The organism is Agromyces atrinae (genome assembly GCF_013407835.1).
Classification (GTDB): domain Bacteria; phylum Actinomycetota; class Actinomycetes; order Actinomycetales; family Microbacteriaceae; genus Agromyces; species Agromyces atrinae.
Genome location: NZ_JACCBI010000001.1, coordinates 1,541,364 through 1,655,714, shown reverse-complemented (window position 1 = coordinate 1,655,714; position 114,351 = coordinate 1,541,364). Strand labels below are relative to the sequence as shown.

Below are 114,351 nucleotides of genomic sequence, written 5' to 3'. Positions count from 1 at the left end.
GCCTCAGAGGGTGAGGATGCCGTCGATGCGACGGGGGATGCCGAGCACGTTGTCATCGCGGAGTTCGACGGGCAGTGCCGCCTCGGGCGCCGACTGGTAGGCGACGGGGCGGAGGAAGCGGCGCACGGCCGTCGCTCCGACCGAGGTGTGCAGCGACGAGGTCGTCGAGGGCCACGGTCCGCCGTGCTGCTGCGCCCAGTTGACGGCGACGCCCGTCGGCCAGCCCGCGAAGAGCACGCGCCCGGCGATGCCGCTCAGCACCGCGACGATCTCGCTGATGTCGTCGCCGAGCTCCGAGTGCACGGTCGCCGTGAGGCTGCCGCCGATCGCGCGGATCGCGTCGAGCGCCGAGGTGACGTCGCGGTAGCGCACGATGAGCGTCGTCGGCCCGAAGCACTCGGCGAGGAGCTCATCGGGGCGGGCGAGCACCGCGGCGACATCCGTCTCGAGCACGACGGCACGGCCCGTGCCGGCGTCGTGCGACGGCGAGCCGGCGACGACGCGCACGTCGGGGTCGCCCGCGAGAGCGCCGAGCCCGTCGGCGAATGCCGCGGCGATGTGGTCGGTGAGCATCGGCACGGCCTCGGCCGATGCGACGGCGGCGCCCACACGGTCGGCGAAGTCCGAGCCCTCGGGCACGAACACGACGCCGGGCTTCGTGCAGAACTGGCCCGCCCCGAGGGTGAACGAGCCCGCGAGACCGGTCGCGAGTTCGTCGGCGCGGGCGTCGAGTGCGGCCGCCGTGATGAGAACGGGGTTGATCGCACTGAGCTCGCCGTAGAACGGGATGGGGTCGGGGCGCGAGACGGCGAGGTCGAAGAGCGCGCGTCCGCCGTGGAGCGAGCCGGTGAAGCCGACGGCCGTGATCTCGGGGCGCTGCACGAGCGCGACCCCCGCCTCCCGGCCCTCGACGAGCGCGAAGACGCCCTCGGGTGCGCCCGCCGTGACGAGCGCCTCGGTCACGAGTTCGGCGGTTCGGCGCGAGAGCCGCGGGTGCGCCGAGTGCGCCTTGACGACGACGGGGCAGCCGACCGCGAGGGCCGAGGCGGTGTCGCCGCCGGCGACCGAGAACGCGAAGGGGAAGTTCGAGGCCGAGAACACGGCGACGGGGCCGAGCGGGCGGAGGATGCGGCGGAGATCCGGTGACGGGGGAGTGGCGCCCGGGTTCGGGTGGTCGATCGTCGCCTCGAGGTACGAGCCCTCGGTCACGACGCTCGCGAAGAGGCGCAGCTGCGCGGTCGTGCGGGCGACCTCGCCCGTGAGACGCGCGGTGCCGAGGTGGCTCTCCTCGTCGGCGATCGCGATGAGTTCGTCGGCGTTCGCATCGAGGATGTCGGCGACGGCCGTGAGCCACGCGGCGCGCTCGGCGGCCGTGGAGATGCTCGTCACGGCGAAGGCGGCCTTCGCGCGGGCGGTGACGGTCTCGAGTTCGTGCGTCATGGTGTCTCCTCAGGGTCGAGCGGGGGTCGAGCGGGGCGAAACGGGGTCGAGCGGGGTGGAACGGGGCGAAACGGGGTCGAGCGGGGGGCGAGCGGAGAGGGATTCAGGCGAAGTGCAGGCCGAGACCGGCGCGCGGATCCACGACGAGACGCGACCCGTCGACGCTCACGGGCGACGGCTCGGCGAGAGCACCGAGGTCGGTGAACGACGCGTCCTCGACCGATTCGACGAGCGTCGGGTGCGTGAGCGTGACGGCGAGCTGCCCCGAGAGGTCGAGCAGCAGGTGCGGCGCGAGGGTCGTGCCCGTCGCGTCGGCGAGCTCCGCGATCTGTCGGAACGGCGTGATGCCGCCGACGCGCACGATGTTCGGCTGCACGATGTCGACGGCACCCGCGGCGATGAACTCGGCGAAGCGGTAGCGCGTGTGCACGTTCTCGCCGAGCGCGATCGGCACGTCGATGCGCGAGCGCAAGGCCACGTGTCCCGGCAGATCGTCGGCGCGCAGCGGCTCCTCGATCCACGCGAGGTCGAACCGCGAGAGCTCACCGATCGCGCGTTCGGCGCGATCGAGGTCCCAGCGCTGGTTGGCGTCGATCATGAGTCGCCGGTTCGGCCCGAGTACCGCGCGCACGGCCGCGAGACGCTCGACGTCGCGCGCGAGGTCGGGGCTGCCGACCTTGATCTTGACGGCGTCGAACCCCGCCGCGACCCAGCGCTCGGTCTGCGCGACGAGGTCGTCCTGCGAGTAGTGCAGGTTGACGCCCGAGCCGTAGACCTCGACGCTCTCTCGGGTGCGTCCGAGCAGATCGACGACGGATGACTCGGCGCGAACCCCCGCGAGATCCCAGAGCGCCAGGTCGAGACCGGCCATCGCGATCGTCGTGACGCCACCGCCGCCGGCCTCGTGCAGGTGCGCCCAGAGCGCAGGCCAGAGGTCGACGGGCTCGATCGAGCGACCGAGCGCGAAGGCCGTGATGTCGTGGTCGATCAGGGCCCGCACGGCGTGCGCGCCGATCGTCGGGGTCCACGAGAAACCGCGCCCGCGGCATCCGTCGCTGTCGGCCACGACGACCTCAACGAGGCTCATCGTCGTGACGTCGGCGCCCCACGGGCGCGCGAGCGGAAGCGTGACGAGTCGTGTCTCGACGGCGGCGATCGTGGCCATCGTCACGCGGTGAGTTCGTCGGCGAGGGCGAGGCCCGTATCGAGGATCGCGCGGAGGCGTTCGGTCTGCTCGGGCGTCGGGTCGACGAGCGGCGGGCGCACCGAGCCGACGTCGAGCCCGCGCAGTCGGAGGCCCGCCTTCACGAGTGAGACTCCGAAGCCCGGCGTCTCGTCGCGGAGCGAGACGAGCGGGCGGTAGAACTCGGCGAGCAGCCGCAGCCGCACGGCCTCGTCGCCCGATGTGTAGGCCGCGTAGTGCAGGCTCGCGAGCTCGGGGATCATCGCGAACGCAGCCGACGAGTAGAGGGGGATGCCGATGCCGCGGTACGCGCCCTGGCTGAGCTCGGCCGTGAGGAGGCCGTTGAAGAAGTGCAGCCCCTGGCCCTCGGTCGCGAGCACGATCTCCTGCGCGAGGCCGATGTCGCCGAGGCCGTCCTTGAAGCCGACGACCTTCGGGTTCTCACCGAGCCGCCGCATGGCCTCGGCCGTGTAGCGCGCGGTTCCCCGGTGGTAGACGATGACGGGCAGTGCGCTCGCGTCGGCGATCGCCTCGATGTACGAGACGAGGCCCGCGGTCGTGCCCGCGACGAGGTAGGGCGGCAGCACGAGGAGGGCGTCGGCGCCCGAGGCTTCGGCGGCTCGGGCGAGTTCGATGGCGTGCCCGAGCGGGCCGCCCGCGCCGGCGACGACGGGCACCCGCCCCGCGACGACGCGCGCCGCGGCATCCGTCACGTGGGCCGCCTCGGCGGCCGAGAGGGCGTGCAACTCGCCCGTTCCGCACGCCGGGAAGACCGCGCCGGGGCCCAACGGCAGTCGCGATTCGATGTGCTCGGCGAGCACGTCGGTGTCGACGCGGCCGGCCTCGTCGAACGGCGTGACGGGGAAGAAGAGGACTCCGTCGAAGTGGAGGGGGTTCATGCGGTGCTCCCGGTCGGGGTCGAGGGTCGGAGTTCGGTGCGCCATGAGCGGGTCGGACGCCAGCCGAGAAGGCGGTCGGCCTTCGCGATGCTGAAGACGGGTTCGTCGGCGGTGAGCGCGTCGGCACCGTCGCCGAGGCTCGGGGCGTAGTCGCGCCAGAGCTCGGCGACGGGTGCCGTCGCGAGGGCGTCGGCCGCTCCGACGAAGAACACCTCGCCCTGGGGCAGGTCGGGTGCGGCGTCGATCCACGTCGCGGTGAAGTCGCCGGCGTCGCGCGCGTCGACGTAGTTGAAGAGGCTCACGGCGGCGAGCGACGGGTCGGCGAGGCGCTCGGCGACGGTGTGGCCCTGCTGGGTCGGGGCGCCGGCCCACTCCTCGGGCGAGATGACGTAGCAGGGGCGGAAGGCTCCGAAGACCGGGCCGCCGGGGCCCGCGATGCGGCCGAACTGCGCGATCTCCTGCTCGATGACGAGCTTCGAGAGCGCGTAGGCGTTCCAGGGCTCGGTCGGGTGGGTCTCGTCGAGGGGAACGGATGACGCGCGCCAGCCCGCGCGCCCGTAGCCGATGATCGTGGGGCTCGATGCGGCGAGCACGCGCGGGGTGCCGTGGCGCAGGGCCGCGGCGGGCACGGTGAAACCGAGGGTCGTGTTCGTCACGAGGATGTCACGCTCGGGCGCGCTGAACGGCACGGCGATGGCCGCGAGATGGATGACGGCTTCGGGTCGTTCGCTCGAGAAGAGGGCGTCGACGGCCTGCTCGTCGGCGAGGTCGAGGATGTGCTCCGACGCGGGGCGCGTCGCGGAGCCCGCGGGGTACGCGACGCGGTCGGCCGCGACGACCTCGTGGCCGGCGTCGGCGAGCCCGTCGACGACGCTCCGACCGAGACGGCCCGAGGCTCCGGTGACGAGTACCTTCATCGCGTGATCCTGTCGTTTTCGAGGAAATGAGAAATCGCTTTCTCGTTTCAGGGTAGGCCAGCACAGCGAACTTCGCCAACCACGTGTCACTATTGGTGAACCGATTTCTGAGCTGAGAGGTGCGCCGATGGAACGCGCGAGACCCACGACCATCGCCGACGTCGCCCAGCACGCCGGCGTCTCTCAGGCGTCCGTCTCGCGGGTGTTGAACGGCAAGGCGTCGGTCGACCCCCGCATCGTCGAGGTCGTCACCGCCTCGATCGCCGCCCTCGGCTACACCCCGAGCACGGCTGCGCGCTCGCTCGTGAGCGGGCGCAACAACACGGTCGCGATGATCGTGCCCGACCTCGAGAACCCGCTCTTCCAGGGCATCCTCAAGGGCCTGAGCCGCGCCGCCGCGCTCGACGGGTACCGCGTGCTCGTCGCCGACACCGCCGAGATCGTCGCCGACGAAGAGGTCATCGCGATCGAGGCACGACACCGTACCGACGCGATCGTGCTGTGCGCGCCGCGCATGCCCGAGAAGAAGCTGCGCGACGTGCTCTCACGCGTCGCCCCGGCCGTCGTCGTGAACCGGCCCATCGACGAGACGGGAACGCCCGTCGTGGGGGTCGACTACGTGCGCGGCATCCGTGATCTCGTCGAACACCTCGCCGGTCTCGGCCACACACGCCTCGTCTACCTCGCCGGCCCGGCCCCGAGCGCGTCGAATCGCGAGCGCGAGCGTGGTCTCGCCGAGATCCTCGCGGCGCGGCCCGACCTCACGATCACGACCATCGCGACCGGTTCCGCGCTCGATGACGGGTACCGCGCGACGGCCGAGGTCATCGACGCCGTGCGGGGCGAGGTCGGCGCGACCGCCGTGCTCGCGTTCAACGACCTCGTCGCGCTCGGCCTCATGCGCGGCCTCTCGGAACACGGCGTCTCGGTGCCGGGCGAGGTGTCGGTCGCCGGTTTCGACGACGTGCCGCTCGCGAGCTTCTCGAGCCCGCCGCTCACGAGCATGTCGGTTCCGCGCAGCGAGATCGGCGAGCAGGTGTGGCAGCGGTTGCGCGCCCTCATCGCCGGCGCGGCCGTCGACCACGCGGTGCTCTACAGCCCCCGCCTCGAGGCTCGGGAGTCGACCGGTCCGGTGGATCGCGCGTGAATCGTCTCGCGCCGTCATCCGTCGATCGCGCCGTCAAGCGCGCGCGACTCGTCGACGTGCTCGACCGGCACGGCGCCGACCGGTTCGTGCTGCGGTCGCCCGGCGCCCTGTCGTGGTACCTCGACGGAGCCCGCGTGCACGTCTCGCTCGCGGGCGACCCCGTGCTCGCGGTCGTCGTCGGGCGCGATCGCGATGAGTGGCTCGCGTTCAGCAACGAGGCCGAGCGGCTCGTCGCCGAGGAGCTTCCGCACGATGACGCCGCGACGCTCACGCGGGTGCCGTGGTTCGAGCCGCTCGATGCGGCGGTGGGCCCTCGTGCGGGCGCTCTCACCGAGGCTGACGTCGCGCTCGAGCTGCGGGCGGCGCGGGCGAGTCTGCTGCCGACCGAGCTCGACCGCTACCGCGCCCTCTGCCGCGAGTCGGCCGAGGTGCTGACGGATGTCGCGGGCTCGGTGTCGCCGACCGACTCCGAGCAGCACGCAGCGGCGCTCCTCGCTGCGGGGCTCGTCGACCGGGGCATCGATCCTCTCGTCGTGCTCGTCTCGGGGCGGCAACGCGTGGCTCACCGGCATCCGTTGCCGACCGCGGCCGCTCTCGGGCGCCGGGCGATGCTCGTCGTGTGCGGGCGGCGGTCTGGCCTCATCGCCAACGTCACGCGCTGGGTGTCATTCGGTGCGGTGCCGGAGGGGGAGGCCGACGCCGACCGGCGCATCCTCGACGTCGAGGCGGCGTTCTTCGCGGCGACCGTGCCGGGGGCGGCGCTCGCCGAGGCGTGGCGGTCGGGGGTGGCGGCGTACGGCGCTGCGGGATTCGCCGCCGACGAATGGCGGAACCATCATCAGGGCGGTGCAGCCGGGTACGTGGGCCGCGATCCGCGCGGGACGGCGGATGTCGCCGACAGGGTTCACGAGGGCCAAGCGTTCGCGTGGAATCCGAGTGCCCCGGGCGCGAAGGTCGAGGACACCGTCGTCGTGCGGTCGGATGCCGCGGTCGAGGTGCTCACGCGAGATGAACGCTGGCCGACGGTCGACGTCGCGGGCGTCGCGCGGCCCGTGGTCTGGGAGCGCTGAGCGGCGGGTGAGTGGCTCGTGGGCTGCGTGGTTGATGGGGTGCGCGGCTGGTGGGCTGCGCGGTTGGTGGGCTGAGCGGTGCCGTGGCTTCGGTCCGGCTCGCGGTGTGCCGGAGTTTCGACGATTCGCCGGAACCTCTCGGTAGAGACGTCCGGCCAATCGGCGAAGTTCCGTCGAACTCGGAGTGCGCACGCCGCGAGGTCTACTAGGCGTGGGCGGCGCGGTGTGGCGCGGCGTGGCGCTGTGCGACGTGGTGTGGTGCCGCGTGGCGCGGTGCGACGTGACTGCCGCCGTGCCCCGCTGATCTGTTCGCCCGCGCTGCCGCAGCACAGATTCCCGCCTGCGCGCAACCCCTGATCTGGTTGTCATCCAGGCTGCACAATGAGATAGCTAGACAATCTAGAGATCGGGGAGGTGGGTGTGATGGTGGAGCAATTCTCCGGTGGTCCGCCCCTCGATGGATTCGTCCCTTTCGGTGACGAGTCAGGATCGGCCGACTCGCTTCCCGTGGCACCTCCGTCCGCATCGACGCCGTCACTGACCCCGCCGTCATCGAGCCCGTCGTCACCGACCCCGTCGTCGTCCACCCCGTCACCGCCCCCGTCATCGCCGACCCCGTCGTCACCGACCCCGTCGTCACCGACCCTGGCTGCATCGACCCCGACGCCATCGACCCCGTCGTCGTCCGAGGCTCCCTCGCCGGTCGACCCGAGCGACCGCGTGCTGCTGTCGCGCGCAGCCCGCGGTGCGGCCGACGCGTTCGAGGAGCTCTACGACCGGTGGGCGCCCGTCGCGTACGGCATGTGCGTGCACGTCGCCGGCGACGAGACCCGTGCGGCGCGCGCCATGGAGTCGATCTGGCTCGAGTTCTGGCAGAACGCGCCGAGTCTCGCCCGACGGGCCGACGACGTGCGACGCGTCCTGGCCGACCTCGTCTGGGCGCACGCCCGCAACTGACGCGCCCTGCGAGATGGAACCCGACGACCGTCATCCGCTCGCCCCCACCCCGCCCACCCCCGCCATCCCCTCTCAACTCGCCCCCCTTCCCGCACACCGTGTAGACTGCGGGATAGCGCTTTCCCGAACGCTCGGGAACGAGTTCGAGGAGGAACCGTGGACCAGATCAGCATCGAGACCCACGACGACCGCTTCGTCGTCAGCGACGGAACCACGGTGCTCGCCGAGTACGTCGTGCAGCCGACCGATCCCGTGCTCGAGTCGCCGCGCCCCTTCTTCAGCCCGATCCGCACGCGCTCGGGCGAGGTCGTCTCGCTCTTCCGCCCCCACGATCACGTGTGGCACAAGGGCATCGCGTGGTCGCTTCCGGTCGTCGGCGACGAGAACTTCTGGGGCGGCCCGACGTTCGTGTCGGGCGAGGGCTACGTGCAGCTCTCGAACAACGGAGTGCAGCAGCACCGCCGCGGCGACGTCACGATGGCGAAGGGTCGCGGCCGCATCGTCGAATCGCTCGACTGGATCACCGAGTCGGGTGTGCGCATCTTCGACGAGCAGCGCACCATCGAGGCGGCCCTCATCGATGAGGACGCGTGGGCGCTCCGCTTCGAAACGCACCTGACGAACACGAGCGACACCCCGATCTCGATCGGCTCGCCGACGACGCGCGGCCGCGAGAACGCCGGCTACGGCGGGCTCTTCTGGCGCGGCCCCCGCTCGTTCACGAACGGCACGATCCTGGCTCCGGATGTCGCGGGCGGCGACGAACTCCGTGGAATCCGGGCGCCGTGGATGGGCTTCACCGGTCGACACGACGGCAACGACACCGCCTCGACCGTCGTCATGGTCGACGACGAGGCCAACATCCAGCACCCGCCGCAGTGGTTCGCGCGCACCGAGGACTTCGCGTGCCTCTGCCCCGCACCGTTCTTCTCCGAGGAGTACTCCGTCGAACCCGGCGACACGCTCCGCCTCATCTACACCGTCGTGATCGCCGACGGTGCGAGCGACCCCGCACGCGCGGCGAGCCTCGCCGAAGCGAGTCTCGTCGCCGTCTCGGCGAGCCCGGTCGTCGAGGTCGAGTGATGGCGGTCGCGTTCCCCGGCGGCACGTCGATCAGCGCTCTCCGCGTCTACACGAGCGCGGCGCCCGACGGCGTCATCGGGGGCTCGCCGCACGTGCACGTCGTGTCGACCGAGGCCTACGTGGTCGTCGGCGGTTCGGGCGAGCTGCACACGCTCGATGCGTCGGGCTACCGCGAGCGCCCGATCGCGGCGGGCGATGTCGTGTGGTTCTCGCCCGGCGTCATCCACCGCGCCGTCTCCCACGGAGACCTCGAAGTGCGCGTCGTCATGCAGAACGCGGGGCTGCCCGAGGCGGGCGACGCGATCATGACCTTCCCCGACGAGATCCTCGCTGACGCGGAGGCCTACCGCGCGGCCGCGGCCCTGCCGACCGGAGCGGATGCCGGTGCGGCGGCACTCGCCCGGCGAGACCTCGCCGTGCGCGGATTCGTCGTGCTGCGAGACGCCGTGCTCGCGGGCGACCCCGATGCACTCACGCGTTTCTACGATCGCGTGACATCACTCGTCGCCCCGCGGGCGGCCGAGTGGCGGGCGACCTGGGACGCCTCGGTAGCCGAGGTCACGCGCGCCACCGACATCCAACTCGACGACCTCGCGGCCGGCCGTGCACCCCAGCTCGCCGGCGGCCGGGTCGCGACCGCCGACCCGATCGACGCGTTCGGCATGTGCGGACGACTCACACGTTTCGACACCCTGCACCCTCGGGGAGCAGCCCACGAGACCACCGGCCCGTCGGGCCCCGAAAGGATCTGACCGATGACCGACACCCTCCAGCGCGCCGTCATCGTCGGCACGGGCGCGATCGCCCACGCGCACGCCCATGCGATCCAGGCCTACGTCGATGCCGACGGCGCGCCCGCGGCCCGGATCGTCGCCGTCGTCGACACGAGTGCGGAGCGGGCGACAGCCTTCGCCGAGCAGTGGGGTGTCGCGGCGACCTTCGACTCGCTCGAGGCCGCGCTCGCTGTGGGCGGAATCGACGTCGCGCACATCTGCACGCCGCCCGGCGTGCACGCCGACCAGACGATCCTCGCGCTCGAGGCCGGCCTCGACGTCGTCGTCGAGAAGCCGCCGGCCCTCTCGCTCGAGCAGCTCGACGCGATGACGGATGCCGCCGAGCGCACGGGTCGTACCCTCGCGGTCGTGTTCCAGCAGCGCACGGGAACCGCCGCGGCCCACGTGCGCGGCCTCCTCGACTCGGGCGCCCTCGGGCGCCCGCTCGTCGCGAACTGCCAGACGCTCTGGTACCGCGACCCCGCGTACTTCGAGGTGCCGTGGCGCGGAAAGTGGGCCACCGAGGGCGGCGGGCCGACGCTCGGTCACGGCATCCACCAGATCGACCTGCTCGCGTACCTGCTCGGTGCCTGGTCGAGCGTGCAGGGCCAGCTCTGGCGACTCGCGCGCGACGTCGAAACCGAGGACGTCTCGACGGCCGTCGTGACGTTCGAGTCGGGCGCCGTCGCGTCGGTCGTCACGAGCCTGCTCTCGCCGCGCGAGACGAGCTCGATCCGCATCGACACGGAGCTCGCGACCATCACCGTCGACCACCTCTACGGCCACGGCCACGAGCACTGGTCGATCACGCCGGCTCCCGGCGTCGACGTGCCCGACTCGTGGGCGCTTCCCGCGGTCGAGGAGCCGAGCGGACACGACCCGCTCGTGCGCGACATCTACGACGCGCTCCGCTCCGGAGCCCCGCTGCCGTCGACCGCCGCCGACCCGTCGCGCTCGTTCGAGATCGTCGCCGCGGTCTATGCGTCGGCCGCGAGCGGATCGGTCGTCACCCCCGCGACCCTGCGCCTCGACCCGAGTCGGCGGGGCAGCCTCGAAGCGCCCGTCCAGGTTCTGGCTCCGAGCGCCGACGGATGACGGTGCGCACGCCGCGCGCCGTCTTCCGTGACCCCGTGCACGACGGCGCGACCGACCCCGTGGTCATCGCGGATCGCGCGAGCGGCGAGTGGGTCATGTTCTACACGCAGCGCCGCGCGAGCGTCGACGAGCCCGGCGTCGCGTGGGTGCACGGCAGTCGAATCGGGGTCGCGCGTTCGGCCGACGGCGTCGACTGGACGTACGAGGGCGTCGTCGACGGGCTCGACGCGGGTGCTGATGCGGGCCCCAACACGCACTGGGCGCCCGAGGTCATCTGGGACGGCGAGCGGTACCGCATGTACCTCAGCTTCATCGCGGGAGTGCCCGATCGGTGGGAGGGCCACGCGCGCGTCATCCGCGAGTTCGTGAGCGACGACCTGCGGGCGTGGGCTCCGGTGCAGGAGCTCCGTCTGTCGTCCCATCGTGTGATCGATGCGTGTGTCGCGCCGTGCCCCGATGGGCTGTGGCGCCTCTGGTACAAGGACGAGGGGCGCGGGTCGACGACGTGGGTCGCGTCGAGCGCCGATCTCGCGTCGTGGACCGTCGAGGGCGTCGTGATCGACGGGCGACCGCACGAAGGCGTGAACGTCTTCGAGCTCGGCGGGTACTGGTGGCTCCTCGTCGACGAGTGGCGCGGCATGGGGGTGTACCGGTCGCCCGATGCCGTGACGTGGACGCGTCAGGGCGGGCCCGACGCCGTCATCCTCGGGGGAGTGGACCCGGCCGACGCCGATCGTCTCGCTCCCGACGATCTGACCTTCGGGCGTCACGGCGATGTCGTCGTGTGCGGCGATCGCGGCGTGCTCTACTACTTCACCCACCCGCACTGGGACGGCAGCGAGCTGGGGTCTGCGGATGACGCGGCGGCACGTGTCAGCGCGGTGCACACGGCCGAGTTGTCGGTCGTCGACGGCGTGCTGATCTGCGATCGGGAGGCGCGGCCGCGGCCCTTGCCGGCGGGTGGGGTGCTCGCGGGCTGACCTTGGGGTGCTGCGATTGGCCCGAGCGCCATGCCGCGAGTGGGCGTCGGGCTGCGGAAGATGAGAAGCTCGACGGATGCTCCTTCACATCGGCGAGTGCCGGCGATCCGGGTGATTCCGAGCGTCGATGCGTTGCCTGGCCCGACCCTCGATAACAGATTGAAACGATTTTCTGGATTCTGTTGACCGAAGCCGATGCCCTCGGTTACCGTAGGGGAAACGCTTTCCCGAATCCGAGTTCTTGATTCGAGACCGAGAGGGCGTCGACACAGCAGGAACCACAGACGTTTCCAGGAGGACAACGATGTTCAACATTCGCTCGAGCCGTACCGCGGTCACCGCGGTGGCCCTGACCGCGGCCGCTGCGCTCGCCCTCACCGGGTGCGCATCGGGTAGCGGAGACGCCGCCACGACCTACGACCCTGACGAGAAGGTCACGCTCAACTTCGCCTTCTGGGGCAACGACGTGCGCGCCGCGATGTACGACGAGGCCTTCGCCGCGTTCGAAGAGGAATACCCGAACATCACGGTCAACTCCTCCTTCCTCGGCTTCCCCGAGTTCTGGGAGAAGCGTCAGACCGAAGCCGCCGGTGGTGGCCTCCCCGACGTGATGCAGTTCGACTACTCGTACCTGCGCCAGTACTCGCAGAACAACCTGCTGCTCGACCTCGAGCCCTACCTCGGCAACATCATCGACACCGAGCCGCTCTCCGAGAACATCCTCGGCATCGGCGTCGTCAACGGTGTGACCACCGGCATCGCGACCTCCACCAACGCGTGGGGCCTCTACACGAACCCGAAGCTCCTCGAGCAGGTCGGTGTCGAGGAGTTCGCCGGCGGCGACTGGGAAGACTACGACGACTGGATGAAGTCGGTCACCGACGCCGGTGGCGGAACCGTCTGGGGCGGCACCGACTACACAGGTCGCATCCAGAACTTCGAGATCCAGCTCCGCGCCGAGGGCTCGTACCTCTTCAACGACGACGCCGAGCCCGGCTTCGACGAAGCGCGTCTCGCCGAGTTCTGGGAGTCGGGCGTCGCGGCACGCGACGGCATCGTCATCCCGCAGCAGCGCCTCGAAGAGGTCTACCCGCTGTCGGGCTTCGACTCGGCCCTCACGGCGAGCGAGCTCACGTGGGACAACTTCGGTGCCGGCTACCTCGGCAACCTCGGCGCCGACTACACCGAGCTCGGTCTCGTCGCGCCGCCCGTCACCGAGGAAGGTGCGAAGGACCTCTACCTGAAGCCCTCGATGCTGCACACGATCTCGTCGAAGACCGACCACCCCGAGGCCGCCGCGACGCTCCTCAACTTCCTCGTCAACAGCCCCGAGGTCGGTGCCGCATTCGGCACCAACCGTGGCCTCCCGGCCTCGACGACGCAGCTCGAGGGTGCAGAGCTCGACCCGCTGGGCGAGCAGATCCGCGCCTACGAGGAATCGATCGCCGACCGTCTCGGCGACGCCCCGCCCGTGCCGATCGTCGGCTTCGGCACCCTGGAGGAGAAGTTCCGTCTCATCGGTCAGGAGCTCGCCTTCGGCACCCTGAGCGTGGATGACGCCGTGAGCCAGTTCTTCGGCGAGATGGACGTCGTCCTCAACCAGTAATCCCGACCCGGGGACTACTGTTCGAATCAACGTAGGAGATCCACTGTGACTGAGACCCGTTCGGTCGTCACCGCGACCGATCGGTACGGATCGAAGGCGGCCCGCTCGGCTCAACGCCGAGCGGGCGGCCCCGGCCGCACCGCACCCAAGTCGACTCTCATGAGTCGCCGCGAAACGCGCGCCGGGTACGCATTCCTGACGCCCTGGCTCATCGGATTCCTCGGGCTCACGCTCGGGCCGATGATCTACTCGCTGTACCTCGCCTTCACGAAGTACAACCTCTTCCAAGACCCTCAGTGGATCGGTCTCGACAACTTCGTTCGCATGTTCACGAACGACCCGGTCTACATCCAGTCGGTGCAGATCACGCTCGTCTACGTGCTCGTGGGAACCCCGATCAAGCTCGCCGCCGCTCTCGGCATCGCGATGCTCTTGAACTACCGCGACAAGGGCGCCGGCTTCTACCGCTCGTCCTTCTACGCCCCGTCGCTCATCGGTGCGAGCGTCTCCGTCGCCATCGTGTGGCGTGCGATGTTCTCGACCGACGGCCCCGTCGACAACTCGCTCAGCCTCTTCGGAATCAACCTGGGCGGCTGGGTCGGCAACGTCTCGCTCGTCATGCCGATGATGATCCTCCTCGCGGTGTGGCAGTTCGGCGCCCCGATGGTCATCTTCCTCGCCGGCCTCAAGCAGATCCCTCGTGAGCTGTACGAAGCGGCCGAGGTCGACGGCGCCGGTCCGTTCCGGAAGTTCCGCAGCGTCACGCTGCCGATGCTCTCGTCGGTCATCTTCTTCAACCTGCTGCTCGAGACGATCAACGCCTTCCAGGTCTTCGCGTCGGCGTACATCATCTCGAACGGTTCGGGTGGCCCCGCCGGCATGACGAACTTCTACACCGTCTACCTCTACAAGCGCGGTTTCCCCGACGGACAAATGGGATACGCCTCGGCCATGGCCTGGGTGCTCGTCATCGTCGTCGCGATCATCGCTTTCGTCCTCTTCAAGACCTCCAAGTCTTGGGTCCACTACGCGGGAGAGAACCGATGAGCACGATCGAAGTCCCTCGGGCCGAACTGCTCGAGGTGTCCGCCCAGCCGAAGCCGAAGCGCCGTGCGCCGAAGCGGAAGACGATCAACACGATCATCTGGTTCGTCGCCCTCACGGCGCTCACCCTCATCGTGCTGTACCCGCTCTTCTGGTTGTTCCTCTCGACCTTCAAGCCCTCGGGCGAGTTCGGTCAGAACCCGGGACTCATCCCCAACAACCCGACGATCGACAACTACATCAAGGTGCTCGAGGGCATCGGCGGCACCCCGCTCTGGCGCTTCTTCGCGAACTCGCTCTTCATCGCCGTCATGGCGGTCATCGGAACGATCGCGTCGTCGGCCCTCGCGGCGTACGCCTTCGCCCGCATCCAGTTCAAGGGTGTCGGACTGCTGTTCTCGGCGATGATCGGAACGCTGCTCCTGCCGTTCCACGTCATCATCATCCCGCAGTACATCATGTTCAACCGGCTCGAGCTGGTCGATACGTACTGGCCGCTCATCCTGCCGAAGTTCCTCGCGACCGAGGCGTTCTTCGTCTTCCTCATCGTGCAGTTCATCCGCAACATCCCGCGCGACATGGACGAAGCGGCGCGCATCGACGGAGCGGGCCACGCGCGCACGTTCTTCTCGATCATCCTTCCGCTCATCAAGCCGGCTCTCATCACGAGCGCGATCTTCTCGTTCATCTGGACGTGGAACGACTTCCTCGGCCCGCTGCTCTACGTCAACTCGCCCGAGATGTACCCGCTGCCGATCGCTCTGCGTCTCTACAACGACACGACGAGCACATCGGACTACGGGGCCACGGTCGCGGTCTCCTTCCTGGCTCTCTTGCCGATCCTCATCTTCTTCATCGTGTTCCAGCGCTTCCTCGTCGACGGCGTGGCGACGCAGGGACTGAAGGGCTAGCGAGCGGATGTCGCGAGCGAGCAGTCGCGCAGCCCGCCGGGCCGACCGGACGGGAAGCGGACCGACCCTGGATTCCGCACCTCCCGCGCGGTTCCCGGGTGCGACGAGCTGGTTCGCGCTCCTCGGCGAGGTCCTCCTCATCGGTGTGCTCGTCGCTCTCGTCGCCCTGCCGATCATCACGCTGCCGATCGCTCTCGCGGCGGGCGTACGACACCTGCGGCGGTACCTCCTCGCCGAGGACTCGAACATGAGCTTCTTCTGGGCCGACGTGAAGAGCGGCGTGCTCGGCGGCATCGGTATCGGTTTCGCTGCGGCGTTCCTCCTTCTCGTGCTGATCCTCGACATCGACATCGCGCAATCGGGAGCCCTCCCCGGCGGCGAGTTCATCGCTGTCGTCGGATGGGTCGGACTCGCGGTGCTCGCCGTCGCGCTGCTCGTGGCCGCGGGCGCCTGGAGCCCCGAGACGCGCTGGCGCGGCGCCGTGCGTGCGCTGCCCCGCCTCGTGCGAGCCGATCCGATCGGTGCGCTATACCTCGTGGCGACGGCGATCTTCGCGGTCGTCGTGACCTGGCAGCTCTTCCCGCTCCTCATCCCCGCACTCGGGTGCGTCGCTCTCGCCGTCGTGGCGGTGCCCGAGCGCCCTCGTCGAGGGCAAGACGAGCAGCTCGAGGATCACTGAGCCATGACCGCACCGAACAACTCTTCCGACGCGCCCCATTCGGCCGTCGCCGTGCCCCGACCCGACGGCCTGCCCCGGTGGGCCCGTGACGCGAGTCTCGGCATCTTCATCCACTGGGGCCCGTATTCGGTGCCCGCGTGGGCGGAGCCGACGGGCGCCCTCGGCGAAGTACCCGACGACGAGTGGTTCGCTCACAACGCTTACGCGGAGTGGTACGCCAACACCATCCGTATCGAGGGCTCGCACGCCCGCGCTCATCACGATGCGACCTACGGTGGGGCTCCGTATCTCGACTTCCTCGATGCGTGGACGGCCGAGGACTACGACCCTCGCGCGTGGGCGGAGCTGTTCCGCGCCGCGGGAGCCGACTACGTCGTGCCCACGACGAAGCATCACGACGGCGTCGTGCTGTGGCCCGCGCCGGGTGCGGACGATCGCTCGACCGCGACGCGCGGACCGAAGCGCGACCTCATCTCGCCGCTCGCCGATGCGGTGCGCGACGCCGGCCTGCGCTTCGCCGTCTACTACTCGGGCGGTCTCGACTGGTCGTTCGAGGAGTTCCCTCCGCATCTCTCGAGCGACGACGTCCACACCCTGCGACCGACCGGCCCCGACTACGCGGAGTACGCGTACACGCACGTCATCGATCTCATCGATCGCTATCGACCGTCGCTCATCTGGAACGACATCAACTGGCCCGACGCGGGCAAGGCAGACGGGCCGCACTCGCTCGACAGGCTCTTCGCGCACTACCGCAGCGTCGTTCCCGACGGAATCGTCAATGACCGTTGGGGCGTAGAAGCGTGGGACTACCGCACGAGCGAGTATTCGCACGGCACCGAGAATGAGTCGACCGACGGCTGGGAGCAGTGCCGCGGTCTCGGCTTCTCGTTCGGGTACAACTCGCTCGAAGACGAGTCGCTCACTCTCAGTGCGCGGGAACTCGCGCGTCTCTACAGCGACGTCGTCTCGCGCGGAGGACGGCTGCTCCTCAACGTCGGCCCGACCGCATCGGGCGTCATCCCCGAGGTGCAGCGCCGCACACTCGAGGGCTTCGGTGAGTGGATGACGCGGGTCAAGCCGCTCACACTCGGTCGATCCGTGCTCGATCATGATGAACTCGAGATCACGTCATCGACCGAGGGCGCGTGGTGGCGCGCATGGCGACACGGCGAAGAGATCGTCATCATCACCGATGACGCCGAGCTCGATGTCATCGGTACTCCCGCCGGTGAGACCGTCACCGTCATCCTTCTTCCTTCCGAGTAGTCGCTCGCGTCACCCCGCGGCGGTTTTCGCCCGCGCCGGATCCTCCGCGAGACTGGTCTGATGGATCGCGCTTCCGAACACCTCACCGCAGCGCTCGAGGCCCCCGGCGGTTCGTCCGCTCGTCGCCTGCTCCGCCGTGTGTGGTCGATCGTCCGTGTTCTGTGGGGCGATGTGGACCTCGACGTCGATCTCGTGGTGCGACGCCGCGAGACCGGCGTCGAGGTGCTTCGTACAACGGCCGATGTCGGCGAGCCGGACCTGCTGCTGCAGACCGTGCGTGACGACCTCGCCACGAAGACCGTCGAGGAGTTCATCCGGGAATGGCGCATCGTCGACTGATTCGCAGTTCGCGATTCGCGATTCGCGTGCGCGATGCGCGATCCGCGATCCGCGATCCGCGATCCGCGATCCGCGATCCGCGATGCGCGATGTGAGATTCGCGCAAGCGCCACGGCCATCCGACACCGGGTGAGACCTCGCGAGACCTCGCGAGACCTCCCACCGTCGTCACTCCCGCGTCACCTCTCGTGTCGCGGTGGGCGGCGGCGGAGGGACGCCGAACACCGAACTCAGGGTCGCCGAGCGCGATCGTCGCCTCGACAGGCCTGGCCCTCGATTGCCGGGCCGCGGCACACGATCGGGGTCGAGATGCGCCGGTGGGATGAACCACGTGCGGCCGTCGCGCACGCGGATGGTCCACCCGTCGTCGTGAACCCGATGGTGGTGGAAGCTGCAGAGGAGGATCCCATTGTCGAGATCAGTGCGACCGCGATCACGCGTCCACCACGAGATGTGATGCGCCTGCGTGTACTGCGGCGGGCGCGTGCAGCCAGGAAACGCGCACCCTCCGTCGCGCTCGGCGAGCGCCAGGCGCTGGGCGGTGGAGAAGTAGCGTTCTGATCTGCCGAGGTCGAGCACTTCACCCCGGCTGCCGAGGATTATCGAGGTGATCCCCGCCGCACTCGCGAGTTCGCGGACAGATGCCGCGCTGATCGGTTGATCGACGCCGTCGAGCGTTCCCCAGCCCTGACCGCTGGCCGATTCGGACCCGTCCCTCGACCCCGAACTCGGCCAAGAAACCCGACGCGACCCGGTATCCGCACTGGTGCCCTCGTGCGTGTCCGCATTCACCGCGCTGCCGTCGTCCGACCGGAGAGCGCGGTTCGAGCGATCGCCCGTGGCGAGAAGATCATCGAGCTCGATGCGTGCCACGACAGTTGCGCTGCGCAGCGATGGCGGCGACGCGGAGCTTCCGAGCGCGAGCCGGGCGATGTCGGCGAGCGCATCGGCATTCATCTGAACGATCGTTCGCGATTCCGCGACGACCGGGTCGGCCTGCTCCGTGTCGCTCGTGCCGACTTCCGAGGAACTCGCGGTCGATGTTCGCCGTTCGTCACGCTCTCGATGAAGCTCGGCCCCTACCAGTGCGTCGACGGCCGTCTTCAGATGCGCTCCGTTGACCGGATCGAACGCTCCCGCGAGCCGGATGAATCCGCGCCGATCCTCCCAGAGGCGGAGGCTTCGCCCCTCCCGCAACTCGTCTTCGCGGAGCTTCACTCGGGCGGGATCGAGGTGTGCGGTCAGATTCTTGACGAGTCGATGGATGCCGTCGGCGCCGACGAGTGGTGCGCGCTCGACGAGCAACCGCTCGGCATCGGCGAGATCGCGAGCGTCGGCTCGAAGGCGAACACCGTCGAGGAACGACGCGATCGCCGCGGCCGCCGCGACGCTGACTGTTCCCTCGTCGAGCGCAGCAGCGAGGAAGGGATACCGCGCGGGCTGCTGCTCACCCGACAGTGATTCACGGGTGGACGTCGCTGTGCCGACGGTCATCAGCCGGCTCGCCGTCGCGAACCCCTCTCCTGTCGACTGGGCGATCAATCGGGCGGGCGACGAGAAACCCCGCTGCGCGGCAAGGCTCTGTGCGGCATCCGTCGGTGAGCGCTCCGCGACCTCGGCGGCCAGCCGTGCCTGGAGCTGCGCGACACGTCGCGCGAGCGCCGAGAGCGCATCGAGGCAGCGCACGAGCCCGTCATCGCTCAGTGCGCGGATGTCGCCCTGCACCGAATCGCTCGGGCTCGACGTCAGCGACTCGACCCATGCCGTCAGCGCGGCAGAGTGCGCATGGGCGAGCGCAGCAAGAGCGGGAGGGGTCGTGTGCATGTCCTGAGTCTAGGAAATACATACGACGCAGCGTGAGTTATCCACAGGTTGAAATCGAAGATTGATTCGATCTCATCTGCATGGTGTGATGGTGCCCCACACGGACGAACGGAAAGGACACCGATGCGAGCAGAACGTCGATGGGCGCGCGTGCAGCGGCCCCGCGGCCGAGCCGCAGGGCCGTCCTTCGCGCTAGACGACGCCGATGAACGAGTCGCGTCGCAGCTGCGCGTGCGTCGCGTGGAACTTGCCGTCGGCCGTCCACCACGCTTCTTGACCCTCCGCGTTCGGCGCGTCCTCGACGACGGGCCAGTGCGCCTTGATGTTCTTCACGTAGTAGCGAAGTTCGCCGCCGATCGTGCGTTTCTCCAGGTGTTCCGAGTTCTCGAGCTGTTCCTGCGTGGGATCTTCCATGTCGCGATGCTAGCGAAGCGGTGTTCCGGGCGGAAGGGTCGTACGACCGCCGTCGTCTCCCGATATCAGCGAGCCAGCGACGAACGCCACACAGCCGTTCGCGTCATCCGCACGCCGTCGAGTGAGACGAGAGGTCCGGCGCTCTCGGCCCGACGGGCTTCTGCACCATCGGCCAGGCTGATCGCCGCAGCCGGGTGCAAGGGCACGATCCGAATACTCGTCGTCGACGATTCCGAGATTCCGAGGGAGTCGGCATCGACGATCCACGGGGTGCCGTCCCAGAATCGATCGGCGACCGCTGCACCGTCGACCTCGAGCACGGCGACATCGCCCGCCCACTCGATGGTGAGTGTCCGCCGGGTGTCCGTGGCAGAGGCGCCCAGGGACTCCACCGACCAGACGGCGGCGAGTTCGGCGATCGCGGCGGATGACGGTGACGACGCTCGTCCGTTGAATTCCCCGTACGTCGCCGGAACCTCCGCCGCGCCCCGCAGCGGGGTCACGATCACGGAAGCGGTGCCGTGCGAGTCGCTCGACGGTGCGCTCTCGAACGAAACCGGCGTGAACGCAGCGGCCTCCGTGTCGTACCGACGTACGTCGGGTCGGGTCGCGCTCCGCACGGCCAGGAGAACGCCGTCGTTCGGGGTGAGAGCTGTGCCTCTGGAGGGGCGCTCGAGCCACACCGGTTCGTCGCTCAGCACGAGAACGCGGTCGTCATCGCCGAGTACCCAGGCCCGGTCGCTCTCCGCGTCGGTGAGCACGAGCAGATCGATGGCGGCACCGTTCGCGTTCGTCACTCGGTGCGTGCCGGCGCCGAGTCGCTTCGACCCGGCGACGGGCTCACCATCGACGAGGTGTCCGTCACCGAACGCGACCTCGACATCGATCCGCGCCTCGGCCGCGAGGACGAGTGTCGACCGATCGCGTCCGGGCAGAACGGTGAGGGCCGATGCCGTCGCCCACCGCACGGTGACTCCGTCGAGTTCGAGACCGACGGGCCAGTGGGCGAGGGTCCCCTCGGGAATGGTGATGGCCTGCGTGGGGAACTCGGTGATCCCTTCATCGAGTTCGAGGGCGAATCTCACGCCCGGCGCATCGGCGAGGGGCTCGTACGGCTGGGTCCACGAGATGAAGACGAAGCCTGCTGAGCCATCGCTCCGCAGAGCCCACCGCAGCGTCGTCGAATCATGCACTCCCGTCGGGCGCTGCTCGGGAAGACTCGACGGCATCGTCGCGAGCCGGTCGCCGAAGGCGGCGAGGAAGGCATGCTGACGACGCAGCGTGGCATGCGAGGGCGCGAGAGTGCCTGCGGCTCCGACCGGCGCGTGGAAGTCGTAGTCGAAGCGCGGCAGGTCGTTCGGATACCCCGTCGCCTGCGATTCCTGCACCCCGTCGACCGGGTTCGAGCCGCCCGCGTACATGTAGAAGCCCTGCCAGGCCGAGCCGTTGCCGATCTTCGCGAGCCCGACGGCGCCGATCGTGCTGGCACTGAGCACCGGCCGACGGTGGTACGCGGTCGCCATGCCGCCACCGATCTCGCACGTCGCGGCGGGGAAGAGCGACGACGGAAGCCGGGGCGGTTCGACGGGAAGGTCGGCACGGAGGTCGGCTCCGATGCCCGGGTCGTCCCACACGTGAGAGAAGAGGAAGTGCTCGCGGAAGGTCTCGTCCCAGGGCCCGCCGGCATCGACCCAGAAGCCGTCCGCGTAGCCGCCGAAGAGCGGAAGCACGTCGCCCTCGGGCAGGTCCGCTCCGCCCCACGCCGTCGCCGTGTACAGGGGCGCGGTGATTCCGAGTCCGCGCACGAGCGACTTCAGCGTCGAGATGTGCTCCGGCTGGTCGTAGAGTTCGTTCTCGATCTGGACGCCGATGACGGCGCTCGTCGGTCCGCAGAGCGGTGCGAGCTCGGCCGCGAGGCGTTCGAACCATGTCGTGACGACCGCGAGGTAGGCCGGGTCGTCGGTGCGGTGCTTGACCGGCAGCGCGTTCACCCAGTCGGGGAAGCCACCGTTGCGCACCTCACCATGGCACCACGGGCCGAGGCGAACGACGACGTCGAGCTCGAGCTCGGCGCACAGTCCGACGAATGCCGCGAGGTCGAGTCCATCGTCGAACGAGATCGACCCTCGCGATGGTTCATGGTGGATCCAGAAGACGTAGGTCGCGACGACGGTCACGCCGCCGGAGCGCATCAGGTGAAGGCGCTCACGCCATTCCGAGCGAGGTACCCGTGAATAGTGCAACTCTCCCGAAACAGGTACGACAGGGCGCCCGTCGCGCTCGAGGTAGCGGTTCGTGAGCCCGATGCGCTCGTGCCGATCGACGTCGTTCGCCATGGCGGGCCGGCTCAGGGGAGCCGCCCACGGCGAGTGGATGACGCGAAGTGCCTGCCCTGCCGGCGTGCGTGCCTCAGACATCGAGCACCTCCTCGTTGATCGAGCGTTGCCAGGCGACATCCGCCCACATCGGATGGTGGGGCGCCGCATTCGAGCACGCGACGACTCCCCACGCGCCGTGCTCGAGAGCGGTGCGAATGCCGTGTTCGGCGAGGGCGCGCCCGCGCGGCCCTTCCTCGAACCGTCCGCGCAGCGGCGTGTAGCCGATCCAGCCTTCGCCGACGACCATCGGAACCCCGCGCCAGCGGGCCCAGGCGGCAACGGCGATGACGCGCGATTCGATCTCTCGCATCATGACCTCGTGGAACGCGGGGTAGTGCTCGTCGAGCCAGGCATCCCACGCGGCCGCGTCGATCGTGTCGTAGCCGTAGAACATCTGATCGGTCACGACGGTCGCATCGAGCTTCCACGCAGCGGGCCGACCGTAGGCCTCGAACGTCGGCGCATCCGCGACCTGGAGGGCGCGCAGCTCGGCGTTCGGGAAGCCCTCGGTTCCCTCGGAACGGATGTCGAGCCGCTGCTGCAACGCATCGAGCACGCCGTAGCTGTAGATATGGAACTGCGCGACATCCGGCCCGGCGGGAACGCGGTGCATCGCGAGGTGGGGCGGCTTGCCGAACGACACGGTCACGAGCTGGCCGGGATGCTCGGCGCGCAGCCACTCCATCGAGGCGAGCGCTCCGTCCGGCGAGTCTCCCTCGAGGCCCGGGAGGATCGAGAAGTCGATCTCGTTGTGCAGCTCGGTGAACGCGATCGCGTCGCCGAGACCCTCGGCCTCGACGGCGGTGAGCATGCGGTCGAAGGCCTCGGCGAGCACGCGGTGACGTCGATCGAGCGGCACGGCATCGATCGCGCGGAACCAGCGAGGATCGGCGGCATATGCGGGCGACTGCTGGTACTCCCAGCTCGCGAGGACGACGACGATGCCGCGTTCGTGCGCGCCGCGGATGAGCGACAGGAGCCGCTCCCGCACGTCGATGGTGTATCCGCCCGGGGTGTCGTACCAGCGGGTGCCGTCGCCGAAGTATCCGCCGTCGGCCCGGGCGCCCATGCCCTCGATCTCGAGCGCCGCGGCGAGGTCATCGAGGCCGAGCTCGTCGCCTCCGTAGGTCAGCAGCGGCGCCGCGCAGATGCGCACGGCGTTGTACCCGCGAGCGGCGGTCTCATCGAGCGCGCGGTCGAGGTCGGCGTAGGGCTCGCCTGCCCCGGCGCGGGTGTACCACGAGAAGTCCCAGAGGCACACGGTGAGGCGGGAGGGCAGATGGGACGGAATCGCTCCCGTCAGGCTCGAGGTGTCGTCGACGGCGTATCCGGAGCCGAGGTAGCGGGTCATGCGGGGGCGCCTTCCGTGACGGGAGTGGTCGCTCGGTCGAGCTCATCGGCGAGGCTTCGCAGAACGTCGGCCCGTCGTGCCCGATTCTCGTCGGAGTGCAGCGAGAAGAGCAAAAGCTCCGGCAAGGAGGTGGCGAAATAGTCGACAGGATCAGGGCGGGCTTCGAGTTCAGCGGCGCGATCATCGAGTTCGAGGCGGATGGCGCGTGCGGCGGCTTCCTCCCCGAGGCGTGCGTACGCGAGACCGACGGCGAAGCGGTCAGCGTCGATCGGTCGCTCACCGACCGCGAGGGAACCGCCGCCCTCGACGGCCCGTCGCCACGCCGCGTGCGCGGCAGCCGTATCGCCCGCGACCAGCGCGGCATCGCCGAGCGCGACGAGACGTGCGGCGAGAGGAGCGGCAGGATGACGCCCTTCGCCCAGATTGAGCGGTGCGTCGATGCCATCACGCAGAAGCTCGACGGCCTCGGCCGCGCGGCCCGACTCCACGAGATCACGTGCGACGGCGATCGTGGCCCGGTCGAAGACGGCGATGACCTGCCCCTCTCCGCCCTCGAACGGGGCGAAGCTGCGCTCGCCGAGGATCGCGAGGGCATCGGCATGGCGCCCGATGTCGACGAGCAGTCCGAGCATCGAGATCGCGAGGTCGTCGCGCTCGGGAACTCCGGGCACCGCGCCTTCGATGAGGGCGAGACGCTCGGCCGAGCCGATTCCGCGGAGGGCGGCGAGCTGGTCGCGCTCGAACACGACGCGTTCATCGCCGCCGAGTTCGAGGGCACGCGCGAGCAACTCGTCAGCGCGCGACGTGTCACCGCCCGTGTTCACGAGCGCGATCGCCGTGTTCCGCCATGCGACGGGGTCGGTCGAGCCGAGGGCCAAGGCCCGTTCGAGTTCGACGAGGGCGTCGGGGGTGCGGTCCGCGTCGAGCAGCCAGCATCCGAGAAGTGCTCGCGCCACGGCATCGTCGGGGTCGGCGACGAGGGCCGCGCGGAGGGCGTCGTGCTCGTCGAGGCCCGCGGGGAAGGCGAGTCGCACGTCGGTATGGCGGGCCGCTTCCCTCTCATCACGAGCGGCAGAGTGCTCGCCGGCCGCGTCGAGCAGAGCGGCGGCGACGTAGTGCGCGACGGGCGCGGGATTGCCGAAGACCCCGGCCGAGGCCGAAGCGGCCCGCGTCGCGACCTCGAGAGCATCCGAGGTGCGGCCGAGTCGGCCGAGCTCGACGGCCACGAGCAGCAGCGTGCGAGGGTCGACCGGTTCGAGGCATCCGTCGAGGGCCTGCAGAAGGGGATCGAGCGGATCGATCGAGCGGGCGGTGCCGAGCGCTTCCCGAGCATCGTCCGCCCGGCCGAGGTCGAGGAGGGCCGCGACACGAGCGGCGACGGCGGTCGTGTTGCGGGCATCGATCGCAAGGGCGGCCTCGCTCGCGTCGAGCGCGGCAGCCGCGTCTCCCGTGCGCAACGCGATGCGCGCCAGCCCGAGTCGTGCGGGCAGGGCGAACGATCCGTCCCACGCCGCCTTTCCGAAGTCGCGCGCAGCTTCAGCGTCGCGACCGAGACGCTCGAGGACGAGCGCTCGCACGTAGTGCGCTCCTCCGCTTCGCGGGTTGAGGTTCCGGCGCGTCTCACGGGCGAGGGCCGCGTCGAGGTGATCGAGAGCGACCGTGTACTCGCCCCGGCGCAGCGCGAGGCGAGCGAGCGCCTCGTTGGCTCGTGTGTCACCGGCATCGCGAGCGATGATCTCGGCGAAGTACGGCCCGGAGGCGCGCGTGGGGTGACGGTACTGCTCGAGGTGAAGTCCCGTGAGGTAGAGCTCGTCCGACGAGTCGATCTCCGCCGGCAGCGGCGGCTCCGTCGCGACCCACGGCTCGGCCCCCGCGTCGCGGTGGCGGCCGATCCACTCGACGAGGAGCCCGTCGCCGCACTCGACGCGCACCGTGAGGTCATCGCGCGACCGCGCGCCGGGCACCTCGGTCTCGACGGTGAACGGCACGCCCGGTGCGAGCGATGCCGACCACGCGTTGATTCGACGCCCCTCGAGCTCGGCGGTGATCGTGACGTCGACGACCCGTGTCGACACGACGCCGATGCGAGTCACGCCGCCGTCGACGTCGACGCTCACCGCGGCATCCCGCGTCGCCTGGTGGGCCGCGCCGATCGCCTGGATCGGGTACCAGTACTGGCTGAACTCGCGGGTCTCTCCCGGCGCGAGGTAGCTGAAGTCGGGCTGGTTGTCGGTGTACACACCGGCCATGAGCTCGACGTAGGGCCCGTCGTCATCCGTCAGCAGACGGTCCCACGCGCGACCGATCGCGCCGTCGCCCCACGTCCACTGCTTCTTGCCGGGCGAGATGCTGCGGTCGGCCCAGTGCACGAATCCGGCCTGAGCGGTGTGGTCGTAGCCGCCGAAGAAGTCGTCGTCGGTGTCGGTGATCATGTACGAGCTCGGCACCGGGATGTTCGCGTAGAGGTCGATGCGGTCGGCACCGGGGCGTTCGGCGGCGAGAGCCGGGTAGTCGACCCCGTAGTACGGCCGGTCGGCGTTCGGGAAGGCCGTGATCGCGCGCCGGGCGTGGTCGGCGACGTAGTTCACATCCGTCGGGAAGAAGGACTGGTAGTCGTGGTCGGAACGCGCGGCGACGTTCGCCCACCACAGGAACGTCTGCTCGACGTCGGTGCGGTTGAAGAGCTTCGCGCGCACTTCGATGAGCGACGAGTCGCCCGTCAGGCGCACGCCGTGCGTGCCGCGCATCCGCTGCAGGGGGTCAATGTCGCTGTGCCACACCGTCACAGCGCCGTCGTCCTCGCGCTCGATGCAGGCCTCGACCGGCAGGAACGTCGCCGGGCGGTGGTGCTGCGGCCAGTTGAACTCGACGCCGCCCGAGATCCACGGCCCGCCGAGGCCGACGAGCGCGGGCTTGATGACGTTGTTGCGGTAGAAGAAGTCGTACCCGTTGGTCTTGTCGTAACCGATGTGGATGCGACCGCCGATCTCGGGCAGGAGCGTCAGACGCACCCACTGGTTCTCGAGATGGATTGCCTGCCACAGCCGCGGGGCCTTCGTCGTCGCGATGCGGTCGACGAACGGCAGCGGATAGATCTTGCCGCTCGAACCCTGGTAGACGCGACGGTCGAGAAAGAGCGGGTAGCGGTCGGGCTGGGCCGGCTCGTACGTGTCGATCTCGATCGCCTCGCTCCAGCAGGCGACACCCCCGGCATGGAGGATCTCCCGCTGATCGGCGGGAGCATCGGGCAGGGCGATTCGGCTCGGTGAAGTCTCTGACACGAATCCAGGCTAGGAGCGCCCGCACGAGGGGTGAATGGCGGATCGACCGGGTCGCATGGAGAATCCGCCGGTCTCGTTCGCGACGGCGTCTGAGAAGATCGACGGCATGGAACGTCGTGACGGATTCGTCAATCAACGCCTCGTCGTCGTGCCGCAGCCTCTCGTCGAGGCCGCGCTCGTCGCACCCGTCACGCGGCGGCTGCTCGTCACCGACGCCGGCAGCTTCCCCGCGGCCGAGGGCCACCGGCGCGAACGCCCCGAAGGCAGCGCCGAGGCGATCGTCATCGTCTGCACCGCGGGCGAGGGCTGGGTCGAGACCGCGGGGCAGCGTCACCGCGTCGGGCCGGGCACCGCCGTGCTGCTCGCTCCGGGCACGCCGCACGCGTACGGCACGAGCGATCGCCCCTGGACGATCTGGTGGTGCCACGTGCGCGGCACCGACCTCGCCGACCTGGCCGAGGTCGCCGGCGTCGACGCCCTGCATCCGGTCATCTCGCTGCGAGGCGTCGATCGCGTCGTCGCCTCGATGGACGAGATCGTCACAGCTCTCGAACGCGACCAGTCGCCCGCGCGCCTGCTCGCCGTCTCGGGCATGGCGTGGCGGCTCCTGACGCAGCTCGCCGTCGATCGTCGCCTGCCCGAGCAGGGCGAACCGCTCGAACGGGCGATGAACTATCTCGCCGAACGCATCGACGGTCAGATCACCGTGCCCGAGCTCGCGTCCCTCGTCGGCATCTCGCCGTCGCACCTGAGCGCGCTCTTCCGGCACGCGACGGGCGGGGGAGTGACGGCGCACCACACGGCGCTCCGCATGGCGCGTGCCCGCTCGCTCCTCGACACGACTGAGCAGCCGATCGCCGAGGTCGGACGGGCCGTCGGCTACGCCGATCAGTTCTACTTCTCGCGCCAGTTCCGCCAGGCGCACGGCGTGAGCCCCACGATCTACCGCGCCCAGCGCAAGGGATGACGCCCGCCCGCGTCATCCGCCCCGCCCGCCCCGCACCCGAAAACACGTCTCGGCGTCACGTTTGCGCTGTCCGGACGGGCCGAACAGCGCAAACGTGACGCCGAGACAGAAGAGCGAGGGTTACTTCGTGGAACCCGCCGCGAGGTCGGCCTTCCAGAAGCGCTGCAACGACACCATGAGCGCGACGAGCAGGATCGTCGACACCGCGGCACCCGTGACCACGAGCTGGTAGAACGCGGGGTCGCGCTGGGTCTGCGAGTTCCACAGCGTGAGGCCGAGCGTAATGGGGAACGACTTCGTGTCGTTCAGCATCACGAGCGGCAGCAGGTAGTTGTTCCAGATCGTCACGAACTGGAACAGGAAGATCGTCACGAGCGCGGGCGTCATCATGCGCGTCGCGATCGATCCGAAGATGCGCACGTCGTTCGCTCCGTCGAGACGCGCGGCCTCGATGACCTCATCGGGCACCGACGCATTGGCGTGGATGCGCGCGAGGTACACGCCGAACGGGCTCACCATGCTCGGCAGCAGCACGCTCCAGTAGCTGCCCGTGAGTCCCACCGTGTTGAGCAGGAAGTAGAGCGGCAGAGCGATGATCGTCGCCGGCACGAGAACACCGCCGAGGATGACGGAGAAGAGCGTCTCGCGCCCGCGGAAGCGGTACTTCGCGAAGGCGTAGCCGGCCGCGGCCGAGAGCACCATCGCGACGAAGGCGCCGACGCCCGAGTAGATGACGCTGTTGAGCATCCACAGCGAGAACGTCCCGCCGTCGCGCGTGAAGAGCTGAACGAGGTTCTGCCACGCCTGCGGTGAGTCGGAGAACCACAGGCCGAACGTGCCGAACAGGTCGCTCGTCGACTTCGTCGCGGCGAAGAGCACCCAGACGACGGGCAGGAGGAAGTAGAGGGCGGCGAGCATCAGGGCGCCGTTGACGAGCACGCGGCTCGTGAGACTCGCGCGGGTATCGGTCACCATGCTCGGTTCTCCTTCCGGTTGACGAGGCGGAGGAAGCCGAACGAGAACGCGAAGCCGAGGAGGGCGACGATGACGGCCATGGCGGCCGCGAGGTTCGGGTTGCCCTGCGCGAACGCCTGGTTGTAGGCGGCGAGGTTGGGGGTGAAGTCGGAGTTGATCGCGGTCGTGAGCGGGCGGAGCACGAGCGGCTCGACGAAGAGCTGCAGTGTTCCGATGATCGTGAAGACCGTGATGAGGATGATCGAGGGGCGCACGAGCGGCAGCTTGATGTGCCAGATCATGTGCCATTCGCTCGCGCCGTCGAGGCGCGCGGCTTCGTAGAGCTCCGAGGGGATGGCGTTGAGGGCGGCGATGAGGATGAGCATGTTGTAGCCCGCGAAGCCCCAGAGGGCGATGTTCGCGATCGCGAAGAGCACCGCGTCGGAGCTCAGCGGGTTGATGCTGATGCCGATGTTCGACAGCCCCTGAACGATCGGGCTCGTCGCGGGGATGTAGAGGAAGCCCCAGAGGAGGGCGGCGATGACGCCGGGAACGCCGTAGGGCATGAAGTACATGACGCGGAAGACGCGGGGGAAGGCGGCACGACCCGACTCGAGGAGGAGCGCGAGCACGAGTGCCGTCGCGACCATGAGCGGCACCTCGATCGCCGAGAACACCAGCAGACGCCCGAGGCTCTCGACGAACGTCGGGTTCGAGAGGGCCGTGACGTAGTTGTCGAAGAACACGAAGACGCGCTCGGGCGGGCCGAAGCCGAGTCCGCCGCTCTTCTGTGCGAAGAGGCTGTCGACGACGGCGTAGACGATCGGCGCGATGAAGAACGCGGCGAACATCACGAGGAAGGGGACGAGGAGGATCCACAGGGCGAACGGTGCTCGTTGCCGGGCGCGGTTCGGCGGGGCCTCTGCCGGTGCGGTGCTGGTGGTCATGAGTGCTTTCGGGTTCTGCGTGAGAGCGGGGGCGGGGCGCGGTGTGCGCCCCGCCCCCGACGGATGACTACTTCGCGACCGAGATGCCGCGGCCCTCGAGGGCGGCGACCATGTCGGCCTGAGTCGCGACGAATGCGTCGGCGATCGGCGTCTTGTTCTCGACGGCGGCCTTCACGTTGTCGGTGAGGTCGGCGAAGAGCGTCGACGACAGCGGCGGCCACTGCCAGGTGGCTGCCACGGCGGCATCCGATTCGGCGAAGACGTCCCAGATGTTCTGGCCGCCGAAGAAGGCGAAGACCTCGGGGTCGTCCTGCAGGGATGCCACGGAGTCGAGGTCGCGGATCGCGGGCCAGCCCGCACCGATGCTCGTGAGGATCGACACGCTCTCGGGGTCGCTGTTGAGCCAGAGGGCGAATTCGGCCGCTTCCTTCGGGTGCTTCGAGCCCTTGAGCACCACGCTCGCGGAGCCGCCGGCCCACGTCGCCGACGCGGTCTCGCCGTCGCTCCACTGCGGCATGGCGCCGACGGCCCAGTTGCCGGCCGTGTCGGGCGCGGTGCCGCTCACGATTCCCGCGGCCCAGGAGCCGGAGATCCACGAGACGATGTTGCCGTTCTGCACGTCGGCGTTCCATTCGCTTGACATGTCGGCGACGATCTTCACGAGATCCTCATCGATGAGCTTCTGCCAGAAGTTCGCGACCTTGAGGGTCTCTTCGTCGTCGATCGCGACCTTCCACGAGTCGCCCTCGGTCGCGAACCACTCGGCGCCGCCCTGCTGGGCGAGTCCGATCATCCACGGAGCCTGGTTGAAGGCGAAGGCCGCGATGTAGCGGTTCGGGTCGGATGCGCGGATGACCTTGGCGGCCTCGTAGTACTCGTCCCACGTCGTCGGGTGCGAGAGCCCGAGCGAGTCGAAGATGTCCTTGCGGTAGAACTGGCCGAGCGGTCCGCTCGCCTGCGGCACCGAGTAGACCTGGCCGTCGAAGACGCCCGTCTCCCACTGCCACTCGGTGAAGAGGTCGGCCGAGTCGGCCGTGTACTCGGTGATGTCCTCGAGGGCGTCGGCGACGAGGAAGTCGGGGATGGAGTCATAGCCGAGCTGTGCGACATCTGCCGGGTTTCCCGCCTGGACGGCGGAGAGCATCTTGGCGTAGCCGCCGTCGGGGCCTGCGGTGATGGTCTCGAGGGTGACGTTGATGTCGTCGTGGGACTCGTTGAACGCATCGACGGCGCGGTCGATGTTCGGCACCCACGACTGGAACGTGATCTCGACGGGCTCGCCGGAGGCGGAATCTCCGCCGTCGGACGCCGCGCACGACGAGAGCAGGACGACCGCGGCGACCGCGGCACCGAGTACGCCGAGGCGTCGTCGGCTGGAGGATGGGCTGTGCGACATTGCTGGTAGCTCCCTGGTTGTGAAACGGTTCATAGCTGCTGCGGCTCTTGAACCTACGCCGTGCTCGGCCGCGTCCCCATGGTGAAAAGTGTCGACTTCATGGAGGATTCGCTGATCTCGTGGCACGCTCGTCGTATGGAGTTCACCGAGCGCGTCATCCGCACCGACGGGGCCGAGATCGCCGTCGCAGAAGCGGGGGAGAGTCGTGCGGTCGTCGTGCTGCACGGTCTTGCGGGGTGCCGCGACGAGTTCATTCCGACGGCCGAGGCCCTCGCCGACCATCGTGTCGTGCTCGTCGACCTGCGCGGTCACGGCCGCAGCACGCGCCGCCCCGAGGATCTCTCCCGGGCGGCGTTCGTCGCAGATGTCGTCGCGGTGATCGAGTCGCTCGGGGTCGCGCCCGTCGTGCTCGTGGGCCAGTCGATGGGTGCTCACACGGCGATGCTCGTCGCGGCTTCGCGCCCCGACCTCGTCGACCGGCTCGTGCTGCTCGAGGGCGGGGCCGGGGGCGAGAACGGTGATGAGAGCGCGGCCCTCGGCGACTACTTCCGGTCGTGGCCGCTGCCCTTCGCCGACGTCGCCGCCGCCCGCGCGTTCCTCGGCGAGGGTGTGCTGCAGGAGGCGTGGATCGCCGGCCTCGAGAGCGGAGTCGACGGCCTCCGCCCGAGATTCGACGCGGATGTCATGGAAGCGACGGCCTCGGCGGTGGCCGAGCCGCGCTGGGCGGAGTGGGAGGGCGTCACGACGCCGACGCTCGTCGTCTTCGGGGAGCACGGCATGTTCTCGGAGGAGCAGCGCGCCGCCTTCGTGGATCGCGGTCGATCCGTCATCCGCCTCGATCTGCCGGGCGCCTCGCACGACGCCCACCTCGACGCGCACGACGCCTGGATCGCCGCCCTCCGCTCCGCCCTCTGACCCGCCCCCCATTCCGTCTCGGCGTCACGACACGCTGGTCATCGCGCAGAATCCCAGCGTGTCGTGACGCCGAGACGGCGCACGGAGTAGCGAACAAGGGCGGGCGGGAGGCGTGGCACAGTGGAAGGGCACATTCGAACCGGAGGAACCATGCGCATCGTCATCGCTCCCGACTCGTTCAAGGGCACGATCGACGCCCCCGACGTGGCCCGGGCGCTCGCCGCGGGCTGGGCATCGGTGCGGCCGGACGACGAGATCGTGCTCGCCCCCATGGCCGACGGCGGCGAGGGCACCCTCGAGGCGTTCGAGGCCGCGGTGCCCGGTTCGCGGCGCATGCCCGTCACAGTGCAGGGGCCCGATTCCCGACCGGTCGACACGTACTGGCTGCTGCTGCCGGGCGACGGCGCAGGCACGGCCGTCGTCGAACTCGCCGCGACGAGCGGCATCACGCTCCTCGACCCCCTGCAGCCGCTCGACGCGCACTCGATCGGATTCGGCGAGGCGATCGCCGACGCGCTCGATCACGGCGTCGACCGGCTGCTGCTCGCGATCGGCGGCAGCGCGTCGACCGACGGCGGAGCAGGCGCGCTCACGGCCCTCGGCGCGCGATTCACGGATGCCGCGGGCGAGCCGATCGCGTCGGGCGGAGCCGCTCTCGCGAACATCGCCGACATCGACCTGTCGGAGCTGCGCGCCCTTCCCGCCGGCGGCGCCATCGTGCTGAGCGACGTCACCAATCCGCTGCTCGGCGACCTCGGCGCCGCCGCCGTCTTCGGGCCGCAGAAGGGCGCGACCGCCGAGCACATCTCCCAGCTCGACACCGCACTCGCCCACTTCGCCGCCGTGACCGGGGGCGACCACGCCGCGCCGGGTGCCGGCGCCGCGGGAGGAGCAGGGTTCGGCCTGCTCGTCTGGGGTGCATCGATGGGCGGAGGCGCTCGTGCCGTCGCCGAGGCCATCGCGCTCCCGGAGTCGGTCGCCGGGGCCGAGGCCGTCATCACCGGCGAGGGGCGTTTCGACGGCCAGTCCGCGGCGGGCAAGGTGCCGAGCGAAGTGCTGCGCCTCGCCGAGGAGAAGGGCATCGCCGCGTTCCTCGCGGCGGGAGGCATCGATCGCGACGCGGTCGCGGCAGCGGATGACTCGGGAGACACCGACCCCTCGGCGATCGCCGGCTTCGCGGCATCCGTCGCCCTCGTCGATCTCGCCGGGGGAGTGCCCGCGGCGATGGACGACCCCGCTCGGTGGTTGCACGCGGCGGGCGAACGGCTCGCGGCGTCCTTCGGTTCGCGCTGACCGTTCCGCGGTCGTCGCACGTCGACGAGCCGGCCTGCGTGAACGATCGAGGAACTCTCCCGAATCGATTCGATTTTCCTCGGTGAAACGATGCACGACGTCGTATGACGCGATAGACTTCAGCTTGTCGAATCGATTCGAGCAGGGCGCACGCGCTCGAGCACGATCACCCGGACGGCACTCATCGAGTGTCGTCCTCCTCTTTTCCCGGACGCCCCCGCCTGACGCGCGGCCGAGCCGGTGCTCCCTCACTCACCCCGCATATTCGTTCCAGGAACTTCGTGACTCAGACCAACTCCATCCCCGTCATCCTGCCCGGCGACCTCGCTCCCGGCCGCCACCCCGGCGACCTCCTGAGCCGTCGCCAGCGTCTCGTCTACATCATCGTGCTCGGCGTGCTGACCGCACTCGGCCCGTTCACGATCGACCTCTACCTGCCCGCCTTCCCGGTGCTGCAGGGCGAGTTCGGTGTGGGTGCCGCGGCGATCCAGCTGACGCTCACGGGGACGATGGTCGGATTCGGTCTCGGCCAGCTCATCGTCGGCCCGTGGAGCGACAAGGTCGGGCGTCGTCTGCCGCTCATCCTCGCGACACTCCTGCACATCGCGGCCTCCGTCGGTGCGGCGCTCGCGCCCGACATCACGTGGCTCGCGGTCTTCCGCGTCCTCCAGGGCTTCGGAGCCGCGGCCGGCGGTGTCGTCGCGATGGCGATGGTGCGTGACCTGTTCGGCGGCAAGCCGCTCGTGCGCATGCTCTCGCGTCTCGCCCTCGTCAACGGCCTCGCGCCCGTGCTCGCGCCGGTCATCGGTTCGCAGCTCCTCCTCGTCATGGACTGGCGCGGCATCTTCTGGGTGCTCGGCGCCTACGGCGCGATCGTCGTGGCGGCGGTGCTCTTCTTCATCGTCGAGACCCTCCCCGCGTCGCACCGCCACGCCGCCGGTCACTCGACCGTGCGCGACCGATACCGCGTGCTCTTCCACGACCGCGTCTTCGTCGGCGTCGCGATCGTCGGCGCCATGAACTTCACGGGCCTCTTCGCCTATCTGTCGAGCTCGTCCTTCCTCTTCCAGGAGGTCTACGGCTTCGACGCACAGCAGTACGGCCTGCTCTTCGCCGTCAACTCGCTCGGCGTCGTCGCCGGTGTGCAGATCTCGTCGCGCCTCATGTCGCGGCGCGGGGTCGGTCCGCAGTGGATCCTGGTCGGCGTCACGTCGATCCAGATGCTCGCCGCCATCGCGATCATCGTGCTCGACCAGACCGGCACGGGCCTCTGGGGAACCGTCATCCCGCTCTGGGTCTTCATCGCGTCGTGCGGCTTCGGTTTCCCGGCCGTGCAGGTCCTCGCGCTCGCGAACCACGGAGCCGAGGCGGGTACCGCCGCTTCGCTCCTCGGCGCGATGAACTTCGGCCTCGCCGGCATCATCTCGCCGATCGTGGGTCTGCTCGGCGTCGCCGCCGCCACACCGATGGCCATCGTCATGGTGGGCGCGGTCGTCATCGGCACGGTCGTGCTCTGGACCGTGGTGCGCCCGCGCACCGTGCCGGCGCTGCCGGAGTGAGGCGAAGCCACTAGTTTGGGGGGATGACCGAGCCCGTTTCGCCCGCCGTGCGCCGTCTTCGACGACGTGTTCCGCTCATCAGTGGAGCGGCTGCGATCGTGCTCGCCGCCCTCCTCGGAGTGCTCATCGGTCTGCGCGGCGGCCTCGTCGACATCGATGAGGAGTGGATGCAGGAGATCCTCGAGGTCCGCGGCCCGATCGGCGAGACGCTCGCGCTCGGCATGAACTACCTCGGCGGCGGCATCATCGGCGTCTTCGTCGTGCCGATCGGGGTGGCCGTCATCCTGCTGCTCGTGAAACGACCGTGGGCGTCGCTCTTCTTCGTCGTCGCCTCGGCGGCGAGTGCGGGCGTCGTGCAGATCCTGAAGCACACGTTCGGTCGAGCGCGCCCCGACGAGATCCTCGTCGTCTCCGACTTCGGCTCATTCCCGTCGGGGCATACGGCGAACGCGGCGACGATCGCCGTGGCCCTCGGCATCATCTTCCCGCGCGTCTGGGTGTGGATCGCGGGCGTCGCGTACACCGTCCTCATGCTCGTCAGCCGCACGTACCTCGGGGCCCACTGGCTCACCGATACGCTCGGCGGAGTGCTCGTCGGAGCGGGCGTCGCCCTCGTGCTCTGGGCGCCGTTCGCGAACAAGCTCTTCGACGAGACGCACCGGCACCAGACCACCTGACATCCGGATTATCGACGGCGTCGACCGGGCTCGCTCTCGGGTAACGCGGGTACGCTCGACACATGGCCCCGCGCATGCGCCCCGAAGAGATCGTGATCGTCGTGATCACCGTCTCCGATCGCGCGTCGAACGGCACCTACGTCGATGAGTCCGGTCCGGCTGCGATCGACACCCTCGCGACGTCCGGCTTCACGGATGTCGCCCTACGCGTCATCCCCGACGGCAGGGCCGCGGTCGCCGATGCGCTGCGCGACGCGGTCGACGGCGGGGCTCGCGTCATCCTGACCCTCGGCGGCACCGGACTCGGCCCGCGCGACGAGACCCCCGAGGGTACGCGCGCCGTGATCACGGCCGAGGTGCCCGGAGTGGCCGAGGCGCTTCGCGCCCGCGGACTGCAGGCGACCCCGACCGCTGCCCTCTCACGAGCCGTCGCGGGTGTCGTGACGACCGGCTCGCACCGCGCGTTCGTCGCGAACCTGCCCGGCTCGCCGCGAGCCGTGACCGAATCGCTCGAGGTGCTCACGCCGCTTCTCGGCCACATCGCGAGCCAGCTCGCCGGGGGAGACCACGGATGACGATCGCACGCGTGACCGATGCGCCCCTGAGTCTCGACGAGCACCTGCGTGCCGTCGACGACCCGCACTGCGGCGCCGTCGTGTCGTTCGTCGGTCAGGTGCGCGATCATGACCCCGCGGTCGACGGAGTCGTCGACGCGATCGAATACAGCGCGCACCCCGATGCCGAGCGCGTGCTCGCCGGACTCGTCGAGCGCTTCGGCGGCCCCGATGTGAAGATCGCGATCAGCCACCGCGTCGGTCGTCTCGGCGTCGGCGACTACGCCCTCGTCGCGTGCGTCGCGAGCGCTCACCGGGCCGAGGCCTTCGAGACGAGCCGCGCGCTGATCGAGGCCGTCAAGACCGACCTCCCCGTCTGGAAGAAGCAGCACGACGTCGCGGGCGGCGCGCACTGGGTGGGACTATGACCTCCGTTCCCGTCACGATCGGTCGGCGGCCCGCGGCCGTCGCCGCACACGTCGCCGGCGAGCCGCGTGAGCTCGTCGACGGGTTCGGGCGCGTGCACCGTGACCTCCGCATCTCGCTCACCGACAAGTGTTCGTTGCGCTGCACCTACTGCATGCCCGCCGAGGGCGTGGAGTGGCTCGCGAAGTCGAGCATCCTCTCGACCGACGACATGGTGCGCATCGCGCACATCGCCGCCGACTGGGGAATCACGACGATCCGGCTGACGGGCGGTGAACCGCTCCTCCGCCCCGACGTCGTCGACATCGTGCGCCGGATCGCGGCGATCGAGGGCGCCAACGGACCCATGCAGGTCGCGATGACGACCAACGGCATCCGCCTGCCCGAACTCATGGAGCCCCTCGCCGCCGCGGGACTGCATCGCCTGAACATCAGCCTCGACACCGTGCGCCCCGACCGGTTCCACGAACTGACCCGTCGCAACAAGTTCGACGCCGTCGCCGAGGGTATCCGCGCCGCCCAGAAGTCGGGGCTGCGCCCGCTCAAGATCAACGCCGTCGCGATGCGGGGAGTCAACGACGACGAGCTCGTCGACCTCGTCGAGTTCGCGCTCGAACACGACGCCCAGATGCGCTTCATCGAGCAGATGCCGCTCGACGCGGGGCACACGTGGGACCGTCAGACGATGGTGACGCAGGAGGAGATCCTCGCGACGCTCCGCTCGCGCTTCCGGCTCACACCGGTGCCGGGTCGCGGGGGAGCCCCGGCCGAGCTCTGGACCATCGATGACACCCCGCACACCGTCGGCGTCATCGCGTCGGTTACCGCGCCCTTCTGCGGCGCGTGCGATCGCCTGCGTCTCACGGCCGACGGGCAGCTGCGCAACTGCCTCTTCTCGCTCGGCGAGTACGACCTCATGCCGATCCTCCGCGCGGGAGGCGGCGACGACGAGCTCGCCGAGATGCTGCGGCTCTGCATCGCCAACAAGCTCCCGGGCCACGGCATCAACGACCCGAGCTTCCTCCAGCCCGACCGAGGCATGAACGCCATCGGCGGCTGACCTCGCCCGCGTCATCCCCCCTCTTTTTCTCCTCCCTCACTCCTCCGCGCCGCGAGACTTCCGGCGGAGTGCCGTTCGCGCGCCCGAGTGCCGATCGTGCGGCACTCCGGCGCACGAACGGCACTCCTGCGTGACGGTCGAGACGGCGAGCGGATGACGCACAGCGCGCGTTTCGCGCAATCGAACGTTTCAGTTGTCCACCGATGACGCGCGCCGGTTGACACGAACTGCAAACCCTTACATGCTTGCCCATACGCAGGTGATCTTCCTGCGTGAGTTCGGTTCATCAGCGAGCCGCACGGTCGACGGGGCGGGGGCACCTCCTCGGCGATCGCGCGTGCCCGACACAGCGAGAGGAGGTGCACATGCAGAAGGAGCAACTCGCTCTCATCGAACCCCTCGAGGATCTCGAGGCCCCGGGTTGGGGTGAATGGGCTGTCGGAATCGGCGTCGGAGTCTGGGCGACCGGTGGTGCGGCATGGGCCGGCGTCGTCATCGGCGTCGCCATCACCTGATCAGGACCCGTCGAGACCTCGGAAGGAGGTGACTACATGACCATCGAGAACCGCATCCACACGGATGCCGCGTTCGCCTCGATCGTCGCCGGCATCGAGCCGCTCGAAACACTCGAGGCGGCGTGGGACTGGGGAGCGTTCTTCGGCGGCGTCGGAATCGGCGTCGGCCTGGGTGGTGCCGCGCTCGGCGGCATCGGCATCGGCATCGCGATCACGTAGTACCCGCACGACCCTCTGACCGCGCATCGCGGTCGCGGACGCAACTCCCGACCCGCGGCCGCGGTGCGCGCGGACAGACCCTTCGAATGACAGAGACACAGATTGGAACCCTCATGAGCAACCCGCCTCCGGCCCGCACAGCCGCTCAGTACGCCGCCATCGCGGGTGGAGTCGTCGCGATCATCGGCGGTCTCGCCGCGGTCGCCGTCGCGACGGGCCTCTCGGGGGTCGCGGTCGGGATCGTCATCGCGCTCGGGGTGCTGCTGAGCCTCGCGGGCGGAATCGTGTTCGGAGTCGCGCTGCGAGGTCGCCGATGAGTCGCGCGACCTCCGAGGCGCTGCGCTTCGACGCGGTGACGAAACGCTACGGCGCTCTCACCGCGGTCGACGACATCTCGTTCACCGTCGAGCAGGGCGAGACTGTGGGGCTCGTCGGCCCGAACGGCGCCGGCAAGTCGACGCTGCTGAAGTCCCTCATCGGTGCGATCAGGCCGACATCCGGCGCCGTGCGCATCCGCGGCAGCCGCATCACCGAGCTTCCCGCGCCCGGCCGCACCGTCGGGTTCGTGCTCGATCCCGACGGACTGACGCCCGGCCTCAGCGTGCTGACCGCGCTGCGGCTCGAGGCGCGAGCGCTCGGCGTCGACCGTGTCGCCGTCGACCGCGCGCTCGAACGACACGGCGTCGCCGACCTCGGCCGCCGCCGCGTCGGAAACCTCTCGACCGGCCAGCGTCGCCGTGTGGCCCTCGCCGCCGCGACGCTCGCCTCACCCGGCATCCTCGTGCTCGACGAACCCACCAACGGACTCGACATCGAGGCCGTCATCGATCTGCGCACCCACCTCGTCGCGCGCCGCGCCGAAGGCCTCACGACGCTCGTCTCGAGCCACGACCTCGGCGAGCTCACGCGACTCGTCGACCGCGTCGTCGTCGTGAACCGCACCGTGCGCTACGACGGTGTGCTGCCGGCGAGCTCGGCGGAGGAGGCGGAAGCCTGGTACCTCACGCTCGTGGGCGGCGTCGCCGACCCGGTCGCGCACCCGAGTGAGAGGAGCGCGTCGTGATCCGCGCCGAACTCGGGCGACTCGTCTCCGGCATCACGCTGCCCGTGCTGCTCGTCGTCGCCGCGCTGCTCAACGCCCTCGCTGTGTACGGCATCGCCGTCGGCATGAAGCTCGACCAGATCGGCGATGCAGCGCCCGCGGCAACGCAATCGCTCGTGACGCTCGGGTTCGGGGCGACGCTCTTCGCGATGATCTTCGGGGCGCTCTCGGTCACGCGCGACTTCGGCACGACGGCGATCAGGCGGAGCGCGTTCCTCGCGCGAGGGGCCGACCGACTGCTCGGTGCGCGACTCGTGGCGCTCTCCGTGCCCGCCGCGGTGTTCGCGGTCGTCGGAGCCGGTTCGGCCGCTGCCGTGACCGCGATCGTCTTCACGGCGAACGGCACCGAACCCGACTTCTCCGGAGACACGCTCACCGCCCTCGGCGGAGTCGCCGCGAACATCGTCTTCGCGACGTACATCGGCCACCTCGTCGGATGGCAGTCGAGGCGGAGCGTCTGGACGATCCTCGGACTCGTCGGCTACACGCTCGTGCTCGAGACGCTCGTCATCTCGATCCTGCCTTCCGTCGGCCGATTCCTTCCGGGCGGTGCGGGTCAGGCGATGATGATCGATTCGTCGACGACCGACGAGATCCTTCCCCTCGGTGCGGGCTACGCCGTGGCGGCGGCATGGATCGTCGTGCTCATCTCTCTCGGAGTCCTCCGGCTGCGGAAGACCGACCTGTCGTGAGCGACCGGTGGGACTGGCTCGACACCCTCGAGCTCTCCCCGCCCGACGAGTTCGATCGCATCGTCGTGAGCGCGGGCGGGCGACCGATCCTGCGTCTCGCGGGCGATGCGGCACTCGTGCTCGCCGCCGCACAGCGCGTGAACCCGCGCACGATCGACGCCGTGACGTCGAGCCTCGGCGGCCGGGTTGCCATCGAGGCGGCGACGGCTCTGCTCGATGCGGTCGGCAGCGACCCGGCCGTCCTGCGGTCCCTCGAACGGAGACCGCGGCGCCTCCAGGTCGACGGGCCGACCGCCATCCGTCTGACGGTCGTCGATCCGATGCGGCTCCTGGCGCGTGCGATCCCGCTCCACCGACTTGCCCGGTCGCGCGCGACGTGGGGGGCGCTCGCGGTGCTCACCGTCATCGGCATGGCGGGCACGGGCGTCCTCGTCCTCGACCCGACGAGCGCCCTGCACCGACCGATGGACCCCTACGCCTACCTCGGTATCGCCGTGCTCTTCACGGTCGTCGTGATCCTCCACGAACTCGCGCACGCCCTCGCCCTCATCGCCCACGGCGGTGCGAGCCGACGCGTGGGCGTCATGCTCTTCTACTTCGCGCCGGCCTTCTTCTGCGACGTGAGCGACTCGTGGCACCTCAGCCGGCCCGAACGCGTCATCGTCGCGCTCGCCGGAACGCTCGTGCAGGGCGCGATCGGCGCGGCCCTCACCCTCGCCGCACTCCTCGGTGTGCCCTTCGCTCCTCTGCTTGCGGCGGTCGGTCTGCTGTGCTCCGTGTACGTGTTCGCGAATCTCCTCCCGTTCGTCAAACTCGACGGCTACGTCGCGCTCGTCGGCTGGCTCGACCACCCGAACTTCCGCGCGCACGCTCTCGTCGCATTCCGTCGGTGGGCGACGCATGTCGTCGCTCCCTCCGCGCCGCCGGTGCTCCCCGGTTCACGCGGACTTGTCGCGTTCGGCGCCGCGTGCGCGGTGACCCCGGTCGTGCTCGTGACGGCCGTCGTCAGCGGGCTCTGGAGCAACGTCGGCCACCTCCAGCTCGGCGCGATCGCCCTCCTCGTGATCGGGGCGCTGCTGCTCGCGTGGGTCGTCGTGCGCGTCATCCGTCTCGCTCGCCACCTCGTGCGAGCCGGCGCCGCTCCTGTGCGCGTGGTGCCCGCGGCTCTCGTCGTCGCGGGCATCGCGGCCGCCGTGCTCACCGTGCCCATAGCGACGAGCGTGCGCGGCGGCTACACCGCCGAGCCGTCGCCGAGCTTCGTCGCACTCGGGCCCGTCGTCGCCGAGCCCGGGTCGCGCGTCACGGTCTTCGCCCCGGGACTCCTGCCCGGTGCGCGTCTCGGGGACGGAGTCATCGCGGGCGGCCCCGAGCCCTGCACCGTTCCGGTCGAGTCGATCGCTCCCGTCGACTTCCCGGGCGCGCCGGTCGATGCCGAGTGCTGGCCCGTGGAGGTGAACCTGGCGGGCGTCACGCGCGGCGTCGCGATCCTCGAGACCCCGCCGACGAGCATCCTCGATCGCATCGGCGCGCTCGTCGACACCGCGTTGGGCCGCGCGGAGCACGCCGACCCCGCGACCCCGAACCCCTCTGCACTCCCGCTCCGTGAACCCGACAAGAGAGAGACCTCCCGTGGCTGACGACCGACTCCTTCACGCGATCAACCGACTCCGCCACCTGCTCGAAGGGTCGCCCGAACACGCCTCCGACGTCATCCGGCGCGAGGGAGCGGGCGCGCCGCCCGTGCCCGGCGCACTGCGATTCGTGCCCGAGGGCTCGGCGCCCGCCGATGAGGCGACCGTCGTCTACCGGGGTGACCTTGCGGCGGCGGGAGGTGAGATCACGCTCGGAGACGACGTCTTCGTGCAGTTCGAGACCTACGCCGCCGGCGGCTACATCGGGGTCGGCTGCCCGACCGTCTTCTCCGTGACCGACGACGTCGACCGGGCGATGCTCGTGCGCGATGCGGCGCACGCCGAGCGCACCGGAGAGTTTCCCGCCCACGTGCTGCACCCGCTCGCGACGATCCTCGGGCAGGACGACTGGATCCGCGGTACGACCGCGAGCGTCGATGATGGTGCGTCGCCGACGCCCCCGAGCGACGTGGTGGATGTCGGTGCGTCGGTCGCACATCAGCGTGAGGCGTTCTCGGGCGACGAGGCGGCGCTCGTCGGCGGGTACATCGCCGCGGCGACCGTGCTGCGTGCGGCGACGGGCCGCTTCACCGAGCCGATCCGTGTGCGCGGCTTCGGTGGTGCCGCCTCTGTCGCGCGCCGTCGGCCGGGCGACCACTCGCTCGTGGTGCTCGACGTCGGCGAACGCTCCTACGTCGCGGACGCCGTCACCGGGGGACTGTGCGCGGTGCCCGCGGCGATCGCCGATGTCGTCGGCGCGTCCGTGCGCGGAGACGTCGACGACGCGCTGCTGAGGCGCGCCGGTGCGACGGACGTCGACACCGTGCTCGCTGCCGTGCGCGCCGCGCTCGGCGGGACGGCACGCGTCTCGGCCGAGGAGCCCTCCCATGACTGACCTCCTCGGCGACCCGGTCGCGCGATACGCCGGAGAGTCTCTCTACTCGGGCCGGGGCGCCGTGGTCTACGACGACCTCGTGCGCCGCGACTCGGCCGAGCTCCGCGAGTTCATCGGGCTCGTGCGAGGCAAGCGCTGGCGGGTGCTCGAGATCGCCGCGGGCTCGGGCCGGGTCACGCTCCCGCTCGTGCCGTTCGTCGCCGAGCTCGTCGCGGTCGACATCTCGACCGATCTGCTCGACCTCCTCGACGAGCGAGCCCGGACCGAGCTCGACGACGACCTCGCGCAGCGGCTCACCCTCGTCGCCGCCGACGTGCGGCAGGGCGTACCCGAGCACGCGTCGGGCTTCGACGCCGTCGTGATCCCGACCGCATCGATCACGCTCTTCGACGCCGCCGAGCGTGCCGCGCTGCTCACCCGCCTGCTCACCCGCCTCCGCCCGGGCGGCACGATCGCCCTCACCGTGCGCACGCCGCACCTCGCGGGTGAGCGACGCGAGATCGAGGTCGACGAGGGCCTCCGCATCGTCGAAGAGTCCGACGAGGCCACCGGTCGACACCGATCGACCGTGTTCGAACGGGGCGGAGCGGGGCGGTGGGCCGCCTACTCGGTCGACTCGTTCGTGCTCCCGCCCGCGCTCGCCGTCGCAGAACTCGAGCGCGCGGGCTTCGAGGCGATCGAGCGTCGCCGTATCCGCCGTGACGCCGCGGGCGAGTACGAGTTCCTCACCGCGCGCGTGGCCGAGCTCCGCTCTCCCTACATCGAGTTCTTCACGCCCTCCTCCGCGTGGGGGCGGCTCGAGGCCGTCCGCGCGACGGGGGTGCGCGTGGAGTTCGCCGACGGCTCGGAGGCCCTCTGCGCGACGAGCGGGCTCTGGAATGCGAACCTCGGATACGGCAACCCGGCCGTGGCCGCCGCGATCGACGGAGCGAATCGCGAGGCCTCGACGCTCCCGCTGTTCCGTCGGGGCAGTTCGTACGCGCGGCTCGCGGCCGAGCGTCTGCTCGACTTCACGGGTCGCGATCGCTTCGACGCTGTCCTCTATTCGACGTCGGGCAGCTCGGCTCTCGACGCCGCGATCAAGCTCTCGCGGCACCTCCACCAGGTGGGCGGAGATCCCGCGCGGAAGCGCATCCTGTCGTTCCGCGGCTCGTATCACGGCATGACGATGAGCGCGATGTCGCTCACCGGGGCCGCCATCGGCCAGGGGCCCTATGCCGTCGACGAACGCTGGAGCGTGCGCATCGACCACGACGACCTCGACGCCCTCGCGGTCGTGCTCGATCGCTTCGGCACGAGCATCGCCGCCGTCATCCTCGAGCCCGTGCTCGGGTCAGGTGCCCTACCCGTGCCCGCCGCCATGATCGACGCGCTCGGCGTTGCGGCCGACGTGCACGGCTTCCTCGTCGTCGCCGACGAGGTCGCGACGGGCTTCCACCGCACCGGACCGAGGTTCGCGAGCGACGAGTGGCACCGAGCCCCTGATCTCCTCGTGACGAGCAAGGCACTCACGAACGGTACGTCCGCCGCAGCGGCGATCCTCCTCGCGCGGGGCCCGGCCGACGTGTTGCGAAGCGACGAGAACTGGTTCTGGCATGGCGAGACCCAGGCGGGATCGCCGCAGTCCTGCGCGGCGATCATCGCGACGATCGACGAGTTCGAACGACAGGATGTCGCCGCGTCCGCTGCGCGCGTCGCGCGACGGCTCGGCCGGTACCTCGACGGTGTCGCCGCACGTTCGACCCGAGCCGAGAGCGTCGGCGTCGGGTCGTTCCGTGCGCTCCACCTGGTCGGTCGCGACGGCACGCCTCTCGGCGGGGCCGAGGTGACCGAGCTCGTGGAGCTCTACCGCTCGTACGGCGTGCTCGTGCAGCCGGGGCCGTGCGCCGTGCAGTTCGTGCCGGCGCTCACGTACAGCGACACCGATCTCGACGAGCTCGAGCGCCGGTCCGACCTCGCGATCGACGAGTTCCTCGCGTGATCGCGGTCGACGGGGCTCGGGCGTCGGCGCGCGCGACGCGGCCCGAGGCGCACGTCGGTGCGGGTACGGCCGTGCACCTCGCGCATCGCGCCCTCGCGCGTGGGCCCGCCGTCATGGTCGTCGACGCGCACGTCGAGAGCAGGCTTCCCGGTTCGCTGACGGGGGCCTTCGCCGCGCGCCTCGTGCACCGCGGCCGGGCGACGGTCGACTCGGCGCGGCATCTCGCCGCCCTGCTCGAACGCACCGGGGCCCGCTCCGTCTTCATCGCGGGCGGCGGGAGCGTCATCGATGTGGCGAAGCTCGCCGTCGCGTCGCTCGACGACTCGCGTCTGCTCGGAGCGATCGCCCGTCACGGCCGTGACCGCGGGGTCATGCACCGGGGAGCTCCCGGAAGCGAGGCGTCGCTCTTCGTCGCCCCGACGACGGTCGGCACGGGAGCCGAGAGCTCGACGGGGCTCGTCGTCGAGGTCGCCTCGGGCGGTGAGCGTTTCGCCGTCCTCGTCGTCGCCCCGGGGACGGGCATCGAAGCCATCGCCTTCGACGACGACCTGCTGCGGCTGCCCGACCCGCTCCTGCGCGACGGCGTCTACGAGGCGATCACCCGCGTCGCCGCCGCGGCGTTCGAATCGCCGAGTTCGCTCCCTCTCGCCGACCGCGAGGCGTACGACCTCCTCGCGGCGCTCGCCGCGGTCGGACGCCGCATCGGCGAGGGCGGGCGGGATGACGGCCGGCACGCAGCCTTCCCGCGCGACTCGATCGCGGTCGACGCGGCGCTGCTGAGCAGTGCGTCGCACAGCGGGTGGGCTCTCGCCGGCCGGGGGTTCGCACCGTCATCCGCCTGGTTCATCGCGACCGAGCTGTCGATGGCGCTCGGCGTGCGGAAGGCCGCCGCGCTCGGCCTCGCCTTCCGGCCCTACCTCGAGACGTTCCTGACTCCCGCTCGAGCGACCCGGCTGCAGAGCATCGGTGCGGCGCTCGGCGTCGCCGGCGAGCCGAGCGCGATCGACGACGCCCTCACGCGACTCCTCGCGCCCGAGCCGGTGACCCGAGCGATCGATGCGGAGTACGTCGCCGATCGCGTCGTGCGTCGCTTCGGTCGCGCGGGGCCCCTGAGCCCCGAGCTCGCGCGCGAGCGCATCGTGGCGATCCTCGCCGCCGCCGAGACCCGACGGCGGACGTCGTGATCGACGTCGCTGCGACGCTCGATCCGGCGAACGGGCTCGTGCGTCGGGTCATGGTGCGACCGCCGAGCGGCGACGCCGACCCGCTCTGGACGATCGGCGCCGACATCGGCAACAACGACGCCGTCGCGATGCCCGACGGTTTCGACATGACGTGGGTCGGTGCAGCCGGATTCCGCCGGGGGAGGACCCTCGCGCGAGCGGCGGGCGAGGCCGTCGAACGTTTCGCGCTCTCGCCGCGACAGGGCCCCGAGCGACCGCGTGCCGACCGCCACGACCCCGACCGGCACGACCCCGACCGCCACGACCCGCCCCTCATCGCTCGCTCGCTCGCCGACGGCAGCCTCACCGAGGTCGACGCCGCACTCGTGAACTATCCGCCGCGCGATGCCGTCGCCCACCCCGACGCCGGCCCCTCGGGAGCCGCGGCGGGCGCGACCCTCGCCTCGGCCGTCGACTCGGCGTGCCGCGAACTCATCGAACGCGACGTCGCCCAACGGGCGTGGTGGGAGAGGGCGTCGGTCGAGCGCATCGCCGAGGCCGAGGTGCGAGCGGCCTCGCGCGACGTCGCGCGACTGCTCGACGCGACGCCGACGCCGACGACATCGACGACACCGACGACTCGCGCGAGCACTCGCATCGAACACCTCGAGCTCCGTCGCGACGGCCTTCCGCCCGTCATCCTCTGCGCTCTCGTCGACGATCGTGCGGGGGTCGCGTGCGCGGGTCTCGCGCTCGAGGTCGACCCGGCGCTCGCGATCGAGAAGGCGACGCAGGAGGCCCTGCAGGTGCGCTCCCTCCTCGCCGATCTGCGGCGGCTCGAGGGCCGAACGAATGCGCGCGTGCCGCTTCCCGTCGTCGGCGAACTGCATCGCGCGCGGTACTGGGCCTCGGATGCCGGCGTCGACGCCCTGCACGCGTGGCTCGATAAGCTGCCCGCCTCGAGAGCCGTTCCGGCGCGCCCGCCAGCGACACCGTTCTCCGCCGCCGTGCCCGATGCGGTGGTCGTCGATCTCACGCCGAGGCTTCCGCGGGCCATCCGCGACATGGGGTGGCATGCCGTGCGCGCCTTCTCGGCGTCGCTGCAACCCCTCCGCATGACGGATGCGCCGTCGTCGAATCTCGCGCCCGATCTCCGCGGCGATCGCGCGGTGCTCGACTACGGACGGCGGCATCCGCACCCGTTCGTCTGACGAGGCGGCGGCTCAGCCTCCGGCGAACGGGGGCAGCACGTCGACCGTGCCGGTGACGCGCGTCTCGGCGTCGGCCGCACGCACGCCGTCGACGAGGAACGAGCAGCGATCGAGCACGGGGGCGACACCCGAGCCGAAGTCGGCGACGAGCCTAGCGACGAGGTCGCCGAGGGTCGTGACGTCCGCGAGCGTGACCTCGTCCTGCCCGATCGCCTCGGCGGCGCCGGCGAACAGCCGAACCCGAACCGTCATGACGTGTGCCGCGCGGCGAGCTCGCTCACGGCCGCGGCGAGGCGATCGAGTTCGGCGGCACCCGCGTCGCCCGTGAGGCCGGCCCGACCGAGTGCGAGCCCCAGCACGAACGTGCTGAGCGGAGCCGCGGGGCGGGCGACATCGTGGGCGACATCGCGCGCGACGTCGAGCACGGTGCCGATCGCGATCGTGTCGTCGACCCCGAGGTGCGCGGTCAGTTCGGCGAGCCAGGCGTCGAGCGCCTCGGGCGGAAGTCGTCGTTCGTCGGTCATGGTGCCTCCTCGGTGCTCTCCCTGCCGATGGTAGTCGAGCGCGCCCGCACGAGATCGGCGGGGGTGTCGACGTCGAGGGTCGCGTCGCCCGGCTCGTCGACGTAGCTGGTCACGAGGTCGCCCACGAGCTGTCGCATCGACGCGCCCGCGACGCCGCGCCCCGCCGTGAGGCGCGTGATCGAGTCGCGCAGGGCCTCCGCGCGGTACGCCGCTGCGAGCCACTGCGCGCGCCCGTCGCCGTCGCGCACGACGACCGCGTCGACCCCGGATGCCGGGGAGAGCGCAGCTCCCAGACGCCGGGCGAGGGAACCCGCGAACGGCAGGTCGCACGCGAGCACGATCACCCACGGGGCGGACACGAGCGGAAGGGCCGCCGCGATACCGGCGACGGGGCCGCCGAAGGCCGGTTCCTCACGCACGACGGCATCGGGGCGCGCGGCATCGACGCCGTCATCCGCCCCCGAGACGATCACGCGCACGGCACCCGCCGAGCGGGCGGCGGCGAGAGCGATGTCGATGAGGTGCTCGCCGCCGACGTCGAGGGCGCCCTTGTCGACGCCGCCGAGCCGAGACCCGCGGCCGCCCGAGAGCACGATGGCGTCAGTGCCGTGCGGCATCCGTCAGCCGTTCCGGTGCCACTCGCCCGACTTGCCGCCCGTCTTCGACTCCAGACGGATGTCTCCGATCGAGACCGACTTGTCGAGCCCCTTGACCATGTCGACGACCGCGAGCGATGCGACGGAGACCGCCGTGAACGCCTCCATCTCGACGCCCGTGCGGTCGGCGGTGCGCACCGTCGCACTCACGCGCACGCCCGTGTCGGTGAGCTCGAGGTCGACCGTCGCGCCGTGGACGCCGATGACGTGGGCGAGCGGCAGCAATTCGGCGCACTTCTTCGCACCCTGGATGCCGGCGATGCGCGCGACGGCGAACACGTCGCCCTTCGGCACGCTCTGGTCGCGGAGCGCGGCGACGACGACGTCGCTGCAGAAGACGAAGCCCGTCGCCGTGGCCGAGCGCACCGTCGGGGTCTTCTCGGTCACGTCGACCATGCGGGCTTCGCCGCGCCCGTCGAGGTGGGTGAATCCGGTCATCTCTGCTCCACTTCCACGACGCTCACCGTGTCGCCCGCGTGTACCTCCGCGACGCTCGGATCGACGATCGCGTAGCCGTTGGCGCCGGCGAGACTGCCGACGAGGTGTGATCCCGAGCCGCGCTTCGACGCGGGGGTGATCGTGCGCCCCGAACCGTCGTCGCCGATCCGCCCGGGCAGGTACTGCGTGCGGCCGCCGGGGGTGCGCCAGCCCTCGGTCGCGACGGCCGAGACGACCGGGCGGAGGACGTCGCTCTGCCCGAGGAGGGTGAGGAGCGCGGGCCGCACGAACACGTCGAACGAGATCCAGACGCTCACGGGGTTGCCCGGCAGCCCGAAGACGAGGGCCCCGCCGGGCAGCGTGCCGAAGGCCTGGGGCTTGCCCGGCTGCATCGAGACCTTCGCGAACTGGATGGTCGCCGAGCCGGTGAAGAGCGCCTTGACGGGGTCGTACGCTCCGACGCTCACACCGCCCGTCAGCACGACGACGTCGGCGACGGCCTCGGCGCGCTCGACGGCCGCGGCCAGGGCATCGACGTCGTCGGCGACGCGTTCCGCCGACACGACGAGCGCACCCGTCTCGGTGACGAGACCGGCGACGAGGAGCGAGTTCGAGTCGGGGATCTGCCCGCGCCCGATGCTCTCGCCCGGGGCGACGAGTTCGCTTCCCGTCGCGATCACGGCGACGCGCGGGCGCCGCACGACGTCGGCGCTCGCGTGCCCCGCCGAGGCGAGGGCCGAGACGGCGCGTGAGCTGAGGCGCGTGCCGGCGCGCGCGATGAGGTCGCCGACGGCGCGGTCTTCGGCGCGGCGACGCACGTGCGCCCCAAGCGGCCGACCACCCTCGATCGAGACTCGCACGGTTCCCTGATCGGTGAGTTCGAGAGGGATGACGGTGTCGGCGTCACTCGGGACGGGGGCGCCCGTCATGATGCGCGCCGCCTGTCCGCTGCCGAGTGCGGGGTCGAGGCCGGTGCCCGCGGGCAGGTCGGCGACGACGTCGAGCACGGTCGGGTGCTCGGGGCTCGGCGAGCCGAGGTCGGTGAAGCGCACGGCGTAGCCATCCATGCCCGAGTTGTCCCACGGGGGCAGCTCGAAGCGCGACGTGACGTCGTCGGCGAGCACGCGCCCGAGCGCATCGACGAGCGGTACCGTCTCGGTCGGCAACCGGTGGCTCGCGGCGAGCACGCGATCGCGATGCACCTCGATCGGGACGAGCTCGGAACTCATGCGTTGGCCTCTCCGCGTGCACGCAGCACATCGACGACATCGGTTTCGAGCACGCGCGCGACGTGCCCCCGGCGGTTCAGGAGCCGCGCGGCCCGGTGAGCGCGTTCGCCGCTCACGCAATAGAGCAGCAGGTCTCCGCTCGGCAGCTCGAGGTCGTCTCGCGCCCGCAGCAGATCGCTCAGCGGCACCGAGATCGCGCCCGGCAGCGGATCGACGGCGAACTCGCCGGGCTCGCGCACGTCGACGATGACGTGACCGCCCCGGTCGACGTCGGCGAGGGATGCCACGGGCGCGGGTTCCTGAAGGAGCGAGCGCGTCGGCGTGGTGACGCTCGGAGCGACATCCGTCGGCGCCTGCGCCCGGAGCGGGATCTCACTCACGCGTGCCGAGAGCCCGTCGACCACGAGGATGCGGCCGAGCAGCGCGTCGCCCGTGCCGACGATGAGCTTGACGGCCTCGGCGGCCATGAGAGACCCGGCGACGCCGCACACCGGCCCGAGCACGCCCGCCTCCGAGCACGAGGGAACGCTGCCCTCGGGCGGGGGAGCGGGGAAGAGGTCGCGCAGCGTCACGCCCTCGGCGGGCGCGGGCGGAGCCGACCAGAAGACCGAGACCTGGGCGTCGAAGCGGAGGACGGAACCCCACACGAGCGGGATGCCGAGGGCCGCTGCCGCGTCGGCGACGGCGTAGCGGGTGTCGAAGTTGTCGCTCCCGTCGAGCACGAGGTCGTACCCCGCGAACACCTCGCGCGCCGAGGCGTCGTCGATGCGGACCTCGTGGGGGATGACGGTGAGCTCGGGCGCGATCTCGTGCAGTCGTTCGGTCGCGCTCTCGACCTTCGAGCGGCCGACGTCGGCCGTGCCGTGCACGATCTGGCGCTGCAGGTTCGACGCGTCGACCGTGTCGTCGTCGATGATGCCGATCGTGCCGACTCCGGCCGCGGCGAGATAGAGCAGCGCGGGGGCACCGAGACCGCCGGCGCCCACGACGACGATGCGCGCGGCGGCGAGGCGGCGCTGCCCGAGCTCTCCGATCTCGGCGAGCCGAGCTTGCCGCGCCGTGCGCCGCGCTTCGGCCTCGCCGAGGGGCGGGCCGGGTTCGACGAGCGGGGGGAGTCGCATGGATCAACGCTACCGCTCGCCGCCACGGCACGGTCCGCCCGCGGGACCGGGAAAAACCGCCGCCGTGTTGCCGCTCGTGGTGGGTGCGAAGACCCGCACACCCGCCACGAGTGGCAACACCGCCGGAGCGGGTGCGCGAGTAGCATGGGTCGATGGGACGAATCATGGTGAGACGTCAGGTGACACGGGTGTCCGTCGGCGGGCGCTCCGCGAGCCGTTCCGATGTCCTCGCCGCGGAAGAGCCCCTCGAGATCCGCGTCGGCGGCCGGCAGCTCGCCGTCACGATGCGCACGCCCGGCCATGACGTCGAACTCGCCGCCGGATTCCTCGTCTCGGAGGGCGTCGTCGCACACGCGGGAGACGTCGCCGCTGCCCGGCACTGCGCTGGAATCGACGGTGAGAACACCTACAACGTGCTCGACGTGACCCTCGGGCCGGGCATCGCCGCTCCCGCCCCCGAGCTCTCGCGCTCCCTCTATACGACGAGTTCGTGCGGAGTCTGCGGCAAGGCGTCGATCGAGGCCGTCGAGACCGTGTCGCACTTCGACGTCGCGGGCGACCCCGCGACCCTCGACCTCGCGGCCCTCGTCGGCTACCCCGATCTCCTCCGCGCCGAGCAGTCCGTGTTCGACAAGACGGGCGGGCTGCACGCCGCGGCCCTGTTCGCCCCCGACGGCAGCCTCGTCGTCGCCCGGGAGGACGTGGGTCGTCACAACGCCGTCGACAAGGTCATCGGTCACGCGCTCCTCGCCGGACTCCTGCCGCTTCGCGGCCACACGCTCGTCGTCTCGAGCCGCGCGAGCTTTGAACTCGTGCAGAAGGCCACGATGGCCGGCATTCCGATCTTCGCGGCGGTCTCGGCACCGTCATCCCTCGCCGCCGACCTCGCCGAGGATCGCGGCATCACCCTCGTGGGGTTCCTCCGCGGCGAATCCCTGGTCGTCTACGCCCACGGCGAGCGTCTCGTCGATTCCACCGCGCCGGCGCTCGTCGCCGCACCCTGATCACCGTTCGACGTCGAAGGAGACCGCATGGCCGACAAGCCGCTCGCCGAGGATTTCACCGACGCGAAGATCGATGTGTCACCCGCGAAGGACTGGGCCGTGGGCCCGCCCGCGATCCTGCACTCGATGGTTCCCGCCTTCACCGAGATGGGGCCGGCGCGCACGCTCAAACTCGCGTCGACGATCAACCACACGGGCGGGTACGACTGTCCGAGCTGCGCGTGGGCCGACCCCACGAAGCGCAGCCCCTTCGAGTTCTGCGAGAACGGCATCAAGGCCGTCACGTGGGAGGCGACGCCGACGACCGTGCCGAGCGCGTTCTGGGAGGAGCACTCCCTCTCGAGCCTCGACGACAAGTCGGAGTACTGGCTCGGCATGCAGGGCCGCCTCGTCGAGCCCGTCTACAAGCGCGCGGGCAGCGACCACTACGAACCGATCGGGTGGGATGACGCGTTCGAGGTCATCGCCCGGCACTTGAACGCCCTCGAATCGCCCGATCGCGCCGCGTTCTACACGAGCGGCAAGATCATGAACGAGCCCGCGTTCCTCTATCAGCTGTTCGTGCGCGCGTTCGGCACGAACAACCTGCCCGACTGCTCGAACATGTGCCACGAGTCGACGGGTGTCGCGATGGTCGAGACGATCGGCGTCGGCAAGTCGACCGTGCACTACGACGACTTCGGCGAGGCCGACCTCATCATCGTCATGGGTCAGAACCCGGGCACGAACCACCCGCGCATGCTCACGGCGCTCGAGGAGTGCAAGCGCAACGGCGGCTCGGTCGTCGCGGTCAACGCCCTGCCCGAGGCCGGGCTCATCCGATACAAGAACCCGCAGCACGTGCGCGGCATCCTCGGTCGGGGCACCGAGATCGCCGACCAGTTCCTGCACATCCGTCTCGGCGGCGACCTGCACCTGCTGCAGGCCGTCGCGAAGCGCGTGCTCGCCGCCGAGGCTGCGAAGCCCGGCACCGTGCTCGACCACGACTTCCTCGACCGGTACACGGCGGGCTTCGAGGCGTTCGCCGAGCACCTCGAGACGCTCGACGAGGCCGACGTGCTCGCCGCGACGGGTCTGTCGAGCGCCGACATCGACGAGCTCGCCGAGCGGTACATCCGAGCCGATCGGGTCATCATCACGTGGGCGATGGGGCTCACCCAGCACAAGAAGGCCGTGCCGACGATCCGCGAGGTCATGAACCTCCTGTTCCTCCGCGGGAACATCGGGCGACCCGGTGCGGGAGCCTCGCCGATCCGCGGCCACTCGAACGTGCAGGGCGACCGCACGATGGGCATCTGGGAGCAGATGCCGGACTCGTTCCTCGACGCCCTCGGCCGGGAGTTCTCGTTCGAGCCGCCCCGGCCCCACGGGCTCGACTCGGTCGACGCGGTGCGCGCGACGGCCGCGGGCGACATCGACGTGTGGTTCGGTCTCGGCGGCAACCTCGTCGCGGCGATCTCCGACTCGAACCACGTCGAAGCCGCGATGCGCGGTACGAAGCTCACCGTGCAGGTCTCGACGAAGCTCAACCGCTCGCACGTCGTGACGGGTGAGGAGGCGCTCATCCTGCCGACGCTCGGTCGCACCGAGATCGACCGTCAGGCGACCGGCCCGCAGTTCGGCACCGTCGAGGACTCGGTGTGCTCGGTGCACGCGTCGGCGGGTCAGGTCGAACCGGTCGCCGAGGGGCTGCTCTCCGACGTCGCGATCATCTGCCGCACCGCGCGCGCCGTGCTCGGCGACCGCGGCCCGGCGATCGACTGGGAGGGATTCGAGCGCGACTACGACCTCATCCGCGAGTCGATCGCACGCGTCGTGCCCGGTTGTGACGACTACAACGCGAAGGTGCGTCTGCCCGAGGGCTTCATCCTGCCGCACCCGCCGCGCGACAGCCGCACGTTCATCACGCCGAGCGGCAAGGCTGTCATCACGGTCAACGAGCGCGAGACGATCGAGCGCCCGGCGGGCCGACTGCTGCTGCAGACCGTGCGCTCGCACGACCAGTTCAACACGACGATGTACAGCCTCAACGACCGGTACCGCGGCATCAAGAAGGGCCGCTTCGTCGTCTTCGTGAACCCCGACGACCTCACCGAGCTCGGCCTCGCCGACGGACAGACGGTCGACGTCTTCAGCGAATGGCCGGGCGAGCCCGACCGGGTGCTGCGCGGCTACCGCATCGTCGCGTTCCCGACCGCGCGGGGCTGCGCCGCCGCGTACTTCCCCGAGGCCAACGCGCTCATCCCGCTCGAGTCGGTCGCCGAGGGCTCAAACACCCCGGTGTCGAAGTCCGTCGTCATCCGCCTCGAGCCGAGCTCGACCCCCGCGGCGACGGGCCGCCCCGTGACGGTCTGACCGTCATCCCCCCGACCGTCATCCCCCCGCCGCACACGTGCGCGGATGCTGCGATTCCGGCACCCGCCCGGCGCGTCGGATGACGCGGGCGGGGTGTCGCGGCGATCGGCAGCATCCGCGTACGAGTGACCTAGCGGTTCGACGCGTGCGGCGCCCCCATTCCCGGGTCGACCTGGAACGGACCCGACGCCGACGGTCGCACGTCGAAGTCGAAGATCGCCGTCGGGATGTAGACCGTCGAGCACGAGTTCGGGATGTCGACGACGCCCGAGAGCCTGCCCTCGATCGGAGCCGCACCGAGCAAGAGGTAGGCCTGCTCCGGGGCGTAGCCGAACTTGGTTAGGTAGTCGATCGCGTGCAGGCATGCCCGCTGGTACGACAGGTGCGAGTCGAGGTAGCGCTGCTCGCCGTCGAGGGTGACCGAGGTGCCCGAGAACGCGATCCACTCGCTGAAGCGCGGGTCGACCGTGCCGGGCACGAAGATCGCGTTCTCGTGAACGCCGTAGGTCTCCATGCCGCCGGGGATGACGTCGACGTGCAGGTCGATGAACCCGCCCATCTCGATCGCTCCGCAGAACGTGATCTCGCCGTCGCCCTGTGAGAAGTGCAGGTCGCCGAGCGAGAGGTTCGCGCCGTCGACGAAGACGGGGTAGAACACGCGCGAACCCTTCGACAGGTTCTTGATGTCCTGGTTTCCGCCGTTCTCGCGCGGGGGAGCGGTGCGCGCCGCTTCACCCGCGACGCGGTCGTAGTCGGATGCCGCGAGGGAGCCCAGTACGGCTTCGCGCGGCTCCGGCGGCAGGGCGAGCGGCGGCACGCGATTCGGGTCGGTCGCGATGAGGTCGCCCTCGCGCTTGTTCCACTTCGCGAGCAGTTCGGCCGAGGGAGCGGTGCCCATGAGACCCGGGTGGATGAGGCCCGCGAACGAGACGTTCGGCACGTGGCGTGAGGTCGCGACCTGGCCGGTGAAGTCCCAGATCGCCTTGTACGCGTCGGGGAACTGTTCGGTGAGGAAGCCGCCGCCGTTGTTGCGGGCGAAGATGCCCGTGTAGCCCCAGCCCTGACCAGCGAGAGGGCCGCTGTCCTCCTGCGGGATCGGGCCGACGTCGAGGATGTCGACGATGAGCAGGTCGCCGGGCTTCGCGCCCTCGATGCGGAACGGGCCGCTCAGCTTGTGGACGGTCAGCAGCGGTGCGTTCAGGATGTCGTCGGCGGAGTCGTCGTTGACGATCGCGCCGTCGAACCACTCGCGACAGTCGACACGGAACGACTCGCCCGGCTTCACCGTCGCGACGGGCGGAATCTCCGGATGCCATCGGTTGTGGCCGACTTTCTCCTGATCTTCGAATTTCTTCGACGAGTCCAGGGGGAACAGGACGTCGGGCATGGGATCTCCTTTGATCGTGAGCGATGGGTGGGCAGAGGTCAGAGGCGCGGCAGTTTCTGATGCGCCGGGTTGTCGGTGTAGCGCGTGGGGCGACGGGACGAGGCGCCGGGGATCGCTCCCGAGACGACCTCGGGGGCGTCAGCGCTGCGGGCGGCCCGGTCGATGAGGCCGAACGCCGCGCTCCCCGTGCGGCCGAGGTGCGGCGCCGTCGGTCGGCGGGAGGCATCCGCTCCGCACTCGGTGCACGGGCTCCGGTCGGGCACGTCGGCCATGGCGTAGATCGCGTCGAAGGTGTGGCCTGCCGTGCAGCGGAACTCGTAGCGGGGCATGTGGTTCTCCTCGGTCGGTGAGTGCGACGGATCAGGCGGGGGCGGATGTCGGTTCGGACGCTCGCACGGGAGCGGGGCGTCGTCCGAGTGCGACGGCTACGACGAGCGAGAGGATGCCGACGACCGCGACGACGATCGCCCCGAGCGGCGTGCTCTCGAACGTGCCCGTGAGCAGCAGGAACGCCGGGATCGTGCCGGTGAGGAACGACAGGAAGATCGTGAACCAGCCGGTCAGGCGCTGGATGCCGGCCCATCCGCGCGCGAGGAGCAGGAAGAAGAGCGACCAGAGCACGGCCCACAGGAGCCAGATCACCCCGAACACGGGGTCGCCGATGACGAAGTTGATGAGGCCGATGGTGACGGCCGAGATCGCGACGAAGAGCGAGAACCAGCCGAGGCCCTCGCCGCCGATTCCCGTCCACTGGTTGATCGCGACGTAGAGGTAGGTGAAGCCGAACAGGTAGATGCCGGCGGCGCCGAGCACGACGGACGGATCGTTCCCCGACTGCGCGAGGACGATCGTGGGAAAGATCACCTGCATCCCGCCGACGAAGAAGTTGAGCACCGCGGCCGGGCGACCGCCGACGATTCCGAGGAGCATGAGCCCGTTCAGGAAGAGAACCGCTCCGACGTACAACAATCCGACATTTCCCATGGTCGCTCCATCGCGTCAAGGGGTGCCCACCGGCGTCGGAGCGATCGAGAGGCGCGACGAATGCGCCTCGTCGATCGCTGTCCCGACGTCGGTGGCGGGGAGGGAATCTGCGAGCAGATACGGCCGGGGCCGTGAGCCTCACGGTAGACCTCGGCCTTCGCGCGAGTCAACGAACGGTGTTCAGGAGGTCGACTTCACCGAGACGCGAACACGGCTGTGAAGAGTATGTGATGCCATAGTCACGGCTTATCTCGACGAAAATATCCGCATATGCGGAATGATGGGCCTATGGCTTCCCGCACCTACCGCGTCTCCGACGCCGCTGCACTCATCGGAGTGAGCGACGACACCATCCGCCGCTGGGCCGCCGCCGGCCGCGTGCGCATCGATACCGGCGCCGACGGCGTGAAGGCGATCGACGGAGTCGAGCTCGCATCGCTCGCTCGCGAGGTGGCGACCACTCATCGCGCCGATGAGCTCGGCGGTCTCCCTCCGGCATCCGCCCGCAATCGTCTGCACGGCATCGTGACGGCGATCGTGCGCGACACCGTCATGGCGCAGGTCGATGTGCAGGCCGGACCGTTCCGTCTCGTCTCCCTCATCAGCCGCGAAGCCGCCGACGAGCTCGACCTCGACGTCGGCAGTCTCGTGGTCGCGAGCGTCAAGGCCACGAACCTCGGCATTGAAGCGCCCGCTTCTGCCTTCGGAAGGGACTCCTCCGCCCATGCGTAAGTCGATCATCGCCGTCGGCGCCGCCGCTCTGCTCCTCCTCACGGGATGCCAGTCGGCCGAGCCTGCTGCGACCACCGCGCCCACGGCGACCGCTGACGCTCTGAGCGGCGAGGTCATCGTCTTCGCCGCGGCGTCGCTCACCGGTTCGTTCGAGGAGCTCGCCGCAGATTTCGAGGCCGAGCACCCGGGTGTGACCGTCACCCTCAACTTCGGAGGCAGCTCGGCGCTCGCCGAACAGATCACGAGCGGCGCCCCCGCCGACGTCTTCGCCGCTGCGAGCCCCGCGACGATGCAGACGGTCGTCGATGCGGGAGACGCGGCCGGTGAGCCCGAGGTCTTCGTGACGAACATGCTCGAGATCGCGGTACCCGCGGGCAACCCCGGCGGCGTCGAGGGTCTGACCGACTTCACCGACGAGTCGCGCACGATCGCGCTCTGCGCCCCCGAGGTACCGTGCGGTGCCGCGAGCGAGAAGGTCTTCGCGGCCGCCGGTCTGACCCCGGCCCCCGACACGCTCGAGCAAGACGTCAAGGCCGCGCTCACGAAGGTGCGTCTCGGCGAGGTCGACGCAGCACTCGTCTACCGCACCGACGTGCTCGCCGCGGGCGACGAGGTCGAGGGCATCGAGTTCGCCGAAGCCGAGGGCGCCATCAACGACTACCCGATCGTGCGCCTCACCGAGAGCCCGACCCCTGACGCCGCCGACGCCTTCATCGCGTTCGTCCGCGGTGAGCGCGGCGCCGAGGTGCTCGGAGCCGCAGGGTTCTCGGCACCGTGAGTCGCGAGCACCGCGCCGCCCTGCGAACGGAACGAGTGGGGCCGCCGCGCGCCCTCGTTCCGCTCGCGGTCGTCGCGGTGCTCTTCCTCGTCCTGCCGCTCGTCGCCCTGCTCGTCCGGGCGCCGTGGGCGGATCTCGGCACGATCCTCGGACAACCGGCGGTCGCCGAATCGCTCGGGCTCTCGCTCCTCTCGGCGGGCAGCGCGACGGTGCTCTGCATCATCCTCGGCATCCCGCTCGCGTGGTGCCTCGTCGCCCTCTCCGACGCCGGTCACGACGCCTGGCATCGCGTCATCCGCGCGTTCGTGCTCGTGCCGCTCGTGCTGCCCCCCGTCGTCGGCGGTGTCGCCCTCTTGCTCCTCCTCGGGCGCCGCGGTCTCCTCGGAGCCCCGCTCGCCGAGGTCGCGGGCGTCACGATCCCGTTCACGACGGTCGCCGTCGTCATCGCCCAGACCTTCGTCGCGCTGCCCTTCCTCGTGATGGCTGTCGAGGGCGCGCTCGCCGGTGCCGATCGCCGGCTCGACGACGCCGCGGCGACGCTCGGAGCGTCGCGCTGGTACACGTTCCGCCGCGTCACCGTTCCTCTCGTCGCCCCCGGGATCGTCGCGGGGGCGGTCCTCGCCTTCGCACGGGCGCTCGGCGAGTTCGGCGCCACGATCACCTTCGCCGGCAGTCTTCCCGGGGTCACCCGCACGATGCCCATCACCGCATACCTCGCGATGCAGAACGATCCCGACGCCGCGATCGCGCTGTCGCTCCTGCTCATGCTCGTCTCCATCGTGATCCTCGTCGCTCTGCGCGGCCGCTGGGTCGGCGGGAGTGCATCGTGAGCGCCGCGGGAGTCGCCGTCGACATCGGCATCGAGCGCGGAGCGTTCACGGCCGACGTGAGCTTCGAAGTCGCGGCCGGCACGGTGACGGCGCTCCTCGGCCCGAACGGTGCGGGCAAGTCGACAGTGCTCCGTGCGTTGGCCGGGCTCACTCCCGTCGCCCGCGGCTCGGTAATCATCGGCGGGGATGTCGTCGAAGCGCCCGAGCGCGGCATCCGACTGCCCCCGCAGGACCGCCAGGTCGCGTGCGTGTTCCAGGACTACCTGCTCTTTCCCCACCTGAGCGTCATCGAGAACGTCGCGTTCGGACTGCGTGCCCGCGGTACCCCACGAGCCGATGCCCGGCGCACCGCCGAGGTCGCGCTCGAGAGGCTCGGGCTCGCAGCGTTCGGGGAGTCGCGCCCGCGCCGCCTCTCGGGCGGACAGGCGCAACGCGTCGCCCTCGCGCGCGCCCTCGTGACGGAGCCCGCGCTGCTCCTGCTCGACGAACCGCTCGCGGCCCTCGACATCGAGACGCGCGGCGACGTGCGTGCGAGTGTGGCCGAGGCGATGCGCGCGTACGGCGGCACGAGCATCGTCGTGACCCACGACCCCGTCGACGCCCTGAACCTCGCCGATCGCATCGTCGTGATCGAAGACGGTCGGGTGAGCCAACAGGGCACGGCCGCCGATCTCGTCGCGGCCCCCGCGAGTCGGTACGTCGCGCGCCTCGTCGGTCGCACGGGCTTCGTCGACGGCGACGAGTTCGTGAGCTTCCCGGCGGATGCCGTGCGGCTGCGCGACACCGACGAGGGCGGCGGGTGGCCGGGTACCGTCGTGCGTGTGGATCGCGACCTCGCCGCGGCTCTCGTCGAGATCGACCTCGACCGCGGCGGCCGCATCCGAGCGTCGCTCCCGGCCGGAGCCGACATCGTCGCCCGTCTCGAGCGCGGCTCGCGTGTCGTGGCGAGTACGGATGACGGCGTCGTGGCGCGGCGGGCGCGGTGATGTCGTCGGTGCGAGATCCTCTCCATCGCGTATTTACAACGTTGTGATATAGGCTGACTGCGTCGGTTCGATTCGGACGGGGGAGGCATGGCGGTCACGCTCCACGACGTCGCCTCGCTCGCGGGCGTCTCGATCAAGACCGTGTCGAACGTCGTCAACGAGAGCCCGAACGTCACCGCCTCCACTCGTGCGCGTGTGCTCGCCGCGGTCGATGAACTCGGCTATCAGCCGAACCTCTCGGCCCGGAGTCTGCGCTCGGGGCGCACCGGGGCGATCGGCCTCGTCGTGCCCGAGCTGAGCCTCAGTTACTTCGCCGAACTCGCCGACGCCGTCATCCGAGCCGCCGAGGCCCGGCGTCTCGCCGTGCTCATCGAGCAGACGAACGGCGATCGGGAGCGCGAGATCGAGGTGCTCTCGAGCCCGCGCATGAAGTTCACCGACGGCGTGCTCTTCAGTCCGCTGGGGATGGGGATGGACGACGCCGATCGGTTGCGCGTGCCGTACCCGCTCGTGCTCCTCGGCGAGCGCATCTTCGGTGGTCCGACCGACCACGTGACGATGCACAACGTCGAAGCGGCGCGTGCCGCGACGGCGTACCTCATCGCATCGGGCAGGCGGAGGATCGCCGTGCTCGGTGCCCACCCGGGAGAAGTGATCGGGTCCGCGGGCCTCCGACTCGTCGGCTACCGGCGTGCGCTCGACGACGCGGGCATCGCCTTCGACGCCGACCTCGTCGCCGCGACGACGTTGTGGCACCGCGCCAACGGAGCCGTCGCGATGCGCGACCTGCTCTCGCGGGGTGTCGACTTCGACGCGGTGTTCGGTCTCAACGACACGCTCGCTCTGGGCGGCATGCGCGTGCTGCAGGAATCCGGCCGACGAGTGCCCGACGACGTCGCCGTGATCGGGTTCGACGACCTCGACGAGGCCGGCTACTCGCTGCCGAGCCTCACCACGGTCGACCCGGGGCGTCGCGAGATCGCCGAGCGCGCCGTCGCAGCGCTCGTCGAGCGCATCGGCGGGGCTGCTGTGCCGCCGCGGGAGATCCTCGCGGAGTACCGCGTCGTCGAACGCGAATCCGCCCGGGCGCTCGCCCACTGACGGAGGAGTGCCGACGCCGGAGGGCGCCGGCACTCGCGTCGAGTCAGGCGTCCGACGAGAGGCGGATGCTGATGGCCGTCCACGACACGGGCGGCAGTTCGATGCGACCGGTGCCGCCGTCGATCGTGAGCGTCGTGTTCTCGCGCAGGCCGACGCGCTCGGGGTCGGTGAGCGAGTTCACCGCAGCGACATCCTCGTCGAAGAGAGTCTGCGCCGAGACATCCGTCGCCGTACCGAGCCCGCCGAGGCCGACGATGTCGAACTCGAGGCTCGTCGTCTCGGTCTGCGACCGGTTCACGACGAAGATGCTCGCGGTGCCGGCTCCCTCGTCGACGGTCGTGACGGCGTCGATCACGGGAACCGATCCGTAGGCGGTCGTCTCGTAACTCTCGCTCTCGATCGTCGTCGCGACGGTCGATCCCGTGGCGAGGGCGGAGGTGACGGCGAAGGGGAAGAAGGTGGTCTGCTTCCACGCGATCCCGCCGGGCTCCGTCATGATCGGCGCGATGACGTTCACGAGCTGAGCGAGTGACGCGCTCGTGACCCGGTCGGCGTGCTTCAGCAGCGAGATGAGCAGATTGCCGACGACGACCGCATCGGCGACGGTGTACGAGTCCTCGAGCAGGCGCGGAGCGACGGGCCAGTTCTGCGCGCCGGTGATCTTGTCGACCGTCTCGAAACGCTCGTTGTACCAGACGTTCCACTCGTCGAAGGAGATGTTGACGACGTGGTCGCTGCCGCGCACGGCCTTGACGTGGTCGATCGTCGCCACGACCGATTCGATGAAATGGTCCATGTCGACGGCCGAGGCGAGGAACGAGCCGAGGTCGCCGTTCTTCTCCTCGTAGTAGGCGTGGCAGGAGATGTAGTCGACGTCGTCGTAGGTGTGGCTGAGCACGACGCGTTCCCACTCCCCGAAGGTCGGCATGTGGGCGCTCGACGACCCGCACACGACGAGTTCGAGGTCGGGGTCGAAGGCTCGCATCGCCTTCGCGGTCTGCGAGGCGAGCTTGCCGTAGTCCTCCGCGGAGCGGTGTCCGAGCTGCCACGGCCCGTCCATCTCGTTGCCGAGGCACCACATCCGCACGTCGAACGGTGCGCGTCTTCCGTTCTCCGCGCGGCGATCGGCGAGGCTCGTGCCCTCGGCGAGGTTCGAGTACTCGAGGAGCTCGAGGGCCTCGAGCGTTCCGCGCGTGCCGAGGTTGACGGCGAGCATGAGTTCGCTGTCGACCGACTCGAGCCACTCGGCGAACTCGTGCAGACCGATGCGGTTCGACTCGGTCGAGTGCCAGGCGAGGTCGAGGCGCGTCGGCCGCTCGTCGACGGGCCCCACGCTGTCTTCCCAGCGGAAGCCCGAGACGAAGTTGCCTCCGGGATAACGGATGGCGCTGACTCCGAGCTCCCGCACGAGGTCGATGACATCGGTTCGGAACCCGCGGTCGTCGGCGTTCGGGTGACCGGGTTCGTAGAGTCCGTCGTAGACGCTCCGCCCCAGGTGCTCGACGAAGGAGCCGAAGAGGCGGCGGTTGACCGAGCCGAGCGGTCGGCGGGTGTCGATGACGAGTCGTGCGGTGGGCATGTGCGATTCCTTTACTGGTCAGCGGTGAGCTGTCGTGGGGTCGGCGGGGGAGCGGTCGCGAGGCGGACCGGCGGGAGGGATGGCTCGGGCCTACTTGAGCCCCGTGCTCGCGACGCTCTCGATGAAGCGGCGCTGCACGAACAGGAACATGACGGCGAGCGGGATGACGGCGATGAGCGAGCCGGCCATCATGACGCCGTAGGGCACGATCCCGCTCGGCCCCGTGAGGAGTGTCAGGCCCGACGTGATCGTCCCCATCTCCTGGTCGGTCGTGAACACGAGCGGCCAGAGCAGATCGTTCCAGTTGTTGACGAAGATGTAGATGCCGAGGGTGAGCAGTGCGGGCACGGCGTTCGGCAGCACGACGCTGCGGAAGATGCGGAACTCCGATGCGCCGTCGATGCGGGCGGCATTGTCGAGGTCGCGAGGGAGCGAGAGGAAGAACTGCCGGAGGAAGAAGATGCCGAAGGCGTCGGCCGCGCGGGGGATGATGAGCCCCCAGAACGTGTTGACCCAGCCGAGGTCGGCGACGAGCTGGTAGATCGGGATGAGCGTCGCCTGGAACGGGATCATGAGGCTCGCGACGATGACGATGAGGAGCAGTCGGCTGCCCCGGAAGTCGATGCGCGCGAGCACGTAGGCCGCGAGCGAGTCGAAGGCGAGCGCGAGCACCGTCACCCCTCCGGCGAACACGAAGCTGTTGAGGATGAGGCGGGCGAACGGGAGGTCCGTGAAGATCCGGGTGAAGTTGTCGAAGGTCCACTCGGTCGGCACGAGCGACGGAGGGAACGCGTTCACCTCGGCGATCGGCTTGAACGCCGTGAAGGCGATGATGAACACGGGGAGCAGCACGATGAGGGTGACGACGAGCATCGCGAGGAAGAAGAGGCTCGGGCCGATCTTCGCGGAGAAGGCGCTCGCCGTGCGGCGGCGGACAGGAGCGGTGTCGAGCGTGGTCATCAGTGGGCATCCTTCGCTTTACGGCCGGTGAGGAAGAACTGCACCAGGCTGAGCACGAGCGTCGCGACGAGCAGCACGTAGGAGAGCGCCGAGGCGAAGCCGAGGTCGAGGTCTTTGAAGCCGGACTGATAGATCTGCATGACGACGGTCTGCGTGCTGCGGTAGGGCCCGCCGCCGGTCAGCACGTAGATCTGGTCGAAGGCCTGGAGTGCCGCGATCGTGGCGATGATGAGCACGAAGCCGGTCGTGTTGCCGAGGAGCGGCAGGGTCACGTTGGTGAACCGCGAGAGCGGGCCCGCGCCGTCCATCTTGGCGGCCTCGTACAGGCTGCTCGGAATGTCCTGCAGGCCGGCGAGGAACACGATCATGTAGAACGCGAAGCTCTTCCAGACAGCGACGAACACGACGGTCGGCATTGCGAGCACCGGGTCCTGCAGCACGTTTCCGAGCTGGATCCCGAGGCCGCGCAGCCAGAAGTTGAGGAGGCCGACCTGCGGATCGAGCAGGTATTGCCACGCGAAAGCGGCGACCGCGAGCGAGACGATGAACGGCAGGAAGAGCCACGTGCGGAACACGCCCCGCAGAGGAAGGCGGGGGCTGTTGAGGGCGAGGGCCAGGGCGAGCGCGAGGATGACGGAGAGCGGGGTGAAGAGGACCGTGTAGAGCACCGTGTTGCCCATGGCGCGCACGATGTTCGGATCGGTGAAGACCTCGACGTAGTTGGCGAAACCGATGAACTCCTCGCGTCCGAAGCCGCTCGCGTCGGTGAACGACAGTCGCAGCGCCGAGGCCATCGGCCAGAAGACGAAGAGCGCGAGAATCGTGAGCGCGGGCACGAGGAAGGCGATGATCGTGAGCCGTCGGCGGGCCGAGCCGCCGAGGGGGCCGCGGCCCCCGAGCTGTGCGGGTGGGCGATATCGGACGGTTCGTCTGTCTGTCGTCGTGGTCATCATCGATCTCTCTGCGGGCACATCAGAAGTACAACGTTGTAACGAACCATAAACGCGTCACGCGACTCCGTCAAGCAGGTCGGTGTTCGACCGGTATTCCGGGGCTGCGCCCAGGCTCCGACGACATACTTGACATCTCGATCGGCATCGGCGAGCATATGCCTGCAACGTTTACTTACAACGTTGTACAGTGCGATGACGAGGGTGTCCCGTCCTTCGCTCCGACAACGCAGTCGCCCAATGGAGGGAATCACACAGATGAAGAAATCGATCGCCGGTGCCGCACTCGCGAGCGCCATGCTCCTCGCGCTGACCGGCTGTTCGACCGGAACGCCCGAATCCGACGGCACGGTGGAACTGACGTTCTGGCACGGCTACACCGAAGCCGACGGCGACGTGCTCAACGCGCTCGTCGACGAGTTCAACGAATCGCAGGACGAGATCGAGATCACCCCGGTCGTGAAGCCCTGGGCGACGCTCATCGACACCGTCCTTCCCGCACTCACTTCGGGGACGGGCCCGCAGCTCCTCGCGATGCCGCCCGAACAGATTCCCGTCTACGCCTCGAAGGGTGCGCTGCTGCCGCTCGACGACTGGTACGCCGAGCCGGAGAGCGGCTCCGACACGCTGAACGCGGAAGCCGTCGCGACCGGCACGGTGTCGGGCGAGAAGTTCGGTGTGCCGCTGAGCTTCACCCCGCTCACGATGTTCTACAACACGGCGCTCTTCGACGCGGCCGGCGCGACCGTACCGACGACGTGGGACGAGTGGGTCGCGACGGCGAAGACGCTCACCGTCGATTCGAACGGCGACGGCACGCCCGAGCAGTACGGCCTCGCGCTGCAGGACAACGCGACCGTCGGCAACGGAGTCTGGCCCTCGCTCCTCAAGAGCGGCGGCGGAGACGTCGTCACTGCCGACGGCGAGGTCGTCGTCGACTCGCCCGAGAACATCGCGACCCTCCAGTACTGGGCCGACGCCGTGCAGAACGACAAGATCTCGCCGACCGGTCTCACCGGAGCAGACGCCGACGGTCTCTTCAACTCGGGCAAGGCGGCGATGACGCTCGGCGGTCCCTGGCTCGCGACCGCGTCGGAGGCCGCCGGGATCGACTGGGGCATCGCGACGATCCCCGCGGGCCCCGACGGAGTGAAGGCGTCGGCACTCGCCGTCGACATGAGCGTCACCTCGCAGGCGAGTGACGAAGAGCTCGCCGCGGCCGAGACGTTCTTCACGTGGTTCTACCAGCCGGAGAACATGGTGACGTGGTCGCTCGGTTCGGGCTGGCCGCCCCTCACGACCGACGTCACGCCCGACCAGGTCGCCGAGAACCCCGTCGTCGCCGCCCTCACCGAGCAGTCGCAGTACGGAGTCGCACTGCTTCCCGGAGTCATCCCCTCGACCGACATCCTCACCGAGCTCGACACCGCGGTGCAGAAGTCGCTCGCCGGCGGTGACCCGGCCGAGCTGCTCGGGACGGCTCAGGAGGAGATGACCGCGACCCTCGCGGACTGAACCACGACGCTGTGGCCCGCCTCGCTCCGAGAGGCGGGCCACAGCGCAGCGAACGACAGAGATATCGTCGGCCGAGGGCCGACCGAGGAAAGAGGCACACGTGGTGAAGTGGTTCGATGACGGGAAGCTCCGCTTCGCGGTCGGTGTGGAGGACACGTTCATTCCCCAGACGAGACCGGGGGAGCGTGCGCTCGACGAGTACGAGCTCATGCAGCACTACCGTTTCTGGAGCGACGATCTGGGCTACTGCGCCGAGGCCGGGGCCGACATGGTGCGGTGGGGAATCCCCTGGTACCGGATCAATCCCGAGCCGGGCACGTGGGACTGGAGCTGGCTCGACCGCGTGATCGACCGCTTCGAGGAGCTCGACCTCTCGCTCGTCGCCGACCTCGTGCACTACGGAACACCCCTCTGGCTCGAGGGCGAGTTCCTGAACCCTGACTACGCGCAGCGAGTGGCCGAGTACTCCGCGGCCGTCGCCGAGCGCTACGCGGGACGAATCCACAGCTACACGCCGCTCAACGAGCCGCTGCTCAACATCATGTACTGCGGCGAATTCGGTCAGTGGCCGCCCTACCTCACGGGTGACCGGGGCTTCGTCGACATCCTGCGTGCGATCTCACGCGGAATCGTCGAGACTCAGTCGGCCATCGCCTCCGTCGACCCGCGGGCCGACTTCGTCCACGTCGAGGCGTCGTTCCGCTTTGCGGGCGATGTCGCCGCGCACCCCGAGACCGTCGAACACCTCCGTCACCGCGCCTACCTCGTGCAGGATCTCGTGATGGGCCGGGTCGACCAGGCGCATCCCCTCGTGCCCTTCCTCACCCGGAACGGATTCTCGGAGCGCGACCTCGAGTGGTCCCGAGACAACATCGCCGATCCCGACGTCGTCGGCGTCAACTACTACCCGCAGCACTCCACCGAGCTGTTCGTCGCCGGAACCGATCCGAGCGGCGGGCCGAACGACCTGCGACCGCGGCTCGACGCCGGCACCGAGGGCCTCGCCGATGTCGTGACCTCGTTCGCCGAGCGCTACGGCAAGCCCGTCTTCCTGACGGAGACGAGCTACACGGGCACCGTCGACGAGCGCATCTCGTGGATGGACGAGTCGGTCGCCGCGATCACCGACCTCCGTGCGTCGGGTGTGCCGGTCATCGGCTACACATGGTGGTGCATCACCGACATGGTCGAGTGGTCGTACCGCCCGGCGACGGGGCCGGCGTTGGACCACCGGCTCCGCATGGGGCTGTGGTCGCTCGAAGAGGACGCCGACGGCACGTTGCAGCGCATCAAGACGCCCGTCGCCGACCGCTTCCGCGCCCACGCGACGGCGGCTCAGACGCCCGTAGCCGCCGAGTCCTGAGACCCGGGTCGCGCGCCCTCCACGCGGGGCGCGCGACTCTCCGGGCCCCGCGTCGACTCGCGCTCGACGACCGCGAAGTCGACGAGCACCTCGCGGGGCTCCGACGGTCTGCCGCCGCCCTCGCCGATGCGTCGAACGAGGATCTCGACCGCTTCGGCGGCGATCTGCGTGCGGCCCGGATCGATGCTCGACAGGCTCGGCACGGTGAACGCCGATTCCTCGATGTCGTCGAAACCGATGACGGCGACGTCCTCGGGAACGCGGAGACCCTCTTCCTGCAGAACGCGCAGCGCCCCCAGGGCGAGGGCGTCGTTCAGGCCGAACACCGCGTCGAAGGGTGTGCCCGACTGCACGAGTTCACGCATCGATGCCGCGCCGTTCGCACGGTGCCAGAGCGTCGTGAACGTCACGAGATCGGGATCGAGAGCGATCCCGGCTGCGGCGAGCGCCTCCTCGTAGCCGGCGAGACGCAGCGCCGCCGACCCGACGACCTCGCCCTCGTGCGCGCCGATCACGGCGATGCGTCGGCGTCCCGCCGCGATCAGCGACTCGGTCGCGGCTCGGGCCGCCTCGACGTTCCGCATCGTCACATGATCGACGGGGCCGCCGAAGATGCGCTCGCCGAGCAGCACGAGCGGGTAGTCGACGGCGAGGTGTGCGACATCCTCCTGCCCCATGCCGAGCGGGCTGAAGATGAGGCCGTCGGTCAGACGCATGCGCGGACTCGAGAGCACCGCGATCTCGTGATCGCGGCTCGCCCCGGTCTTCTCGATGAGCACGACGAGTCCGTGCTTCTCGGCCTCGGCGATGACCGCGTCGGCGAGTTCGGCGAAGTAACTCAGGCTCAGCTCAGGGAGCACGAGGCCGATGACGCCGCTGCGACCGGATCGCAGGCTGCGCGCCGAGATGTTCGGCTGGTATCCGAGCTCGTCGATCGCGGCCTGCACGCGTTCGCGGGTCGCCGGGCGAACGTGCGGATACGCGTTGACGACGTTCGAGACGGTCTTGATCGAGACGCCCGCCAGCTTCGCAACATCGTGCAAGGTGGCGGCCATGGGTTCTCTCCTCGTGGTGCTCGCGCAGAGGCATCCGTCGAATGCCCTCCCAGCGGATGCTATCGCGCCGCGTTCGACGTCGAGGGGACGGAGTCGTGGTGCGGCGCGACACGCTTCGAGCGCGCGCCCTCCGGCCCGACGCGAGAAGATAACAGGATGACGCAGACGAACTGGGCCCAGAACCTCGAGTACCGCGCCGCGACGTTCGAGTCGCCCGGAACCGTCGACGAGCTCGCGAACCTGCTCGCCGAGTCGACCGGGCCCGTGCGAGCGCTCGGCACGCGGCACTGCTTCAACGACATCGCCGACACCGACGGCACCCTCGTCTCGGTCGCGTCCCTCCCCGCCGTCATCGAGCCCGACGCCGAGCGCCGTGTCGTGCGCGTCGCCGCAGGCCTCCGCTACGGCGACATCGCGCCGACCCTCGACGAGGCGGGCTTCGCCCTCGCGAACCTCGCCTCGCTCCCGCACATCTCGGTCGCCGGAGCCGTCGCGACGGGAACGCACGGATCGGGTGACGCCGTGGGCTCGCTCGCCTCCGCCGTCGCCGCCCTCGAGTTCGTCACGCCCGCGGGAGAGCTCACCCGCCTCGAACGCGGCGACGCCGACTTCGACGGAGCGGTCGTCTCGCTCGGCGCCCTCGGCATCGTCACGACGATCGAACTCGACATCGAACCCCGCTTCGAGGTCGCTCAGACCGTGTACGAATCGTTGCCGTGGAACGACGTGCTCTCCGACCTCGACGCCGTCACGTCGCTCGGATACAGCACGAGCCTCTTCACGACGTGGCAGGACACCGACGTCATCGACCAGCTGTGGGTCAAGGCGCGCGTCGACCAGCCCGCGAGCGACGTGCCGTTCCGCGCGGCGACGAGCCCGCGTCATCCGCTGCCCGGAGTCTCGGCCGAGAACTGCACGACGCAGGGCGGCGTGCCCGGAGCCTGGTACGACCGCCTGCCGCACTTCAAGCTCGGCTTCCTGCCGTCGGCGGGTGAGGAACTGCAGTCGGAGTACCTCGTGCCCCGCGCCGACGCCGTCGCCGCGATCGAGGCCGTGCGCGGACTCGCCGATCGCATCGCGCCGCTGCTGTTCGTGAGCGAGGTGCGCACGCTCCGTCGCGATGCGCTGTGGCTGAGTTCGGCGTTCGAGACGGATGCCGTCGGCCTCCACTTCACCTGGAAGCAGGACCAGCCCGCCGTCGAAGCGCTGCTGCCGGTGCTCGAGGCCGCGCTGCCCGCGACCGCGCGCCCGCACTGGGGCAAGCTCTTCTCCCCGAACATCGACCCCGCGGCCCTCTACCCGCGCTGGGCCGACTTCGCCGCGCTCCGCGACCGCCTCGACCCGCAGCGCACCCTCGTCAACCCCTACCTCGCCCGCCTCGGCCTCTAGCCCCGCCCGTTACCCACCCCTTCTTCCCACCCTTCTTCCCGTCCCCGACTCGACCCCCACTCCGCCCGCCCCTGTACACGGATGCTGCGGATTGCCGGGCCTCCCGGTGTGTCGAGCTCGACACGCCGGACGGGGCACCGTTCTGCAGCATCCGTGACCGCGCGTCTCCTCCTCCCGAGCAGAGCAGGAGACCACCGGATGCCACAGAGCGGCCGCCGGTCAGGGATGCTCGGCGGGTCGTCGGCAAGAGTCGACGGATGTCGCACCTCACCTCGATCGTCAGCCGAGCCGGTGAAGTGGTGCATGTGCGGCAGCTCCAGCACGCAGGTGTGCGTAGGCGCGCCATCCTCGCGGCGATCGAGCGCGGAGAGCTCATCCGCATCCGTGTGGGCTGGTACGCGAGTCCGCGCGCTGACGTCGATCAGTGGAAGGCTGTCCTCGCAGGCGGCGCACTCGGCTGCGTCTCGGCACTCGCCCGTGACGGGGTGTGGTCGGGCATCGGCCGCGATCTCCATGTCTCGGTGAGTAGGGCCGCGCATCCTCGTCTGATGACGTCGGCGCCGGGCGGCGTGCGGGTGCCGGTGTGGGGTCCGCGGGCCAGCGCGGATGTTCGACGCAACCGGAGCGTGCGGCTCTCGACGGGTGAGATGCCGACGGTGCATCGCCATGAGGGTGGCATTCCGCTCGGGCACCCGACGTGGGCCGTGCCCGCACCGATCGCACTCGCCCAAGCGCTCCGCTGCCAGACGTCGGAACACGCTCTCGCTGTTCTCGACTCGATCATTCGTGAGGGCGTGATGGCGAGGGACGAGGCCATCGCCGTCGCTCGACGGGTGCCGTCGGTCGCGCGACTCGTCGCCACCGATCCGTTCATCGGCATCCCCGAGTCGGGTGTCGAGTCGATCTTCCTCCGCCGTGTCGCCGCGCTCGGCCTCTCGGTGCGGCCGCAGTTCCGTCATCCCGTCGGCGGTCGGTTCGACGGAATCATCGAGGGGTGTCTCGCGTACGAGGTCGACGGCTTCGCACATCACGCGAGCGCCGATGCGTTCGCCGCTGACCACGACCGTACGCTCCGCTCGCTCGCGTTCGGTCTTCCCGTCATCCGCGTCACCGCGCGGCACGTGCTCGCCGACTGGCCGATCGTGGAGAGCGCGATCCTCCGTGCCGTGGCGGACGCCCGGCTTCTCCGAGACATCCGTCATCTCCCGCCGGCCGGCTGACGACTGCTGCGGCCGATCACGGATGCTGCAGATCGAAGCCCCGGTCGGCGTGTCGGGCCCGACATGCCGGGCCCGACGAGAATCCGCAGCATCCGTGATCGGAGCATGCGGGAGGAGGGGGACGAGGGAGGGGCAGGAACCCGGAGGAGCAGACGGATGACGGGTGCGGGGCAACCCTGGAGTTGGGCGGCGGCGCGCGGTAGCGTCAGGTCATGAGAATCCTCCTCGTCGGTGCGGGCGGAGTCGGTGACGCGATCGCGAAGATCGCCGCCCGCCGCGACTTCTACGAACAGATCATCGTGAGCGACTACGACGAGGCGCGAGCGCATCGCACCGTCGACTGGATCACCGAGAAGCACGGGCCCGACGTCGCGGCCAGGTTCGACACGGCGCAGATCGATGCGAGCGATCCCGAGGTCGTCGCGCGTGTCGCCCGTGAGCACCGCGCGACGCACGTCATGAACGCCGTCGAGCCGAAGTTCGTGCCGTCGATCTTCGCGGGAGCGCTCGCCGCGGGGGCCGACTACCTCGACATGGCGATGAGCCTGTCGGAGCCGCACGCGACCGACCCGTACAGCGAGACGGGCGTGAAGCTCGGCGACGACCAGTTCGCGCAGGCCGGCGACTGGGAGACCGCGGGGCGCCTCGCGCTCGTGGGCATGGGCGTCGAGCCTGGGCTTTCCGACGTCTTCGCGCGCTACGCCGCCGACCACCTCTTCAGCGAGATCGACGAGCTCGGCACGCGCGACGGTGCGAACCTCGTCGTGACGGATGACGCGGGCAACGAGATCTTCGCGCCGTCGTTCTCGATCTGGACGACGATCGAGGAGTGCCTGAACCCTCCCGTGATCTGGGAGAAGGACGCGGGTTGGTTCACGACGCCGCCGTTCTCCGAGCCCGAGGTGTTCCACTTCCCCGAGGGCATCGGCCCCGTCGAGTGCGTCAATGTCGAGCACGAAGAGGTGCTGCTCATGCCGCGCTGGGTCGATGCGAAGCGCGTGACCTTCAAGTACGGCCTCGGCGAGGAGTTCATCAACGTTCTCCGCGTGCTGCACCTGCTCGGCCTCGACTCGACGACGCCCGTGCGGGTGCGCAGCGCGAACGGCCCCGTCGAGGTCGCCCCGCGCGATGTCGTCGCGGCGGGCCTTCCCGACCCGGCGACGATCGGCCCGCGGATGACGGGCAAGACGTGCGCCGGACTCTGGGTGACCGGCACGGGCACCGACGGGCAGCCGCGCGAGGTGTACCTCTACCACGTGAGCGATAACGAGTGGACGATGCGCGAGTACGAGAGCCAGTGCGTCGTGTGGCAGACGGCGCTGAACCCCGTCATCGCGCTCGAACTGCTCGCCCGCGGCACGTGGTCGGGCCGCGGCGTGCTCGGGCCCGAGGCGTTCGACGCCGAACCGTTCCTCGAACTCATGCGCGCCCCCGAGGCCGAGGGCGGCTACGGGCAGGCGTGGGGACTCGAAGACCGACTGGCGTCGTGAGCGACGAGCGAGCCGTCGACGACGCGTTCCGTCTCGCCGACGAGGCGGCGTCGGCGGCGGGCATCCGTATCCGCCCTGCCGCGGAGGCCGACTTCCCCGCGGTCGTCGCGCTCTTCGAACGTACGTGGGGTCCGGGCCGGAGCCCCGACCGTTCGATGCTGCAGGCGATGGACTACGCGGGCAACACGGTGCTCATCGCGCTCGACGAGTCGGGCCCGGTGGGCGCGACCCTCGGCTTCCTCGGCTGGGACGAGGGCGTGCACCTGCACTCGCACATGAACGCGGTCGTGCCGTGGCGGCGCAGCGGGGGAGTCGGCTACGCGCTCAAACTCCTGCAGCGCGCGCTCTGCCTCGAGCAGGGCGTCACCGAGATGCGCTGGACGTTCGATCCGCTCATCCGCCGCAACGCGCACTTCAACCTCGTGAAGCTCGGCGCCGACGTCGTCGGGTTCCTGCCCGACTTCTACGGGCGGCTCGACGACGCGATCTCGGGCGGCGACCGCACCGATCGCTTCGAGGTGCGCTGGCGGCTCGCCTCGCCGCGCACGGCCCGCTCCCTCGCGCGGCACGCGCTGCCCGAGTGGGCGGCGGATGAAGCGTTCGAGCTCGCCCCCGACTTCGAGACCCTGCGGGCGGATGACGCGAGCGAGGCCACGCGCCTCCGCGACGCATCACGCACGGTATTCGAACGCACGAGCGCCGCGGGACTCCGCCCCGAGTTCGACGCGTCGGGCCGGTACGTGTTCACACGCGACGACGTCGATCGCGAGCCGTGATGCGTCTCGAGGCGATCGAGCTGCACCGGGTCGCGCTTCCCCTCGTGCGACCCTTCGAGACGTCGTTCGGCCGTGAGACCGAGCGCGACGTGCTGCTCGTGCACGTGCGCACCGACGCGGGCGACGGCTGGGGCGAGTGCGTCGCCGGTCGCGATCCGTTCTACAGCTCGGAGTACGTCGAGGGCGCGGCTGCGGTCATCGAGCGCTATCTTGCGCCCGCGCTGTTCGCGGCACGGCAACCCGCGACTCGGCCGACGACGGCCCGCGCGGCGCGCAATCGTGAGATCGCCCCGCTGGCGTCATCCGTCGCCCCCGCGCTCGCCGGCATCGCCGGCCACCGCATGGCGAAGGCCGCGCTCGAGGCTGCGGTGCTCGACGCCGAGCTGCGGGCGAGCGGCACGTCGATGGGCACCTTCTTCGGCGCCGAGCGCTCGTGGGTCGACTGCGGCGTCTCGGTCGGCATCGCACCGTCGATCGACGACCTGCTCGACGAGGTCGCGGGGTACGTCGCCGAGGGGTACCGGCGCATCAAGCTCAAGATCAAGCCCGGGTGGGACCTGCTGCCCGTCGCCGCGGTGCGGGAGCTCCTCGGGCCGCGCGGGCTGCTGCAGGTCGATGCGAATACGGCGTACTCGCGCGCCGACGTCCCCCTCCTCGCCGAGCTCGACGCGTTCGGCCTGCTCCTCGTCGAGCAGCCGTTCGCCGAGGAGGACATCGCGTCGCACGTCGCGCTCGCCGCAGCGAGTACGACGCCCGTGTGCCTCGACGAGTCGATCCTCGACGTGACGACGGCGCTCGACGCGATCGACCGCGGAGCGACGTCGGTCGTGAACATCAAAGCAGGGCGCATGGGCGGATACCTCGAGGCACTCGCCGTGCACGACGCGTGTCGCGAGCGCGATGTGCCCGTGTGGTGCGGCGGCATGCTCGAGTCGGGTATCGGCCGGGCGGCGAACGTCGCTCTCGCGGCCCTTCCCGGGTTCACGCTCCCGGGCGACACGTCGGGCTCCCGCCGCTACTTCGCCGAAGACCTCACCGCACCGTTCGAACTCGGAGAGGGCGAGCACCGCGGCCAGCTCGCCGTTCCGGCGGGTGCGGGCACGGGAGTGACGGTGCGCTCCGACCTCGTCGAGCGCCTCTCGTCGCGTTCGGTAACGATTCTCGAACGCTGAGTTGCGGCCCGAACGCGGGCTCGCGAAATCTCAGCCAAGTGTGATGGGCTGGACGGGCGACGGCATCGTGCCGTGATGCGGAAGGGATGCCGGTGCCGGGGCTGCGCTCACGAGGAATCGACGAAGCCACGAGGCACGGGCGGTTGCCGCGACAGAACGGTGCACTCGACGCTCTCAAGGTCGTCGCGATCTCGCTCTCGGTGGTGCTCGTCGCCGCGGTCGGCATCGTCGGGTACGCCGTCCTCGACACGTGGAACTCGGTGCAGTCGAACGCCGTCGACATCACGAGCGACGGTGTCGTCCCTCCCGCGCCCGCGAGCATCGGCGCCCTCGAGGGCGGCTTCGACATGCTCATCGTGGGAACCGACAACGACGCCGATCAGGGCGATGCGTTCGGCGCCCGCGACGCGACCCTCAACGACGTCAACATCTGGCTCCACGTCGCGGCCGACCACTCGACGGCCGTCGCCGTGAGTCTTCCGCGCGACCTCGTCATCCCGCACCCCGAGTGCACCGACCCCGCGACGGGCGAGTCGTTCAGCGCGATGTCGGCCCAGCCGCTCAACGTCGCCTACTCGCGCGGCGGCCTCAGCTGCGTCGTCGACACCGTCGAGAGCCTCACCGGCGCCGAGATCGGCTACGCCGGAACGGTCTCGTTCAACGGCGTCATCGCGCTCACCGACGCGGTCGGCGGCGTGCCCGTGTGCCTCGTCGAACCCATCAACGACCCGCTCGCCGACCTCGACCTTCCCGCGGGTACGAGCATCGTCGAGGGCGAGACGGCTCTCGCGTTCCTGCGCACCCGCCACGGCGTCGGCGACGGCAGCGACCTCGCGCGCATCTCGGTGCAGCAGTCGTACCTGTCGTCGTTGCTCCGCACGGTGAAGTCGGACGCCACCTTCTCCGACCCGCTCACGCTCTACCGCATCGCCCGCGTCGCGGCCGACCACATGACGCTCTCGACGACGCTCGCGAACCTCACGACGATGGCGTCGATGGCGCTGACGCTCAAGGACATCGACCTCGAGAAGGTCGTCTTCGTGCAGCTGCCCGTCGTCGGCGACCCCGACAACCCGGGCAAGGTCATCCCCGATGAGGCGAAGACCGAGGAACTGCTCGCGCTCGTGCTCTCGGACCAGCCGTTCACGCTCGCCGGCCCCGTGGGATCGGGAGTCGTCGTGACCCCCACCGAGGAGCCGGCGCCGCCCGCCGAACCCGAAGAGCCCACCGAACCGGTCGACCCCGAGGCACCGGTGACGGAGGAGCCGCCCGTCGTGGCCGCACCCCCGACGCTCGAGGTGCCGGGCACGAACGCCGCTCAAGAGACCTGCGCGACACCGTTCGGAGGCTGAGAACAGGGCGAGCGCGACGACCGCGCCCGCCCCGACCGCTCACGCGATGATCGTGAGCGGGTTCTCGATGAGCGACGTCAGCGTGGCGAGGAACTGCGCCGCGAGGGCTCCGTCGATGATGCGGTGGTCGGCCGAGATCGTGTAGCGCAGCCGATGCCGCACGACGATCTCGCCCGCGACGACCGTCGGCTCGGCCCGGGCGGCACCGACGGCGAGGATCGCCGCCTCGGGCGGGTTGATGATCGCCGTGAACTGCTCCACGCCGAACATGCCGAGGTTGCTCACGGTGAAGGTTCCGTTCGACATGTCGCCCGGGCCGAGCTTCTTCTCCTGCGCGAGGCCGACGAGTCGCTTCGACTCGATGGCGACCTGCGAGGCGGTCTTCTCGTCGGCGTCCTGCACGACGGGCACGACGAGACCGGCCGGTGAGGAGACGGCGATGCCGATGTTCACGCGGCCGTGCAGCAGCGTCTGACCGTTCGCGTCGGGCGAGTACGACGCGTTCACGCCGGGGTGGGCGCGCAGCGCGATCGCGACGGCGCGCACGATGAGGTCGTTGACGCTCACCTTCGCCCGCCCCGCGCTCTCAAGGCTCGCGTTGAGGGTCTTCCGCAGTTCGAGGAGCGCGTCGGCATCGGCCGCGGCCGTGACGGTGAAGTGCGGCACGGTGCTCTTCGATTCGCTGAGACGTCGTGAGATCACGCGCCGCGCGCCGTCGAACGGCACGGCCGTCGAGCGGCGTCCATCGGTGTCGGCGGCGGGCTCGACCGGCGGTGCGGCAACGGATGCCGGTGCGGGCGTCACGACGGGAGCCGCATCGATGATGTGCTCGATGTCGGCGCGCACGATGCGACCGCCGGGGCCCGATCCGGTGATCGCCGACAGGTCGATGCCGTTCTCGCGGGCGAGGCGGCGCACGAGGGGCGAGGCGTAGTGGCGCTCGCTCGCACTGCGGTTCGCGAGCGCGGGCGTGAGCTCGGGGGCGGGAACGGGGGCGGGCTCGGGAGTGACCTCGCTCGCGTCATCCTTCGCCGGGGCGGAAGGCGCGGCGGGCGCGTCGGGCGACCCGTCGTCGAGGCGCGCGATGACGGTGCCGATCGTCGCGAGCTGACCCTCGGGCACGAGGATGTCGCGGAGCACGCCGGCGTCGTACGCCTCGTAGTCCATCGTGGCCTTGTCGGTCTCGATCTCGACGAGGATCTCGCCGATGCTCACGGTGTCGCCGGGCTTCTTGTGCCACGTGGCGATCGCGCCCTCCTCCATCGTGTCGGAGAGGCGGGGCATGAGGATGTCGATCATGATGGCGGCTTTCTACGCGCGACGGCCGACGGCCGCGAGGGTCTGACGGATGGCCTCGGCCGCATCGGCGGCGGAGGGGAGGGCCGCGGTCTCGAGCGGCTTCGAGTACGGCATGGGCACTTCGGCCATCGCGACGCGCCGCACGGGGGCGTCGAGGTGGTCGAAGGCGCCGTCCGAGATCGTCGCCGCGATCTCGGCGCCGATGCCGTACGTGAGCCAGTCGTCTTCGAGCACGACGGCCGAGTGCGTCTTCAGCACGGAGGCGATGATCGTCTCGCGGTCGAGGGGGCGCAGGCTTCTGAGGTCGACGACCTCGACGTCGATCCCGTCCGACTCGGCGAGCTGTTCGGCGACCTGGAGGGCGACGGCGGCCATGCGCGAGTAGGCGACGACCGTGATGTCGGAGCCCGTGCGGGTGACGGCGGCGCGACCGATCTCGGCGGGCACGTCGTCGTCGGGCACCTCTCCCTTCGTGTTGTAGAGCGCGAGGTTCTCGAGGAAGAGCACGGGGTCGTCGTCGCGGATCGCGGCCAGCAGGAGGGCCTTCGCGTCGGCCGGGCTCGAGGGGGCGACGACCTTCATGCCGGGCACGAACGCGTAGTAGAGCTCGATGTTCTGCGAGTGCGTCGCACCGAGCTGCTGGCCGCCTCCGCCGGGGGTGCGGATGACGAGGGGAACGCGCGCCTGGCCGCCGAACATGCCGTAGATCTTCGCCGCGTGGTTGACGATCTGGTCGAGCGCGAGGAGCGAGAAGTTGATCGTCATGATCTCGACGACGGGGCGGAGGCCGAGCATCGCGGCGCCGATCGCGGCGCCCGTGAACCCTTCCTCGGCGATCGGGGTGTCGCGCACGCGCTTCTCGCCGAACTCCTCGAGAAGCCCCGCCGTGATCTTGTAGGAGCCCTCGAAGACGCCGATCTCCTCGCCGAGGAGCAGCACGTTCTCGTCGCGCAGCATCTCGGAACGGAGCGTGTCGTGAAGCGCCTGGCGGTAGGTCTTGATGGTCATGCTCGGGCTCCAGTTCCGGGGAAGGGGGCGGGTTCGAAGAGCGGCTCGCCCGGCAAGCGGCGGGAGTCGTTCGGAACGGGCGTCGCGTAGGTGTAGTCGAAGAGCGTCTCGACACCGGGGTGCGGGCTCGCCTCGGCGAACGCGACGGCGTCGGCGACGATGCGGAGCGCCTCGGCGTCGATCGCTGCGGCGTCGTCGTCGGTCAGAGCGTCGGCCTCGTGCAGGCGGCGGAGGAGCGCCGCGAGGGGGTCGGACTCGGCGAGGGATGCGGTGACCTCGGCGCCGCGGTACTTCGCGGGGTCGACGACCGAGTGGCCCTTGAGCCGTTCGCTCACGGTCTCGAGGAGGTAGGGCACTCCCGCGCGAGCGCTCTCGAGAGCGGTGCGAGCAGCGGCCTCGACGGCGACGGGGTCGGTGCCGTCGACGCGTGCCGACGGCATCCGGTACGACGCGGCGCGTCGGTAGATCTCGGGTTCGCCCGACGACCGTTCGACGGTCGTGCCCATGCCGAGGCCGTTGTTGACGACGACGAAGACGACGGGCAGCCCCCAGATCGCGGCGATGTTGAGCGATTCGTGGAAGGCGCCGATGTTCGTCGTGCCGTCGCCCATGATGCAGACGACTGCTTCTTGGCCGCCGCGGTAGTCGATCGCGAGGGCCGCGCCCGTCGCGAGCGGGAGCTGCCCGCCGACGATGCCGTACCCGCCGAGAAGTCGCGCCTCCATGTCGAAGAGGTGCATCGAGCCGCCCCACCCCTTCGAGACGCCGTCGCTTCGGCCGTAGAGCTCGGCCATGATGCGGCCGGGCGCGATGCCGCGTTCGAGGGCGTAGCCGTGTTCGCGGTAGTTCGTGAAGAGGTAGTCGTGGGGCGTCATCGCCGACATGAGCCCGACGACCGTCGCCTCCTCGCCGAGGTTGAGGTGGCAGTACCCGCCGATCTCGGCCTGCGTGTACGAGCGGGCGGTGCGCTCCTCGAAGCGGCGGATGAGCACCATGCGCCGGTAGTAGTCGAGCAGCCGCTCCGTGTCGACGGCGGGCCGGGTCGTGAGCTTCCGCGAGACGCGTGGCGCCCCTCCGGACTTCTTCACCGCCGGGGCGGATGTGCGGGTGGCCATCGAGTCCTCCTTGAGCGGGCAGGGGTTCGGCCCGGGTCGTGCATCCGCGGCGGTGATGCCGTCGCGAATAATGAAACGATTACGTTTCATTATAGGATCGACGACGGATGCCGCTCGCCGAGGGGCCGTGAATAATGGGGCCTCATGAGCGACGAGCGAGAACCGACGCGCCGACTCGGTCGACCGACCGCGGCCGACCGCGAGCGTCGTCGCGACCAGATCCTCGACGCCGCCATCGCCCTCTTCGTGACGAACGGCTTCGGGCACACATCGATCGACGAGATCGCCGCGACGGCGCGCGTGACGAAGCGCACGATCTACACGTTCTTCGGCGACAAGCCCGGAGTCTTCACGGCGGGCGTCGAGCGTTTCCGCGAGCGCGCGCTCGCCGCCGTCGGGGCCGACCACGAGACACTCCACGAACTCGCCGCACGCATCGTCTTCGTGGTGCACTCCGACGACGTCGTCGGCCTCCACCGCGTCATGATCGGCGAGTCGCGCCTCTTCCCCGAGCTCGCCCACCGCTTCTACGAGAGCGGGCCGCGGAGCTACATCGCCCTCCTCGCCGACCGACTCTCACGCGACGCTCCCGATTCGACCCCGCGCGCCGAGGCGCTCTTCGGCCTGCTCCTCGGCGAGCCGCATCGCCGGCGCCTGCTCGGTCTCGCTCCTGCGCCGAGCCGTGCCGAGGCGCACGACTACGCCGATTCCGTGCTCGACCTGCTGGGAATCGCTTCCGACGCTTGAGTGCGCGTCACCCCCGGCCCGTAGGATCGAGGGCATGACGGAGACCGCGACCGCCACACGCGGTCTCACCAGTGCTGAAGTCGCCGAGCGGCGGGCCGACGGTCGTGTGAACGATTTCGTCGCACCGACGAGCCGATCGATCGGCAGCATCCTCCGCGCCAACGTCCTCACGCTCTTCAATGCGATCGTCATCGGCTGTTTCGGTGTCCTCCTCGTGCTCGGCCGCTGGCAGGACGCGCTGTTCGGGTTCGCCGCGATCTCGAACGCCCTCATCGGCACGATCCAGGAGTTCCGCGCCAAGAGCGCCCTCGACAAGCTCGCCCTCCTCGATGCTCCGAACGCGCGCGTCTGGCGCGACGGCGAGCTGAGTGAGATCCGAGTCGTCAACGTCGTGCTCGACGAGACGCTCGAACTGCGTGCCGGCGACCAGGTGCCCGCCGACGGACTCGTCGCCGAGGCATCCCGCCTGCAGGTCGACGAGTCGATGCTCACGGGCGAGTCCGAACCCGTCGACAAGGGCCCGGGCGACCGCGTGCTGTCGGGTTCGGTCGTCGTCGCCGGCCGGGGCACCGCCGTCGTCGATCGCGTCGGAGCCGATTCGTTCGCCAACAAGCTCGCGAGCGAGGCCAAGCGCTTCTCCCTCATCGCCTCCGAACTCCGCGGCTCGATCGACCGCGTGCTGAAGTGGATCACGTGGATCATCGGCCCGATGGCCCTCCTCGTGCTCAACTCGCAGATGGTCGCGCAGGGCGGCTGGGCCGCCGCGATCGAGTCGGGCCGCTGGCAGGAGGCGGGCGTCGGCACGATGGCGTCGGTCATCGCGATGATCCCGCTCGGCCTCGTGCTCATGACGTCGATCGCCTTCGCCGTCGGCGCCGTGAAGCTCTCGGGGCACAAGGTGCTCGTGCAGGAGCTCCCTGCCGTCGAGGTGCTCGCCCGCGTCGACCTCATCTGCCTCGACAAGACGGGCACGATCACGACGGGCGACATCCGCTTCGACGAAGCGCACCCCGTCAGCGAGGTCGACGGCTGGCAGGCCGTCCTCGCGTGGAACGGCGCGGCCGACGACGCCAATGCGACGACGCAGTGTCTCGTCACCGCGTACCCCGTCGACGACGCCCTGCCCGTCGCCGAACGCATCCCGTTCTCCTCGGCCCGCAAGTGGAGCGCCGTCTCGTTCGGCGGCACCCCCTCGATGTCGACGGCGGGCACCTGGGTGCTCGCCGCACCCGAGATGGTCTTCGACGAGACCTCCGACCGATGGGGCGTCGTCGAGCGTGCGGGCGAGCTCGCGGCATCCGGTCGCCGCACGCTCGTGCTCGCGCACACCGTCGTCGCCCTCGACGCCGACGACGTCGAGCACGAGCGCTTCCGCGGCGATCTCGTTCCCGTCGTGCTGCTGACGTTCCGCGAAGAGGTGCGGCCCGACGCGAAGGAGACGCTCGAGTACTTCGCCGAGCAGGGCGTCGCCGTCCGCATCATCTCGGGCGACAACCCCGAGACGGTCGCGGCGATCGCGAGGGACGTCGGACTCGACGTGCCGCACGGCGTCGACGCCCGCACCCTGCCGACGGATGTCGACGAGCTCGCGACGGTACTGGCCGAGCACTCGGTCTTCGGGCGCGTGACACCCGATCAGAAGAAGAACATCGTCGTCGCGCTCAAGAAGGCCGGGCACACCGTCGCGATGACGGGCGACGGCGTCAACGACGCCCTCGCCATCAAGGAGGCCGACATCGGCATCGCGATGGAGTCGGGCTCGGCGGCCACGAAGGCCGTGTCGCGCCTCGTTCTGCTCGACGGCCGGTTCTCGCGCCTGCCGGGCGTCGTCGCCGAGGGCCGCCAGGTCATCGCGAACATCGAGCGCGTCTCGATGCTCTTCCTCACGAAGACCGCCTACGCCGTCTCGCTCGCGCTCGTCTTCGGCATCCTGCTGCTCGAGTTCCCCCTCCTGCCGCGCCAGTTCTCCGTGACCGACGGCCTCACCATCGGCATCCCCGCGTTCTTCCTCGCCCTCCTGCCGAACGCGCAGAAGTACGTGCCGGGCTTCCTGTGGCGGGCGCTCTCGTTCTCCATCCCCGCGGGTCTCATCGTCGCCGTGTGCCTCACGACGCTCTCGCTCTACGGGCGCAACACCGGCATCGATCAGTCCGAGGTGCGTACGGCGACGACGATCGTGCTCGGTCTCATCGGCATCGCCGTGCTCGCCGGACTCTCGTGGCCCTTCACGATCAAGAAGGTGCTCATCGTGATCGGCATGATCGTGGGCCTCGCGGTCGTGCTCTACGTGCCGCTCTCGGCGCAGTTCTTCGAGTTCGTGCCGCTCTCGGAGCCGCTCATCGTCATGGGATCGATCATCGCGGGCGTCGGCATCGTGCTCGTCACGATCCTCCGCATCGTGCACACGATCGTGCTGCGCCGTCGCGCAGCGCGTCACGCTCCCGCGCCGCTCGTCTGACCGTTTTTCACGGCCCGTGAGGGGCCGCCGTTCGACGCGCCTGGCTAGCGTCGAATCATGGGTGAGGCAGCGAGACCCGTCCCGAGCGGAGCACCGCGTTCGGGGAACGAGCGCCGGCCGATGCGGCGTCTCGTCTTCCTGATCCCCGGTGCTCTCGCGCTGATCCTGGGCCTCGCCGCCGCACTCTCCCTCCTCGGGCTCCCCGTCCTCCGGTTCGAGCGTCTCCGCGACCTTCACGCGCCCCTCCTCGTCTTCGGCTTCCTCACGACGCTCATCTCGCTCGAGCGCGCCGTCGCCCTCCGGAGGCGGCTGCCGTTCGCCGCACCCGTCCTCACCGGACTCGGCGCGCTCGCGTGCCTCACGCCCCTGCCCGTCGTCGTCGGGGCGTCGGCCGTGACCGCGGGCCTCGGCGTGCTGCTCGTCGCTTACGGGCTCATCTGGAAGCGGCAGCCCGCGGTCGCGACGGCGATCCAGGCTCTCGGAGCGGCGGCGGCGGTGTGCGGCGCCGTGCTGTGGGCCGCGGGCGTACCCGTGCCGTGGGTGGTGCCGTTCCTCGTCGTGTTCCTCGTGCTCACGATCGCGGGTGAGCGCGTCGAGCTCGCGCGCATCGCGTTCGCCGGGCCGCGGCCCGAGGCGCTCGCGTTCCTGAGCGCAGTGGCGCTCGCGGTCGCCGCCGTGCTCGCGCTCTGCTGGCCGGACGTCGGCGGTCGTCTTCTCGGCGCCGCGCTGGTCCTCACGTGCGCATGGCTCGTGCGCTTCGACATCGCGACGAAGACGGTGCGGTCGGTCGCACTCGCGCGGTTCACGGCGGTGTGCCTGTTGGCTGGCTACGCGTGGCTCGCCGTCGCGGGCGTGATCTGGCTGCTCGGTGCGCCCGTGCTCGACGGGCCCGCGTACGACGCCGCGGTGCACGCCGTGTTCCTCGGGTTCGTGATGTCGATGATCATGGCGCACGCGCCGCTCATCCTTCCCGCCGTGCTCGCGATCCGGCTGCCGTACCGACCCGTGATGTACGTGCCCGTCGCCCTGCTGCACACCTCGCTCGCCGTGCGACTCGCGGGCGATGCCCTCGACGAGATCGTCGTCGTGCGGGTGGGCGGTGTCGGCGGCATCGTCGCGATCCTCGGGTTCTTCGTGATCGCCGCCGTCTCGGCGGTCACGGCCGCACGCCGACCGAGGAGCACGGCATGAGTCGCCGCACCCGCTACGTCCTGATGAACGCGCTCGTCGGGCTCTGGTTCGTCGTCACGGGCGTCGTCGTGATCGCGCACCGCTTCCTGCCGGAATCGGGGTGGCTCCTCATCCACCTCACGCTTCTCGGCGCGGCGAGCACGGCGATCCTCATCTGGAGTCAGCACTTCGCCGACACGCTCACGCGGCGGGCCGGGCCGGGCGGCGCCCGTGCGCTCACCGGCAGGCTCGTCGCCCACACGCTCGGCGTCGTGCTCGTCGTCGTCGGCGTGCTCTCGGCGACATCCGTCATCGCGATCATCGGCGCGGCGTTCGTCGCCGTGAACGCGCTCCTCCACGGCATCCTGCTCGCGGTGCAGGCGCGCGGTGCGCTGCCGTCCCGCTTCGCGCCGCTCGTGCGCTACTACGTCGCGGCCGCCGCGACGTTCGTCGTCGGCGCGACGATCGGCGGCCTCCTCTCGACGGGCCCGGCGGGCGAGACTGCCGCTCGCCTCGTCGTCGCGCACGTGAGCCTCAACCTCTTCGGGTGGATCGGCCTGACGGTCATCGGCACGGCGGTTCTTTTGTGGCCGACCATCCTGCACGCGCGCATCGAACCCGGCGCCGATGCGGGGGCGCGGCACGCGCTGCCGACGCTGCTCGTGGGGCTCGCGATCCTCGTCGCCGCGGCGGGCTTCGGTGTGACCGTGCTCGTCACCGTCGGGCTCGTCGTCTGGCTCGCCGGTCTCGCGCGCGTCGGCGTGCACGCCGTGCTGCAGGCGCGCGCGATGCCACCGGGAACCTTCGCCGGCTGGAGCGTCGGCGCGGGTCTCCTCTGGGTCGCGGGCAGCGCCGCGTGGCTTGCCATCGGGGCGGCGACGACGACCGAGTGGTCCGTGCTGCTCGACCGACTCGACCCGCTCCTCATCCCCTTCGTCGCGGGCTTCGTCGTGCAGGTGCTCGTCGGTGCGCTGAGCTTCCTGCTGCCCGTCGTCGTGGGCGGCAGCCCGAAGGCGTCGAAGGTCGCCGCCGTCGAGCTCGACCGCGCCGCGCCCTTCCGCGTCGTCGTCGTGAACGGGGGGCTGCTGCTCTTCCTCCTCCCCGTGCCGAGCGTCGCGAAGGTGCTGCTCTCGCTCCTCGTCTTCGGCGTGCTCGTCGCCTTCCTCGTGCTCGCCGTGCGCGCCGTCGTGCTCTCGCGTCGTGCGCGCCGTGCCGAGGGCGACGCCCCCGACCTCTCGCGGGCCGTTTCCCTCGGGGCGCCCGGTCGTGCCGCCGAGCCTCGTCGCAGCCGCACGGGACTCGTCGCGGCGGCGATCGGCGTGCTCATGTTCACCGTCACCGCGGGAATCGCCGTCGATCCGGCCGCGGCGGGCATCGGCACGGCGGCCGTGACCGATGTCGCCGCGACGGGCGAGACGACGCGCGTCACCGTCGAGGTCGAGGGCATGCGATTCACGCCCGACGTCATCGAGGTGCCACGCGGCGACCGACTCGTGATCGAGCTGCACAACACGGGCGTCGACGTGCACGACCTCACGATCGAGAACGGTGCACGCACCGAGCGCATCGCCGTCGGCGGCACCGCGACCCTCGACGTCGGAGTCATCGGCGCCGACCTCGAGGGGTGGTGCTCGGTCGCCGGCCACCGGCAGATGGGCATGGTGCTCGACATCGTCGCGACCGGTGACGGCCCGGCGCCTTCGCCGGAGCCGACGCCGACGGATGACGCGGGCGGCGCTCACTCCGCGCACGACTCATCGGCGGCGGAGCCGGACGGCGACCCCGTCGACCTCGACCTCATGCGCGAGTACGACGACGACGTCGATGTTCGTGATGCGACACTCGCACCGGCATCCGACGAGACCGTGCACCGCGTCGACCTCACCGTCACCGAGCAGGTCGCCGAGGTCGCGCCGGGAGTCACCCAGACGCTCTGGACCTTCGGCGGCACCGCGCCCGGGCCGGTGCTGCGCGGACGCATCGGCGACGTCTTCGAGATCACCCTCACGAACGACGGGTCGATCGGCCACTCGATCGACTTCCACGCGGGCGCTCTCGCCCCCGCCGAACCCATGCGCACCATCCAGCCGGGGCAGTCGCTCGTCTACCGGTTCACCGCCGAGCGCGCGGGCATCTGGATGTACCACTGCTCGACGATGCCGATGTCGTCGCACATCGCGAACGGCATGTTCGGCGCGGTCATCATCGATCCGCCCGACCTCGCACCCGTCGACCGCGAATACGTGCTCGTGCAGAGCGAGTACTACCTCGGACCGGAGGGCGGCGAGGTGGATGCCGCCAAGATCGCTCGCGAAGAGCCCGACCTCGTCGTCTTCAATGGCGCGGCGAATCAGTATCGGAGTGACCCGCTGCCGGCATCCGTGGGGGAGCGCGTGCGGGTCTGGGTGCTCGATGCCGGCCCGTCACGGTCGAGCTCGTTCCACGTCATCGGAGGTCAGTTCGACACCGTGTGGCTCGAGGGCGACTACCGGCTGCGCCCCGGAGCGGGCGGCTCACAGGCCCTCGGACTCTTCGCGGCGCAGGGCGGATTCGTCGAGCTCGCGTTCCCCGAGGCGGGCGACTACCCGTTCGTCTCGCACATCATGGTCGACGCCGAGCGCGGCGCCGCGGGCCTCTTCCGCGTCGCCCCCTGACGCCCCGGCGCGCCCAGACTCGCCGGCTCGCGACCGCCCCCACTCGCCGAGAGGTCAATCCCTCGCGGTGCCACCGCCCCCGCACCCCCTCGAATCGCCCTCTCGCTGACGTGACCTTCCACGTCTTTCGCCGAGAGGTCAATCTCTCGGGGTCGCACCGCCCCGCACCCCCGCGAATCGCCCTCTCGACGGATGACGCGGCAAGCCGACGAGCACACTGCAGCCGCTCACACTCGCCGAGAGGTCAATCGCTCGGGGTCGCACCGCCCCCGCACCCCCGCGAATCGCCCACTCGACGGATGACGCGGCGCAGTCCCGCACGGCAGCCGGCCGCAGCGCGCGCCCGTCGCCTCAGTCGGCCCACCCGCGCACGTCGCGCACGGTCGCGGTCTTCGGGTACGCGCCGGCCGGCGCCGCGGTCTCGAAGAGGTCGATGAGCAGCATGAGCGAGTAGTCGGGAGCCTGCGGCACGCGCCGCACGACGACGCCCTCGCAGCCGATGATCGTCTCGCCGTCGCCCCAGATGACCGTCCACGTGTGCGGCCTGCTCGCATCGAACGGCAGCTCGACCTCGCTCATGTCGGTCGTCAGACCCGGATCGTGGTGCGCCTTCACTCCGGTGCGAGCGATCGTCGTCGGACCCACCGCCGACGCATCGATCTCGACGATGCAGATCTCGCCCGCGTCATCCTCGTTCGTGTTCTCGATGCCGACGAGCCACGCCGCGATCATGCATCCCTCATCGGTGCTCGCCGACAGCGTGACGTCGATGCGGCCGCGCGAGGGCGCGAAGAGCACGCGTTCCGGCGTCGCGGTGCGCACGACGAGACCGTCGGGGCGGTGCCGGTGCGTGCCGCGGGGGCTTCCGATCGCGCCCGAGAACGTCGCCGTCTGGATGTTCGAGACGCGAAGCGGCGCGTCGTCGGGGCGCCAGTCGAGCTGGTCGTGCTCGATACGCAGTTCGAGGCCGTCGGCCGTCATCCGGTAGCGCGCCGCCGAGCGCTCGGGCTCGGTCCAGTGCGGCAGGTAGTGGGGCACCCAGCAGGCAGGGCTCAGGTCACCCGTGAAGTCGTCCGCGAAGTCGGGCGCACGCTCGGGCGCGGGTGGCAGCGATTCGCTCATGCGTCACAGTCTGCCCGGTCGGCACGCGGCTCTCAGAAACGGCCGAAAGGTCGATCCACGTGGGTGCACACGCGCTCGCACCCCGCGGGATCGACCTTTCGGCGAGAAACGATGCGCTTACTGCCGCGTGAAACGCAGCGTCCACGCCTCCGGCCCGCGCTCGAGGTAGTCAACGGCGAAGCCGCCGGGCTCGGCCGCCTCGATCTGCGCGAGGAGCGGCAGCGGGTCGTGCGGGGCGATGAGATCGAGCGAGAACCCGGGGCGGATCGCTCCGAGCGCGCCGAAGATCGTCGCGTGCCGGATGGCGTGGGGGATGTCGCGGGCGTCGAGCACCACGGCCGAATCGTCGTCACCGCACGCGCACGCGTGACCGGATTCGTGGCGACCGAAGGAGACGGATTGTGCAGTCATCGGAACAGTCCTTTCAGGGAGTCAGAGCTTGTGGAGACGGTTCTCGTCGGGCTGCTTCACGCCTTCCCAGCCGCGGCGGGTGGGGCGCGAGCCCTGCTGATCGCGCGAGCGGTAGACGATGTACGGCCGCGTGAAGTAGCCGATCGGCGCCGAGAACACGTGCACGAGGCGCGTGAACGGCCAGAGCGCGAAGAGCGCCGTCGCCGTGAGCACGTGGATCTGGAACGCGAGCGGCACGTTCGCCATGAGTTCGGGCTGCGGCTGCAGCAGCATGAGGCTCCGGAACCACGGGGCGATCGTGCCGCGGTACTCGTACCCGGGCCCGAGCAGCTGGAACATGACGGTCGCCGTCGTGCCCGCGAGGATCGTCGCGGCGAGGAAGACGTACATGACCTTGTCCATGACGGTCGTCGCGAGGAGCACCGCCCCCGTCATCCGTCGCCGGTAGATGAGGATCGCGAGACCCACGATCGTCGCGACGGCCGCCGCGGTACCCATCGTCGTCGCGCCGAAGTGGTACATGTGCTCGTCGATTCCGATCGCGTAGAGCCACTCGCGCGGGATGAGCAGGCCGACGACGTGCCCGGCGATGACGGCGAGGATGCCGAAGTGGAAGAGCGGCGAGCCCCAGCGCAGCAACCGGTTCTCGTAGACCTGACTCGAGCGGCTCGTCCAGCCGAACTGGTCGTAACGGTAGCGCCAGATGTGTCCGACGACGAAGATCGCGAACGCCGCATAGGGGAATGCGACCCAGAGCAGGATCTGCAGTGTGTTCATACCCTCACCTCTCGTGATGCGCCGCCGCCGGCCGAGAACGGTTCGAGCTGGCCGAGGAAGCTGATGCCGACGGTCTCGGTGGGCGGTCCGTCGTTGATGAGAGCGAGATAGCGCTCTCGTGTGTCGTCGTCGATCTCGGGCAGCGACAGGCACACGGCTTCGACGAGCGAGGCCCACGGGCTCGACTGGGCGAGGAGCGCCGCCCGCAGCACCTCGATGCCGTCGCGGTGGGCGGCGAGCAGGCGTGCGGCGACGGGCGAGTCGGTGACGGCCGAGAACTCGAGCACCGCGGGCAGATAGTCGGGCAGCTCGTCGGCCTCGAACTCCCACCCCGCGGCTCGGTACGCCTCGAGGAACGTCACGAGCGCCGTGCCGCGCCGACGCGTGTCGCCCGCGGCGAAGTACGTCAGGTACAGGCAGCTCTTGCGCTTGAGGTCGAACGTCGTCACGTACGCCGGAGCGAGCCGCTCCTGCTCGCTCATCGCGTGGGCGATGAACGAGCGGAAGGGTGCCGCGATCGGGCCGGGCAGTTCGTCGACGGATGACGCGAGCTCGGGCAACCGCTCGAGATACGCCGCATCGGGGTAGTCGAGCAGCAGCGACGCGAGCATGTGCGCGAGGGAGCGCTCGTCACGCGAGAGTTCGAGGCGCTCGATCGGGGCCGGCATGCGCTTGAGCGAGATCTGCGGCGGCATCGCGAACTTCACGGTGTCACCTCCCCGTCGCGCTTCCCGGTGCGATCCGACGGCGGGAAGAGGCCCTGCGGCGCTCCGTTGCCGTCCCAGTTGAGCAGGTTGACGCGGCCCGGGGTCGACGGTCGATCGGCTGTCTGCCGGTCCTGCAGCACGTGGAAGTTCTCGACGGCGACGGGAACGCTCGGGCCGCTCGACGTGCCGAAGGGGCCGGCTCCGCCCATGCCCGGGCCGCCGTCGTAGTCGAGCGAGCACGCGAGTTCTTCGAGCTCGGCCGCCTGCTCGGTGTGGGCCGAGGGGATCACGTAGCGGTCCTCGTACTTCGCGATCGCGAGCAGTCGGTACATGGCCTCGATCTCGGTGCCCGTCATGCCGACGGCGCGTGCGATCGACTCGTCCTTCTCCTCACCGAGGTTGATCTTCCGCATGTAGGCGCGCATAGCCGCGAGGCGGTGCAGCACGTCGTCGACGGGGGCGACGTCGCCCGCGGTGAAGAGGCCCGCGAGGTACTCGATGGGGATGCGCAGCTTGTCGATCGCGGCGAAGAGCGTGCGGGCGTCCTCCGCGTCGTTGCCCGAGTCGGCGACGACGTCGACGACGGGGGAGAGCGGCGGGATGTACCAGACCATCGGCATCGTGCGGTACTCGGGGTGCAGCGGCAGTGCGACCTTGTAGTCGCTGATGAGCTTCCAGATGGGGCTCGCCTGCGCGGCCTCGATCCAGTCCTCGGGGATGCCCTCGGCGCGCGCCGCCTCGATCACGGCGGGGTCGTGCGGGTCGAGGAAGACGCTCCGCTGCGATTCGAGCAGGTCGTGCTCGTTCTCGACGGAGGCGGCTTCGGCGACCTTGTCGGCGTCGTAGAGCACGAGGCCGAGGTAGCGCAGTCGCCCGACGCACGTCTCGGAGCAGACGGTGGGGAGCCCGACCTCGAGGCGCGGGTAGCACAGCGTGCACTTCTCGGCCTTGCCGGTCTTGTGGTTGAAGTAGACCTTCTTGTACGGGCAGCCCGAGACGCACATGCGCCAGCCGCGGCACGCGTCCTGGTCGACGAGCACGATGCCGTCCTCGACGCGCTTGTACATCGCGCCCGAGGGGCACGACGCGACGCACGACGGGTTGAGGCAGTGCTCGCAGATGCGCGGCAGGTAGAACATGAACGTCTTCTCGAACTCCGTCGTGACGTGTTCGCTCATGTGCTGGAGGATCGGGTCCTCGGCGAGGGTCTCGGCGGAGCCGCCGAGGTTGTCGTCCCAGTTGGCCGACCACGAGATCTTCATGTCCTTGCCCGTGATGAGGCTCTTGGGCTTCGCGACGGGCGTGTGCGCACCCTGCGGGGCGTTCAGCAGGGTGTCGTACTCGTACGTCCACGGCTCGTAGTAGTCGCTGATCTCGGGCAGCTTCGGGTTCGAGAAGATGCGCGAGAGCTTGGCGAGGCGGCCTCCGGAGCGCAGGCTCAGACGGCCGCGCTTGTTGCGCACCCAGCCGCCGCCCCACTTCTCCTGGTCTTCGTAGCCGCGCGGGTAGCCGACGCCCGGCCGGGTCTCGACGTTGTTGAACCAGACGTACTCGACGCCCGTGCGGTTCGTCCACGCCTGCTTGCACGTGACCGAGCACGTGTGGCATCCGATGCACTTGTCGAGGTTCATGACCATCGACATCTGAGCCATGACCTTCATGTCAATACACCACTTCCTGGCTGCGGCGACGGATCACGGTGACCTCGTCGCGTTGGTTGCCTGTCGGTCCGAGGTAGTTGAAGGCCCACGACAGCTGCGCGTACCCGCCCACGAGATGGCTCGGTTTCAGCAGGATGCGGGTGAGCGAGTTGTGGATGCCGCCGCGGAGCCCACTCGTCTCGGTGCGCGGCACGTCGACGGTGCGATCCTTCGCGTGGTACATGAACACCGTGCCCTCGGGCATGCGGTGCGACACGATCGCGCGGGCGACGACGACGCCGTTGCGGTTGTACGACTCGATCCACTCGTTGTCGCGCACGCCGATCTTCTCGGCGTCCTGCGGACTCATCCAGATCGTGGGGCCGCCGCGCGAGAGCGAGAGCATGAACAGGTTGTCCTGGTACTCGGAGTGGATCGACCACTTCGAGTGCGGCGTCAGGTAGCGCACGGCGACCTCGGCGTGACCGGCCGAGCCGGGTGCCCCCGTCGCCGCGGTCGATCCCACGCGCGCGTCGCCGAACAGTCGATGCATGTCGAGCGGTGGTCGGTAGACCGGTAGGTTCTCGCCGAGCTCCTCCATCCAGTCGTGGTCGAGGTAGAAGTGCATGCGGCCCGTGAGCGTGTGCCAGGGCTTCAGGTGCTCGACGTTGATCGTGAACGCCGTGTAGCGGCGGCCGCCGTGCTCCGACCCCGACCACTCGGGCGACGTGATGACACTCACCGGGCGAGCCTGCACATCGGGGAACGTGATGTGCGAGCCCTCGTGGTCCTCGGCGAGCTGCGCGATGCGCTGGCCCGTGTGCTTCTCGAGCTGCCGGAACCCCTGCACCGAGAGGCGCCCATTCGACGTTCCCGACAGCGCGAGGATCGTCTCGCACACGCGAACGTCGGTGTCGAGGCGCACCCGACCGGCCTGCGGGCCCGACGGCACGACCCCGTTGACGTGCGCGAGCTTCTCGACCTCGGGCGTCGGGTCGTACGTGATGCCCTTCGTCGTCATGCCGAGCTTCGTCGCGAGCGGGCCGAGCGAGCCCCACTTCGCGGCGAGCCCGGGGTAGTCGCGCTCGACGACGATGAGTTTCGGCATCGTGAGGCCGGGAACCGCGGGGGCACCGTCGACGACGCGGCCGTGCGGCGTCGCGAGGGCGTCACGGGTGTCGTGCTGCAGGGGAGCCGCGACTACGTCGCGTCGTACGCCGAGGTGCGTCTCGGCGAGGGCCGAGAACTCCTCCGCGAGCGTCTTGAAGAGGTCGAAGTCGGTGCGCGTCTGCCACGGCGGCTTGATCGCGGGGTTGAAGCTGTGGATGAACGGGTGCATGTCCGTCGACGCGAGGTCGTACTTCTCGTACCAGGTCGCCGCGGGCAGCACGACGTCGGAGAAGAGCGTCGTGCTCGTCATCCGGAAGTCGGCCGTCATGAGCAGGTCGAGCTTGCCGATCGGGGCGTCGTCGTGCCACACCATGTCGCGGGGCCGCCGGTCGGGCCCGACCTCGTTCGCACGCACGGCCGAGTCGGTTCCGAGCAGGTGCTTGAGGAAATACTCGTTGCCCTTGCCCGACGATCCGAGCACGTTCGCGCGCCAGATGTCGATGACGCGCGGGAAGTTCTCGGGGGAGTCGGGATCTTCGCACGCGTAGGCGAGCGAGCCATCCTCGAGGCTCTGCACGATGTAGTCGGCGACCGGGATGCCGGCGGCGTCGGCGTCATCGCAGATGTCGAGCGGATTCCTGTTGAACGTCGGGTAGCTCGGCATCCACCCGCGCTTCGCCGACTCGACGAGGCAGTCGGCCGTCGTGCGGTCGGCGAACTTGCCGCGCGCGAGCGGGGAGGCGAGCTCGTCAGCGGGCAGACCGTCGTAGCGCCACTGGTCGGTCGCGAGGTACCAGAACGCCGTGCCGATCATCTGGCGCGGGGGCCGGTTCCAGTCGCCCGCGGTCGCGTACTGCGAGTATCCGGTGATCGGGCGTACCTTCTCCTGGCCGACGTAGTGACCCCAGCCGCCGCCGTTGACGCCCTGACATCCCGTCATCGTCGTGAGCGCGAGGAACGCGCGGTAGATCGTGTCGGAGTGGAACCAGTGGTTCGTGCCCGCGCCCATGAGGATCATCGAGCGACCGCCCGACTGCTCCGCGTTCTCGGCGAACTCGCGACCGATGCGCTCGGCCTTCGCGGCGGGGACCGACGTGATCTCCTCCTGCCACGCGGGCGTTCCGGGGCTCGACGCGTCGTCATAGCCCGTCGGCCACTCGCCGGGGAGGCCGTCGCGACCGACGCCGTACTGGGCGAGCAGCAGGTCGAAGACCGTCGTCACGAGACGGCCGGCGACGCGCGTCGCGGGAACGCCGCGCGTGATCGTGCCCGCGCCGCCCGCGTGCTCGCGGCCGACCTCGGGGGCGAGGTCGAAGCGGGGCAGCACGACCTCGGCGGTCTCCGTCGCGAGGGGGGAGTCGGCGATCGAGAGCAGCGGGTCGACGTCGCCGAGGTCGAGGTTCCAGAGGCCCTCGTCCGATTCCGAGAACCGGTGACCGAGCGAGCCGTTCGGCACGACGGGCTCGCCGTCGGCCCCGAGCAGCACGGTCTTGAACGCCGCGTTCTCGACATCGCTGCCGAGGACGTCGGCCGTCACGAACTTGCCCGGCACGAGGCATCCGTCGTTGTCGTCGAGCGTGACGAGGTACGGCGAATCGGTGTAGCGCTTCATGTAGTCGATGAAGCGCGGGGTCTTCTGCTCGACGAGGAACTCGCGCAGGATGACGTGCCCCATCGCGATCGCGAGGGCGCCGTCGGTGCCGGGGTGGGGCGCGAGCCACTCGTCGGCGAACTTCGTGTTGTCGGCGTAGTCGGGCGAGACGGTGACGACCTTCTGGCCGCGGTAGCGCGCCTCCGTCATGAAGTGCGCGTCGGGGGTGCGCGTGACCGGCACGTTCGAGCCCCACATGATGAGGTACGACGAGTTCCACCAGTCGGCGGACTCGGGCACGTCGGTCTGGTCGCCGAACACCTGCGGGCTCGCGACGGGGAGGTCGGCGTACCAGTCGTAGAACGACAGGATCGAGCCGCCGACGAGGTTCAGGAACCGGGCGCCCGCTCCGTGCGACACCATCGACATGGCCGGGATGGGGGAGAAGCCGGCCACCCGGTCCGGGCCGTACCGCTTGACGGTGTGCACGTGCGCCGCGGCGACGATCTCCGCCGCCTCCTGCCACGTGGCACGCACGAGACCGCCCTTGCCGCGGGCGCTCTTGTACTTCCGGGCCGACTCGGGATCGTCGGTGATCGCGGCCCACGCGAGCACGGGGTCGCCGAGGCGGGCCTTGGCCGCGCGGTACAGCTCGAGCAGCACGCCGCGCACGTAGGGGTAGCGCACGCGCGTCGGCGAGTACGTGTACCAGCTGAACGCCGCGCCGCGGGGGCAGCCGCGCGGCTCGTACTCGGGGGAGTCCGGGCCGACGGAGGGGTAGTCGGTCTGCTGCGTCTCCCACGTGATGATGCCGTCCTTGACGTACACCTTCCACGAGCAGGAGCCCGTGCAGTTCACGCCGTGCGTCGAGCGCACGACCTTGTCGTGCGACCAGCGGTCGCGGTAGAACACGTCGCCCGACCGGCCTCCTTCGAGGAACACGGAGCGGAAGTCATCCGACACCTCGCCCTTCCGGAGGAAGCGGCCGTACTTGACGAGGGATGCCGCGAGCGGGCCGTCGTTCGCGGGGGCTCGGGTGGGCTTCTCGAGTGTCATGTCGTTCCTGTCGCTCTCGTTCAGCTGGGCTTCTCGGCGCCGGGACGCGCGTAGTACCACCACGCGAGACCCGTGCAGAATGCGCACCACGCGGCGCACACGATGAAGAACACGGTCGGTGAGATCGCCGAGAGGGCGATGCCGACGAGGAAGGGCCCGAACGCGCCGACGGAGGCCGTCCAGCCGATCGCGCCGCCCGCCTGGAGCTTCGGGAAGATCATCGGCATCTGCTTGAAGGTGCCGGCGTTCGCGAAGCCCGAGAAGAAGAAGATGACCATCATCCCGGTGAGGAAGCCCCAGAACGCGTCGACCGAGCTCGGAGACAGGAACAGCAGCGTGATGAGCGTTCCGAGCGTCATCCCTGCCCCGCCGATGAAGGTGAAGATCGCGCCGCCCCACCGGTCGCAGAGCGGGCCGCAGGCTGCGCGCACGGCCGCTCCGAGGAGCGGGCCGATCCACGCCCAGGCGAGCGGGTTCGGGGCGTCCTCGAAACCGCCGAAGACGTCGCGGATGATGAGGCCCGTCTGCGCGGCGAGACCCGAGAAGGCGCCGAATGACATGAGATAGATCGCCGTCATGATCCACGTGTGCTTGAGGCGGAAGATCGAGAGCTGCTGACGGAAGTTCGCCGTCACCGGTACCCGGCGGAGCACGACGATCGCGAGGATGCCGGCGAAGAGCACCCACGGGATGAGCACGAGTCCGCCGTTGTGCAGCCAGACGAGGTCGCCGTCGGCGCTCGACTGCGGGGTGAGCACGGCCGTGCCGAAGAGTCCGAAGCCGACGACCCACGGCACGAGCAGCTGCACGACGCCGATGCCGAAGTTGCCGATGCCCGCCTGCAGGCCGAGCGCCGTGCCCGAGAGGCGCTTCGGGAAGAAGTAGCTCGTCGACGCCATGAGGCCGCTGAAGCTGCCGCCGCCGACGCCCGCCGAGAACGCGAGGGCGAGGAGCACCCAGTACGGGGTGCTCGTGTCGCGCACGACGAGGGTCCAGCCCACCATGGGCAGGAGCAGCACGAACGCCGAGAGGGCGACGAGCTTCCGCGTGCCGAGGATCGGCGGCAGGAACATGAACACGAAGCGGATGAGACCGCCGGCGAGACCCGGGATCGCCACGAGCCAGTACAGCTGCTGATCGGTCAGGTCGAAGCCGATGTCGCCGAGGCGGGGAGCGATCGCGCTCACGAGGTACCACGTCGCGAACGCGAGGATCATCGTGAAGGTCGAGACCGAGAGCGTGCGCCACGCGAGCTTGGAATCCCACGTCGCGGGGTTCTCCGGGTCCCAGTTCGACAGATCAGGCTTGAGTGCTGAGCCGGGAGCTTCTGCGGGTGCTGTTGCGGTGTCCTTCATCGCCCGTCCTCGATGTCCGGGGGAGCCGCGTATCGCATCCCCGTTCACCGTCAGTCTGCGCTCGGGGTCGAGTCATCAGCGAGGGCGCAACGCCGTGAAAAATCAGTCGGTCGGATCGACCGAGAGGGCGAGGGTGCAGCAGCCGGGAGTCGTGAACGGGAGCAGCCGGTCGGCGCTCACCGGGCCGCCCGCGTGGGAGAGCACGGTGCGGATGATGCCGAGGTGCACGGAGCACACGACGTCGCGGTGCTCATCGACCATCTCGCGATACGGGCACCCGCTCAGCTCGACCTCGAGCTTCGTCGTGTCGAGCGCGGGGTCGAAACCGGCACGGTCGAGGTGGTCGTCGAGGGCGTCGAGCTGGTTGAGCGCCTCGTCCGCGAAGACGGTGTCGTCGCCGAGCACGGCCTCGGGGGCGTAGCGCCGGAGCGCCTCGGCGCGTTGCACGGCGCCTGTGAGCCGCTCGCGCGCCGCCGCCGTGTCGTCGGCTCCCGTCGCGGCGCTGTAGAGCACGCGCGGTCGGCCGCGAGTGGTGCGGTGCTCGGACTTCGCGACGACGAAGCCCTCGTCGATGAGCCGCTGCATGTGCTCGCGCACGGTGTTGATGTGGATGCCGGTCGCGTCGACGAGCTCCGCGAGCGTGCTGCCGGGCGACTCCTGCACGAGGTGCAGCAGTTCGACGCGCCGGTACGACGCGAGCGTGCGATACGTGAGCGAGTTCGAGGTGCTCATGTCTCGATTATGCCCACACGCGCGAGCTCGTGTCACCCGTTCGGCAGGCCGCCCGCGCCCCCACCTCGCCGAAAGGTCAATCCCTCGGGGTCGCGCGCGCCCCGCACCCCCGCGAATCGCCCTCTCGGCGCGCGGCACTCGCCCTCCACGGCGCGCGCCCGGGTCGCAGAACCCACCGATCGTGATGACGGCGACGCACGGTACCCCGAATCGGGGAGCGTGGTGAGATGAGCCGTCGTCATCCTCTGCCCGCATCGCTCGCCGGTCGGCCGTTCACGCGAACTGAGGCGCTGCGCGAAGGCGTTTCGCTGCAGCGACTCGATGCGTCCGATCTGGTGCGCCCGTTCCACGGCGTTCGCGCGCCGGCCACCGGCGATGCATCGTCGGTGATCGCACGGTGCGCGGCCTACGGAGTGCGGATGACAGAGACTTCGGCGTTCAGCCACAGCACCGCAGCCGCGTTGTGGGGCATGCCGCTGCCGAGACGCGTCGAGCGGGATGCCGCCGTGCACGTCACCGTGTGGGAAGGAAAACACCGTCCTCGCGAGCGCGGAGTCGTCGGACATCGAGCGCGCCATCGGCCTGTCATCACGAGCGTCGGCGCCCTACGGGTGGTCGCGCCCGCCGATGCGTGGTGCCAGCTGGGTGCGGCACTCGGAGTGCGCGAACTCGTCGTCGCTGCCGAGCACCTCGTCGGGTGGCCGCGGCCCGTGTGCGCGCTCGACGAGATCGATTCCGCCCTCGCGCGTTTCGGTTCGCGGCGAGGGATCGAGGCGTTGCGCGGCGCGCGGGCGCTCGTGCGGGAGCGGTCGGCGTCGCCGCGCGAGACACTGCTGAGGCTCGACCTTGTCGATGCGGGCCTTCCCGAGCCCGAACTCAACGGCGAGATCGAGACGCCCGACGGATCGACGCATGGCGACCTCGTCTTCCGCCGGTGGCGCGTCATCGCCGAGTACGACGGCGACCAGCACCGTCTCGATGATCGGCAGTGGGCGACCGATGTCTCTCGACTCAACGCGCTGGCCGCGGCGGGCTGGATCGTCGTGCGTGTCACGCGTCACATGCCGGTCCGCGAGCGGGTGCGCGCCGTCGCCCGCGCGCTCAACTCGCGAGGCTGGCGCACGTGATCGACGTCGCATGCTCGCCCGTCGCCGCCCACGCCCCAGCCGAGAGGTCAATTGCACGGGGTCGCGCGAGCCCGGCACCGCGAGATTTCGACCTCTCGGTCACGTCGCGACCGACATCCCCCCGCCCGCCCCATGCCGAAAGGTCAATCGCACGGGGTGCGCACGCCCCCGCACCCCGAGATATCGTCCCCTCGATCGCGAGGACACCGGTCACTAGGATCGGGCCATGACGGATGACGGGGTCCAGAAGGCTCGGGAGGCCGCTGCGGCGGCGGCCGAGGTCGCCGAGAAACTCCAGGCCGAAGCGCAGGAGGCGGTGCGCCGAGCCGAAGAGGCCGCCGCACGTGCGCGGGAGGCGGCTGACGCGGCCGCCGCACCGGTGAACGCGGCACCACCGTCATCCACCGGCCCTCTCGACGCCGCGGCGATCGACGCCATCCGCGCCGGGTACGCGTTCGAGGGCCCCGCACTCGAGATGGGCGCCCTCGTCAACGGCGACCCGCTCGCCGACGTTCCCGTCCGCATCCCGCTCGCCATGACGAACCGCCACGGTCTCGTCGCGGGGGCGACGGGAACCGGCAAGACGCGCACGCTGCAGGGTCTCGCCGAACAGCTCTCGGCCCACGGCGTCGCGGTCTTCGCGGCCGACATCAAGGGCGACCTCTCGGGCATCGCGACGCCCGGCGAGGGCAACGAGAAGCTCCTCGCGCGCACGGCCGCGATCGGTCAGGACTGGACGCCCGCATCATTCCCCGTCGAGTTCTTCTCGCTCGGCGGTCACGGTCAGGGGGTTCCGATCCGAGCGACGATCGCGGGCTTCGGTCCGCTCCTCCTCGCCAAGGCGCTCGGCCTCAATGCGACGCAGGAGTCGAGCCTCGGCCTCGTCTTCCACTACGCCGAGAAGAACGGTCTCGCGCTCCTCGACCTCGCTGACCTCCGCAGCGTGCTCCAGTACCTCACGAGCGACGACGGCAAGGCCGAGCTCGACGGGCTCGGCGGCCTCTCGAAGGCGACGGTCGGTGTCATCCTCCGCGAACTCATCGTCTTCGCCGAGGCCGGTGCCGACGCCTTCTTCGGCGAGCCCGAGATCGACACGAGCGAGTTCTTGAGAACCGCGGATGACGGTCGCGGCGTCATCAGCCTGCTTGAGGTTCCCGGTGTGGCCGACAAGCCCGCCCTGTACTCGACGTTCCTCATGTGGCTGCTCGCCGACCTCTTCAACGATCTGCCCGAGGTGGGTGACCTCGACAAGCCGAAGCTCGTGTTCTTCTTCGATGAGGCGCACCTGCTCTTCGCCGACGCCTCGAAGGATTTCCTCGCCCAGGTCGTGCAGACCGTTCGTCTCATCCGGTCGAAGGGTGTCGGCGTCTTCTTCGTGACGCAGACGCCGAAGGACGTTCCCGCTGATGTTCTCGCCCAGCTCGGTTCGCGTGTGCAGCACCAGCTGCGCGCCTTCACGCCCGACGACGCGAAGGCGCTGCGCGCGACGGTGTCGACGTACCCGCGGTCGGCGTACGACCTCGAGGAGGTGCTCACGACCCTCGGCACAGGCGAGGCGATCGTCACGGTCATGAACGAGAAGGGTGCGCCGACGCCCGTCGCGTGGACGCGGCTCCGCGCCCCGCAGGGCCTCATGTCGCCGACGCCCGAGGCCGAGATCGATCGCGCCGTGGCATCCTCTCCGCTCCTCGCACGGTACGGGACCCCCGTCGATCGCGAATCGGCGCACGAGATCCTCACCGCGCGCATGAACGCGGCCGCGGCTGCCGCCGATGCGGCGGAACTCGCGAAGCAGCAGGCGAGCGCTGCGGCGGAGTTCGAGAAGCAGCAGGCCGCCGTGCGGAAGGCAGAGGAACGGGAGCGGGCGAAGGCGAAGGCCGAGTACGACCGCATCATGAAGCAGACCGGTGCGCGCTCGTCGAGCGGTTCTCGACCGCGCAGCACGTCGTCGAAGTCGCCCCTCGAGCAGATCCTCGGGTCCCCGGCCACGCGCACGGTGCTCACGAGCGTGCTCACGGGCATCTTCGGAACGCGGAAGCGCCGATGACGCTCCGCCTCCGGCCGTTCCAGCCCGCCGATCTCGACGGCATCGCCGACGTCTGCGTGCGCACGGGAGCGGCGGGCGAGGATGCCCGCGGGCTCTACTCCGACGACAGCATCCTCGGCGACGTGTATGCGACGCCGTACGCAGTGTTCGACCCCGACCTGGCGTTCGTCGTGACCGACGGGCATCGCGTACAGGGGTACGTGCTCGCGGTTGCCGACACGGCCCGGTTCGCCGAGTGGTTCCGAGCCGAGTGGATGCCGCTTTTCGACGCACGACACGGGGTCGACGTCGACCGGGGTTGGTCGCCCGACGAGGTGAGCCTCCGCGAGGAGGCCCATCATCCCGAACGCATGCTCATCGCCGAGCTCGACGAGTACCCGGCACACCTGCACATCGACCTGCTCCCCGAGGCCCAGGGGCACGGGCTCGGGCGCCGCCTCATCGACCTCGAGCGTGCGGCGCTGCGCGGACGCGGGGTGAGCGCCGTGCATCTCGGCCTCGACCCGGCGAACACGCGGGCTCGCACGTTCTACGAGCATCTCGGCTTCCATGAACTCGCGTCGTCGACGCCCGACGAGCCGCTCTTTGGAATCGCCACGAGCTGACGGCGGGGCTCACAGCAGGCTCGCTGCCGCCGCCCCGATCGCTTCGACCTCGATCGCCCGCTCGTCGGAACCGTCCTGACGGTCCCAGCACGACGACAGCGCGCACCATGCGACCGCCCAGCGGGTGAGGCGCGTCTCGTCGAGCGACGCCGCGGCCGCGATGAGGCGGAGGCGCCGTTCGACGAGGGGGAGCGCCTCGACCGGCGTCGGGTTGCAGAGCAGGTTCGCGAAGTCGAAGGCGCGCTCGCCGAGGAGCCCCTTCGGGTCGATCAGGCGCCATCCGCGCTCGCCGAAGTCGAGCACGTTGCTGTGGTGCAGGTCGCCATGCAGGACGTGCTGCAGATGCGGTTCCCGGGTGTCGGCGAGCAGCTCGGCTGCGGTGTCGCGACCGAGGCGATGGAATGTACCGAGGTCGTCGGCGCCGCCCAGCAGCGCACGGAACCACATCGAGAGAGGCACGACCGGTGCGCCGACGGGTTCCGCGGCATGCACGGGTGCGACGCTCGCGACGGCGAGAAGGATCGCACGGTCATCCGCCCCTCGCCTCGTCATCGCCGAGAGCGAGTCACGACCGACGGCGCGCTCGAGAAGGATCGCCTCGCCCTCGGCCCGCAACACCCGGGCGGTGCCGCGACCCGCGAGCCACGTCATGAGCTCGCTGCCCCGACGCTCCTCGGACACGAGGGCGATCTTCAGCATCGCCAGTACTCCGTCGGCGTTGACGGGTGCCAGGATGCTCGACGCCGTGCGGAACGCGTCGCCGTCCACGTCGAGCCCCCAGCGACGCTGCACCCGAGCAAGCGCGTCGCGGTCGTCGTCGGGGAGGGTCACGGCGTGTTCGAGCGAGCCGCGAACGGCCTCTTCTCGAACCAGTAGAGAAGGCCCGAACGATCGCGGCGCAACTGCCCGAGCGTGATCGGTTCCGTCTCGACGATCTCGGGAACCCCGAGTACGGCGGCGACCTCGTCCATCGCCGAGCGCTTCCAGAACTCGCCGCGCATGCGCAGCAGCACCTGCTCGTCGGCGCTCACGGCGAAGAGCTGGTGCGAGGTGTCGAGGGTGTGGCCGCGGTAGACCTCGACGCGCAGGATGCGGTCGATCTCCGACGCGGGGAAGTGCTGGATGCGCCCGAAGAAGCCGCGTTCGGTGACTCCGTCGGCATCGACCCAGATCGTCGTGCGGTGGTACGAGGCGATCGACAGGGTCGTGAGCACGGCTATGAGCACCGCGAGCGCGACGACGGGGGCCCAGAGGCCGATCGGGATCGTGGCCCACAGCAGCACCGCGATGAGCGGCACCGAGAGCGCGATGATCGGAGCGAGGAAGTGCCTCACGAGGGTGCGGCGCGGCCGGATCGTGTGCACCCGGCGTGCGTCGGAACGGGGGCCCGAGACGAGCGTCGTCGGCGCCGTCTGCGGCGCAGGAACACTGAACGACACACCGTCGTGCGGAGTCGCAACGGGTCGCTCGGTGGACGGCACATCATTCCCCATGTGCCGCTCGTGTCCATCCGTGGTCTCGCCGAGCACCTTACGATCCTGTGCGACAGAAGCTGTATGCGGTATCCGCACAAAGGGGGACAACGCTTGCTCTCCCCGTCATCCCGCGGATGTCGCGCACGATTCACCCCCGAAGTGGGGGTCGTCGCGCGGGCCTCGGGCTGAACCCTCCCGGGGAAAGTCGAAGCCCGGAGCATCAGGGATGTTCCGGGCTTCGATCGGCGGAGAATGGGGGATTCGAACCCCCGAGGGCTTGCACCCAACACGCTTTCCAAGCGTGCGCCATAGGCCACTAGGCGAATTCTCCAGACGCCGGCGCTCGCGCAGGCGACCTTCAGTATCGTACCCGACGCCGGTCGCCTCGTCCGACCAGAAGCGGTAGAGTGGACGACGGCTCCTCGCGTGGCGCCATCCAGGCCAATTCCCCCAGGGCGGAAACGCAGCAAGGGTAACCGGGCTCTGGCGGGTGCGCGAGGGGTCATTTTCATGCCCGCGGCCGGCACCGCGACCTCGGGAATCTCCTGAGTCACCTGCCGAAGCGTCGTTCTTTCTCTATAGGCTGTAGAGCGTGGCGCACAGCATCTACATCGGATCGGCAGAAGGCAACACCGGAAAATCGACCGTCGCGCTCGGCGTGCTCGATCTCCTGCGTCAACAGGTGGGCAGGGTCGGTGTCTTCCGCCCGATCGCCCGTTCGACCGACACGCGTGACTACGTGCTCGAGCTCCTCCTCGCCCACGACGGCGTCGAGATCGCCTACGACGACGCGATCGGCGCGAGCTACGACGAAGTGCACGCCGACCCCGACGGCGCGCTCCAGCGCATCGTCGCCCGGTTCAAGAAAGTCGAGGAGAACTGCGACGCCGTCGTGATCCTCGGCTCCGACTACACGGATGTCGGCAGCCCGACCGAACTCGGATTCAACGCGCGCATCGCGGCGAACCTCGCCGCCCCCGTGCTCCTCGTTCTCGGCGGCCGCATCGGCCAGGGTCAGGGCGAGCACCTCGGCCACTCGGAAGCCCGCTCGGCCGACGACATGCGTCAGCTCACCGAGCTGGCCCTCGACGAGCTCCGCAGCGAGCACGCGACGCTCCTCGGCATCATCGCCAACCGGGCCGACCCCGACAACCTCGACACGATCGTCGCGGCCATCGGGGGAGTGGCGCGCTCCGCGTCATCCGTCGGCGGCGACGTGCCGATCTGGGCGATCCCCGAAGACCCCTACCTCGTCGCACCGAGCATGTCGACCGTCATGGCGGCCGTCGACGGCACGCTCTACGCGGGCGATCCCGAACTGCTCTCGCGCGAGGCGCTCGGCGTCGTCGTCGCGGCCATGTCGATGGACAACGTGCTGCCCCGCCTCTTCGAGGGCGCCGTCGTCGTGGTTCCCGCCGATCGCACCGAGGTGCTGCTCGCCGTGCTCATGGCGAACGCCGCGGCGACCTTCCCGTCGGTCTCAGGAATCGTCCTGAACGGCGGGTTCGACCTGCCCGAGCCGATCGTGAAGCTCATCGAGGGCCTGCGTGCCGGTCTGCCGATCATCCGCACCGACCTCGGAAGCTACGACACGGCGGTCGCCGTCACGAGCGCACGCGGGCGCCTCGCGGCCGAGTCGCAGCGGAAGCGCGACACGGCCCTCGCCCTCTTCGAGCGTTCGGTCGATCGGGCCTCCCTCCTCGCCCGGCTCGACGTCAGCCGTGCCGAGGTCGTGACGCCCCTCCTCTTCGAGTACGGCATCCTGGCCCGGGCGCGCGCCGAGCAGAAGCACATCGTCCTTCCCGAGGGCGGCGACGACCGCATTCTCCGCGCCGCGGCGACCCTCCTTGCTCGCGACGTCGCCGAGCTCACGATCCTCGGTGAGGAGATCGAGGTGCGCGCTCGCGCGATCGGTCTCGGCCTCGACATCAATCGCGCGAAGATCGTGAGCCCGTACGACCCCGTGCTCGTCTACAAGTTCGCGGAGGAGTACCAGAAGCTCCGCGCGCACAAGGGCGTCACGCTCGAGCAGGCGCGCGAGACCGTGACGGATGTCTCGTACTTCGGCACCCTCATGGTGCACACGGGCCTCGCCGACGGCATGGTCTCGGGAGCCGCCCACACGACGGCGCACACCATCCGGCCGTCGTTCGAGATCATCAAGACCCAGCCGGGCGTCTCGGTCGTGTCGAGCGTGTTCCTCATGGCCCTCGCCGACCGCGTGCTCGTCTACGGAGACTGCGCGGTGAACCCCGACCCCACGGCCGAGCAGCTCGCCGACATCGCCCTGTCGTCGGCCGAGACCGCCGAGCAGTTCGGCATCGAGCCGCGCGTCGCGATGCTGTCGTACTCGACCGGAGAGTCGGGCGCGGGAGCCGACGTCGAGAAGGTGCGCCAGGCGACGGCGATCGTGCGCGAACGCCGCCCCGACCTGCCCGTCGAGGGTCCGATCCAGTACGACGCGGCCGCCGACGCCGCGGTCGCTGCAGCCAAGATGCCGGGCTCCGCGGTCGCCGGGCGCGCGACGGTGTTCATCTTCCCCGACCTCAACACGGGCAACAACACCTACAAGGCCGTCCAGCGTTCGGCCGGCGCCGTCGCGATCGGCCCCGTGCTGCAGGGCCTCAACAAACCCATCAACGACCTCTCCCGAGGAGCCCTCGTGCAAGACATCGTTAACACCGTCGCCATCACGGCCATCCAGGCGGGGGATGCCTCGTGAGCGCGGTCCTCGTCGTCAACTCGGGTTCCTCGTCGTTCAAGTACCAGCTCATCGACGCCGAGTCGGAGGTGACGCTCGCGAGCGGTCTCGTCGAGCGCATCGGCGAACCGACGGGCGGGGCGACCCACACGGATGCCGCGGGCGAGCGCACCTCGCTCGAACTCGAGATCGTCGATCACACGGCCGGCTTCGCCGTCATGCTCGAGGCCTTCGCGGCGAGCGGGGTCGACGTCGTCGCCGATCTCGTCGCGGTGGGGCACCGTGTGGTGCAGGGAGGTGCCCGGTTCTTCGAGCCGACGATCATCACCGACCTCGTGCGCATCAACATCGACGAGCTCTCGGGACTCGCACCGCTCCACAACCCGGCGAACCTCGCGGGCATCATCGCCGCGCAGAAGGCCTTCCCCGACGTCTCGCACGTCGCGGTCTTCGACACCGCCTTCCACCAGACCATGCCGCCCGCGTCGTACACGTACGCGATCGATGCGGCGCTCGCCGAGAAGTACCGCGTACGTCGCTACGGCTTCCACGGCACGTCGCACCGCTTCGTCGCGCACGCCGCGGCCGAGTTCGTCGGTCGCCCCGTCGAGGATCTCCGCCAGATCGTGCTGCACCTCGGCAACGGCGCGTCGATGTGCGCCGTCGACGGCGGGCGCTCGATCGACACGAGCATGGGCATGACCCCGCTCGAAGGCCTCGTCATGGGAACCCGCTCGGGCGATATCGACCCGGCCGTGCTCCTCTACCTGCAGCGCCGCGCCGGACTCAGCGCCGACGAGGTCGACACGCTCCTCAACAAGCGCAGCGGCCTCCTCGGTCTGAGCGGTCGCGGCGACATGCGCGACGTGCAGACCGCGGCGGACGCGGGCGACGAGGCGGCGAAGCTCGCCCTCGACGTCTACGTGCATCGCGCGCGCTCCTACATCGGCGCGTACCTCGTCGAGCTGCGCGGCGTCGACGTCATCTCGTTCACCGCGGGCGTCGGCGAGAACTCGCCGCTGTTGCGCTCCCGCATCCTCGCGGGCCTCGAGTCGTTCGGCATCGAGATCGACCCCGTGCTGAACACCTCGCCGGATCGCGGCGCGCGCGTCATCTCGACCGAGAACTCTCGCGTCACGGTCCTCGTCGTGCCGACGAACGAAGAGCTCGAGATCGCCCGCCAGACCCTCGCCGTGGTCGGGGGCTGATGTGCTCGACGCCGTCGTCGTAGGAGCGGGGCCGAACGGCCTCGCGGCCGCGGTCACGCTCGCGCGCGCCGGCCTCTCGGTCGAGGTGCTCGAGGCAGGTGACGCCGTCGGTGGTGCCGCCGCCACGCGCGAACTGACCGAACCGGGCTTCCTGCACGACGTCGGATCGGCCGTGCATCCGCTCGCCGTCGCCTCTCCGTTCTTCCGTCGGTTCGGCTTGACCGATCGCACGCCCTTCACGACGCCCGAGGCCTCCTACGCCCATCCGCTCGACGGAGAGCGCGCGGCCATCGCCTGGCGCGACGTCCGACGCACCGCCGACGAACTCGGTGACCCGTCGTGGCGCCGACTTCTCGCTCCTCTCGCCGGTCGATCGAGCGCCCTCGCCGAGACACTCCTCACTCCGCTCGTGCCCTACCCGCGCCATCCGTTCGTGGCGGCGGGCTTCGCGGGTTCGGTCGCCGCCGTCCGGGCCGGGCTCGCACCGCTGAGCCCCGAGGGCCGCGCGCTCCTCGCGGGCGTGCTCGCTCACGCCGTCGTGCCGCAGCCGTCGCTCGCGGCAGCGGGTGCGGGCCTCGTGCTCGCCGCGTTCGCGCACAGCGGCGGCTGGCCCGTGCCGCGCGGGGGATCGCAGTCGATCGTCGACACGCTCGTCGCCGACCTCGTCGCTCACGGCGGGGTCATCACGACGGGAGCGCGCGTGCGTTCCCTCGCCGACCTTCCCTCGGCGCGAGTCCACTTCTTCGACACCTCGGCGCCCGACCTCCTCCGCATCGGCGGAGACGCCCTCGACGATCGATACGCGCGGGCGCTCAGCCGTGTGCGCGCCGGAGGGGCGGCGAGCAAGGTCGACTTCGCGCTCTCGGCTCCCGTTCCGTGGCGGGACCCCCGCATCGGCCACGCGACGACCGTGCACGTCGGCGGCAGCGCCGACGAGATCGCGGCGGGCGAAGCGGATGTCGCGAGCGGGCGTCATCCCGCCTCGCCCTACGTGCTCGTCGCCCAGCCGAGCCTCGTCGACGAGACCCGCGCGCCGGCCGGCAAGCAGACCCTCTGGACGTACACGCACGTGCCGAACGGCTCCACGCGCGATATGACGGAGCCCATCGTGGCGCAGATCGAGCGGTTCGCCCCGGGTTTCCGCGACACGATCATCGCCTCGGTGGCGACGACGGCGACGGGCATCGGACGGTGGAACCCGTCGATGCCGGGCGGCGACATCGCCTCGGGCGGAATCAGCATCGCCGGCGTGCTCGCGCGACCGCGCTTGTCGACGCGCCCGTGGGCGGCCGCTCCCGGCATGTACCTGTGCGGTGCCGCTGCGGCTCCCGGCCCGGGCGTGCACGGTATGGGCGGCTACTCGGCGGCGGTACTCGCGCTCCGTGAGGTCTTCGGTATCGCCGAGCCGTCACTCGCTCCCTGACATCCCCCGGCGTTAAATGCCTCCGACCCCCTCCTGCGAGGGGAAGCAGGAGAGGGCCGGAGGAGTCGGTCAGGCTCGGCGGCGTCGCATCGCCATGACGCTGGCGCCGATCACCATGAGGGCGATCGCACCGGCGACGAGCGGAGCCACGGTGCGCGTACCCGTGCTCGCGAGCGCCGCGGGCGAGCTCGAACCCGTCGTCGTCGCCGTCTCGGGTGCGCACGCCGGGGCGGCGAGCACGAACGAGGTGTCGGCACGGTCGATCGAGTCGACGGTGACGGTCACGTCCGCGCCGTCACGCAGGTTGTAGCCGGTCGACGTCGGGTCGAGCACCCAGCGGCCGTTCGGCAGCTGAGTCCAGCCCGGCCAGCTCGTCGCCGCACCGGTCGAGTCGACCTCGGCGCCGGGCCAGAGGAGTCGGCCGTGCGCGCTATCGGGGGTGAGATCGACCGACTCGGTGTAGCTCGGACCGGTTCCGTCGCTCGGCGAGAAAGTGATCTCGGCGTGCGTGATCGAGGCGTCGAGGTCGTACGTCGTGATGTCGTAGTCGAGGTACGGAGCATCGTTCGAGCACATCGACGTCAGCGCACGGACCTCGAGGCGAGGGTTCGTCAGGGGAGTCGGTTCCGGGGTGGGAGTGGGTTCCGGGGTGGGAGTCGGCTCCGGGGTGGGAGTGGGCTCGGGCGTCGGCTCGGGCGTGGGCTCGGGCGTGGGCGTGGGCGTGGGCGTGGGCTCGGGTGTCGGAGTCGGTTCCGGCGTGGGCGTCGGTTCCGGGGTCGGCGTCGGCTCGGGCGTGGGCGTCGGCTCGGGCGTGGGCTCCGGGGTCGGAGTCGGCTCGGGCGTGGGAGTCGGTTCCGGGGTGGGCGTGGGCTCGGGCGTCGGAGTCGGTTCCGGCGTCGGCGTCGGCTCAGGCGTAGGAGTGGGCTCCGGCGTCGGCTCGGGAGTGGGAGTCGGTTCCGGCGTGGGAGTCGGCTCCGGCGTCGTCGGAAGCTCAGGCACGTAGCCGTAGTGGTGGATCTCGCCGGCTCCCGTGATCGACAGGGTGTCGGCGATGATCTGGCCGCGCAGCGGGTTCTGGCGGGCGTAGACAACGTGCGCTTCGGGAGCGAGGACGAGGCCGCCGAGCTCGGTCGAACCCGTGAGCGTCAGCTCGGTCCAGCCGTCGAAGTTCCACACGATGAAGGGGGCGAAGTATCGCCCGCCCACGCTGTCGCCGTTGAAGCGCGCAGCCGAGAACGACGTCGTCGCACCGGGCGCCACATCGATCACGAGCGGCGTCGTCGCGCTCGGCTTGACCGATCCGAAGTTGACCTCGTTGATGCCCGAGAACGTCGTGGCCTCGACGCGCCAGAGGTTCGTCGCGCCCTCGGTGAGGGTGACGGCGAGCTTGTCGCCCTCGTTCCGGACCGCGACCGGCGTGCCGGCGATCGAGTCGAGCGCCGTCGAGGCGTCGACGAGGTGGTCGAACACGTCGTCGCCGAACACCGCATCAGCCGAGGCCGAGGTCGTCGTGTAGTCGGCGAGCGTCCGTGCTCCCGGGGCCTTGAGGTAGCGATCCTGACCGTAGGTCGACGAGTACAGGCGTCCGTCGTTCGAGACGCTCAGCGCGTGCGTGTCGACGACGCGACCGCTGCCGGTGCTGAGGTCGATCTTCTGCGAGTTGAACGCGATGTCGAGGGTGCCGCCGATGAGGAGCTGAGTGGCGACTCCATCGATCGTCGGAAGCGGGCTCCGGTCGTGGTTCTGCAGGAGGTTGTACGTGCCGAAGCGCACGTCTCCTCCGACGGCGAGGCTGCCTTCGATCTCACCGCCGGAACTGCCGCGCTGCAGTTCGGCGTCGCCGCGCACGAGCACGGTGTAGGGGGTTACCGACGACGGCGAGGCGCCGTCGGTCGCTGCCGATGCGGCGAGCGGTGCGGCTGCGATGCCGACGAGGGTGAACAGGATGCCGCCGGCGAGCGCAGCGCGCGGGCGACGGATGAACGGGCGTGACTGTAGCGAATTCGTGCGTGGCACGGGATACCTCCGGGTAGGGACGGCGGTACGGCTCGGGAAAGCCGTGTCCCCCAAAGTACGGACACGCCCTCACCGGTCGCTCTGGTCTCCCTCAAGGAACGATCAAGATTTCGTCAGCGTCTGCGCACTGTGCCTCTGCGCTGTCGACCGGCGACCATGCCCCGACTCCGGTGAGCGTGCTCTCGCTCCCGGCGTCCGTGTCGGAGGCGGCGACTAGTCTTCTCTGTGTGGTCACCGCTCTGTATCGCCGCTATCGGCCCGAGACGTTCGCCGAGATGATCGGTCAGTCGCAAGTGACCGATCCGCTCATGACGGCACTGCGCACGGATCGTGTCAATCACGCCTACCTCTTCAGCGGCCCGCGCGGCTGCGGCAAGACGACGTCGGCCCGCATCCTCGCGCGCTGCCTCAATTGCGCCGAGGGCCCGACCGACACCCCGTGCGGCGTGTGCCCGAGCTGCGTCGAGCTCTCGCGAGCCGGCGGCGGCTCGCTCGACGTCGTCGAGATTGATGCGGCGAGCCACAACGGCGTCGACGACGCCCGCGATCTCCGCGAACGCGCCGTCTTCGCCCCCGCGCGCGACCGTTTCAAGATCTTCATCCTCGATGAGGCGCACATGGTCACGCCGCAGGGCTTCAACGCCCTGCTGAAGCTCGTCGAAGAGCCGCCCGAGCACGTCAAGTTCATCTTCGCCACGACCGAGCCCGAGAAGGTGCTCGGCACTATCCGCTCGCGCACCCACCACTACCCGTTCCGACTCGTGCCGCCCGGCCCGATGCTCGAGTACGTGCAGCAGCTCTGCACCGAAGAGGGCGTGAGCGTCGCTCCCGGAGTGCTCCCGCTCGTCGTGCGTGCCGGCGGCGGCTCCCCGCGAGACACCCTGTCGCTCCTCGACCAGCTCATCGCGGGTTCCGACGGCGACACGGTCGAGTACGAGCGTGCCGTCGCGCTCCTCGGCTACACCCACGCGGCCCTCCTCGACGAGGTCGTCGATGCGATCGGTCAGTCCGATGCCGCCGGTGCTTTCGGAGCCGTCGACCGCGTCGTGCAGACGGGCCAAGATCCTCGCCGCTTCGTCGAAGACCTCCTCGAGAGGCTGCGCGACCTCATCGTCGTCGGAGCATCGGGCCCCGACGTGGCGAAGACCGTGCTGCGCGGTGTTCCCGAAGACGACCTCGCGCGCATGGCCACGCAAGCCCAGGTGCTCGGTCAGGCCGAACTCTCGCGCATCGCCGACATCGTGAACTCGGCCCTGTCAGAGATGACCGGCGCGACGTCGCCGCGCCTCCACCTCGAACTCATGATCGCGCGCGCCCTCGTGCCGAACAGTGACGACTCGACCCGCGGCGCGCTCGCGCGCGTCGAGCGGCTCGAACGTCGCATCGGCGTCGCCGCAGCTCCCGGTGCTCCGCCATCGGCAGCTGCACCGACAGCCCCCGCACCTGTCGCCCCGGTCGCCCCGGCCGCCCCTGCAGCCGCGCCCACCCGTGAGCCCGCCGCCCCTGCGCCCGCTGCCGCGGCACCCGCAGCGGAGCCGACGCGCGCGACCCCCGCACCTGCAACGCCCGCACCGACGACCCCCGCACCCGCGGCACCCTCGCCGTCTCGTGCCACCGAAGAGCCGGCCGCACGCGCGGCAGCCGAGTCTCCCGCCGAAGCGCCTGCCGCCGAAGCGCCTGCTGCGGCACCAGCACCAGCTCCCGCACCCACCGAACCCGCCGTGCCGTCGGGCCCGATCACCCTCCAGCAGATCCGCGACGCGTGGCCCGAGGTGCTCGCCTCGGTGCAGAAGGTGCGTCGCAGCGCGTGGCTCGTGGCGTTCACGGCGCAGGCGCGCGAGTTCCGCGACGGCGACGTGCTCGTCCTGGTCTTCCCGAGCGAGAGCGATGCCGCGGGATTCCGTGATTCGTCGGCCCCGGGTCAGAGCGTGAGCGAGATCCTGCGCGAAGCGATCGCCGATGTGCTCGGAGTGCGCGTCAAGTTCATCGCGCGCGTCGAGTCGTCCGCTGCGCGCCCCGCGGTCGCCGCTCCGGGTGCCGACGCTCCTCCGAGCGCCCCGCAGCCCACCTCCTCCCCGGAGGACGCACCGTCGACCCCGCAGGCGACCGCTCCGGCGAACCCGCAGGCCGGCCCGCAGCGTTCGTCGGCCCCGGTCTCACGCGCGGCTTCGGCCGTACCGGCACCCGCAGCTCCGTCCACGCCGCCCGCGAGCGTCGACTCGTGGGCCACCGTCGCGATCCCCGGCGCCGATGATGTGCCCGTGCCGAGCGATGACGACGCTCCTCCGGCCGACGACGAGCCCTTCGCCGACCCCGGTCCGTCCGACTGGGCCGCACCCGCTTCCGCGCCGCAGCAGGCCGCACCGGCCCCGTCCGCGTCCACTGCAGCGGCTGCGCCCACCGCACCCGCGCAGCAGCCCGTATCGTCGCCGACCGCCGCGGAGCCCTCCGCACCGGCCGCGCCCTCGGCACCCGCAGCCCAGCCCTCGCGCCCCACCGCACCTCCGCGCCCCACCGCCGCGCGCACTCCCGGCGGCGTGCAGCGGTACGGCGAATCGGTCGTCCGCGAGGTCCTCGGAGCCACCTTCATCGAAGAGCAGCCGCACCAGCCGCCGCGTTCGGGATTCGGAGCCTAAGCCGTGTACGAGGGAGTCGTCCAAGACCTCATCGACGAACTGGGCCGCCTGCCCGGCATCGGTCCGAAGTCCGCTCAGCGCATCGCGTTCCACATCGTCCAGACGCAGAACTTCGACGTGTCCCACCTCGCCGAGGTGCTCATGACGGTGCGCGAGAAGGTGCGATTCTGCGAGATCTGCGGAAACGTCGCCGAACAGGCGACGTGCTCGATCTGCCGCGACCCGCGCCGCAATCCCGCGCTCATCTGCGTCGTCGAGGAGGCGAAGGACGTCGTCGCCGTCGAACGCACGCGTGAGTTCCGTGGTCTCTACCACGTGCTCGGCGGTGCGATCAGCCCGATCGACGGCATCGGCCCCGACGAGCTGCGCATCCGTCAGCTCATGCAGCGCCTCGCCGACGGCACGGTCACCGAGGTCATCATCGCGACCGACCCGAACCTCGAGGGCGAGGCGACCGCGACCTACCTCAGCCGACTGCTGACGACCCTCGAGATCCGCGTCACGCGACTGGCGTCCGGCCTCCCGGTCGGCGGAGATCTCGAGTATGCCGACGAGGTCACCCTCGGTCGCGCCTTCGAGGGTCGACGCATCGTCAGCTGACCCCGTCGACGATCAGACCCTGTCGACGATCAGACCCCGTCGACGACCAGACCGCCGGGCGTCTAGCGCAGCACCTCGATGAGCACGACCCACGAGATGACGACGCCCGCGACGATCGCCACGACGACGGCCGTCGCCACGGCGTAGAGCCCGGCGTCGTTGCCCGCGATGAGAAGTGCTCCTCCGAGGAGGAAGGCGCCGGGCGGCACGAGTCCGAAGAACGACTTCGGCCCCCGCACTCGCGCGGCGTGGTCCGTGTCGGTGAAGATCTTGCGCGTCGCATGGACGGCGAAGACCCCGGAGACGAGGCCGCCGACGACCACGATGATGCCGTATAGGCGCTCGTCGAGAGCGGGCATGAGCCCGATGCCGGCGACGACGATCGCGAGAGTCAGCGAGGCGATCGCCGAGGCGGCTCGTGCCGGAAGCGTGTAGCCCGTGAGGATCACGCGGATGTTGACCGACATCGCGACGATCATGAGGCCGACGAGGGCCGCGGCGGCACCCGCCATCGCGACATTGAACTCGCTCCACGCTGATAGCCCCGACTCCATGGAGCGCACTCTACCGCTCAGATGCGCAGCAGCACAGGGGTCGGACGCGGCCCGCGGCCGTCACATGAACCGCGGTGCATGAGCCGACGCCTAAGATGATTCCGGTAGTTCGCCCCCGTCCCCCTGGAGTACTCGTGAGCCTGATCGTGCAGAAGTACGGCGGTTCATCCGTCGCCGACGCGGAGAGCATCAAGCGCGTCGCGAAGCGGATCGTCGAAGCGCGGAAGGCCGGTAACGACGTCGTCGTCGCCGTCTCGGCGATGGGCGACACGACCGACGACCTGCTCGACCTCGCCCACGAGGTCGCCCCGATCCCCGCTCCGCGCGAGCTCGACATGCTGCTCACCTCGGGCGAGCGCATCTCGATGGCGCTGCTCGCCATGGCCATCAAGAGCCAGGGCTACGACGCGCGTTCGTTCACCGGCAGCCAGGCCGGCATGATCACGGATGCCACGCACGGCGCGGCGCGCATCGTCGAGGTCACCCCCGTTCGTCTGCGCGAGGCGCTCGACGAGGGTGCCATCGTCATCGTCGCCGGGTTCCAGGGCTTCAGCCGCGACACCCGTGACATCACGACGCTCGGCCGCGGCGGCTCCGACACGACGGCCGTCGCCCTCGCGGCAGCCCTCGAGGCCGACGTGTGCGAGATCTACACCGATGTCGACGGCATCTTCACGTCCGACCCGCGAGTGGTGCCGAACGCGAAGAAGATCGCGCGCATCACGAGCGAAGAGATGCTCGAGCTCGCGGCATCCGGCGCCAAGGTCCTGCACATCCGCGCCGTCGAGTACGCGCGCCGTCACAAGGTCAAGCTGCACGTGCGTTCGTCGTTCACGCACGACGAGGGAACGATCGTCTACGACCCGGCGTGGGCCGAAGGAGAAGAGAACATGGAAGAAGCCATCATCGCCGGTGTCGCCACCGATCTGAGCGAGGCGAAGATCACCGTCGTCGGCGTGCCCGACGTGCCCGGTGTCGCCGCGAAGATCTTCACGACCGTCGCGAAGACCAACGCGAACGTCGACATGATCGTGCAGAACGTGTCGGCGGCGACCACGGGCCGCACCGACATCTCGTTCACCCTGCCGAAGGGCGAGGGCGAGCGCGCCCTCACCGCGCTCAGCAACGAGAAGGCGTCGCTCGGCTTCGAGGGCCTCCAGTACGACGACCAGATCGGCAAGCTCTCGCTCGTCGGCAACGCGATGCGCTCGAACGCCGGCGTCTCGGCGCGTCTGTTCGAGGCGCTCTTCGAGGCGGGCATCAA

The 114,351-nt window shown here is 70.1% G+C and carries 99 protein-coding genes, 1 tRNA gene and 1 other RNA gene (1 of these 101 cut by a window edge); 60 read left to right on the top strand and 41 right to left on the bottom strand.

What is annotated here, in order from left to right; translation table 11 throughout:
• Positions 1–3: 3 nt before the first annotated feature.
• The 4 genes from BJ972_RS07945 to BJ972_RS07930 form a co-directional block, all read right to left on the bottom strand.
• Entirely contained in the window at positions 4–1,440 is a 1,437-nt protein-coding gene (locus BJ972_RS07945) for an aldehyde dehydrogenase (NADP(+)) (RefSeq protein WP_129176796.1), read from the bottom strand.
• A gap of 103 nt (positions 1,441–1,543) precedes the next feature.
• Entirely contained in the window at positions 1,544–2,605 is a 1,062-nt protein-coding gene (locus tag BJ972_RS07940; protein ID WP_129176964.1) for a mandelate racemase/muconate lactonizing enzyme family protein, read from the bottom strand.
• Positions 2,606–2,607: 2 nt separating this feature from the next.
• Positions 2,608–3,522 (bottom strand): 5-dehydro-4-deoxyglucarate dehydratase, encoded by a 915-nt coding sequence (locus BJ972_RS07935; protein WP_129176797.1) that lies wholly within the window; start codon positions 3,520–3,522, stop codon positions 2,608–2,610.
• A complete protein-coding gene (locus tag BJ972_RS07930; RefSeq protein ID WP_129176799.1) occupies positions 3,519–4,439 on the bottom strand; it encodes an NAD-dependent epimerase/dehydratase family protein in 921 nt (306 codons plus the stop codon). The genes BJ972_RS07935 and BJ972_RS07930 overlap by 4 nt, the downstream gene beginning before the upstream one ends.
• Before the next feature lie 127 nt (positions 4,440–4,566).
• On the opposite strand from BJ972_RS07930, the gene BJ972_RS07925 reads away from it, so the two are divergent.
• The 13 genes from BJ972_RS07925 to BJ972_RS07865 all read left to right on the top strand — a co-directional run bounded on the left by BJ972_RS07925 (position 4,567) and on the right by BJ972_RS07865 (position 17,392).
• Positions 4,567–5,586, top strand: a complete 1,020-nt coding sequence (locus tag BJ972_RS07925) for a LacI family DNA-binding transcriptional regulator (protein WP_129176801.1) — start codon at positions 4,567–4,569, stop codon at positions 5,584–5,586.
• Positions 5,583–6,656, top strand: coding sequence for a M24 family metallopeptidase (locus BJ972_RS07920; protein ID WP_241830892.1), 1,074 nt, complete (start codon positions 5,583–5,585; stop codon positions 6,654–6,656). The genes BJ972_RS07925 and BJ972_RS07920 overlap by 4 nt, the downstream gene beginning before the upstream one ends.
• A 507-nt stretch (positions 6,657–7,163) precedes the next feature.
• Positions 7,164–7,613, top strand: coding sequence for a sigma-70 family RNA polymerase sigma factor (locus BJ972_RS07915; RefSeq protein WP_164989982.1), 450 nt, complete (start codon positions 7,164–7,166; stop codon positions 7,611–7,613).
• A gap of 156 nt (positions 7,614–7,769) precedes the next feature.
• Positions 7,770–8,696, top strand: a complete 927-nt coding sequence (locus BJ972_RS07910; protein WP_129176803.1) for a DUF6807 domain-containing protein — start codon at positions 7,770–7,772, stop codon at positions 8,694–8,696.
• Positions 8,696–9,448, top strand: a complete 753-nt coding sequence (locus BJ972_RS07905; protein ID WP_129176805.1) for a cupin domain-containing protein — start codon at positions 8,696–8,698, stop codon at positions 9,446–9,448. The genes BJ972_RS07910 and BJ972_RS07905 overlap by 1 nt, the downstream gene beginning before the upstream one ends.
• Positions 9,449–9,451: 3 nt before the next feature.
• Positions 9,452–10,564, top strand: a complete 1,113-nt coding sequence (locus tag BJ972_RS07900) for a Gfo/Idh/MocA family protein (RefSeq protein WP_129176807.1) — start codon at positions 9,452–9,454, stop codon at positions 10,562–10,564.
• A complete protein-coding gene (locus tag BJ972_RS07895) occupies positions 10,561–11,544 on the top strand; it encodes a glycoside hydrolase family protein (protein ID WP_179419933.1) in 984 nt (327 codons plus the stop codon). The genes BJ972_RS07900 and BJ972_RS07895 overlap by 4 nt, the downstream gene beginning before the upstream one ends.
• Positions 11,545–11,848: 304 nt before the next feature.
• The gene (locus tag BJ972_RS07890; RefSeq protein WP_129176809.1) at positions 11,849–13,150 is read left to right on the top strand and encodes an ABC transporter substrate-binding protein; all 1,302 of its coding nucleotides are present in this window, start codon (positions 11,849–11,851) and stop codon (positions 13,148–13,150) included.
• Between the two features lie 159 nt (positions 13,151–13,309).
• Entirely contained in the window at positions 13,310–14,197 is an 888-nt protein-coding gene (locus BJ972_RS07885) for a carbohydrate ABC transporter permease (protein ID WP_129176970.1), read from the top strand.
• Positions 14,194–15,105 carry a carbohydrate ABC transporter permease gene (locus BJ972_RS07880; RefSeq protein ID WP_129176811.1) on the top strand — a complete coding sequence of 304 codons (912 nt, stop codon included), beginning with the start codon at positions 14,194–14,196 and terminating at the stop codon, positions 15,103–15,105. The genes BJ972_RS07885 and BJ972_RS07880 overlap by 4 nt, the downstream gene beginning before the upstream one ends.
• A gap of 7 nt (positions 15,106–15,112) precedes the next feature.
• Positions 15,113–15,784: a hypothetical protein gene (locus BJ972_RS07875; RefSeq protein WP_129176812.1), complete on the top strand. Its 672-nt coding sequence runs from the start codon at positions 15,113–15,115 to the stop codon at positions 15,782–15,784.
• Positions 15,785–15,787: 3 nt separating this feature from the next.
• Entirely contained in the window at positions 15,788–17,053 is a 1,266-nt protein-coding gene (locus BJ972_RS07870) for an alpha-L-fucosidase (RefSeq protein ID WP_129176814.1), read from the top strand.
• Between the two features lie 60 nt (positions 17,054–17,113).
• Positions 17,114–17,392 (top strand): hypothetical protein, encoded by a 279-nt coding sequence (locus BJ972_RS07865; RefSeq protein WP_164989983.1) that lies wholly within the window; start codon positions 17,114–17,116, stop codon positions 17,390–17,392.
• A gap of 168 nt (positions 17,393–17,560) precedes the next feature.
• On the opposite strand, the gene BJ972_RS07860 is transcribed toward BJ972_RS07865, so the two are convergent.
• The 5 genes from BJ972_RS07860 to BJ972_RS07840 form a co-directional block, all read right to left on the bottom strand.
• Positions 17,561–19,216 carry an HNH endonuclease signature motif containing protein gene (locus tag BJ972_RS07860; RefSeq protein ID WP_129176816.1) on the bottom strand — a complete coding sequence of 552 codons (1,656 nt, stop codon included), beginning with the start codon at positions 19,214–19,216 and terminating at the stop codon, positions 17,561–17,563.
• A gap of 192 nt (positions 19,217–19,408) precedes the next feature.
• A complete protein-coding gene (locus tag BJ972_RS07855) occupies positions 19,409–19,630 on the bottom strand; it encodes a hypothetical protein (RefSeq protein WP_129176818.1) in 222 nt (73 codons plus the stop codon).
• A gap of 65 nt (positions 19,631–19,695) precedes the next feature.
• Entirely contained in the window at positions 19,696–22,047 is a 2,352-nt protein-coding gene (locus BJ972_RS07850) for a beta-galactosidase (RefSeq protein ID WP_129176820.1), read from the bottom strand.
• On the bottom strand, positions 22,040–23,359 hold the full coding sequence (locus BJ972_RS07845; protein ID WP_129176822.1) for a cellulase-like family protein: 1,320 nt from the start codon (positions 23,357–23,359) through the stop codon (positions 22,040–22,042). Before BJ972_RS07845 ends, BJ972_RS07850 begins: the two co-directional genes overlap by 8 nt.
• A complete protein-coding gene (locus BJ972_RS07840) occupies positions 23,356–26,640 on the bottom strand; it encodes a DUF5107 domain-containing protein (protein ID WP_129176824.1) in 3,285 nt (1,094 codons plus the stop codon). The genes BJ972_RS07845 and BJ972_RS07840 overlap by 4 nt, the downstream gene beginning before the upstream one ends.
• 55 nt (positions 26,641–26,695) lie before the next feature.
• Between BJ972_RS07840 and BJ972_RS07835 the strand changes: the two genes are divergently transcribed.
• Positions 26,696–27,607: a helix-turn-helix domain-containing protein gene (locus BJ972_RS07835; protein WP_241830893.1), complete on the top strand. Its 912-nt coding sequence runs from the start codon at positions 26,696–26,698 to the stop codon at positions 27,605–27,607.
• 120 nt (positions 27,608–27,727) lie between these two features.
• On the opposite strand, the gene BJ972_RS07830 is transcribed toward BJ972_RS07835, so the two are convergent.
• From BJ972_RS07830 to BJ972_RS07820, 3 genes are all read right to left on the bottom strand, one after another.
• Positions 27,728–28,582 carry a carbohydrate ABC transporter permease gene (locus tag BJ972_RS07830; protein ID WP_129176826.1) on the bottom strand — a complete coding sequence of 285 codons (855 nt, stop codon included), beginning with the start codon at positions 28,580–28,582 and terminating at the stop codon, positions 27,728–27,730.
• Positions 28,576–29,508 carry a carbohydrate ABC transporter permease gene (locus BJ972_RS07825; protein ID WP_129176828.1) on the bottom strand — a complete coding sequence of 311 codons (933 nt, stop codon included), beginning with the start codon at positions 29,506–29,508 and terminating at the stop codon, positions 28,576–28,578. The genes BJ972_RS07830 and BJ972_RS07825 overlap by 7 nt, the downstream gene beginning before the upstream one ends.
• Positions 29,509–29,575: 67 nt before the next feature.
• Positions 29,576–30,904, bottom strand: coding sequence for an ABC transporter substrate-binding protein (locus BJ972_RS07820; RefSeq protein ID WP_164989984.1), 1,329 nt, complete (start codon positions 30,902–30,904; stop codon positions 29,576–29,578).
• A 99-nt stretch (positions 30,905–31,003) separates the two neighbouring features.
• On the opposite strand from BJ972_RS07820, the gene BJ972_RS07815 reads away from it, so the two are divergent.
• The 17 genes from BJ972_RS07815 to BJ972_RS07735 all read left to right on the top strand — a co-directional run bounded on the left by BJ972_RS07815 (position 31,004) and on the right by BJ972_RS07735 (position 46,797).
• Positions 31,004–31,819: an alpha/beta fold hydrolase gene (locus BJ972_RS07815; RefSeq protein WP_241830894.1), complete on the top strand. Its 816-nt coding sequence runs from the start codon at positions 31,004–31,006 to the stop codon at positions 31,817–31,819.
• Between the two features lie 150 nt (positions 31,820–31,969).
• Positions 31,970–33,112: a glycerate kinase gene (locus BJ972_RS07810; RefSeq protein ID WP_129176833.1), complete on the top strand. Its 1,143-nt coding sequence runs from the start codon at positions 31,970–31,972 to the stop codon at positions 33,110–33,112.
• A gap of 281 nt (positions 33,113–33,393) precedes the next feature.
• Positions 33,394–34,671, top strand: coding sequence for a multidrug effflux MFS transporter (locus BJ972_RS07805; RefSeq protein ID WP_241830895.1), 1,278 nt, complete (start codon positions 33,394–33,396; stop codon positions 34,669–34,671).
• A gap of 23 nt (positions 34,672–34,694) precedes the next feature.
• Complete coding sequence (locus tag BJ972_RS07800; RefSeq protein ID WP_129176835.1) at positions 34,695–35,348, top strand: phosphatase PAP2 family protein; 654 nt, start codon at positions 34,695–34,697, stop codon at positions 35,346–35,348.
• Positions 35,349–35,410: 62 nt separating this feature from the next.
• Positions 35,411–35,923, top strand: coding sequence for a MogA/MoaB family molybdenum cofactor biosynthesis protein (locus tag BJ972_RS07795; protein WP_241830896.1), 513 nt, complete (start codon positions 35,411–35,413; stop codon positions 35,921–35,923).
• Complete coding sequence (locus BJ972_RS07790; protein ID WP_129176837.1) at positions 35,920–36,330, top strand: molybdenum cofactor biosynthesis protein MoaE; 411 nt, start codon at positions 35,920–35,922, stop codon at positions 36,328–36,330. Before BJ972_RS07795 ends, BJ972_RS07790 begins: the two co-directional genes overlap by 4 nt.
• Positions 36,327–37,388 carry a GTP 3',8-cyclase MoaA gene (gene moaA / locus BJ972_RS07785; protein ID WP_129176839.1) on the top strand — a complete coding sequence of 354 codons (1,062 nt, stop codon included), beginning with the start codon at positions 36,327–36,329 and terminating at the stop codon, positions 37,386–37,388. Before BJ972_RS07790 ends, moaA begins: the two co-directional genes overlap by 4 nt.
• A 365-nt stretch (positions 37,389–37,753) precedes the next feature.
• The gene (locus tag BJ972_RS07780; protein WP_164989985.1) at positions 37,754–37,903 is read left to right on the top strand and encodes a hypothetical protein; all 150 of its coding nucleotides are present in this window, start codon (positions 37,754–37,756) and stop codon (positions 37,901–37,903) included.
• A gap of 36 nt (positions 37,904–37,939) precedes the next feature.
• The gene (locus BJ972_RS07775; RefSeq protein WP_129176841.1) at positions 37,940–38,122 is read left to right on the top strand and encodes a hypothetical protein; all 183 of its coding nucleotides are present in this window, start codon (positions 37,940–37,942) and stop codon (positions 38,120–38,122) included.
• Between the two features lie 86 nt (positions 38,123–38,208).
• Positions 38,209–38,439 carry a hypothetical protein gene (locus BJ972_RS07770; RefSeq protein ID WP_129176843.1) on the top strand — a complete coding sequence of 77 codons (231 nt, stop codon included), beginning with the start codon at positions 38,209–38,211 and terminating at the stop codon, positions 38,437–38,439.
• Positions 38,436–39,185, top strand: coding sequence for an ABC transporter ATP-binding protein (locus BJ972_RS07765; protein WP_129176845.1), 750 nt, complete (start codon positions 38,436–38,438; stop codon positions 39,183–39,185). Before BJ972_RS07770 ends, BJ972_RS07765 begins: the two co-directional genes overlap by 4 nt.
• Positions 39,182–39,916: a hypothetical protein gene (locus BJ972_RS07760; protein WP_129176847.1), complete on the top strand. Its 735-nt coding sequence runs from the start codon at positions 39,182–39,184 to the stop codon at positions 39,914–39,916. Before BJ972_RS07765 ends, BJ972_RS07760 begins: the two co-directional genes overlap by 4 nt.
• A complete protein-coding gene (locus tag BJ972_RS07755; protein WP_129176849.1) occupies positions 39,913–41,553 on the top strand; it encodes a hypothetical protein in 1,641 nt (546 codons plus the stop codon). The genes BJ972_RS07760 and BJ972_RS07755 overlap by 4 nt, the downstream gene beginning before the upstream one ends.
• Entirely contained in the window at positions 41,546–42,442 is an 897-nt protein-coding gene (locus BJ972_RS07750; protein ID WP_129176851.1) for a hypothetical protein, read from the top strand. Before BJ972_RS07755 ends, BJ972_RS07750 begins: the two co-directional genes overlap by 8 nt.
• Complete coding sequence (locus tag BJ972_RS07745; protein WP_129176853.1) at positions 42,435–44,423, top strand: aminotransferase class III-fold pyridoxal phosphate-dependent enzyme; 1,989 nt, start codon at positions 42,435–42,437, stop codon at positions 44,421–44,423. Before BJ972_RS07750 ends, BJ972_RS07745 begins: the two co-directional genes overlap by 8 nt.
• On the top strand, positions 44,420–45,607 hold the full coding sequence (locus BJ972_RS07740; protein ID WP_164989986.1) for an iron-containing alcohol dehydrogenase: 1,188 nt from the start codon (positions 44,420–44,422) through the stop codon (positions 45,605–45,607). The genes BJ972_RS07745 and BJ972_RS07740 overlap by 4 nt, the downstream gene beginning before the upstream one ends.
• The gene (locus tag BJ972_RS07735; RefSeq protein ID WP_129176857.1) at positions 45,604–46,797 is read left to right on the top strand and encodes a YcaO-like family protein; all 1,194 of its coding nucleotides are present in this window, start codon (positions 45,604–45,606) and stop codon (positions 46,795–46,797) included. The genes BJ972_RS07740 and BJ972_RS07735 overlap by 4 nt, the downstream gene beginning before the upstream one ends.
• A gap of 12 nt (positions 46,798–46,809) precedes the next feature.
• Here BJ972_RS07735 and BJ972_RS07730 read toward each other — a convergent pair whose 3' ends face one another.
• Genes BJ972_RS07730 through BJ972_RS07705 form a run of 6 tightly spaced genes read right to left on the bottom strand, consistent with a single transcriptional unit; the run spans position 46,810 to position 50,765 of the window.
• Positions 46,810–47,049, bottom strand: coding sequence for a MoaD/ThiS family protein (locus BJ972_RS07730; protein WP_129176859.1), 240 nt, complete (start codon positions 47,047–47,049; stop codon positions 46,810–46,812).
• The gene (locus BJ972_RS07725; RefSeq protein ID WP_129176861.1) at positions 47,046–47,321 is read right to left on the bottom strand and encodes a DUF6457 domain-containing protein; all 276 of its coding nucleotides are present in this window, start codon (positions 47,319–47,321) and stop codon (positions 47,046–47,048) included. The genes BJ972_RS07730 and BJ972_RS07725 overlap by 4 nt, the downstream gene beginning before the upstream one ends.
• Positions 47,318–47,938 carry a molybdenum cofactor guanylyltransferase gene (gene mobA, locus BJ972_RS07720; protein ID WP_129176863.1) on the bottom strand — a complete coding sequence of 207 codons (621 nt, stop codon included), beginning with the start codon at positions 47,936–47,938 and terminating at the stop codon, positions 47,318–47,320. The genes BJ972_RS07725 and mobA overlap by 4 nt, the downstream gene beginning before the upstream one ends.
• A gap of 3 nt (positions 47,939–47,941) precedes the next feature.
• Positions 47,942–48,415, bottom strand: coding sequence for a cyclic pyranopterin monophosphate synthase MoaC (gene moaC, locus BJ972_RS07715; protein ID WP_129176865.1), 474 nt, complete (start codon positions 48,413–48,415; stop codon positions 47,942–47,944).
• Complete coding sequence (locus BJ972_RS07710) at positions 48,412–49,644, bottom strand: molybdopterin molybdotransferase MoeA (protein WP_129176867.1); 1,233 nt, start codon at positions 49,642–49,644, stop codon at positions 48,412–48,414. The genes moaC and BJ972_RS07710 overlap by 4 nt, the downstream gene beginning before the upstream one ends.
• Entirely contained in the window at positions 49,641–50,765 is a 1,125-nt protein-coding gene (locus BJ972_RS07705) for a ThiF family adenylyltransferase (protein ID WP_129176869.1), read from the bottom strand. The genes BJ972_RS07710 and BJ972_RS07705 overlap by 4 nt, the downstream gene beginning before the upstream one ends.
• A 152-nt stretch (positions 50,766–50,917) precedes the next feature.
• On the opposite strand from BJ972_RS07705, the gene fdhD reads away from it, so the two are divergent.
• Both fdhD and BJ972_RS07695 read left to right on the top strand, forming a co-directional pair.
• Positions 50,918–51,769 (top strand): formate dehydrogenase accessory sulfurtransferase FdhD, encoded by an 852-nt coding sequence (gene fdhD, locus BJ972_RS07700; RefSeq protein WP_129176871.1) that lies wholly within the window; start codon positions 50,918–50,920, stop codon positions 51,767–51,769.
• A 27-nt stretch (positions 51,770–51,796) separates the two neighbouring features.
• On the top strand, positions 51,797–54,124 hold the full coding sequence (locus BJ972_RS07695) for an FdhF/YdeP family oxidoreductase (RefSeq protein WP_129176873.1): 2,328 nt from the start codon (positions 51,797–51,799) through the stop codon (positions 54,122–54,124).
• Positions 54,125–54,254: 130 nt separating this feature from the next.
• On the opposite strand, the gene fmdA is transcribed toward BJ972_RS07695, so the two are convergent.
• The 3 genes from fmdA to BJ972_RS07680 are packed head-to-tail and all read right to left on the bottom strand — an operon-like array spanning position 54,255 to position 56,495.
• The gene (fmdA, locus tag BJ972_RS07690; RefSeq protein ID WP_129176875.1) at positions 54,255–55,511 is read right to left on the bottom strand and encodes a formamidase; all 1,257 of its coding nucleotides are present in this window, start codon (positions 55,509–55,511) and stop codon (positions 54,255–54,257) included.
• A 38-nt stretch (positions 55,512–55,549) separates the two neighbouring features.
• Positions 55,550–55,840, bottom strand: a complete 291-nt coding sequence (locus tag BJ972_RS07685) for an FmdB family zinc ribbon protein (protein ID WP_129176877.1) — start codon at positions 55,838–55,840, stop codon at positions 55,550–55,552.
• Positions 55,841–55,871: 31 nt separating this feature from the next.
• The gene (locus BJ972_RS07680; protein ID WP_129176879.1) at positions 55,872–56,495 is read right to left on the bottom strand and encodes an AmiS/UreI family transporter; all 624 of its coding nucleotides are present in this window, start codon (positions 56,493–56,495) and stop codon (positions 55,872–55,874) included.
• 288 nt (positions 56,496–56,783) lie between these two features.
• On the opposite strand from BJ972_RS07680, the gene BJ972_RS07675 reads away from it, so the two are divergent.
• The 5 genes from BJ972_RS07675 to BJ972_RS07655 all read left to right on the top strand — a co-directional run bounded on the left by BJ972_RS07675 (position 56,784) and on the right by BJ972_RS07655 (position 60,922).
• A complete protein-coding gene (locus BJ972_RS07675) occupies positions 56,784–57,227 on the top strand; it encodes a TOBE domain-containing protein (protein WP_129176881.1) in 444 nt (147 codons plus the stop codon).
• Positions 57,220–58,005, top strand: coding sequence for a molybdate ABC transporter substrate-binding protein (modA, locus tag BJ972_RS07670; RefSeq protein WP_129176883.1), 786 nt, complete (start codon positions 57,220–57,222; stop codon positions 58,003–58,005). The genes BJ972_RS07675 and modA overlap by 8 nt, the downstream gene beginning before the upstream one ends.
• Positions 58,002–58,835 (top strand): ABC transporter permease, encoded by an 834-nt coding sequence (locus BJ972_RS07665; protein ID WP_129176885.1) that lies wholly within the window; start codon positions 58,002–58,004, stop codon positions 58,833–58,835. Before modA ends, BJ972_RS07665 begins: the two co-directional genes overlap by 4 nt.
• Complete coding sequence (locus BJ972_RS07660) at positions 58,832–59,821, top strand: ABC transporter ATP-binding protein (protein ID WP_164989987.1); 990 nt, start codon at positions 58,832–58,834, stop codon at positions 59,819–59,821. The genes BJ972_RS07665 and BJ972_RS07660 overlap by 4 nt, the downstream gene beginning before the upstream one ends.
• 87 nt (positions 59,822–59,908) lie before the next feature.
• The gene (locus tag BJ972_RS07655; RefSeq protein ID WP_129176889.1) at positions 59,909–60,922 is read left to right on the top strand and encodes a LacI family DNA-binding transcriptional regulator; all 1,014 of its coding nucleotides are present in this window, start codon (positions 59,909–59,911) and stop codon (positions 60,920–60,922) included.
• Positions 60,923–60,965: 43 nt separating this feature from the next.
• Here BJ972_RS07655 and arfA read toward each other — a convergent pair whose 3' ends face one another.
• The 3 genes from arfA to BJ972_RS07640 all read right to left on the bottom strand — a co-directional run bounded on the left by arfA (position 60,966) and on the right by BJ972_RS07640 (position 64,411).
• The gene (gene arfA, locus BJ972_RS07650; protein WP_129176891.1) at positions 60,966–62,501 is read right to left on the bottom strand and encodes an arabinosylfuranosidase ArfA; all 1,536 of its coding nucleotides are present in this window, start codon (positions 62,499–62,501) and stop codon (positions 60,966–60,968) included.
• A 90-nt stretch (positions 62,502–62,591) separates the two neighbouring features.
• The gene (locus BJ972_RS07645) at positions 62,592–63,461 is read right to left on the bottom strand and encodes a carbohydrate ABC transporter permease (RefSeq protein ID WP_129176893.1); all 870 of its coding nucleotides are present in this window, start codon (positions 63,459–63,461) and stop codon (positions 62,592–62,594) included.
• Positions 63,461–64,411: a carbohydrate ABC transporter permease gene (locus tag BJ972_RS07640; protein ID WP_241830897.1), complete on the bottom strand. Its 951-nt coding sequence runs from the start codon at positions 64,409–64,411 to the stop codon at positions 63,461–63,463. The genes BJ972_RS07645 and BJ972_RS07640 overlap by 1 nt, the downstream gene beginning before the upstream one ends.
• 258 nt (positions 64,412–64,669) lie before the next feature.
• On the opposite strand from BJ972_RS07640, the gene BJ972_RS07635 reads away from it, so the two are divergent.
• Both BJ972_RS07635 and BJ972_RS07630 read left to right on the top strand, forming a co-directional pair.
• A complete protein-coding gene (locus BJ972_RS07635; RefSeq protein ID WP_129176897.1) occupies positions 64,670–65,926 on the top strand; it encodes an ABC transporter substrate-binding protein in 1,257 nt (418 codons plus the stop codon).
• 100 nt (positions 65,927–66,026) lie between these two features.
• Positions 66,027–67,289 (top strand): family 1 glycosylhydrolase, encoded by a 1,263-nt coding sequence (locus BJ972_RS07630; protein ID WP_129176899.1) that lies wholly within the window; start codon positions 66,027–66,029, stop codon positions 67,287–67,289.
• Here the strand turns inward: BJ972_RS07630 and BJ972_RS07625 are convergent.
• Positions 67,262–68,344 (bottom strand): LacI family DNA-binding transcriptional regulator, encoded by a 1,083-nt coding sequence (locus tag BJ972_RS07625; RefSeq protein WP_129176901.1) that lies wholly within the window; start codon positions 68,342–68,344, stop codon positions 67,262–67,264. The two genes, BJ972_RS07630 and BJ972_RS07625, sit on opposite strands and share 28 nt — an antisense overlap.
• Positions 68,345–68,500: 156 nt before the next feature.
• Between BJ972_RS07625 and BJ972_RS07620 the strand changes: the two genes are divergently transcribed.
• From BJ972_RS07620 to BJ972_RS07595, 6 genes are all read left to right on the top strand, one after another.
• Entirely contained in the window at positions 68,501–69,733 is a 1,233-nt protein-coding gene (locus tag BJ972_RS07620) for an FAD-binding protein (RefSeq protein WP_129176902.1), read from the top strand.
• A gap of 257 nt (positions 69,734–69,990) precedes the next feature.
• A complete protein-coding gene (locus BJ972_RS07615) occupies positions 69,991–70,953 on the top strand; it encodes an endonuclease domain-containing protein (protein ID WP_129176904.1) in 963 nt (320 codons plus the stop codon).
• Between the two features lie 212 nt (positions 70,954–71,165).
• The gene (locus tag BJ972_RS07610) at positions 71,166–72,443 is read left to right on the top strand and encodes a saccharopine dehydrogenase family protein (RefSeq protein WP_129176906.1); all 1,278 of its coding nucleotides are present in this window, start codon (positions 71,166–71,168) and stop codon (positions 72,441–72,443) included.
• A complete protein-coding gene (locus BJ972_RS07605) occupies positions 72,440–73,219 on the top strand; it encodes a GNAT family N-acetyltransferase (protein ID WP_129176908.1) in 780 nt (259 codons plus the stop codon). Before BJ972_RS07610 ends, BJ972_RS07605 begins: the two co-directional genes overlap by 4 nt.
• Entirely contained in the window at positions 73,219–74,391 is a 1,173-nt protein-coding gene (gene menC, locus BJ972_RS07600; protein WP_129176910.1) for an o-succinylbenzoate synthase, read from the top strand. Before BJ972_RS07605 ends, menC begins: the two co-directional genes overlap by 1 nt.
• 143 nt (positions 74,392–74,534) lie before the next feature.
• Positions 74,535–75,743, top strand: coding sequence for an LCP family protein (locus tag BJ972_RS07595; RefSeq protein WP_129176912.1), 1,209 nt, complete (start codon positions 74,535–74,537; stop codon positions 75,741–75,743).
• A 39-nt stretch (positions 75,744–75,782) separates the two neighbouring features.
• Here BJ972_RS07595 and BJ972_RS07590 read toward each other — a convergent pair whose 3' ends face one another.
• Genes BJ972_RS07590 through pdhA form a run of 3 tightly spaced genes read right to left on the bottom strand, consistent with a single transcriptional unit; the run spans position 75,783 to position 79,165 of the window.
• Positions 75,783–77,042, bottom strand: coding sequence for a dihydrolipoamide acetyltransferase family protein (locus tag BJ972_RS07590; RefSeq protein ID WP_129176914.1), 1,260 nt, complete (start codon positions 77,040–77,042; stop codon positions 75,783–75,785).
• Positions 77,043–77,054: 12 nt separating this feature from the next.
• Positions 77,055–78,050 (bottom strand): alpha-ketoacid dehydrogenase subunit beta, encoded by a 996-nt coding sequence (locus BJ972_RS07585; protein WP_129176916.1) that lies wholly within the window; start codon positions 78,048–78,050, stop codon positions 77,055–77,057.
• The gene (pdhA, locus tag BJ972_RS07580) at positions 78,047–79,165 is read right to left on the bottom strand and encodes a pyruvate dehydrogenase (acetyl-transferring) E1 component subunit alpha (protein WP_129176918.1); all 1,119 of its coding nucleotides are present in this window, start codon (positions 79,163–79,165) and stop codon (positions 78,047–78,049) included. The genes BJ972_RS07585 and pdhA overlap by 4 nt, the downstream gene beginning before the upstream one ends.
• A gap of 144 nt (positions 79,166–79,309) precedes the next feature.
• Between pdhA and BJ972_RS07575 the strand changes: the two genes are divergently transcribed.
• Genes BJ972_RS07575 through BJ972_RS07560 form a run of 4 tightly spaced genes read left to right on the top strand, consistent with a single transcriptional unit; the run spans position 79,310 to position 86,194 of the window.
• Positions 79,310–79,912 (top strand): TetR/AcrR family transcriptional regulator C-terminal domain-containing protein, encoded by a 603-nt coding sequence (locus tag BJ972_RS07575; RefSeq protein ID WP_129176920.1) that lies wholly within the window; start codon positions 79,310–79,312, stop codon positions 79,910–79,912.
• A gap of 34 nt (positions 79,913–79,946) precedes the next feature.
• Complete coding sequence (locus BJ972_RS07570) at positions 79,947–82,370, top strand: HAD-IC family P-type ATPase (RefSeq protein ID WP_129176922.1); 2,424 nt, start codon at positions 79,947–79,949, stop codon at positions 82,368–82,370.
• A gap of 57 nt (positions 82,371–82,427) precedes the next feature.
• Positions 82,428–83,561 (top strand): DUF8744 domain-containing protein, encoded by a 1,134-nt coding sequence (locus tag BJ972_RS07565; RefSeq protein ID WP_129176924.1) that lies wholly within the window; start codon positions 82,428–82,430, stop codon positions 83,559–83,561.
• A complete protein-coding gene (locus tag BJ972_RS07560; RefSeq protein ID WP_129176926.1) occupies positions 83,558–86,194 on the top strand; it encodes a multicopper oxidase domain-containing protein in 2,637 nt (878 codons plus the stop codon). Before BJ972_RS07565 ends, BJ972_RS07560 begins: the two co-directional genes overlap by 4 nt.
• Positions 86,195–86,545: 351 nt before the next feature.
• Here BJ972_RS07560 and BJ972_RS07555 read toward each other — a convergent pair whose 3' ends face one another.
• The 8 genes from BJ972_RS07555 to BJ972_RS07520 all read right to left on the bottom strand — a co-directional run bounded on the left by BJ972_RS07555 (position 86,546) and on the right by BJ972_RS07520 (position 96,695).
• Positions 86,546–87,316, bottom strand: a complete 771-nt coding sequence (locus BJ972_RS07555) for a family 16 glycosylhydrolase (protein ID WP_129176928.1) — start codon at positions 87,314–87,316, stop codon at positions 86,546–86,548.
• A 117-nt stretch (positions 87,317–87,433) separates the two neighbouring features.
• Positions 87,434–87,727: a DUF2249 domain-containing protein gene (locus BJ972_RS07550; RefSeq protein WP_129176930.1), complete on the bottom strand. Its 294-nt coding sequence runs from the start codon at positions 87,725–87,727 to the stop codon at positions 87,434–87,436.
• Between the two features lie 21 nt (positions 87,728–87,748).
• Positions 87,749–88,504 (bottom strand): respiratory nitrate reductase subunit gamma, encoded by a 756-nt coding sequence (gene narI, locus BJ972_RS07545; RefSeq protein WP_179419932.1) that lies wholly within the window; start codon positions 88,502–88,504, stop codon positions 87,749–87,751.
• Positions 88,501–89,211, bottom strand: a complete 711-nt coding sequence (gene narJ / locus BJ972_RS07540; RefSeq protein WP_241830898.1) for a nitrate reductase molybdenum cofactor assembly chaperone — start codon at positions 89,209–89,211, stop codon at positions 88,501–88,503. Before narJ ends, narI begins: the two co-directional genes overlap by 4 nt.
• On the bottom strand, positions 89,208–90,872 hold the full coding sequence (narH, locus tag BJ972_RS07535) for a nitrate reductase subunit beta (protein WP_129176931.1): 1,665 nt from the start codon (positions 90,870–90,872) through the stop codon (positions 89,208–89,210). Before narH ends, narJ begins: the two co-directional genes overlap by 4 nt.
• A gap of 1 nt (position 90,873) precedes the next feature.
• On the bottom strand, positions 90,874–94,608 hold the full coding sequence (locus BJ972_RS07530) for a nitrate reductase subunit alpha (RefSeq protein WP_129176933.1): 3,735 nt from the start codon (positions 94,606–94,608) through the stop codon (positions 90,874–90,876).
• Between the two features lie 20 nt (positions 94,609–94,628).
• The gene (locus BJ972_RS07525; protein WP_129176935.1) at positions 94,629–95,963 is read right to left on the bottom strand and encodes an MFS transporter; all 1,335 of its coding nucleotides are present in this window, start codon (positions 95,961–95,963) and stop codon (positions 94,629–94,631) included.
• Positions 95,964–96,065: 102 nt separating this feature from the next.
• Positions 96,066–96,695 (bottom strand): helix-turn-helix transcriptional regulator, encoded by a 630-nt coding sequence (locus tag BJ972_RS07520; protein ID WP_129176937.1) that lies wholly within the window; start codon positions 96,693–96,695, stop codon positions 96,066–96,068.
• A 419-nt stretch (positions 96,696–97,114) separates the two neighbouring features.
• Here BJ972_RS07520 and BJ972_RS07515 point away from each other — a divergent pair, with 419 nt between their 5' ends.
• The 3 genes from BJ972_RS07515 to BJ972_RS07505 all read left to right on the top strand — a co-directional run bounded on the left by BJ972_RS07515 (position 97,115) and on the right by BJ972_RS07505 (position 100,474).
• A complete protein-coding gene (locus BJ972_RS07515; RefSeq protein WP_129176939.1) occupies positions 97,115–97,822 on the top strand; it encodes a DUF559 domain-containing protein in 708 nt (235 codons plus the stop codon).
• A gap of 226 nt (positions 97,823–98,048) precedes the next feature.
• The gene (locus BJ972_RS07510; protein WP_129176941.1) at positions 98,049–99,869 is read left to right on the top strand and encodes a helicase HerA-like domain-containing protein; all 1,821 of its coding nucleotides are present in this window, start codon (positions 98,049–98,051) and stop codon (positions 99,867–99,869) included.
• Positions 99,866–100,474 (top strand): GNAT family N-acetyltransferase, encoded by a 609-nt coding sequence (locus tag BJ972_RS07505; RefSeq protein WP_129176943.1) that lies wholly within the window; start codon positions 99,866–99,868, stop codon positions 100,472–100,474. The genes BJ972_RS07510 and BJ972_RS07505 overlap by 4 nt, the downstream gene beginning before the upstream one ends.
• 9 nt (positions 100,475–100,483) lie before the next feature.
• Here the strand turns inward: BJ972_RS07505 and BJ972_RS07500 are convergent, their stop codons facing one another.
• From BJ972_RS07500 to BJ972_RS07490, 3 genes are all read right to left on the bottom strand, one after another.
• Entirely contained in the window at positions 100,484–101,305 is an 822-nt protein-coding gene (locus BJ972_RS07500; protein WP_164989988.1) for an aminoglycoside phosphotransferase family protein, read from the bottom strand.
• A complete protein-coding gene (locus BJ972_RS07495) occupies positions 101,302–101,967 on the bottom strand; it encodes a hypothetical protein (RefSeq protein ID WP_164989989.1) in 666 nt (221 codons plus the stop codon). The genes BJ972_RS07500 and BJ972_RS07495 overlap by 4 nt, the downstream gene beginning before the upstream one ends.
• Positions 101,968–102,195: 228 nt before the next feature.
• A tRNA-Ser gene (locus tag BJ972_RS07490) sits at positions 102,196–102,280 on the bottom strand.
• A gap of 82 nt (positions 102,281–102,362) precedes the next feature.
• Between BJ972_RS07490 and ffs the strand changes: the two genes are divergently transcribed.
• The 4 genes from ffs to BJ972_RS07470 all read left to right on the top strand — a co-directional run bounded on the left by ffs (position 102,363) and on the right by BJ972_RS07470 (position 107,281).
• Positions 102,363–102,459: signal recognition particle sRNA small type (ffs, locus tag BJ972_RS07485), an RNA gene on the top strand.
• A gap of 82 nt (positions 102,460–102,541) precedes the next feature.
• Positions 102,542–104,671 carry a phosphate acetyltransferase gene (gene pta / locus BJ972_RS07480; protein ID WP_129176948.1) on the top strand — a complete coding sequence of 710 codons (2,130 nt, stop codon included), beginning with the start codon at positions 102,542–102,544 and terminating at the stop codon, positions 104,669–104,671.
• Positions 104,668–105,858: an acetate/propionate family kinase gene (locus BJ972_RS07475; protein WP_129176950.1), complete on the top strand. Its 1,191-nt coding sequence runs from the start codon at positions 104,668–104,670 to the stop codon at positions 105,856–105,858. Before pta ends, BJ972_RS07475 begins: the two co-directional genes overlap by 4 nt.
• 1 nt (position 105,859) lies before the next feature.
• A complete protein-coding gene (locus tag BJ972_RS07470) occupies positions 105,860–107,281 on the top strand; it encodes a phytoene desaturase family protein (RefSeq protein ID WP_129176952.1) in 1,422 nt (473 codons plus the stop codon).
• A gap of 69 nt (positions 107,282–107,350) precedes the next feature.
• On the opposite strand, the gene BJ972_RS07465 is transcribed toward BJ972_RS07470, so the two are convergent.
• Positions 107,351–109,297: a collagen-binding domain-containing protein gene (locus BJ972_RS07465; RefSeq protein ID WP_129176954.1), complete on the bottom strand. Its 1,947-nt coding sequence runs from the start codon at positions 109,295–109,297 to the stop codon at positions 107,351–107,353.
• Positions 109,298–109,524: 227 nt separating this feature from the next.
• Between BJ972_RS07465 and BJ972_RS07460 the strand changes: the two genes are divergently transcribed.
• Both BJ972_RS07460 and recR read left to right on the top strand, forming a co-directional pair.
• Complete coding sequence (locus BJ972_RS07460) at positions 109,525–111,933, top strand: DNA polymerase III subunit gamma and tau (protein ID WP_179419931.1); 2,409 nt, start codon at positions 109,525–109,527, stop codon at positions 111,931–111,933.
• Positions 111,934–111,936: 3 nt separating this feature from the next.
• Positions 111,937–112,533: a recombination mediator RecR gene (gene recR / locus BJ972_RS07455; RefSeq protein ID WP_129173355.1), complete on the top strand. Its 597-nt coding sequence runs from the start codon at positions 111,937–111,939 to the stop codon at positions 112,531–112,533.
• Between the two features lie 62 nt (positions 112,534–112,595).
• On the opposite strand, the gene BJ972_RS07450 is transcribed toward recR, so the two are convergent.
• The gene (locus tag BJ972_RS07450) at positions 112,596–113,087 is read right to left on the bottom strand and encodes a hypothetical protein (RefSeq protein ID WP_129173353.1); all 492 of its coding nucleotides are present in this window, start codon (positions 113,085–113,087) and stop codon (positions 112,596–112,598) included.
• Between the two features lie 134 nt (positions 113,088–113,221).
• Here BJ972_RS07450 and BJ972_RS07445 point away from each other — a divergent pair, with 134 nt between their 5' ends.
• Positions 113,222–114,351: the 5' portion of an aspartate kinase gene (locus BJ972_RS07445; RefSeq protein ID WP_179419930.1), read on the top strand. Its footprint extends 145 nt past the window's final position; the window shows 1,130 of its 1,275 coding nt (coding positions 1–1,130); its start codon is at positions 113,222–113,224; its stop codon lies off the right edge, out of view.

Bases quoted from the DNA above. Each gene is read 5' to 3' on its own strand.
- BJ972_RS07905 (WP_129176805.1), top strand. From the start codon at position 8,696: ATGGCGGTCGCGTTCCCCGGCGGCACGTCGATCAGCGCTCTCCGCGTC.
- BJ972_RS07940 (WP_129176964.1), bottom strand. From the start codon at position 2,605: ATGGCCACGATCGCCGCCGTCGAGACACGACTCGTCACGCTTCCGCTC.
- BJ972_RS07685 (WP_129176877.1), bottom strand. From the start codon at position 55,840: ATGCCCCGCTACGAGTTCCGCTGCACGGCAGGCCACACCTTCGACGCG.
- BJ972_RS07730 (WP_129176859.1), bottom strand. From the start codon at position 47,049: ATGACGGTTCGGGTTCGGCTGTTCGCCGGCGCCGCCGAGGCGATCGGG.
- BJ972_RS07795 (WP_241830896.1), top strand. From the start codon at position 35,411: ATGGCCCCGCGCATGCGCCCCGAAGAGATCGTGATCGTCGTGATCACC.
- BJ972_RS07820 (WP_164989984.1), bottom strand. From the start codon at position 30,904: ATGTCGCACAGCCCATCCTCCAGCCGACGACGCCTCGGCGTACTCGGT.
- moaC (WP_129176865.1), bottom strand. From the start codon at position 48,415: ATGACCGGATTCACCCACCTCGACGGGCGCGGCGAAGCCCGCATGGTC.
- BJ972_RS07855 (WP_129176818.1), bottom strand. From the start codon at position 19,630: ATGGAAGATCCCACGCAGGAACAGCTCGAGAACTCGGAACACCTGGAG.
- BJ972_RS07510 (WP_129176941.1), top strand. From the start codon at position 98,049: ATGACGGATGACGGGGTCCAGAAGGCTCGGGAGGCCGCTGCGGCGGCG.
- BJ972_RS07935 (WP_129176797.1), bottom strand. From the start codon at position 3,522: ATGAACCCCCTCCACTTCGACGGAGTCCTCTTCTTCCCCGTCACGCCG.
- BJ972_RS07900 (WP_129176807.1), top strand. From the start codon at position 9,452: ATGACCGACACCCTCCAGCGCGCCGTCATCGTCGGCACGGGCGCGATC.
- BJ972_RS07810 (WP_129176833.1), top strand. From the start codon at position 31,970: ATGCGCATCGTCATCGCTCCCGACTCGTTCAAGGGCACGATCGACGCC.
- BJ972_RS07625 (WP_129176901.1), bottom strand. From the start codon at position 68,344: ATGGCCGCCACCTTGCACGATGTTGCGAAGCTGGCGGGCGTCTCGATC.
- narI (WP_179419932.1), bottom strand. From the start codon at position 88,504: ATGAACACACTGCAGATCCTGCTCTGGGTCGCATTCCCCTATGCGGCG.
- fdhD (WP_129176871.1), top strand. From the start codon at position 50,918: ATGGGACGAATCATGGTGAGACGTCAGGTGACACGGGTGTCCGTCGGC.
- BJ972_RS07775 (WP_129176841.1), top strand. From the start codon at position 37,940: ATGACCATCGAGAACCGCATCCACACGGATGCCGCGTTCGCCTCGATC.
- BJ972_RS07710 (WP_129176867.1), bottom strand. From the start codon at position 49,644: ATGAGTTCCGAGCTCGTCCCGATCGAGGTGCATCGCGATCGCGTGCTC.
- BJ972_RS07745 (WP_129176853.1), top strand. From the start codon at position 42,435: ATGACTGACCTCCTCGGCGACCCGGTCGCGCGATACGCCGGAGAGTCT.
- BJ972_RS07570 (WP_129176922.1), top strand. From the start codon at position 79,947: ATGACGGAGACCGCGACCGCCACACGCGGTCTCACCAGTGCTGAAGTC.
- BJ972_RS07825 (WP_129176828.1), bottom strand. From the start codon at position 29,508: ATGACCACCAGCACCGCACCGGCAGAGGCCCCGCCGAACCGCGCCCGG.
- BJ972_RS07610 (WP_129176906.1), top strand. From the start codon at position 71,166: ATGAGAATCCTCCTCGTCGGTGCGGGCGGAGTCGGTGACGCGATCGCG.
- BJ972_RS07695 (WP_129176873.1), top strand. From the start codon at position 51,797: ATGGCCGACAAGCCGCTCGCCGAGGATTTCACCGACGCGAAGATCGAT.
- BJ972_RS07780 (WP_164989985.1), top strand. From the start codon at position 37,754: ATGCAGAAGGAGCAACTCGCTCTCATCGAACCCCTCGAGGATCTCGAG.
- arfA (WP_129176891.1), bottom strand. From the start codon at position 62,501: ATGCCCACCGCACGACTCGTCATCGACACCCGCCGACCGCTCGGCTCG.
- BJ972_RS07815 (WP_241830894.1), top strand. From the start codon at position 31,004: ATGGAGGATTCGCTGATCTCGTGGCACGCTCGTCGTATGGAGTTCACC.
- BJ972_RS07675 (WP_129176881.1), top strand. From the start codon at position 56,784: ATGGCTTCCCGCACCTACCGCGTCTCCGACGCCGCTGCACTCATCGGA.
- BJ972_RS07765 (WP_129176845.1), top strand. From the start codon at position 38,436: ATGAGTCGCGCGACCTCCGAGGCGCTGCGCTTCGACGCGGTGACGAAA.
- BJ972_RS07615 (WP_129176904.1), top strand. From the start codon at position 69,991: ATGTCGCACCTCACCTCGATCGTCAGCCGAGCCGGTGAAGTGGTGCAT.
- BJ972_RS07575 (WP_129176920.1), top strand. From the start codon at position 79,310: ATGAGCGACGAGCGAGAACCGACGCGCCGACTCGGTCGACCGACCGCG.
- BJ972_RS07655 (WP_129176889.1), top strand. From the start codon at position 59,909: ATGGCGGTCACGCTCCACGACGTCGCCTCGCTCGCGGGCGTCTCGATC.
- BJ972_RS07930 (WP_129176799.1), bottom strand. From the start codon at position 4,439: ATGAAGGTACTCGTCACCGGAGCCTCGGGCCGTCTCGGTCGGAGCGTC.
- BJ972_RS07520 (WP_129176937.1), bottom strand. From the start codon at position 96,695: ATGAGCACCTCGAACTCGCTCACGTATCGCACGCTCGCGTCGTACCGG.
- BJ972_RS07875 (WP_129176812.1), top strand. From the start codon at position 15,113: ATGTCGCGAGCGAGCAGTCGCGCAGCCCGCCGGGCCGACCGGACGGGA.
- BJ972_RS07845 (WP_129176822.1), bottom strand. From the start codon at position 23,359: ATGACCCGCTACCTCGGCTCCGGATACGCCGTCGACGACACCTCGAGC.
- BJ972_RS07550 (WP_129176930.1), bottom strand. From the start codon at position 87,727: ATGACTGCACAATCCGTCTCCTTCGGTCGCCACGAATCCGGTCACGCG.
- BJ972_RS07790 (WP_129176837.1), top strand. From the start codon at position 35,920: ATGACGATCGCACGCGTGACCGATGCGCCCCTGAGTCTCGACGAGCAC.
- BJ972_RS07835 (WP_241830893.1), top strand. From the start codon at position 26,696: ATGGAGAATCCGCCGGTCTCGTTCGCGACGGCGTCTGAGAAGATCGAC.
- BJ972_RS07515 (WP_129176939.1), top strand. From the start codon at position 97,115: ATGACAGAGACTTCGGCGTTCAGCCACAGCACCGCAGCCGCGTTGTGG.
- BJ972_RS07885 (WP_129176970.1), top strand. From the start codon at position 13,310: ATGAGTCGCCGCGAAACGCGCGCCGGGTACGCATTCCTGACGCCCTGG.
- BJ972_RS07800 (WP_129176835.1), top strand. From the start codon at position 34,695: ATGACCGAGCCCGTTTCGCCCGCCGTGCGCCGTCTTCGACGACGTGTT.
- moaA (WP_129176839.1), top strand. From the start codon at position 36,327: ATGACCTCCGTTCCCGTCACGATCGGTCGGCGGCCCGCGGCCGTCGCC.
- BJ972_RS07705 (WP_129176869.1), bottom strand. From the start codon at position 50,765: ATGCGACTCCCCCCGCTCGTCGAACCCGGCCCGCCCCTCGGCGAGGCC.
- modA (WP_129176883.1), top strand. From the start codon at position 57,220: ATGCGTAAGTCGATCATCGCCGTCGGCGCCGCCGCTCTGCTCCTCCTC.
- BJ972_RS07850 (WP_129176820.1), bottom strand. From the start codon at position 22,047: ATGTCTGAGGCACGCACGCCGGCAGGGCAGGCACTTCGCGTCATCCAC.
- BJ972_RS07925 (WP_129176801.1), top strand. From the start codon at position 4,567: ATGGAACGCGCGAGACCCACGACCATCGCCGACGTCGCCCAGCACGCC.
- BJ972_RS07495 (WP_164989989.1), bottom strand. From the start codon at position 101,967: ATGGGGAATGATGTGCCGTCCACCGAGCGACCCGTTGCGACTCCGCAC.
- BJ972_RS07505 (WP_129176943.1), top strand. From the start codon at position 99,866: ATGACGCTCCGCCTCCGGCCGTTCCAGCCCGCCGATCTCGACGGCATC.
- BJ972_RS07870 (WP_129176814.1), top strand. From the start codon at position 15,788: ATGACCGCACCGAACAACTCTTCCGACGCGCCCCATTCGGCCGTCGCC.
- BJ972_RS07680 (WP_129176879.1), bottom strand. From the start codon at position 56,495: ATGGGAAATGTCGGATTGTTGTACGTCGGAGCGGTTCTCTTCCTGAAC.
- BJ972_RS07830 (WP_129176826.1), bottom strand. From the start codon at position 28,582: ATGGTGACCGATACCCGCGCGAGTCTCACGAGCCGCGTGCTCGTCAAC.
- pdhA (WP_129176918.1), bottom strand. From the start codon at position 79,165: ATGGCCACCCGCACATCCGCCCCGGCGGTGAAGAAGTCCGGAGGGGCG.
- BJ972_RS07590 (WP_129176914.1), bottom strand. From the start codon at position 77,042: ATGATCGACATCCTCATGCCCCGCCTCTCCGACACGATGGAGGAGGGC.
- menC (WP_129176910.1), top strand. From the start codon at position 73,219: ATGCGTCTCGAGGCGATCGAGCTGCACCGGGTCGCGCTTCCCCTCGTG.
- BJ972_RS07890 (WP_129176809.1), top strand. From the start codon at position 11,849: ATGTTCAACATTCGCTCGAGCCGTACCGCGGTCACCGCGGTGGCCCTG.
- BJ972_RS07645 (WP_129176893.1), bottom strand. From the start codon at position 63,461: ATGACCACGCTCGACACCGCTCCTGTCCGCCGCCGCACGGCGAGCGCC.
- BJ972_RS07945 (WP_129176796.1), bottom strand. From the start codon at position 1,440: ATGACGCACGAACTCGAGACCGTCACCGCCCGCGCGAAGGCCGCCTTC.
- BJ972_RS07635 (WP_129176897.1), top strand. From the start codon at position 64,670: ATGAAGAAATCGATCGCCGGTGCCGCACTCGCGAGCGCCATGCTCCTC.
- BJ972_RS07725 (WP_129176861.1), bottom strand. From the start codon at position 47,321: ATGACCGACGAACGACGACTTCCGCCCGAGGCGCTCGACGCCTGGCTC.
- BJ972_RS07865 (WP_164989983.1), top strand. From the start codon at position 17,114: ATGGATCGCGCTTCCGAACACCTCACCGCAGCGCTCGAGGCCCCCGGC.
- BJ972_RS07895 (WP_179419933.1), top strand. From the start codon at position 10,561: ATGACGGTGCGCACGCCGCGCGCCGTCTTCCGTGACCCCGTGCACGAC.
- BJ972_RS07770 (WP_129176843.1), top strand. From the start codon at position 38,209: ATGACAGAGACACAGATTGGAACCCTCATGAGCAACCCGCCTCCGGCC.
- BJ972_RS07525 (WP_129176935.1), bottom strand. From the start codon at position 95,963: ATGAAGGACACCGCAACAGCACCCGCAGAAGCTCCCGGCTCAGCACTC.
- fmdA (WP_129176875.1), bottom strand. From the start codon at position 55,511: ATGCCCGACGTCCTGTTCCCCCTGGACTCGTCGAAGAAATTCGAAGAT.
- BJ972_RS07585 (WP_129176916.1), bottom strand. From the start codon at position 78,050: ATGACCATCAAGACCTACCGCCAGGCGCTTCACGACACGCTCCGTTCC.
- BJ972_RS07555 (WP_129176928.1), bottom strand. From the start codon at position 87,316: ATGAGCGAATCGCTGCCACCCGCGCCCGAGCGTGCGCCCGACTTCGCG.
- BJ972_RS07860 (WP_129176816.1), bottom strand. From the start codon at position 19,216: ATGCACACGACCCCTCCCGCTCTTGCTGCGCTCGCCCATGCGCACTCT.
- BJ972_RS07565 (WP_129176924.1), top strand. From the start codon at position 82,428: ATGGGTGAGGCAGCGAGACCCGTCCCGAGCGGAGCACCGCGTTCGGGG.
- BJ972_RS07450 (WP_129173353.1), bottom strand. From the start codon at position 113,087: ATGGAGTCGGGGCTATCAGCGTGGAGCGAGTTCAATGTCGCGATGGCG.
- mobA (WP_129176863.1), bottom strand. From the start codon at position 47,938: ATGCCGCACGGCACTGACGCCATCGTGCTCTCGGGCGGCCGCGGGTCT.
- BJ972_RS07640 (WP_241830897.1), bottom strand. From the start codon at position 64,411: ATGACCACGACGACAGACAGACGAACCGTCCGATATCGCCCACCCGCA.
- BJ972_RS07530 (WP_129176933.1), bottom strand. From the start codon at position 94,608: ATGACACTCGAGAAGCCCACCCGAGCCCCCGCGAACGACGGCCCGCTC.
- BJ972_RS07560 (WP_129176926.1), top strand. From the start codon at position 83,558: ATGAGTCGCCGCACCCGCTACGTCCTGATGAACGCGCTCGTCGGGCTC.
- narH (WP_129176931.1), bottom strand. From the start codon at position 90,872: ATGAAGGTCATGGCTCAGATGTCGATGGTCATGAACCTCGACAAGTGC.
- BJ972_RS07620 (WP_129176902.1), top strand. From the start codon at position 68,501: ATGACGCAGACGAACTGGGCCCAGAACCTCGAGTACCGCGCCGCGACG.
- BJ972_RS07880 (WP_129176811.1), top strand. From the start codon at position 14,194: ATGAGCACGATCGAAGTCCCTCGGGCCGAACTGCTCGAGGTGTCCGCC.